This is a genomic window from Nocardia sp. NPDC051052, assembly GCF_044456045.1.
Lineage (GTDB): Bacteria > Actinomycetota > Actinomycetes > Mycobacteriales > Mycobacteriaceae > Nocardia.
On the sequence record NZ_JBITFL010000003.1, the window covers coordinates 389,491 to 504,076 of the forward strand.

A 114,586-nucleotide genomic window follows, 5' to 3' on the forward strand; every position below is an offset into this window, starting at 1 on the left:
CAACTGTGCAGGTCAGGGCCACAACGAGGCGGCGGCGGGGCTTGACAATGACCGCCTGTTGTGCATTATGTTGTGCCAGAACGGGTTACCTCCCCGCGCTGCCCCCGTCCCGGCCCCCCGACCTGACCTGGCAGCGCGTCCGCGATCCGCCGATGCTCGACCGATCTGTTACCAACGACCCGCGCGTCGCGAGCCCCGGCTCTCGGTCCGCTGGCGGAACTACTACGCTGCCTAGTTACTACTCTCCCTTGCGGAGTGACCCGGTCGACATGGAGGGACAACCCGTGACTGCCCTGAAAGCTGTGACCGCCCTGAAGAAGGCGCGACGTCGCATGGTGCCGGTTGCCGCACTCGCCGCGGGCGCGGCGATCGCACTGACCGGCTGTAGTTCGGGCCAGATCTCGCAGACCGCGGACCAGGTTGCCGCGATCAACGGCAACCACGCCGACATCGGCAAGATCGCGCTGCGCAACGTGCACATCGTCTTCCCCGCTCAGGGCACCGAATACAACAACACCAAGGGCGGCAAGGCGGTGATCGCGCTGTCGATCATCAACAACAGCCCGTCGGTGCCCGACGAGCTGACCAGCCTCACCACCGACCTCGGGACCGTGAAGATCACCCCGGCGACCGGCAAGGCGACGGTGGAGCTGGCGCCGCAGCAAACCGTGGTCGCGGCCACCAAGCCGGTCAAGGCCGCGTCACCCGCGGGTGACGCGCACGGCGCGGCGCCGACCTCCCCGGCCGCGCCGACCTCGGCCAAGCCGGACGCGCACGGCACCGACCACGCCGACGTGGCCGAGGCGACCACCGATCCCGAGGCGCACCCGATCCTGATCGAGATCACCGGCCTGTCCAAGGACATCACGCCTGGCCTCACCTACAACGTGGCGTTCAACTTCAAGCAGAACGGCACCGTGCAGGTCCAGGTGCCGGTCGACGCGGGCGCCACCGAGCGGCACGAGTCGGACAAGTCCGGCGCGGCCGAGGCCGAGCACACCGGCGGACACTGAGCGTCTAGCCCCCTTACAGAGACGGCTGCCACACCAATCGGTGCGGCAGCCGTTCTTTATCCGGCCTGGCGCGAGCCGCGGGCGGGCATGTTGTCGGACGCGGTACGTAAGGTGCGCGTGTGGCAAAGACCAGGTCGATCTTCCGGTGCTCCGCCTGCACGCACGAGGTCGCCAAGTGGGTGGGTAAGTGCCCCGACTGCGGCGCGTGGGGCACCGTCGACGAGGTAGCCGTCGCGGCGACGGGTGCGGGCGCACCGGCCAGGCGCGCGATGCTGCCGAGCACCGCCGCCGCCCCGATCTCCACCATCGACTCCAAGATCACCAGGGCGCGGCCGACCGGGGTCAGCGAGCTCGACCGGGTGCTCGGCGGCGGCGTCGTCCCCGGCTCGGTGGTGCTGCTCTCCGGCGAGCCAGGCGTCGGCAAGTCGACGCTGCTGCTCGAGGTCGCGCACCGCTGGGCCAGGCAGCACGACGCGAAGTCGCTCTACGTCACCGCGGAGGAATCGGCGGGACAGGTGCGGCTGCGCGCCGACCGCACCGGCGCGGTGCACGAAAGGGTGTATCTGGCCGCGGAATCCGATCTTTCGACCGTGCTCGGGCACGTCGAGCAGGTGCGGCCGACGCTGCTGGTGGTCGACTCGGTGCAGACCATGCTCGCGCCCGAGGTGGACGGCGTGATCGGTGGCGTCACCCAGGTGCGCGCGGTGACTTCGGCGCTGACCTCGCTGGCCAAGGCGAGCGGGATCGCGGTGCTGCTGGTCGGGCACGTCACCAAGGACGGCAATGTCGCGGGCCCGCGCACCCTGGAACACCTTGTCGACGTGGTGCTGCAGTTCGAGGGCGACAAGAACTCGTCGCTGCGCATGGTGCGCGGCCTGAAGAATCGCTTCGGCAGCGCGGACGAGGTCGGCTGTTTCGAGCTGCACGAGGACGGCATCGCCTGCGTCGACGACCCGTCCGGCCTGTTCCTGCACCACCGCACCGATTCGGTGTCGGGCACCGCGGTCACCGTAGCGATGGACGGCAAGCGGCCGTTGGTGGCCGAGGTGCAGGGGCTGACGGTGGAGACCGAGATCCCGAATCCGCGCCGCGCGGTCAGCGGGCTCGACTACAACCGGGTTGCGATGGTGCTAGCCGTGCTGCAGAGCCGCGGCAAGGTGTTCCTCGGCAAGTCCGACGTGTACGCCGCGACGGTCGGCGGCATGCGGCTGCTGGAGCCCGCCGCCGACCTGGCCATCACGCTCGCCATCGCCAGCGCCAATTCCGAGGTGGCCATTCCGGCGGGCTGGGTGATCCTCGGCGAGGTGGGCCTGGCCGGCGAGGTGCGCAAGGTGACCGGCCTCGAGCGCAGGCTGGCCGAGGCCGAGCGGCTCGGCTTCACCACCGCGCTGGTGCCGCCCGGTTTCACCCCGCTCAAGCGTGGCGGCATGAAGATCCACGAGGTCGCCGACGTGCGCTCGGCCATCCGCATCACCGGCACGCGCAAGCAACGCGCGCAGAAGGAGCCGAAGGAAGTGGCACCCGATTTCTAACGGGCCCAGCCGAATCCGGGTTTGCTCAGGCCGGCGTCAGATTGAACGGTTCCGGCGAGCTGTGCAGCGAGCCGAATTGCGCGATGACCTGGTACGCACCGGCGGGCACCGGCACCCGCTCGCCGACGCAGCCCTGCTGGGACGTGGTGCCCGACCAGCGCACCGTGAACAGCGCCTGCTCACCGGGTTTCAGGTTCCGCTGGTTCGACTCGTCGACCGGCGAGCAATCCGAACCCGTCCAGAACCGGCGCTGACCGTCCAGCGACAGCACCGACGCCTGGATCTGGGCCAGGTTCATGTCCCGCTGACACGGCGAGCTGGAGATGTTGGTGATGACGATCCGGAAGTTCGGCTGCTCGCCGACCCGATAGGTCGGCTGGTCCACACTGATCTTGATCGCCAGCGACTGATCGGGGCACTGCCCCGGCCCCTGGGCGGGCTCGTTCGAGGCGGGCGAGGCGCCGCTCGACGTCGCGGGCGCGCCGGATTCGCTTGGGCCCGCGGCCTTTGTCGTGGTGACATCGGCGGGCTTGCTCGTCGTCGTAGACGACGATCCGGCCGCGACGGACTTGGTGTCACCGGGCGAGTCGCCACCGCGGGACACCGTCAGCACGAGCCAGATGACCAGCGCCAGCGCGACGACCAGTGCGCCGATCGCCAATGCGCGACGACGCCAATAGATCTCCGGTGGCAGCGGTCCATTCGGTTCCAGCACGCCTCAACGGTAAGGGCACGACCGGGCGCGATGACTCATGCGCACGGCGTGTCGGTCCGGAATACGCGATCGTGGCGAGTAAATTCCGGCCCGCACGCTGGGCAAACGGCGGCGACCCCGGCTCAGGCGAGCTCGCCGATGTTGCCGACGACACGCTGCAACTTCACCTGTCCGTCGGCGAGCTTGTATGTGACACATGCGATCGCGCATTCGCCGGTCGCGACGCGCTGCGAGATGATCATCGACCGCTGCATGAGCAGCCTGCTGGTCTCGACCACATGCCTGGCCTCCATCTCGTCGACGGTGGACAGCCCCTCCCTGCGGCCGATCAGAATGGAAGGCGTGACCCGCTCGACCACGCTGCGGATGAATCCGCCTGGTACCTCGCCGCCGTCCAGCGCATCGATGGTGGCTTTCACCGCGCCGCAGCTGTCGTGCCCGAGCACCACGATCAGCGGAACGTCGAGGACCTGTACCCCGTACTCGATCGAACCGAGCACCGAGCTGTCGACGACGTGGCCCGCGGTGCGTACCACGAACATATCGCCGAGGCCCTGGTCGAAGATCAACTCGGCGGCGACCCTGGAGTCACCGCAGCCGAAGAGGATCGCGGACGGATGCTGGCCATCGACGAGCTTGGCTCGATCGACAGCGCCCTGGCTAGGATGCTGCAGCGCACCGGAGACGAAACGGTCGTTGCCTTCACGCAAAGACTTCCAGGCACTGATCGGATTTGAATCAGGCATACCCACCATTGTGCACATGGCTTGTGTTACCAGCGAGTTCGTTTGGTTACGGGTCGGCAAATACCGGCCAGCGGCAGTAGGACAGGAACCGTGAGGAAAGCACCGAACAGCATCGATGCGGACGTGTTGCTCGACTGGTACGAGGAGACCGCGCGCGACCTACCGTGGCGTCGCGGCGAGGTCACCGCGTGGCAGATCCTGATGAGCGAGATCATGCTGCAGCAGACCCCGGTGGTCCGGGTCGAGCCGATCTGGCGGGAATGGGTGGCGCGCTGGCCGGTGCCCTCGGCGATGGCGGCCTCCTCGCAGGCCGAGGTGTTGCGCGCGTGGGGCAAGCTCGGTTATCCGCGCCGGGCGCTGCGGCTGCACGAATGCGCGCGGGTGCTGGCCGCTGAGCATGGCGACGAGGTGCCCACCGAGGTGGACGTGCTGCTCGGCCTGCCCGGCATCGGGGCGTACACGGCGCGGGCGGTCGCCTGTTTCGCCTACGGGCAACGGGTTCCGGTGGTGGACACCAACGTTCGTCGGGTGGTTGCCCGGGCCGTGCACGGTCGCGCCGAGGCGGGGAATCCGTCGTCGCGGGATCTGCCCGAGACGGAAGCGCTGCTGCCGCAACAGATCGACCGTGCGGCCGTGTTCTCGGCCGCGCTGATGGAACTGGGTGCGACGGTGTGCACGGCGCGCACACCGGACTGTTCGCGTTGCCCCTTGCCGACTTGCGCATGGGTCGCGGCGGGCCGCCCCGTCTCCGAAATCGTCCGTCGCACACAGAAATACGAGGGCACCGATCGCCAGGCGCGCGGCAGGCTGCTCGACGTTCTCCGCGGCGCGACGGGTCCGGTGGAGCGAGTCAGCCTGGACCTGGCTTGGCCGCGCGACCCCGGTCAGCGCGCCCGGGCACTGGACTCGCTGCTGGTCGACGGACTGATCGAGCAGACCACAGACGGCCTCTTCGCGCTCGCCGGGGAGGGCGGCAATGCCCCCTGACCCCACAGCCGCACGCCTTTCGGAAATCAAGAAGTGCGCGGGGAGTCAGGACGGGTGCGACTCGGGGGTGAGGACGCGGCGGAGGAAACGTGCAACGGCGGTGCGGTATTGCCCGGGTTGGTCGTCGTGCACGAGATGGGCTGCGCCGGAAACGAGTACGTAGTCGGCATCGGGATGCGTCTCGGCCATCTGCCGCATCTGGCCGGGCGGGGTGATGGTGTGCTCGCCCTCGAGCAGCAGCGCGGGCACCCGGATGGCGTGCCACTGTGGCCAGAAGTCGCGGCTCCCCCACTCGTCGGAGATATCGCGGAACGTCGCCACCGATCCGTGCAGCCGATATCCGTCCGGGCCGTGCTCGAACGAATTGAGGAAGTACCGCCCGGCGACCGGCCCGAAGAACTTCAGCACCGCGTCCGCGTTCGGAAACGGTTGCGGCCACGCCTCGATCATCGCCGCCCAGTTCGCCGCCGTCCGGCCGGTGAAATCCGGGGCGATGTCCTCGATCACCAGCGCGCGCACCCGCTCGGGGTAGGTCGCGGCGAACACCCAGCCGTGCAGCGCGCCCATCGAATGCCCGATCACCACCATGGATTCGGTGATGTCCGAGGTCGCGGCGGCCAGATCGGCGACGAATGCCTCGGTGGTCAGCTCCTCCGGTGCCGGCCTGCCGTGCCCGGCCGCGTCGAAGGTGTAGACGTGGCCGTAGTCGCGCAGCCAGTCCAGCTGCTCGTGCCAGGTCCTGGCACTGCCCATCAATCCGTGCAGCAGCAGGATCGGTACACCCGCTCCGCCTTCGTCGTGCAACACCCCGCTGATTCTGCCGGGCTCGCTCGCGCGGTGTGCGGTACCCCCGATATGACCCATACCGGGCGGTCGTATTGTCGAGCCCATGGCTGTTGTGAAGATCAACGCGATCGAGGTTCCCGAGGGCGCGGGCCCCGAGTTGGAGAAGCGGTTCGCCCACCGTGCGCACGCGGTCGAGGGCTCGCCCGGTTTCCTCGGCTTCCAGTTGCTCCGGCCGGTCGCCGGTGACAAGCGGTACTTCGTTGTCACCCAGTGGGATTCGGAAGAGTCGTTCACGGCGTGGCGGGACGGGCCCGCGCGCGAGGCGCACGCAGGCGAGCGGCAGCAGCCGGTCTCCACGGGTGCGTCGCTGCTGGAATTCGAGGTCGTCCTCGACGTGTCCGCGAAGGCCGCCGACTGACGTTTCGAGCGTTGCCGGGCAGGCTGACCTGCCCGGCGACTCGCCCGGCACCGGGGTGCCACCGCGCTGGTCGTATTGACGGCCGGTGCCTCCAGGTGTCACAGTTCGAATGACAAAACGCGAGGGTGATGCGGGAATCCGGTGAAATTCCGGAGCGGTCGCGCCACTGTGTTCCATGCACCGAGTTCCTGGGTGCCGGATAGCCAGACACCGGCATCTTCGCACCCATTCGACGGGACGCGCATCCCTAGGAGGACTCACATGGCAATCGCGCATTCGCCGAGCCGGGCAACCGATTCACTGGCCGCTGTGCTCGTCGCAGTCGGTGTCGTTCTACTCGCACTGCTCACGCTGTACCTGGTCGGCTTCGATCAGGGCGTCATCTCGCGCAGCGGGATGTACCTGCATGAGCTGATGCACGACGGACGCCACCTGCTGGGCCTTCCGTGCCACTGACCTCAGCCAACCCGCCGACTCCGTCGGCTGCCGTCCCGCTGATCGGTTCACTCAAGACCCTGTTGCTGCGCGGCCTGCTGGCCGGTCTCATCGCCGGTCTGCTGGCCGCCTCGGTCGGCTTCTTCGTCGGCGAGCCGAAGGTCGATGCCGCCATCGCCATCGAGGAAGCCGGTTCGGCGGCGGCGGATCATCCGCACGGCGCGCAGCCGGAGGGGACCGGCCATTCGCACGGTGACGAGGAAGAACCGCTGGTCAGCCGGACCGGACAGAAGGCGGGACAGTTCCTCGCGCTCGGCCTGGCCGGTCTCGCGCTCGGTGCCATCTTCGCCTCCGTCGCCCACTTCGCCCGCCGCTACAGCACGCTGTCCGGGCCGAAGCTCGCGCTCGGACTCGGGCTCGGCGGCTGGGCCGCGATCGTGGCGGTGCCGTTCTTCAAGTACCCGGCGAACCCACCGGCGGTCGGTGATCCGGAGACGATCAACCAGCGCACCCTGCTCTGGGTGGCCGCCGTGCTGCTCGGTCTGGTGGCCGTCGGCGCGAGCGTGTACGTCTACAAGTTGCTGCGCGGCCGGCTGAGCACGTTGCGGCTGATCGGCGGCCTCGCCGCGTTCGTCCTCGTCGCCGCGGCGGGCTACATCCTGCTGCCGGGCATCAACGAGGTGAAGGCGGACTTCCCGGCCGCGCTGCTGTGGCAGTTCCGGGCGGCCTCGCTGGCCGAGACCGCGACGCTGTGGGCCTGCCTGGCCCTCGGCTTCGCCGCGCTCAGCGAATTCGCCACGCGCAGTGATACTCCGGTACGAGAGTCGATCGCTACCGCGGGCTGATCCGCGTCCAGAAGACGAAGGGCAGTGTCGGTGTCATGACCGGCACCGCCCTTTCCCTTTGGCCCGCACCGCTGCGTTCGGGCGCACCAGCGCAACCACCACGCCCCGTCCGCGTCGCGTTCGTCGGTCTGGTTGCCGCCCTGCTCGCCGGGGTCGCCGAGGCGATCGTGCAGACCGCGCTACTGCTGGAGCGCGACGAGGTCGACCTGGCGGGCTTGGCGACCGGTCTCGGCGTGCGAGTCGGGATCTACCTGGTCGTGCTCATCGTCGCGATCCGAATGACGCACGGCGCCCGCTGGGCCCGCATTCTGCTGACCTTCGGCATCGGCGTGATCGGCCTGCTCTCCCTGATCATCGAACCGCTCGCGGCGCTGCTGTCCGCGGACAAGTTCGGCGACCTCTTCGCCCACATCACCGTCGAATCCGCGCTGATCGGCATGTTCCGCGCGGTCCACGTCGTCGCGGTCCTGGTGGCAATCCCCGCGATGTACCGCCCCGCGGCCCGCCGCTACTTCTCCCCCGCGCGGCGGCAGTGACGGAGCAGGCGGGTTAGCTCACCCCCGGCGAGTTACCCACGTCCGCACGAAATCAGTTGCCGCCTAACGCGACTGCCCGGTTTACCCACGAGGGGTGGTAAACCGGGCAGCTTCGTCGGTCGTTACGCCAGTGCCGCGTCGAGGAGGATGTGGTCGACGCCGGCCAGGGCCTTGCTGACCGGGCAGCCCGCCTTGGCGGCCTCGGCCGCGGCGGCGAAGCCGTCGGCGTCGATGCCGGAGACCTTGCCGCGCACGGTCAGCTTGATGCCGCTGATCCGGAAGCCGCCGGCCGGGTCCGGGCCCAGGGTGACGTCGGCGCTGACATCCAGGCTCTCCGGGGTGCCACCCGCATTACCGATCTGGGCCGAGAGCGCCATCGCGTAGCAGGACGAGTGCGCCGCCGCGATGAGCTCCTCCGGGCTGGTGGTGCCGTCGGCGTCCTCGGCCGAACGCTTCGGGAACGACACGTCGTACTTGCCGACGCCGGAACTGGCCAGCTCGACCTGTCCCGAGCCCTCCTGCAGAGTGCCGGTCCAGGCAGTACGCGCGGTACGTGTAGGCATCACAGTCCTTTCGGTTCCGCCTCGCCGAGTATTCAGGCCAGAGTTAGGTGCCACCGCGGGTGCGTTGGCGGCCGACGGTGAGGCGCGGGTCACGTTACCCCGTACCCGGCGAGTTACCCATGTCCTTACGAAATCAGTTGTCGCATCGGGCTATTGGATACAGAACGAGTGCTGTCACTCGGGATTGGTGACCCTGGCCAGCACGATGCCACCGATGATCAACGACAGCGCGAACACCCGGCCCGCGCTGAGCGGATCCTTGTTGAACACGACGCCGAGGCCGATGGCGCCGACCGCACCGATCCCGGTGAAGATCGCGTACGCGGTACCGACCGGCAGCGTCTGCATGGCCCTGGACAGCAGATACACCGCGGTGACGCCGAGCACGAAGCAGATCACGGTGGGCACCGGGCGGGTGAAGTTCTCCGTCGGTTTGATGCTCTGCGACCAGACGATCTCGACCAGGCCCGCGATGCCGAGGACCACCCAGTTCATCTCAGTACTCCTTCGCGAGATCGCGGGCGGCGCCGAGGGCGAGCGCGTACGACTCGTCGTGCTTGCCGCGCAGGTGCGCCAGCGCGGGATCCTGGCGGGCATTGGCCAGTTCGGCATTGATGAAAACCGTGTCCTCGACGGCGAAATGGCCCGCGAAGAAGTCGCGCAGGAAGCGCTCCTGGTAGTCGAAGGCGGCCTTCGGCGCACCAGGCGAGTAGGCGCCGCCCCGGGCGGTGGTGACGACGAAACGACGGTGGCCCAGCGACATTCGCGGGAACGTCACCTGATCCAGCCATGCTTTGAGCGACGCCGGGACCGAGTAGTTGTACATCGGGGTGCCGATCAGGATGACGTCCGCGGCAAGCAACTCGGCCAGCAGCGTTTCCACGATCGCCCATGCGACGGCCTGTTCTGGCGTACGCACTAGTTCGCTGAGCCGACGCAGGTCGGTGTTCTGCCGCGCGAGCACCGCGTCGCACAGCTCGGTCCATGCCTCATCGATGAACGGGATCGGGTCGGCCGCCAGATCCCGGTAGTGGTAGCCGCCGTCGGGGTTCTCGGCGCGCCACGCGTCGGCGAAGACGGCACTCAGCTCGCGACTGATCGAGCTGGTGCGTGCGCTGGCGTCCAAGTGCAACAACGTGCTCATAACTAGACCTCACTCTGGGTTTACGCGACTTCAATTGGACGATGTGTCCACTTATCCCAGGGATCGACAGTATCGACAACCGGACACAATGTCCACTTATTCCAGAACTCGGGTACAGTCAGCGCATGACCAGGCACACGGATCTGCTCACCGGGCAAGCGGCCGCCCCGGCCGAGCGCGCGGACGCGGCTCGCAACCGGGCCAAGGTGCTCGCCGCGGCCGCGGAGCTGTTCACCACCCGCGACCCGCGCGCCGTGACAATGGACGACATCGCCAAGGCGGCAGGCGTCGGCCGCGGCACGCTGTATCGCCGCTACCCGGACACGAATTCGATCGCCGTCGCGCTGCTCGACGAGCACGAACGGGCGCTGCAGGAGCAGTTGATCGGTGGCGCACCGCCGCTGGGACCCGGCGCGCCACCGGCGGAACGGCTGGCCGCATTTTTCGCCGCGATGGTCGAATTGCTGGACGCGCACGCGAATTTGGTGCTGGGTGCGGAGACCGGCGGTGCGCGATTCGCGACGGGGTCGTACGGATTCTGGTATGCCCATGTGCGAGCACTGTTGGTGGCGGGCAAGATTCGTGCGCCGGACGCGCTCATCGATCCGTTGCTCGCGCCATTGGGGGCCGAGGTCTATCAGCAGCAACGCAGCCGAGGGCTGACCTCGGCACAGATCGCCGACGCGCTACGACAGCTCGCGCACGCCGTGCTCGACTGAGCCGCGAAAAGCCGTTGATGGTTGTCCATCAACGGCTTTCGGCAGATAACTCACACCAGATCGCGTCTGCGCATCAGCCACAGGGTCCCTACTACGAAGAGCGCGAGGTAGATCCCGAGCATGATCAGCGATTCGGTGCGCGACAGGATGTCGAGCACACCGGGCGTCCCCGCGCCGACCGTCCGCATCGCCCCCGCCATGGAGCCCGCGGCAGTACCGGGCAGGTGATCGGTAATGATCGCGATCGGCGAGAAGATGGACGCCACGCCGCGCAACAGGTTCTCCACCACCAGCACCCACACCAACCCGAGGCCGACCGCCAGCGCCGGGCCGCGAGCGATGGTGCCGATCAGTGCGCCCGCCAACGTCCACATGCCGAGAATCACTATGCCCGTGAGGATTCCGAGCGCGGACTGGTGCGGCGACGGCAGCGCGAGCGCCTGCGACTGCGTCGCGCCGATCAACGCCGCCACCCCGGTGTCGACGACGAAGGCGGTGAGCACCAGTCCGATCACCACGACGACGAGGCTCACCAGCACGCCACCGACCGCGCTGATCCGCGACGGCCCCTGGGTGAACACGGTTTTCCAAGTGCCCCAGCCATATCCGCTGCCGGTGGTCAGCGCGCCGAGCACCAGCATCAGCGCGCCACCGAACATCGCCATGCCCTGGGTGAACACCTCCGGCACCGCGGCGGGCAGCATCTGGTGCAGCAGTGCCTCTTTCGGCAGGCCGTTCGACATCCGGCCCGACTCGCCCGAGGTGTAGGCGAGATAATTGAACAGGTAGGCGAAGGTGAGGTTCAGCAGGATCCAGGTACCGAGGAGGATCCAGAACGCGGGCCACTTACGCAGCCGCAGCGCCTCCGCCTTCGTGCTCGCCAACAGGTCTTTCACGGTCATTTCGCCACTTCCAGCTGAGTCATTTCGAAAAACACTTCTTCCAGGGACTTCTCGTCGATCCGCAGCTCGAGCAGATCGGCACCCGCCGCGATGACCGCCCGGGCCACCGCGGGCGCGGTGCCGTTGCCCGCCTCGATCCGGATGCCGCTCGACGTCAGCATCGCGGCGCGCTCGCCGACCACCCCGCGCACGGCCGGGAACGCCACCTCCAATGGCTCGGCCCGCAGCAAAAGCGATGCGGCGCCGCGTAATTCGGCGACGGTCGACTCGACGAGCAGCTTGCCCCGCGAGATCACGCCGACCCGATCGCAGATCTCCTGCACCTCGCTGAGCATGTGACTCGACAGCAGCACCGTGTGCCCGTCGGCGGCGAGAGTGGTGATCAGCTCCCGCATTTCGGCCATGCCCCGCGGATCGAGGCCGTTCGTCGGCTCGTCCAGAATGAGCAGGTCGGGCCTGCCCAGCAGGGCCGCGCCGACGCCGAGCCGCTGCTTCATGCCCAGGGAGTAGGTGCGGAACTTGTCGTCGGCCCGGTCGGTCAGGCCGACCCGGTCCAATGCGTGCTCGACCTCGGCCGTGCCGATGCCGCGGTATTTCGCGAGCACCCGCAGGTTGTCCCGGCCGGAGAGATACGGGTAGAAACCCGGGCCCTCGATGAGCACACCGATCCGGCGGACCACCGCGGGATCGCCCGGCGCGTGCCCCGCCACCGTCGCGGTGCCGTCACTCGGGCGGATGAGCCCGACCAGCATCCGCAGCGTGGTCGTCTTACCCGCACCGTTCGGACCGAGAAACCCGTAGATCTCCCCGGCCGCGACGCTCATGCTCACGCCGTCGACGGCCGCCTGAGCCCCGTAGCGTTTGGTCAACCCTCGGGTGACCACGATCGAATCTGTCATGCACCGAGAATCCGCCTCGGACCATGCCCACCACATCCGTCGCGCGGCGACCGTCGGTATACGTAGCGCGGACGATGACCGGATACTTTGCGTAGTCGTATTGTCGGAACAGGCCCGGCACGACAGCGGCCGCGAGCGCACCCAAGACGCTACTGTCTGTGAACACAACAACTGATTTCGCAAGCACATGGGTAACTCGTCGGGCACGGGCTGACTCACTCACCAAATAACCGCCAGCCGCCGACGTCACTCGCTCGGCACCCGTGTCTGGCCTGAATACGCGGAGAGGCGGGACAGCATTACGAGCCGGAGCTCGCTCGGATGGGATTGGGGTGTGGCGCTTGTCGTGGCCGCGCTCCAGATCGTCGGCGGCACATTCGCGAATATGAGGATGGGCGACAATTCCCTCGACATCCTCGGTTACCTGCTACTACTCGCCGGTCCGGTCGCGCTGATCTGGCGGCGGTCCCGGCCGCTGCCGGTGCTGCTGGTCGCGCTCGCGGCCTGCGTCGCCTACCTGGCGCTCGGCTACGGATACGGGCCGATCTTCTTCTCGCTGGTCATCGCGTTCCTGACCGCCGCGAGCACCGGATCACGCTGGTGGACTTACCCACTCGTGCCGGTCGGCTACCTGGTGCTGGTCTGGCCGGTGCCCGAGCTGTTCGGCCGAGGCGCCAACGGGTGGCAGATCTTCGCGCTGATGGCCTGGCTTTCCGTGCTGCTGTGCGTGGTGGAGGGCATCCGGCAGCGCAAGGCGGTGCTGGTGGCGCGCAGACAGCGGGCCGAGGCCGCGCGCCGCGACGAGGAGGCGCAGCGGGAACGGCGGGCCAGCGAGGAGCGCCTCGCCATCGCCCGCGAGCTGCACGACGTACTGGCGCACAGCCTTTCGCTGATCAACGTGCAATCCTCGGTGGCGCTCGAGCTGTTCGACAAGAAGCCCGAGCAGGCCGCCGGCGCGCTGGACGCGATAAAGACGGCCAGCAGGGACGCGCTCGCGGAGGTGCACACGCTGCTGCACACGATTCGCACCGGCGGCACCGTCGTCGACGAATCCGGTGCCGACGAGGACGAATTCACCGATGTCGAGCGCACCGCGCCGGGCCGGCGCAGGCCGCGCGGCTGGAGCGGGCGCAATTCCGCTGGCCCCGAACGAGTTCCGGCAGAAGACGCGCAATCCGGCAGGGCCGCCAGCGAATCCGCCGAGGCCGAGGAGCGCCCGGCCGCACCGCGGACTCCCGCGCCGAGCATCGCCGAGTTGGACACCCTGCTCCAGCGCGCCCGCGCGGCCGGTTTATCGGTGCATACCAAGATCATCGGTGAACCGCAGCAGCTGCCGAGCGTGATCGACGTGGCTGCCGCGCGGATCATCCAGGAGTCGCTGACCAACGTGGTGCGGCACGCGCCGGGCGCGGAGGCCACGGTGACCGTGCGCTACGCGGCGCAGTCGGTCGATATCACCGTCGACAACGCCCGCCCGACCGCGCCCGCGTCCAGGTCGGGCACCAGCGGCGGCAACGGGATCATCGGCATGCGGGAGCGCACCCACGCCCTCGGCGGCGCGCTCACCGCGGGCCCACGCCCGAGCGGCGGCTTCCGGGTCGCGGCGCGACTGCCGTTGCGCCCCATGGCACCGAGCGAACGCAAGCCGCCCAGCCGCTCCGACGACGCGCCCCGGCCCGACAATGTCCGCCAGATCAGGCCAGGCGACAAGGCGCAGCAGTCCAGCGCGCACGGGCCGCAGTAGGAGGAACGGTGGCTATACGGGTCCTGGTGGCCGACGATCAGGCGCTGGTACGCGGCGGTTTCGTCGCGCTGCTCGAGGCGCAGGACGGCATCGAGGTGGTCGGCGAGGCGGCCAACGGCGAACAGGCCGTGCGGATGACCCGCAGCCTGCTGCCGGACGTGGTGCTGATGGACATCAGGATGCCCATCCTGGACGGCCTCGCCGCCACCAGGATGATCGCCGAGGATGCCAAGCTGGCCGAGGTGCGGGTCGTCGTGCTGACCACCTTCGAGCTCGACGAATACGTCTTCGAGGCGATGCGCGCCGGCGCGACCGGCTTTCTGGTCAAGCACACCGAACCGGCCGACCTGGTGCGCGCGGTCCGGGTGGTCGCGGCCGGTGACGCGCTGCTCTCCCCCGGCGTCACCCGCCGGCTGATCGCCGAATTCTCCGCACACGCCAAAACACCGCCGCCCGCAACACTTTCCGAGCTCACCGAACGCGAGCGCGAGGTGATGGCGCTGGTCGCCGAGGGGCTCACCAACGCCGAGATCGGCGAGCGGCTCTTCATGAGCCCCGCCACCGCCCGCACGCACGTCAGCCGCATTCTGATGAAACTCGGCGCCCGCGACCGCACCCAATTGGTCGTGCTGGCTTATGAATCCGGCGTGGTGCGCCCGGGCTGGCAGTGACTACCCGCCGCCGGGATTCGATTGTTCGCGTTCCGCATCGGTGAATCCGCCGCGCTTCGCGCCGGGCGGTGCGGCCTGCAGCCGGGCCGAGCTGGCCGACGCCGCGCGGAACACGCCCGAAACACCCTGCGGCGCAGCGGCATAGGTGATCGAGTTGCTCGGATCGAAACCCATTTGGGTGCCGATGGCGACCGCGTCCATATTCGCGCCGAGGAACAGGAAATTCCAGTTGTAGACGTCCTGCTGCTGGGTGATCAGCGATTTCACCGCGGCGTGCGACCACTCCCTGCTGGAATTCTCGTGACCGTCGGTGAGTACGACAACAATGACAGTGCCCGGCCGTTCGTGTTCGGAACGTTTCGCGAGCTCCGCGCCGACTTCGGTGACCAGCCTGCCCACCGCGTCGTATAGCGCGGTCATGCCGCGCGGCTGCAGGTCCAGCGGCGGCACCTGCGCGAGCGGACGGTTCGCGTAAACGCACTCGTATTCGGTGTCGAACCGCGCCAGCGTCACCTCGATCGTCTTCGGCACCTTGCGCTGTTCCTCGATGAAGGCGCTGAAACCGCCCTCGGTATCGGATTTGATCGACTGCATCGACCCGGACCGGTCGAGCAGTACGGCGATCAGTGTCAGATCTGGATTTGTCATTCAGCACCCCCGGGTCGGTCGACGAACCCCATCCAAAGTACCCCGGCATACGCGCCGAGGCGTACGGCGAGCAGCGCCGCACGACCGATGCCCTGGGGTAGGTCGGCGGCGCAGGCTTTGCTCATGAACATTTCGGCACAACCCGAGGTCATCACCTTCCTGGCCGACCATTACGACGACGGCTGGCACCCGTGGCCGTTCTTCTGGATTTTCCCGCTGTTGTTCTGGATCACCTTCATCACCCTGACGTTCTTCGCGCGGCGGCGGTTCATCGGACGGGACAGCGGGGTCGGCGCGCTGCGGGCCGCCTTCGCTCGCGGCGAGATCACCGAGGACCAGTACCGCAGCCGCCTCGCCGTGCTGCGCGAGCCGACGCGGCCGACCAAGGGCTGACGCGGGAAGACGGGAGACCACCATGAAATTCGGCTTAGTCATCACCCCGCGCTCCGGCGCCGAATGGGCCACCGCAGCAAGGGATGCCGAGCGGCAGGGTTACCACACGATCTTGCTGCCGGACACGCTGAACACCCCATCGCCGTTCCCGACGCTGGCCGCCGCGGCGGCCGTCACCAGCACCGTCCGGCTGCGCCCCAACGTGCTCGCCGTTCCGCTGCGCACCGCCGCCGCGACGGTCCGGGAAACCGCCGCGCTGCAACTACTTTCGGACGGACGGTTCGAGCTCGGCATCGGCTCCGGCCGACCGGACGCCGGTGCCGAGGCCGAACGCCTCGGCATGCCATGGGGTTCCGCCGCCGAACGCCGCGCGCAGCTGGCCGACACCATCGCGGCGGTCCGCGCGCAGGTCACCCCGGCCCCGTCGGTCATCGTGGCCGCCAGCGGCCCCCGAATGCTCGCCGCGGCAGCAAAATTCGCCGATCGCATCCTGCTCGCCGCCGGGCCCCGGGTGACCGAGGCAGAGCTGGCCGACATGGTCCACATCGTCCGCGACAACACCGACCGGGACATCCCGTTCAGCCATCAGCTGATCGGCATCGGCAACCAGCTCCCCTACTGGACGAGCACCCGGCTCGGCCTCAACACCGACGAGTTGCGGGCGGCGGGCGCGGCAGGCGTCCTCGACGCGGACCCGTCCGCCGCCGCCGAGGTACTCGAAATCCGAAGGGAGAAGTACGGAATCGACGAGATACTCATCCCCGGCGAGCTGTCCGACGCCTTCGCACCGGTACTCGTGCGTTACCCGGCCCCGATCAGCGATCAGTAGGCATTCGACGGAAAAGGCCCGCCCCCACAGGGAGCGGGCCTTTCTCGTAGTGCTTTTACTCGCCGGAGGCTTCTGCGGCGCCTTCAGCGGCGCCGGTCAGCACGACCTCGGGCTTTTCTTCGCCCTTGTCCGCCTTGGTCAGCTTCGCCTTGCCGGTGAAGGTGAACTTGGCGTCCTCGCCGGAGCCTTCGCCGTCCCAGCCTTCGACGTCGACGAAGATGGTCTGGCCGGGGCCGATCTCGCCGAAGAGGATCTTCTCCGACAGCTGGTCCTCGATCTCGCGCTGGATGGTGCGGCGCAGCGGCCGGGCACCGAGCACGGGGTCGAAGCCACGCTTGGCCAGCAGCGCCTTGCCCTGCTCGGACAGCTCCATCGACATGTCCTTGTTCTTCAACTGGACGCCGACTCGGGCGATCATCAGGTCCACCATCTGCACGATCTGATCGGTCGTGAGCTGGTGGAAGACGATGACGTCGTCGATGCGGTTGAGGAACTCGGGCCGGAAGTGCTTCTTCAGCTCGTCGTTGACCTTGAGCTTCATCCGCTCGTAGTTCGAGCCCTGGATGTTGGACTGGGTGAAGCCGAGGCCGACCGCCTTGGAGATGTCCGAGGTACCCAGGTTCGAGGTGAAGATCAGCACGGTGTTCTTGAAGTCGACCGTGCGTCCCTGGCCGTCGGTGAGACGACCGTCCTCGAGGACCTGCAACAGGGTGTTGTAGATCTCCTGGTGTGCCTTTTCGATCTCGTCGAACAGCACCACGGAGAACGGCTTGCGGCGCACCTTCTCGGTGAGCTGGCCGCCCTCTTCGTAGCCGACGTACCCGGGAGGGGCACCGAACAGCCGCGATGCGGTGAAGCGGTCGTGGAACTCGCCCATGTCGATCTGGATGAGCGCGTCGTCGTCGCCGAACAGGAAGTTCGCCAGCGACTTGGCCAGCTCGGTCTTACCGACACCGGACGGACCGGCGAAGATGAACGAGCCGGACGGCCGCTTCGGATCCTTCAGGCCGGCCCGAGTGCGGCGGATCGCCTTGGAGACGGCCTTGACGGCATCCTCCTGGCCGATGATCCGCTTGTGCAGCTCGTCTTCCATGCGGAGCAGACGGGTGGTCTCCTCCTCGGTGAGCTTGAAGACGGGGATGCCGGTCCAGTTGGCAAGCACCTCCGCGATCTGCTCGTCATCGACCTCGGCAACCACGTCGAGATCGCCTGAGCGCCACTGCTTTTCCCGCTCGGCGCGCTTGGCGACCAGCTGCTTTTCCTTGTCGCGCAGTCGCGCCGCCTTCTCGAAGTCCTGCGCGTCGATAGCGCTTTCCTTCTCCCGGCGCGCATCGGCGATCTTGTCGTCGAATTCGCGCAGGTCCGGCGGGGCGGTCATGCGACGGATACGCATCCGCGCACCGGCCTCGTCGATCAGGTCGATCGCCTTGTCCGGCAGGAACCGGTCGTTGATGTAGCGGTCGGCCAGGGTAGCCGCGGCCACCAGCGCGCCATCGGTGATGGAAACCCGGTGGTGTGCCTCGTAGCGGTCGCGCAGGCCCTTCAGGATGTTGATGGTGTGCTCGACCGTCGGCTCGCCGACCTGGACCGGCTGGAACCGGCGCTCCAGCGCGGCATCCTTCTCGATGTACTTGCGGTACTCGTCGAGGGTGGTCGCGCCGATGGTCTGCAGCTCGCCACGGGCCAGCTTCGGCTTCAGGATGGACGCGGCGTCGATCGCGCCCTCGGCGGCACCCGCGCCGACGAGCGTGTGCAGCTCGTCGATGAACAGGATGATGTCGCCGCGGGTGTTGATCTCCTTGAGCACCTTCTTGAGGCGCTCTTCGAAGTCACCGCGGTAGCGGCTGCCCGCGACCAGGGAACCCAGGTCGAGGGTGTACAGCTGCTTGTCCTTCAGCGTCTCGGGAACCTCGCCATTGACGATGGCCTGCGCGAGGCCCTCCACGACGGCGGTCTTACCGACACCGGGCTCACCGATCAGCACCGGGTTGTTCTTGGTACGGCGGCTCAGCACCTGCATGACGCGCTCGATTTCCTTCGAGCGGCCGATGACGGGGTCGAGCTTGCCCTCGAGCGCGGCCTGGGTCAGGTTCCGGCCGAACTGGTCGAGCACCAGCGAGGTGGACGGCGTGCCCGCCTCACCGCGGGAACCGGATTCGACCGGCTCCTTGCCCTGGTACCCGGACAGCAGCTGGATGACCTGCTGACGCACCCGGTTGAGATCGGCGCCCAATTTGACGAGCACCTGCGCGGCGACGCCCTCACCCTCGCGGATGAGACCGAGCAGGATGTGCTCGGTGCCGATGTAGTTGTGGCCGAGCTGCAGCGCCTCGCGCAGACTCAGCTCCAAGACTTTTTTGGCCCTCGGGGTGAACGGGATGTGACCGGATGGAGCCTGCTGGCCCTGTCCGATGATCTCCTCCACCTGGCTGCGCACGCCCTCCAGCGAAATGCCGAGCGATTCCAGCGACTTGGCCGCGACACCCTCACCCTCATGGATCAGCCCCAGCAGGATGTGCTCGGTACCGATGTAGTTGTGGTTGAGCATCCGGGCCTCTTCTTGGGCCAGGACAACGACACGCCTCGCACGGTCGGTGAACCTCTCGAACATCGCTCCCTCACTCTCCTGCTCCGACATTCTGGCAACAGACGCCGCAGTGTGCTGTGTAACAACCGTGGGCGTCAGCCTGCCATGAAGCCCGGGGGTCGTGGCCCCCGCCTCCACTCTAGTTGGCGGGGGATGCTGCCGCCGCCAGTCCACCCTATTGGCGACCAGCGTCAGCACGGTCATTCACTCATAACGTGAGGGTTGCAGGATTCGTTTCCGATCCGGTTTTGCCCTCAGCGAACAGGAATATCTCTCTGCCGCCATTTTCCGGGGTGCTACCCGGTGAACGGCGGGATGAAACCGCACGGCACCTCGTGCGGGTGTGCCGGGTCGAGCGCGTTGAGCACGTATGCCGCGGCGCGTGGACTGCCCGCGATGCCCGCGTGCTCGGAAAAGTCCTGGGCACAACCATCCTGGACCACGATGTTCGTGACGTTCGGGCCGGGTACCTGTCCCGAGGTGTAGGGGACGACGAGCTCGTCGAGCCTGGTCGAGATATTGGTGTAGGCGACGTCAGGGTTGTAGACGCCGTCCGCGTTCAGCGCCCGCACGAAATCCGAGCCCGCGAGCACCTGGCGGCAGGCCTGGCACAGCGATCCGGTGAGGGCGTCGAAGGCCGGGCCCGCGCCGAGCCGCTGGCTGAAGGCCGCGATCTCGCCGGCGCCCGCGACGTCCGAACCGAGCCACGGCGGGGCGAGTGCGACCAGTTTGGCTACCTTGGCCGCGCCGCCGAGCCGCTTGATGAAGTAATTGCCGATGAAATTGCCCTGCGAATGGCCGACTATGTCGACCCGGGCGGCACCGGTCGCGGCCAGCACCCGGTCGACGAACGCGGCGAACTGCGGTGCGCTCTGCTCCATCGGCAGCATCCCGCCGATGGCCGAGATCGGCCACGGCAAGTCGTAGGCGCCGTAGGTCATCGAGTACACGCAGTAGCCCTCATTGGCCAGCAGCGGCGCGTATACCCCCCAATTCGTCTGTGCCCCACCGCCGGTGCCGTGCGCGAGGACCACCGGATTCGGATGCTCCGTGCTCGGGTGGCAGGTCCAGTCGTTGGTGCCAGGCAGGGATCCGCCGGGATGTAGCAGCTCGTTGGGGATGCCGCCGAAGAAGTTGTAATCGACCGGATACTGCTCGGCCTGGGCGGGACTCGCGGCGATGACGCACAGCGCGGCGAAAAGGACGACGAGAAACGAAAAGCCTGGAACACGCGGCACGGTAGCCTCCAAATCTGGAACGTGTTCCAGAAAGCTACCGTGCGGCGTGTCCCAGGCGCGGTCGAGTCGCGAAACTGGTTGTGGCCGTTGATGTTCTGCTCTATCGGTAAGTCGGGGCGCCCGGCTGACCGGGGAACTGACCCTGCGCCACCTGCGGGCCGGGCGCCGCTGCGCTCGCCCTGCCCTGCTGGATACCGGAGACGAACAGCGCGCCGCACAGCACCAGGAAGGCCAGCGTGTGCAGCACCGCGCGGACGATGTTCCAACGCACCCAGGTGGATTCGAAGTCGGCGCGGACCGCGGCGAGGTCACCGATCTGCGACGGGTCACCCGCGGCGGCCAGCTGATCGTTGAGCGGCACGTTCAGTCCGGAGGTGACCGCGAAGGCGATGATGTTGATGGCCAGGCCGACACCGATCCAGATCAGCGTGGTGCGCTGGTCCTTCCCCAGGTGCAGCGCCGCCGCCAGAATCGAGAAGCCGACGGTGCCGATGAACCCGATCATGAACACCGGGTTGAGGATGACCACGTTGATCTTCTGCATCACGTCGATCATGGTGCGATCGTCGGTCTGATTCAGCGCGGGCATCACCGAGTTCGCGTAACCGTAGAAAAGGCCCGCGATCAGTCCGGTGGCCAGGGTGGCCGCGATCAAGGCGACCAGGCGTGCGGCGGTCATAATTCCTCCTGAGTGGAAACCCGACCGGAGCCCTCATCGCTCCGGTTCGATGGGTCTGAGTCAAGCCGGTTTCGACACGGCTCTCCATGGCCGAGACACTCGGCTGACTAAGCCATCGTCTACGGGAGGTCTACAGGTCCCGGTCGGAGATCAGGCCACTTTGGATAGCCAGGAAGGCCAGGCGCACGCGCTTCGCGTTCTGCGGCAGGTCCTCGACGCCGAACTTGGCGAACAGCGCGCGCAGGTGTGTCTTGATGGCGTCGACGCTGAGGAACAATTCCTCGGCGATCTGCTGATTGGAGGCGGGCGTCGCGAAGGCCGCGCCGTTCTTGTACGGGCGGCACAGCGCGATCAGCACCGCACGCTGAGTTTCGGTGAGCTGCCGGAAACTCGGCGGCACCGTGCCGCTGGAGACGCGGGTGATGTCGTCGGCGACGCCGCCGAAATCGTGGAAGGACACCCGCGAGGTGCCGACCCGGATGACGTCGCCCGCCATCAGCCTGCGCCTGCCGACCAGCCGGTCACCGTTGACGAAAGTGCCGTTGCGGGAAAGGCCGTCGTCGACGATGGTCCACTGCGCGCCGAGATACTCGATCGCGGCGTGCAGCCTGGACACCTCGGCGTCCCATGGCAGCGCGAGATCGGCCTGCGGCGAGCGACCGATCGTCACGCGCTCCTGATCAGCGGTGAGCATCAGTTCCTGCTGACGACCCGTGTCATCTTGGAATCGCAAAAATGATCCGACGAATCCAGTCACTGCGCCGATACCTCGCCTCTCCATACCGCCAGTGACCGTCGCACGTTTCCATGGTGCCGCGTCCTGGAACCACGAGCAAGATCGATCCGCGCGCCACTTCGAGCAGCGTGTCATCGCGCCGCGCGGTTATATCAGCCGCCTATGAGCCGCCGGACAAAGAGAAAACCGCCGCCCCGGCGTCGCACGATTCGCTGGGACGGCGGCTGAAAAATATGAAACTAACTCTTCGCGGCCTTGTTGTACGCATCGGTGATGTCGGCGGAGATACGTCCCCGTGCGGACACCTTGTGTCCATTCCGACGAGCCCACTCGCGAATTGCCGCACTTTGTTCCCGGTCGATCGAGACCCGGCTCTTCGGGGCGCCCGTCGCGGTCGCGGCGGCCTTCACCCGACGACGGCCACTCACTCGACGCGCGCTCGAAACCCACTCCTCCAGCCCGTCGCGCAGCTTCGCGGCATTTGCCGACGACAGGTCGATCTCGTACGAAACACCGTCGATCGCAAACTCGATGGTCTCGTCCGCGATGGACTCCCCATCGACATCGTCGATCAGGCTAACGGTGACCTTCTTTGCCATGAGATGAACGTCCTCTCGAAATCGTGCGACCCGCATACTAGGCCGATTACCCGAGGCAAGAATACCTCGAATTCCAAATTTTCCAAGACGGAGCCGAGATTTTGCAATCAGCCGGTCACCGAGTGACCGGTCGCACAATTGGGAACAGTATTGTTTCCCGGATTCCGAGACCCGTCAACGCCATCAACAGACGGTCGATTCCCATACCTGTACCGGTGGTCGGCGGCATGCCGTGCTCCATCGCGGCGAGGAAGTCCTCGTCCAACGCCATCGCTTCGTCGTCGCCTTGTGCGGCAAGTCGCGCTTGATCCACGAAGCGCTCCCGCTGGATCACCGGATCGACCAACTCCGAATAGCCAGTAGCCAACTCGAAGCCACGGACATAGAGGTCCCACTTCTCGGTGACGCCTGCCTTGGTCCGATGCTGTCTGGTGAGCGGTGAGGTCTCCACCGGGAAGTCGCGCACAAAAGTCGGCGCGTACAGCTTGTCGCCGTACTGGTGTTCCCACAGTTCCTCGACGAGTTTGCCGTGGCCGTAGCCCTTGCCGTCGGGAATTTCCAGACCGACCCGATCGGCGAGAGCGCGCAATTCCGCGACGGAAGTTTCCGGTGTCACGGAGACGCCGAGGGCGTCGGAGAGCGACGGGTACATCTCCACGGTCGCCCACTCGCCGCGCAGGTCGTATTCGGTGCCGTCGGCAAGTGTCACCACCTGGGTGCCGAACACCTCCTGGGCGACTTCCTGAACCAATTCCCGGGTCATCCGTGCCGAGTCGTCGTAGGTGCCGTACGCCTCGTACGTTTCCAGCATCGCGAACTCCGGGGAATGGGTGGAGTCCGAACCCTCGTTGCGGAAGTTGCGGTTGATCTCGAAGACCTGCTCCAGGCCGCCGACCACGCAGCGCTTCAGGAACAGCTCCGGCGCGATACGCAGGTAGAGATCGATATCGAGGGCATTGGAATGGGTGACGAACGGCCGGGCCGCCGCGCCGCCGTGCAGCGTCTGCAGCATCGGCGTCTCCACCTCGAGGAAGCCACGCCGTTCCAGCGCATTGCGCATGGCGCGCACCACCGAGATGCGGGTTCGTGCCATTTCCCTGGCCTCAGGACGCACGATCAGATCGACATAGCGCTGCCGGACCCGCGACTCCTCGTTCATCTCCTTGTGCGCCACCGGCAACGGACGCAGCGACTTGGCGGCCATGAACCAGGAATCGGCCATGACGCTCAATTCGCCGGTCCGCGACGAGATCACCTCGCCGTGCACGAAAACGAAGTCGCCGAGATCGACATCGGACTTCCAGGCCGCGAGCGCGTCGGCGCCGACACCGTTCAGGCTGATCATCGCCTGCAGCTTGGTGCCGTCCCCCTCCTGCAGCGTCGCGAAACACAGCTTGCCGGTATTTCGCATGAATATGACGCGACCAGCGACACCCGCCTGCAGCCCGGTCTGGGTGTCTTTGTCCAGATCCGGATATGCGGCGCGAATTTCGGCGAGGGTATGCGTGCGCGGCACGACGACGGGATAGGCGTCACCGCCGTCCGCGAGCAGCCGCTCCCGCTTCTCCTTGCGAATCCGTATCTGCTCCGGGGCGTCGTCGGCGTCGGGCGCCACGGCAGGCCGCGAATCCGATGCGGGATCGCTGGACGAGGAAGTGTCGCTGGTGCTCACATCCAACAACCCTAGCGGGCACCGGAAATCGTTTTGCGGGCCGCCCGGCCTAGTTCACGGAGTAACGGGCCGGTCTCGGTTCCGGCCCGCGTTGGCCGCCGGATTTGTGCGGACCGGTATCACCGGAAATAGCGGGCATGCATCGATGGACACACGAAACCGCTTGTGCGCCCTGATGTTTCGAGATGGAAGCGATGTGTGAATAATTACAGCGAGGCGAGCGAGTCGACCTCACGGGCGAAGTGCGGCGCCCGGATTCCGATGTGTAGTAGACCCGCCGCCTTCAATGCGTGGAAGCCGCCGACCAGATCGGTCGCCCGGTGCAGCCCGAGTTGTTGCAGCGCGAACGCGGCGAGGCTGGAGGTATAGCCCTCGGAGCAGGCGACGATCCATTCCACATCGTGATCGGTGGCCAGCGCCAAGCGGGCCGAACTGGTCGGATCGAGCCGCCATTCCAGCACATTCCGCTCGATCACCAGGGCACCGGGCAACGCGCCCTCACGCACGCGCTGCGCCTGCGGCCTGATGTCCACCAGAATCGCGCCCCTGGCGAGGGCCTGCGGCAATTCGAACGCGTAGATCCGGCTGAGCTGGGCCCGCGCGTTGTCGAGCATCTGATCGATGGTCAATCGCGTCATTACATGTCACCTTCGGGCTGGTCGGTGAGAACGGTTCGGGTGCGCCGCAGGGTGCCGTGTCCGGTGACGTCGTAATAGGACATGGCGGTGAGCGGCGGAGAATAGGCGTGCACGCTGAGCGTTGGTTCGAGCAGTGCTGGATCGATCGACTCGCTGGTGCTGCCTGCCACGGACTGCGCCGGGGCACGCATTACATCGTGCACCCAGCCGATCGGAAAAGAGGCTTGATCGCCCGCGGCGAGTATCCGGCGGCGTAGTTCGGTTCCGTTCCAGCGGAATTCCGAAAGGGCACCGCTGAGCACCGTCAACGCGCCGAGCGAGCCTGCGTGGTCGTGCAGTTCGGTGGATTTTCCCGGCGTCCAGCTGATCAGCCAGACATCGACCTCGTCATCGGTGAGCAGGCGGGCCGCCCAGCGCTCGTCGGCCGGCCAAATGCCATTCGCCGGTAGTAGATGGTCGAAGCGTCCGGCCAGTACGTCCTCGGCGCCTTCGTCGGTCAACCGCAGTAAATCTGCGGGACGCAGGCGCGTCGGCAAGGCGGAGGCCACGGCACGCTCCACATGCGGCGTAGCCGAATAGGCGTCCCGGGCTGAGGAAAGGGAAAGAACGGAAGAACGCATGAGCGAATCTCCAGGAGGTAGCGAACGGTCGAGGGCGATGGTCAGCCTCGAACGGTCGAGGCTTGGTCAGCCTCGACAACACTCCTGGGTGCGCACGCGGAAATACACGTCGGTGAGTGTATCAGCATCGAGCGCGGTGCCGGCAAGTATCGAAGGGTGCGACAAATCCGACACCGCGAAAATCAGACGGTGCCCTTGCGGCGCTGGTTTCGCTCGTATACAAGGCGCAAGCCGGTCAGGGTGAGGTACGGGTCGTGGTCGTCGATGGTCTCCGATTCCGGCACGATCAGCGCCGCGCTCGGGCCGGTGGCGACCACCGCGACATCATTGCCGCCGAAAGCCTCGAACTCGTCGCGAATCCGGTCGATCAGCCCGTCCACCATCCCGGCGAAACCGAAAACCGCGCCGGACTGCATGCATTCCATGCTGTTCTTCCCGAGCACCGAACGCGGCCGGGCCAGCTCCACTCGGCGCAGCGCGCTGCGCTCGACCAGCGACTCCATCGAAATTTCCACGCCGGGCGCGATGATGCCGCCGAGGAACTCGCCTTTCGCGGAGACCATGTCGACACAGATCGCGGTGCCGAAATCGATAACGATGGCCGGCGACGAATAGTGCTGATAGGCCGCGAGGCAGTTCACGATCCGGTCCGCACCGACCTCTTTCGGGTTATCCACCAGCAGCGGAATACCGGTCCGCACACCCGGCTCGACCAGTACGTGCGGCACGTGACCCCAATACTGACTCAGCATGGTGCGCAGTTCACGCAGCACCGGCGGCACCGTGGCCAGCGCGGAAACGCCGATCACCTGGTCGAGCTGCGGGCCGATCAGGCCACGCACCTGCATGGCGAATTCGTCGGCGGTCAGCAGTGGATTGGTGTGGATTCGCCAGTGCCGCACCAGTTTCGAATGCGCGCCGCTACCCGAGAACAGGCCGAGCACGATACTGGTATTGCGGACATCGATGGTCAGCAGCATGTCAGGCGAGCGACAGCGAACGCGGCGAGGTGAGCCCGGAACCCGCCGGTGCGTGCGCCGGATCGGAGCCGAGTTCCACCGGACGATTGCGCTCGTCCACGAAAACGACCTTCGGGTCGTATTCCGCGATTTCCTGCTCGTTCAGCTGGGCATAGGCAATAAGAATCACCAAATCGCCGGGATGCACCAGATGCGCGGCGGCACCGTTGATGCCGATCACGCCGGAGCCGCGGGCACCCGCGATGACATAGGTCTCCAGCCGGGCGCCGTTGTCGATGTCGACGATGCAGACCTGCTCGCCTTCCAGCAGATCGGCGGCGTCGAGCAGGTCCTGGTCCACCGTCACCGAGCCGACGTAGTGCAGGTCGGCGTGGGTGACCGTGGCACGGTGGATCTTCGACTTCATCATGGTGCGCAGCATTGCGTCGCCCTTTCGTTGGTTCGTCGCCTATACAGGCTGGGAGGTCCGCTGGGCGGAGACGTTGGGATGGCCATCGATGGGCGCGCCGAGGGTGACGGCGACATTGTCGATCAGCCGGGTGGGGCCGACCCTGGCCGCCACCAGCAGCCGGGCATTGCCGGTCGACGGGGCGGGGCCGAGCGCGGCGGAGCGAAGTTCGAGGTAGTCGATGTCGACACCGGGCACCTCGGCGAGCACCTGGCGGGCCGCGGCGACCACCGCCTCCGGGCCGAGGCCGCCTGCGTGCTTGCCCGCGGCCAGCGCCGCCGACAGGCCGAGCGCCGATTCCCGCTGTGCCGCATCGAGAAACCGGTTCCGCGACGACATGGCCAGGCCGTCGTGCTCGCGCACGGTGGCCACCGGCTTGATGGTGACATCGAAGTTCAGGTCGCGGACCAGCTGCCTGATCAGCGTGAGTTGCTGGTAGTCCTTCTCGCCGAAGTACACCTCGGTGGGCCGCGCGATCTGCAGCAGCTTGGCGACCACGGTCAGCATGCCCGCGAAATGCGTTGGCCTGCTTGCCCCTTCGAGCTCGGCGCCGATCGGGCCCGGCTGCACGATGGTGCGCGGGCCGTCCGGGTACATATCGGCGACGCTCGGCGCGAACACCAGACCGACGCCCTCCGCGCGCAGCAGTTCCACGTCGGAGTCCAGGGTGCGCGGATATTTGTCGAGGTCCTCGTTCGCGCCGAACTGCAGCGGATTCACGAAGATCGAGACGATGACGACCTGGTTGTTCCGTTTGGCCGTGCGCACGATTTCCAGGTGGCCCTCGTGCAGCGCGCCCATCGTCGGCACCAGCGCGACGGTGCGGCCGACGCTGCGCAAGGCGTTGGACACCTGGGTGATCGCGGCGGGATCGTGGTGCACGGTGAGTTCACCGGGCTTATAAGCGCCACGCAATTTCGTATCGAACATCAGCGCCCCTTCAGCAGCTCGATGACGGCGGGATTGGTGCCTGCCCGTTCGGCGGTGCGCAGCGACAGCGCGCGGTAGCCCTCGGCCAGCCTGGGATCGACGGATTCCAGTGCGGTCAGGTGCGCGGCGACGGCGTCCGCGTCGCCGCGGGCCACCGGGCCGGTCAGCGCCGATTGGCCGCGCCGCAGGGCGTTGTCCAGCGCGGCGGAGGCCAGCGGCGCGAGCAATCGCTCGGCCAGCCCGTTCGGCTGATCGTCGACAATCTGCTGTCCGAGCAGGCCGGGGCCAGCCAGCGCGACCCGAAGGGCCGCAACGGCATCCACGATCAGTGTGACCAGATGATTGCTGCCGTGCGCGAGCGCCGCGTGATAGAGCGCGCGGTTCTGCTCGAGCACCCGGACCGGCTCGCCGCCCATCTCGATCACCAGCGCCTGCGCGATGGCGTAACCGATCTCGTCGGCGGCGGTGATGCCGAAACACGCGTTACCCAGCCGAGTGAGGTCTTCGTCGTGGCCGGTGAAGGTCATCGCCGGATGAATGGCCAGTGGCATGGCGCCGATGTCGGCCAGCGGCGCGAGCACGCCGACACCGTTGGCGCCGGAGGTGTGCACGACGATCGTGCCGGGTCGGACCACCTGAGCGCTCGCCAGGCCGCGCGCGAGACCGGCGAGCTCGGTGTCGGGCACGGCGAGTAGCAGCAGCTCACTGCGGGCGGCCACGTCCTCGATCGGCATGATCTCGGAATCGGGCAGCCGGGTCTGCGCGCGGCGCACCGAGGCGTCGGAGATCGCGGAGACGCCGAACACCACGTGGCCGACGCGTTCGAGTGCCGCGCCGAGTGCGGAGCCGACGCGGCCCGCCGAAACGATGCCCACCGTCAGCCGGGCGGGCGCGAGATCGCCGCCCACCACCGATTGAGGATCGTTCGAAACGGGGTAGCCCGAAGCCGCGTCGTCGTCAGAATTCACGCTTCTCGAGGTCAACAGTGTCCTCTCGATTTCGTTCCAGTCCCGCCGAGCGGGTACCAGACGTACGCCATCGAGCGTATCGGCCCGATGTTTGCCAATGCCACGGCCCTGGGCAGTGATTTACAACGCAGTGTTGAATTGGCGACGTCCGCGGGTCCCTGCGTGGTTACGCTCCGCGACCGCCTCCGGGCCCCTCGCGCACACCGCGCGCTCGATTCACTTGTTACCCAGGCCGAACGTTCAGCGTCGGTCGCGGCTCTTCTCCTCCGATTGCAGGTTGGCCATGATCTCGGCGACCGAGAGCCTGCGCTCCGGCACGTCGGAATCCGCGTCGGCTTCGGCGCGACGCCGCCTGCGCGAGCTGGCGGTGCCGACCGTCGGGCCCTCGGTGGTCGGCCAAGCCGACGGGCGGGTCGACTGATAGGTGGGCTTGGGCGCCGGTCGCGGCGCCGGCGTCGGCTGGATGACCGGGCCCTCGGTGAAGGCGTCGGCCCAACCGGACGCGGACCGTTCCGAATCGTCGGTGCTGTCGGCGTCGGCCGCCTTGTCCACGTCGTCGTCGAGCGACACCGCGGCGGTCTCGGCGGTGACCGGATCGTCGAATGGGCTGGCGAAGAGCGGCGGCTCCGGATGGTCTGGCACGAACACCGGGGTCACACTGCTGCGCGGTTGCTGGTTCGACGGCACGGACCAGGGTCCGGCATTCGCGGAGCTATTGTTCGCCGGATCGCCGACCGTGCTGGTCAGCTCTTGAATCCGGGTCGCGTCGGCGCGCAGCGCGGGCCGATCCATCGGCAGATCGCCGTCGAAAAGCCGCTGCAGACTGGTCCGGAGCACCGTGAGCTCGGCGCGCAGCGCGGCCAATTCGGTCGCGTCGGCACCGACTTCCTCGCGCACCCGAGCCTCGACGCCGAGCTCGAATTCGCGCCGGGCGGTGACCTCTCGCTCGAGCTGCAACTCGTAAACCGTCTGCAGATCGCGAACCTTGGCCTTATCGATCGTCGCTTCCTTGCGATATCTCGTCGCAGCTAACGCGCCGATGACCGCCGCCCACAGGGCCGCAACCAAACCGATCCGGACGAACTGCAAGCTGTTGCTGAAGACCAGAAAAATACTGGCAACCAGCCCGAGCAAAATCAATACGCCGATGAACAATTTTCCCGCGTCGTCCCGCCGTCGACGGGAAGTGCTGGTACGGGAGGGTGAAACCATGCAAGCCAGGGTAGCTTGATCGACTCGTCGCGCCCACAACTCGGTTCGGCAATTCCGACCGCAATATTTGCTATGTGGTTGCCGGATCGTCGGTGGGGTCCTCAGGAGCCCGGCAGCAATACTCGAGCCACAGGGCCGCAGCTACCAAAGCCGCCCCCGCCAGCATCCCGACGATGGCGCCTGGGCTGTCGGCAGCTGCCGCGCCGAGCGCGCCCCGCTGCGGGAAGACCCAGCAGAGGAAACCGAGCCACACGCCCGCGGCGATCGAACCGACCTGCAGCGACGCCTTGGCCAGCGCCACCGCCCTGGCCGCGGTGATCGGATGCAGCTGATGCCTGCCGTCGCCGAGCTGGTTGTCGTTGACCCTGGCCCGGATCACGAACCCGAGCACCGCCTCGATGGCCGCGACCGGATACAGCGACGCACCCGCGTAGGTCGAGATCGGCGGAAAGCTGTTGTAGGCCAGCCTGGTCGCCACCCACGCGACGATGGCGGCGATCACCACGTTCGCCACCAGGTCCAGGATTCGAGTGGGTTTCAGCTGCACGACGCCGACCCTTCGGCGGCAGGCGCGAGCGACAGCTCGGTGCGCTGGACACCGGCGCGCTCGGCCGCCGGCAGTTCGTCGAGCAGGTCGGTGATCGCCTGGGCGCTGCCGTCGACCTCGAGCGTCGCGTCCGGTGCCACGTCCAGCCACGGGATCAGCACGAACGCGCGGCGATGCGCCTGGGGATGCGGCAGGGTCAATTCCGGGTCGGCACTGCGGACGGCCACCAGCTCGCCGTGCACGCGCTCCGCGCACCAGACCACGTCGACGTCGAGTGTCCGTGCGCCCCAGCGCACTTCGCGGACCCGATCGGCGGCCTGCTCGAGCCGCTGACCGGTGCGCAGCCAGTCGATACCGGCGAGCTCCGGATCATCGACCACGACAACGGCATTGAGGTAGTCGTCCTGTTCGACGCCGCCCCACGGCGGGGTCGAGTACACCGGCGACACGGCGACGACCCGGTCGCCGAAGCCGTCCACCACGCTGCGCAGATGTGCCAGCCGGTCCCCCATGTTGGAACCGATGGAGAGAACGGCGCGACTCACGACTCCGCCTCGCTGACGGTCGGCTCCGCCGTGCCTCGAGGCGCTGTGTCGATGGCTCGCTCGCTGCGCTCGCTCACGCGAGCTCCCCGCGGTGCCGCGAAGTGACCACGCGGACATCGGCGAAGGCATGCGGGATCGGCGCGGACGGCTTGTGCACGACCACCTCGACCGAGCTGATGCGCGGATCGGTCAGCACGTCATCGGCGATCTCGGAAACCACGGTCTCGATGAGGTTGCGCGGTGGGCCCTCGATGATGCGCACCGCGTTCCCGGCGAGCTCGCCGTAATGCACGGTGTCGGCCAGGTCGTCGGAGGCCGCGGCGGCCGCGAAGTCCACCCACACCGTCAGATCGACGACGAATTCCTGGCCGTCGCGGCGTTCGTGATCGAACACGCCGTGATGACCGAACGCCCGTAGACCGCGTAGCTCGATCCGGTCGCCGCCGCGCCGGCTCGACGAATTCTCCTGCGCCGCAACCTGGTCGGCGTCGGCGGGGGTTGGCATCATCGGTGTGCTCCTTGCGGCGAGCTCGGCATGGCGGTGCGATGCCCGGCGGCGGCCTGCCAGGCATCGGCAACGGTGATGGCGTCCAGCGAGGCGCGCACGTCGTGCACCCGCACGCCCCAGGCGCCGTGCATGGCGACGAGCGCCGAGATGGTCGCGGTCGCGGTCTCCCTGCCGTCCGGCGGGCGCGGGCCCGAGTCGTCGGCGAGCAGGGAACCGAGGAAGCGTTTGCGTGAGGCACCGATGAGGATGGGCAGTCCGTTGCCGATCAGCTCGGGCAGCGCGCCCAGCAACGCCCAGTTGTGTTCGGCGTTCTTGGCGAAGCCGAGGCCGGGGTCGAGGATCAGGCGAGACGGGTCGACACCGGCGGCCACAGCCAGCTCCACCTGGGTGGTCAGCTCGGCGAGCACCTCGGCGACCACGTCGTCGTAGTGGTCGGCCGGCCCGGTGTGCCGGTAGTCGGCGCCGGCGCGCCAGTGCATCAGGATCCACGGGACACCGGCGGCGGCAACGACTTTCACCATGTCGGGATCGGCACGGCCGCCGGACACGTCGTTCACCACCGAGACGCCCGCCGCGAGCGCGGCCTCGGCCACCCGCGCCCGCATGGTGTCGACGCTGGTCGGCACGCCCGCCGCGACCAAGCCACGGATTACCGGGACGACCCGATCCGCCTCGGTTTCGGGATCGATGCGCACCGCGCCCGGCCGGGTCGATTCCCCGCCGATGTCGACGATGTCGGCACCTGCCGCGTACAACTCGATGCCGTGCGCGATGGCCAGCTCGGGTTCGAGGTAGCGGCCGCCATCGGAGAACGAATCGCTGGTGACGTTGACGACCCCCATCACCACACAGGAGCGACCGCCACGCGCGAAGCTGCTCCCACCTGCGGTCATGTGATCCTCATTCACTTCCGAAGAATGAGATCGAGCGCCTCGGAGCGCGAGGACGGGCTCGACTGCAGCAGACCGCGCACCGCCGAGGTGGTGGTGCTCGCACCGGGCTTGCGGATGCCGCGCATTGCCATGCACAGGTGCTCTGCCTCGATCACCACGATGGCGCCGCGCGGGTCCAGCTTGCGCATCACCGCGTCGGCGATCTGACTGGTTAGGCGCTCCTGCACCTGCGGGCGCTTGGCGTACAGGTCGACCACGCGGGCCAGCTTGGACAGCCCGGTCACCCGGCCGTGCTTGCCGGGGATGTAGCCGACGTGCGCGACACCGTGAAACGACACCAGGTGATGTTCACAGGTGGAGTACATCGGGATGTCGCGGACCAGCACCAGTTCCTGGTGTCCCTCGTCGAACGTGGTGTTCAGCACCGCGTCCGGCTCGACGTAGAGCCCGGCGAACATCTCGCGATAGGCGCGGGCGACCCGGGCGGGTGTATCGAGCAGACCGGGCCGGTCGGGGTTCTCGCCGACCGCCAGCAACAGCTCGCGCACCGCGGCTTCGGCCCTGTCCTGGTCGAACGGGCGACCGGTTTCCAGAGCGGTGAGCTCCGGCCTGGTCACGCCGTTGCCGGAACCGTCTTCGTCAACATCGTCCGAATCGGCGAGCGCGTGGCCGCCGACGTGATTGTTGGCCGACAATCGAGGACACCTCCAAAATCTCGGGTCCCGGCAATTACTCGGCACCCCGCTGGTCGAGCCTAATCGTCACTGCTCACGGCGTGAGCAAGAGGCCCGGCGGCGGCGACTCGCGGAACCGGGAAGGTCGCGCGAGCGCCGCCGTACTTCAGTGCCGACCGTTGTTCGGTCCATCCCATTCGCCGTTGTCGCCCTCGCCGTTCGGGTTGGTGCGACCCGGCTCGTCGTAACCCGGATGATCGCCGTAGTTACCGCGTTCGTAGCCGCCGTCCTGCGGACCACCCTGCGGGCCCCACGGGGGCTGATAGCCCTGGTGCTGCTGCGGCTCGGTCCAGCCACTCGGCTGACCGGGCTGCTGCTGGTCGTCGCGCGGCGGCCAGCCGGGGGCCGACCAACCGGCGGGAGCGCCGTAATCCGGTCGCGAGCCGTGCGTGCCACCGCGCTGCGGGTAGCCGCCCTGGGCGGGGCCCTGCGGCCCGGGGTAGCCGGTCGCGGGCTGCGCCGGGTAACCGTGCTGCGGCTGGGCGTTGTAAGCGCCCTCGCCCGGGTAGCCGTTGGCGGGCTGGGCCACCCCGGCGGGCAGCGGCGCCGGGATCTGCTCCGGCGGCGGCCACGGCTCGCCGCGCTCCAGCGCGAGCTCGCCCGGGGTCTTCACCGGCGGCTTGTTCGAGGGCACGCGGTCGCCGAAGTCGTTGAACGCGGTGATCCTCGGCCGCTTCTGCACCGCGGCGAGCAGGGTTTCGAGTTCCTTGCGGTGCAAGGTCTCCTTCTCCAGCAGCGCCGTCGCCAGCACGTCGAGCACGTCGCGGTACTCGTTGAGAATGGCCCACGCCTCGGTGTGCGCGGCCTCGATCAGGTTGCGCACCTCCTCGTCGATGGCACCCGCGACCTCGTGCGAGTAATCCGAGGACTGACCCATCGAGCGGCCGAGGAACGGATCCCCGGCCTCCTGGCCGTAGCGCACCGCGCCGAGGCGCGAGCTCATGCCGTATTCGGTCACCATCGCGCGCGCGATCTTGGTGGCCTGGTCGATATCGGAGGACGCGCCGGTGGTCGGCTCGTGGAACACCAGTTCCTCGGCCGCGCGGCCGCCCATCGCCATCACCAGGCGGGCGATCATTTCCGAGCGGGTCATCAGGCCCTTGTCGTCCTCGGGCACCGTCATGGCGTGGCCGCCGGTGCGGCCGCGGGCCAGGATGGTCACCTTGTAGACGGGCTCGATATCGGGCATCGCCCAGGCCGCCAGGGTGTGGCCGCCCTCGTGGTAGGCGGTGATCTTCTTCTCGTGCTCGCTGATGATCCGGCTCTTGCGACGCGGGCCACCGACCACGCGGTCCACCGACTCCTCGAGCGAGTCGCCGGTGATGACGGCGCCGTTCTCGCGGGCGGTGAGCAGCGCGGCCTCGTTGATCACGTTGGCCAGGTCGGCGCCGGACATGCCGACGGTGCGCTTGGCCAGGCCGTCGAGGTCGGCGTCGGGCGAGATCGGCTTGCCCTGCGAGTGCACCCGCAGGATGGCGCGACGGCCGGCCAGGTCGGGGTTGCCGACCGGGATCTGCCGGTCGAACCGGCCGGGACGCAGCAGCGCGGGGTCGAGGATGTCGGGGCGGTTGGTCGCCGCGATCAGGATGACGCCGGTGCGGTCGCCGAAGCCGTCCATCTCGACGAGCAGCTGGTTCAGCGTCTGCTCACGCTCGTCGTGACCGCCGCCGAGGCCCGCGCCGCGCTGGCGGCCGACCGCGTCGATCTCGTCGACGAAGATGATGCACGGGCTGTTCTGCTTGGCCTGTTCGAACAGGTCACGCACGCGGGACGCGCCGACACCGACGAACATCTCGACGAAGTCCGAGCCGGAGATGGTGAAGAACGGCACCCCCGCCTCGCCGGCCACGGCGCGCGCGAGCAGCGTCTTACCGGTTCCCGGCGGGCCGTACAGCAGCACACCCTTCGGGATCTTCGCGCCGAGTGCCTGGTAGCGCACCGGATTCTGCAGGAAGTCCTTGATCTCGTAGAGCTCTTCGACCGCCTCGTCGGCACCCGCTACATCGCCGAACGTCGTCTTCGGCATGTCCTTGGACAGCTGTTTGGCCTTCGACTTGCCGAAGCCCATCATGCCGCCGCGACCACCGCCCTGCATGCGGGCCATGACGAAGACGAACAGGCCGAGCAGGATAATCATCGGCAGCACGAACAGCAGGATCTGAGTAAGCCAGCTGTCCTGCTTGACCACGGTGTTATAGGTCGCGCCGGAACTCTTCACGGCGTCGAAGACCTGTCCGGAACTCGCGCTGCCACCGGGATATTTGGCGATGATCTTGCTCTGGCCACCGGTCGCGTCGTTGCCGTTCTTCAGCTCGATGCGCAGTTGCTGTTCGCGATCATCGATCTGGACATTCTTGACGTTGCTCTTGTCGTTCAGCTGGCTCAATGCGACGGACGTATCGACGCTCTTCCAGCCGCGCGTGTCGTTGCCGAAATAGCTGAACGCATAGATCACGAGCAAAATGCCCGAAACTATGGCCAGGGTGCGAAACACAGTCTTGCGGTTCATAGAGCGTCGGCCGGTCCGGCCAGTCCTTTCCGGTGTCTCCGGTTTCGTGCTAGCGATGCGTCGGGCGCGTCCGGCTCCGGGAGGGTTCGGATGCGGACATGCCACGTTACCGCGTACGGTCTAGTCGATACATCGCGCAGTTCGGCTGCAGGTGCAGTTAAAGGGGTAAACGGTCAAGGGGCCTCGGTGGTTCCCGAAGACCCCGGCCCGGGTTACTCCAAGTGGTCACAATCATGGCATGTTCGGCCTATCGTGAGCGACGACACAACACCGCAGTGCGAGCGACGGGCACCGAGGCGGTAGCTTGCGTAATGAGTTGATGGCCCCGCGAGCACCGTAAACCCAACAGAGCGCAGGGGGTATGGACATAGTTGAGCTACGGACACCCACAGCGATAGTGCGTCACGGCCGCGGGCGATTGGTAGTGCTGCGCCCTGGCTCCGATGGCGAGCGGGTGCTCGACGTACCGGTCTCGGATCTGCTGAAGGTCCGCTTGAATCGCCGCGCCGACGACGCCGTTGTCATCGAGATATATCTGCGATACCCGACACCCGTGCTGACCGGCGTGCCCGCCGACCGCACCCCACTGCCCGTGCTCATCGCCGAGCACGACGTGCCCGCCGCGACCGAGATCGTCGACCGGATCAACGGCCAGATCCTGGCCACCCAGCGCATCGACGTGGCCGCCCCCGATCTGAATCCGCCCGCCCCCACCTGGGGTAAGTCCGGCCCGACCCGCGCCGACGTGGACCGCGCCGTGCGCCGGATGGCACCGCACCGTGAGGCGAAAACGGCGATCGCCGCGCTGCATCGATATGTCACGCCCGACGAATACGTGCTGGAGACCGCGATCGCCGTCGCGCACCGGCCGGCGGGCAGCGGCCCCGGCTTGCTTGCCGCGACGACCGGACGATTGCTGTTCATCTCGATCGGCACCGGCACCCGCTACGCGCACGAACTGCCCATCCCAGCGGTGCTGTGGGCCCGCAATACCGACGGCACGCCTGCCATGGCGGGCGAGATCGGCGCGGCCCGCAGCGAGGCGGGGATGGATGTACACGACGGCAACATCACCCTGCATTTCACCGGCAGCGATCGAGCCGACACCGAACGGGTCACCCTCGCGGTGAACTTCGCGGTCCGCCGCGATTCCGCCGACGGCGGTGCCGGCCCGGCCGACCCCGGTGTCGCCCAGCTGTATTCGGAGTGGGAGCTGCTGGTCGAGCGGCACTCGCTCGGCATGGTCGACGACGCCCAGTTCCAGCGCTACGGCCGCGGCATCCTCCGCTCGCTGCCCGACGGCGGCTAGCTGGCTCTGCCCGATGACGGTCGGCCCCTAGGGCTGCACCACCGGCGGCACGGTCAGACTGATCCGCCGCCACGGGCTGGTCGGGCGCATCCACAGGCGCAGCAGTTCCATCCGGCGGTCGACGCCGCCGTTCTTCAGTTCGGCGAGGTCTTCGCACGCCTGCCAGTAGGTCCAGCCGGTGAGGTAGGCGTCGCCGAACTGGCGCCAGTTGCGGTACTTGGCTTGCGCGATGGGCAGCGCCCTGGCCAGGTAGTCCCAGGCCAGATCGGCGTCGAGATAGCCGGCGGTGAAGGCCATCCGCGCGACCGCGACCACCCGGGCCAGGTCCCATGCGTGGATGTCGCTCGGCAGCGGGCGGGCGAGGTGATCGGTGAAACCGATCTTGATGGCCTGGGACCAGATGTCGTAGTCGCGGACCAGCGCCTCCGGGTTGTCCATGCCGCGGAACGAGCCGACCTGACGCAGGAACGCCCGGTGCCGATCGGCGCGCTCGCCGAACCGGTCCCGCTCGCTGGCATTGATCGAGGCCATCACCAGCGGATGCACCAGCGCGTACAGCGGCGCGTGCATGCCGTCCAGCAACTGCTCCATCGAGGCCTGCGCCTCGGTCGCGTCGGTGATGCCCCAGGCACCGGTGAGGGTGTCGATGGCGAGCTCGCGGCGGTCGCCGAGCGGATGCTCGCGCTCCGGGCCGAGCAGCAGCGCGTCGTGGAAGGCGTCCCAGCGCGCGGAGTAGAAGGCGCCGAGCGCCAGCGCCCGTAATTCGTCGTCGGCGACGGCGGCGCCGGACCAGTGGTCCTCTTCGCGCTGATCCAGCTCCTCGTACGGGAAGGTTGTCAACGTGGGTACACCGCGGGCAGGCATGGTTCCGATTGTTCACCATAGATCTTGGAAGAGCCTGTGTAATGGGACGAATTCTGCGTGTCCCCGCTGGCGCGCCGGAGTTTGCTCGGCCGTCTCCGATCGCCTCGGCCGGTCACGCGCGGCGGCCGGCGCGACGCGATTTTCGGACCGGGAGTTTTCTTGCCCTGCCGCATACCGTGCTCGAGAGCTACTGTGCTCGCATGAGTAGTAACATCACCCTCCTTCGCGGCCTGGAGCCTGCCCCTACCGAGCAGGAAATCTATGCTGCCGCACTGCAGTACGTGCGCACGGTCGGTGGTGTGTCCGGCCTGAGCTCCACGACCAAGGTGGCCGTCGACAAGGCCGTCACGGCCATCGCCGCGGCCACCACCCAGCTGCTGGCCGACCTACCCGATCGCCCGGTCGCCGCGCCGACGGAATCGCCGTTGCGCCGCGTCGCCGCGGGCGAGGCGACGACCGACTGATCGCGCACTGATTCAGGGCAGCGCGGCCACCCCGTAGGCGGCGACGCAGGCCAGCGCGACCTCCAGCGGCAGGCTGCGCTGCTCGATCGGATGGCCGAGCAGTTCCTCGATCCGCTGGATCCGGTAGCGGACCGTGTTCTTGTGCACCCCAAGCAGTTTCGCCGTGGCCTCGGGGCTGCGATGACTTTTCAGATAGGCGTGCAGCGTCCCGCGCAGCCGCGCCGCGTTCGGGTCCGATCCGGACAGCGTGCGCAATTCCCGGCCGATCAGGCCGCGCATCGCCGCGTCGTCGGCACCGGCCAGGTAGGCGATCTCCACCTCGCGATAACCGATGACCCGTGCCGTCGGCACCGGCCCACGCTCGGCCACCTGCCTGGCGGCCACCGCCTCCCGATGACTCTGCCGGAAGCCGGCGACCTGCCCGGCGGGCACGCCGAAGGCAATCCGGACCGGGGCTTCGACCAGTCCGGCGGCGATGCGTTCCAGCGCGCCGGGCTGCTGCTCGATGCGTGCCGCGTCGGCACCGGATAGGTCATCCAGCCCGGCCCACGCCCACATGCCGCTCGACCCGGACGCGACGGTGAGCACCCGGCCGGTGCCGAGCCCGGCCGCCACTCGGGTCGCGACCCGTTCGAGCACACCGGCGACTTCGCCGTCGCCGCTGCCGGATTCGCTCTCGTCGGTCCACAACACGAAGGCGAGGTGGCGCTGGGTGAGTCGATAGCCGAGCCGGGCCGAGGCCTGGTCCAGGTCGAGCTCGTCACCGGCCAGCAGCGCACGCACGGTCTCGGTGCGCCGGTTGAGCGCGGCCCGCAGTACCCGTTCGCGCTCCTCCATGTAGGTGTCGGTGAGCAGTTCGACCGACATGCTGACCCACTTCGTCGCCCGCTCGAACATCCGCAGCAGCACCGCCCGCTCGATCTCCTGCGGCGCCTGCCGCTGATCGATGGCCTCGGTCATGTAGTCGAGCACCGCCTCCATGCCGACGTGATAGGTCCGCAGCAGCATGCGCAGTTCGAAGCCGCGCCGGGCCAGCGTGCGCGCGAACGCGTGCGCCTCGGCGGGCAGGGTGAAATCGAAAGTGTCGCTGGTGATTCCGCTCAGCATCACCCTGGCGTGGGCGCGGGTGCTCGCGGCGAGGTCGCGGCGCACGTCACGGTCGGCGAGCTCGGGAACGCTGGCGATGATCGCGCTGTCGAGCCGGTCCACGATCTGCTCGAGCGTCTCGGTCCGCATCGTCTCGTAGACGTACTCCGCCAGCCAGTCGCGGACCACTTCACTGTTGGGCCCGACACGGTCCGGTGATGCGGCAGTCACAGCGCCTCCGATTTGTTCTCTGAGCACAAATTCTGACGGCTCGATTGACAAACTGAGCCAAGAATCTCCCCTCACATTGTGCCACCATCATAGTTCAGCGGCCTACTCCGCGCGTGCATCGCGGACGACCCTCCGGCGTAGCCGACGTCAACGCCATCGATCAGTTCAGTGGGAGAACAGCGTGACCAATACCGACCCAGCGCCCGCCGCGGCAAAGAAGGCACCGGCACGGAAGACGACCGCGAAGAAGGTGGCGCCGGTGGCCGACGCCCCCACCGTCATCGAGGTGCGCAATCCCGGCACCGGCGAGCTCGTCGGCACGGTGCCCGTGGTGAGCGCGGACGAGGTCGCGGCCACCGTCCGCGAGCTGCGACTGTTCCAGCCGGAGTGGGAGGCCATCGGCCCGAACGGCCGCAAGGAATGGCTGCTGAAGTTCCAGGACTGGCTGATCGACAACACCGACACCCTCGCCGACGTGGTGCAGTCCGAAACGGGCAAGCCGCGCGTCGACTCGCTCATCGATCCGGCGTTCGCGACCGATCTGATCGGTTACTACGCGCGCCGCGCCGCCAAGTTCCTCGCCGACGATCACCCGTCCCCGCACAGCCCGCTGGCCAGGGTGAAAAAGCTGACCACCGTGTACAAGCCGTATCCGGTCGTCGGCGTGATCACCCCGTGGAACTTCCCGCTCGCCATGCCCGCGCTGGACGTGTTCCCCGCGCTGGCCGCCGGCGCCGCGGTGCTCCTCAAACCGTCCGAGGTGACGCCGCTGTCGGCGCTCGAAATGGCAAGGGGCTGGGCCGAAATCGGCGCACCACCGGTCTTCGCGGTGGTCACCGGCGCGGGCGCGACCGGCGGCGCCGTCGTCCAGAACGCCGACTACGTCCAGTTCACCGGCTCGACCGCGACCGGCCGCAAGATCGCCGTGGCCTGCGCCGAGCGGATGGTCCCGTACAGCCTGGAACTCGGCGGCAAGGACCCGGCCATCGTGCTCGCCGACGCCGACCTGGATCGGGCCGCGCACGGCATCGCGTTCGGCGGCATGTTCAACTCCGGCCAGGTGTGCATCTCGGTCGAGCGGGTGTACGTCGAGGCGCCGGTCTACGACGAGTTCGTGGCCAAGCTGACCGCCAACGTCAAGGCGCTGCGCCAGGGCATCGACGGCCGCGAGTCCAAGCACGACGTCGGCGCGCTGGCCAACGAGAACCAGACCAGCATCGTGGCGCGCCACGTCGACGAGGCGGTCGCGGCCGGCGCGCGGGTGCTCACCGGCGGCAAGCGGGCCGGGTTCGGCACCGCGTTCGAGCCGACCGTGCTCGTCGACGTCGACCACACCATGTCCTGCATCACCGAGGAGACCTTCGGCCCGACCCTGCCGGTGATGAAGGTGGCCGACGAGGCGGAAGCCGTTCGGCTGGCCAACGATTCGATCTACGGCCTGTCCGCTTCGGTGTGGACCGGCGACAAGGACCGAGGCGAGCGCGTCGGCAGGCAGCTCAACGCGGGCGCGGTGAACATCAACGACGTCTTCAGCAACCTGTTCAACTTCGCGCTGCCGATGGGTGGCTGGGGCCAGTCCGGTGTCGGCGCGCGCTGGGGCGGCGCCAACGGCGTCCGCAAGTACTGCCGCCAGCAGGCGATCACCGCACCGATCCTGCCGACCCAGGACAAAGAGCTGTTCTGGTACCCGTACTCGATGCCGAAGCTGCTCTTCGCACTCGGCGCCATGCGCGCCGCCGGTGCCCGCGGCCTGCGCCGCATCGACCTGCCCGCCGTTCTGAAGCTCAAGGGAGACAACAAGTGAACGCGTCGCGAGCATCGGGCCCGGAGGCGGCAGCGGAGCGTAACCACGGAGGGCCCCGCGAGCGGCGCCAATCCAACGCTGCTACTTCGAAGATTCGCGGCAAGGTCGTCGTGATCACCGGCGGCGCCCGCGGCATCGGCCTGGCTACCGCCACCGCACTGCAGGCGCTCGGCGCCAAGATCGCGATCGGCGATATCGACGAGGCCACCGTCAAGGAGTCTGGCACCGCCCGCGGCTTCGAGCTGTACGGCCGCCTCGACGTCACCGATCCCGCCTCGTTCGAGAGCTTCCTCGACGAGGTCGAGCGCACCGTCGGCCCGATCGACGTGCTGGTCAACAACGCGGGCATCATGCCGACCGGCAAGCTGGTCGACGAGCCGGACCAGATCACCCGGCGCATCCTCGACATCAATGTCTACGGTGTAATCCTCGGCTCCAAGCTCGGCCTGGCCCGGATGCTGCCGCGCGAGAGCGGCCACGTCATCAACATTGCCTCGCTGGCCGGCGAGACGCACATCCCGGGCCTGGCTACCTACAACGCGAGCAAGCACGCGGTGCTCGGGTTCACCGACACCCTGCGCGAGGAGTACCGGGATTCCGGCGTCCGGTTCTCCTCGGTGCTGCCGACGCTGACCAACACCGAGCTCGGCGCGGGCGTCACCGCGCCGAAGCTGCTGCGGCCCGCCGAGCCGGAGGAGATCGCCGCCGCGATCGCCGGGCTGATCGTCGCGCCGAAGTCGAAGGTCAGGGTGACCGCGGTGGCGGGCATCATCTCGCAGGTGGTCGGATTGCTGCCGGACGTGGTCGGCGACGGCATCGCCAGGGCGCTCGGCGCGGGCCACGCGTTCCTCGACGACGTCGATGTGGACAAGCGGAAGGCGTATGAGGATCGGGCGCGGAGCGTCTAGATCGACAGCTCGCGGCGGGCGCCGCGGTCGGGGATTCGTCCCGGCCGCGGCGCCCTTCTGCGTGTCCAGCGAGCGTCCGGGAAGCGATCCAAACAGCAATACAAACTAAAATGTGATGAAAATCACTATAGAGGGGGCAAATGACCGCAGGTCGGCCATAAGCGGGTGCGCAGCGGACTATCGGCAATCGAAAAGACCGCCAGTTCTGACCCTCGCGAGCGCCCGGCGGCAAACATCGTTGCTGGTCACGTGCCCAACTGCATTAGACCAGCCGATCCGGCGGTCGCATGCCGAGGATTCGCGGAGTCGATGGTGCGTCACACCATCACAAGCAATATGCTGTCTCTAACAAACCTGTAGAACGTTTTGGTACCCGTATCCGAACTTTCTGGCCTGATAAGGCTGGAAATTCAGGACTGATTCTGATAGCAAGGGGCTATGGACCCGCATTTGCGCGACCTGCGGTATTTCGTCGCCGTCGCTGAGGAACTGCACTTCACCAATGCCGCCCAGCGGCTGCACATCGCTCAACCCACCCTGTCGCGTCAGATCCGGCAGCTGGAACGCCAGCTCGACGTGGTGCTGTTCGACCGCAACCAGCGCAGCGTCGCGCTGACCGTGGCAGGCAAGGAACTCCTGGAGGGCGCCCGCAAGATCCTGGAGCTGTGGGAGGTCACCAACGTCTCGCTGCAGGAGGCGGGCGAGGTGCTGCGCGTCGGCATCCAGTCCGCGCTCGGCCGCGGTCTGCTCAACGACCTGGAAAGCGCGAGCGGCCACCGACTCGCGCTGCACGCGGCCTCGTGGACCGACCCGTCCAGCGGCCTGTCCGGTCGGCAGGCGGACCTGTCGCTGGTGTGGCTGCCGCTGCCCGACCCGAACCGCTACCGCTGGCAGGTGCTGCGCACCGAGCCACGCTGGGTGCTGCTCCCGGAGAACCACCCGCTGGCCGATCGGGAGATCATCGAGTTCACCGACCTGCTCGATGAGCCGTTCATCGCGCTGCCCACCGAAGCCGGTGCGGTGCGCGACTTCTGGCTCGGCAACGACGCCCGCAACGGACGCCAGCCGAAGATCGGCGCCGAGGCGGCGACCCCAGAGGACAAGCTGGAGGCCGTGAGCCTCGGACTCGGTGTCTGCCTGCTCGCCGAGAACAATGTGCCGATGTACCGCTGGCCCGGCCTCACCGCGCGGCCGGTGGCCGGCCTCGCACCGTGCGAGCTCGCCGTCGCGTGGCGGGCCGACGACACCCGCCCGACCATCCTCGAATTCGCCGGGCGCGCAGTGGATGGCGGGTTCTCGGTGCAGCAGCCGCAACCCGCCATCAGCGCCTGATCAGTTGATGGTGCGCCGCCAGGGGTGCAGCGATTCCAGTTGCGCGGACAACCGCAGCAGGGTGGATTCGCTCCCCGGCGGGCCGGCGAGCTGAGCGGCCACCGGCGTCCCGACATCGGGATGCATGCCCATCGGGATGGACGCGGCGGGCCAGCCGACCAGGTTCCACAGCGGGGTGAAGGGGGAAAACCGCGTGGTGGCAAGCACATTGGCCAGCCAGCCGCGATGGTGCCAGGCCCGCGCCTTGGGCGGCGGGCAGGCGAGCGTGGGCGTGATCACCACGTCGTAGCGTTCGAAGTATTCGAGCAGTCGCGCCTCGACCCGGTCTATCTGGGCCGGTCGAACCAGGCGTAGTCGCTGCACCACGCGGCCGAGTGCCAGGTGGCGGCGGGTGCGCGGTTGCAGGCGCTCGGGCTGGGGTAGCGCGGCGGCGTCCCGGGAACCAACGGTCAACCAGCGCAAGAAGATCGACACCAGCGCGTCGCCATAGGGCAACGTAGTCGGCTCGACCAGGTGGCCTGCCGCAGCGGCGAACGAGGCCGCGGTGCGGGCGGCATTGGTCCAGTGCCGGTCGACCGGGAAGCAGCGGTACGGCGGAGCCACGGCTAGACCGATGCGTAGTCGGCCCGGCGGCTCCACCTCGGCTAGGTCCGGCCGGGCGGCCAGCACCGATAGCGCGAGCGCGGCATCGCCGACTGTCGTTGCGAGCACACCGTTTTCGAACATGCCCGACCAGGAGTCGGCGCCGATCTCCGCGGGCACCGTGTAGCGGCCCGGCTTGATGCCGTACACCCCGCAGCAGGCCGCTGGAACGCGAATCGACCCGAGTCCGTCGTTGCCGTGCGCGATCGGCACCAGCCCGGCGGCGACCGCCGCGGCCGAGCCGCCGGACGAGCCGCCCGAGCTGCGCGCGACATTCCATGGATTGCTGGTGATCCGCTCGGGGGTGTCGGTGGTGCCCCACAGCCCGAGTTCCGGCACGGTGGTGAGCCCGACGATCACCGCGCCCGCGGCGCGCAGCCTGCGCACGATCGCGTGATCGTCGGCGACCGGACGGGCGTCGGTGGCCGCCGAGCCGGACCGCATCGTCTCGCCGGTCACCGCGATGTTGTGTTTGATCGCGACCGGCACCCCGGCCAGCGGCAGCACGTCCAGATCGGCGCGCTGCTCCAGCGACGCCGCCTCGGATCTGGCCTTCTCGGTGCGGATGACGCTGAAGGCATTGGTGTTCCGGTGTTCGGCGACGATCCTGGCCAAGGTGGTCTCGACCACCTCCGTCGCGGACAGCGAACCGTCCCGCACGCCCGCCGCGATGGCCGAGGCCGGGCCGCGCGAGGAGTCCCGGTCGGACGGGATTTGGTCGTTCGCGCCCAGCGGACTATCTTGAGCGGGCGCGCTTGCCTCGACTCCCGATCGGGTCGGCGGGGACTGCGCGACAGTGGACTTTTTCTGAGTAACTTGCGCGACCGCCGAGCGCTTGGTCGGCGTCTGCGCGGCTGTCTCGGTGCCGGAGGTTTCGGTTTTCGCCGAAGCGTCCGCCACCGCTGTGGCCTTGATCTGCATGTGCTGGTCGTCCCCCGTCGCATCGTTGTCGAATTCGGGTGATCGCTCTCAAGCCGCAAGTTATCATTCCGAATACTGCTCGGGGGACGATGGCGTCGGGTGTGGCGGGAATTTCTCCTCCTACATCCACCGACCGACCAGTGCGGATTCTTCGGTGTCCGCCGAAGCCACTAGGTCCGAGAATGATTGCCAATTCCGATAGAAGTTCCGATTCCGCCGCAGGTTTCGATGCGAGCCCTGGTTTCGGCAAACCCCCGCCGCCCGCCGAATTCAACGCCGTGGCCGCCTTCTCCGCCGCGTGGGAAGACGCCGCCGACGAATCCGGCCGCCGCCCGCCCGAGATCGCCGAGTACCTCCCGGACGCGCACACGCTGCGCACCGAGGCGCTGCTCGAGCTGATCCGCGTCGACCTGCGACATCGCTGGTTGCGCAGGACCGTGCTCGGGACGAGCCGGCCCGAGCAGCAAGCGACCCGCAAACGGCTCGTCGAATACTGCGCCGAGTTTCCTGAACTTCAGCCCGGAAGTATCCCGGCCGGTCTGGTGTACGAGGAGTTCGTCATCCGCAGGCACAGCGGCGAGCGGGTGGATCCGCGCGAATGTCTGCGCGAATATCCGCACCAGGCGACCGAACTGCGCGCACTGCTGAACGCCGACGATGTCGATCAGAGCACCCGGCGGGCGGCACTGCGAGATTCCACGTTGACCGCGCTCGCGCGCACCAGGGCCGCCTTCGTCGATAACGAATTGAACCGAACCACCGAGTCGACTCGTGGTTCAGAAGTGACGCGAGCCACCACTACTGATCTGACGGGAACGGCGACAGCCATTCCCACCACGATCGGCACCGGGCCGGGTCGGCTCGACGCGCTCGACCGCATCGAAATCGGCCAGCGGATCGATGATTTCGACCTGTTGACCGGGTTGGGCAGCGGCGCGTTCGCCCGCGTCTTCCTGGCCAGGCAGCGGTCGCTGCAGCGGCTGGTCGCGGTGAAGATCTCCACCGATCACGGCACCGAGCCGCAGACGCTGGCCCAGCTCGACCACGACTACATCGTGCGCGTCTTCGACCAGCGCCTACTCGACGACGCCGGTCCGGCGCGCCGGCTGCGGCTGCTCTACATGCAGTTCCTGCCCGGTGGCACGCTGCTCGGCGTGCTGCGCTGGGTGCGCGCCACCCCGCCCGCCGAACGCAGTGGGCAGCTGCTGCTCGACGCCGTCGACGCGGCGATGGAGGAGAAGGGCGAGATCCGGCCGACGGATTCCAGCGTGCGCGCCGAGATCGCCGCGCTCAGCTGGCCGGAGACGGTGGCGTGGCTCGGTCGCAGGCTGGCCGAGGCGCTCGACTACGCCTCGGCGCACGGCGTGCTGCACCGCGACGTGAAGCCGGCCAATGTGCTGCTGACCGCCGAAGCGGTGCCCAAGCTCGCCGACTTCAACATCAGCTTCAGCCGCAACGTGCAGGACACCAGTCCGGTGGCCTATTTCGGCGGCTCGCTGGCGTACATGTCGCCGGAGCAGCTGGAGGCCTGCCATCCCGGATTCGGCCGCAGCGCGGCGGATCTGGATACCCGCGCCGACATCTATTCGCTCGGGGTGGTGCTGTGGGAATTGCTCACCGGGGCCAAGCCGTTCGACGACAGCACCGCGGGCGCCGACAACCCCGGCGATGACACCACGCTGGAGGCCATGCTGGAGCGGCGCAGCGGCGGGGTGGACGCGGCCGCGCTGGAACAGGTTCCGGCCGATTGCCCGGCGGCGCTGCGCCGGGTGCTGCTCAGCTGCCTGGCGCCGGAGCGCACCAAGCGGTGGGCGAACGGGTCGGTGCTGGCGCGGCAGTTCGAGTTGTGCCTGGACGCGCGGGCGCGTGAGCTCGTCGATCCCGCGCCGGACAGCTGGCGGCTGCGGCTGCGGCCGTGGCTGGTGCTGGTCACGCTGCTCTCGGTCGGGCTGCCGAATGTGCTTGCGTCGCTGTACAACATCCAGCACAACCAGCATTTGATCATCAGCAGGCTGACCGAGCAGGCTCAGCACAGCTTCGTGGTGATCACCGGCGTGGTGAACGGGGTGTTCTTTCCCGCAGGCATCGCGATCGTGGTGTACATGTCCCGGTCACTGCTGACGGTGCCGCGCGGGCTGCGCAAGGGACGACGCTATGACCCGGAGACCCTGCGCAATGCCAGACGCGACGCGCTGCTGCTCGGGGATCGCGCGGTGGCCGTGGCGTTTTCGCTGTGGGTGCTGTCCGGCATCACCTTCCCGCTCACGCTGCAGTTGGTGACCGGCGAGCTGCCCGCGCGGGCGATCGTGCACTTCCTCGCGTCGCTGGTGGTGTGCGGCGCCATCGCGGTGGCGTATCCGTTCTTCCTGCTGACCTTCTACCTGGTGCGCTGCATCTATCCGCTGTTCCTGCGGCACGGCGACATCAGCCCGGAGGACGCGATCTGGCTGCGCGGGCTCGATCGCCGGTGCAACGGATATCTGGCGGTCGCGGCGTCGGTGCCGTTGCTCGCGGTGGCGGGGGTGACCTTCCTGCCGCCGGCCGATATCCCGATGGTGATCTTCGCGGTCCGGGTGCTGTGCGCGGGCGGCATCGTCGCGTTCGTCGGCTCTTACCTGCTGTTCCGTGCGCTGGAGGCCGATCTGCGGGCGCTGGAGCGGGTCGTCGCGCCGGAGACACGCGGGTGAGCTCGTCGCGCGCCGACGCCGTCGCCCGGTTCGCCGCCGATTGGCAAACCAGCCTGCGTGCTGATCCGTTCGCGCCGCCGCTGATCGCGGATTACGTGCCCGACGGCAGCCAGGTGCGCCTCGCGGTGCTCGCCGATCTGCTGCGCATCGACTTGCGCGAGCGCTGGGCCAGGGACGCCGACCTCGGCAAGCGAATTGCCGAGTACCGCAAGGAATTTCCGGAGGTCGAGCACAGCCCCGCGCTGGCCGACCTGCTCTGCGAGGAGTTCCTGGCGCGGCGCCGCCACGCACCGCTTGCCATCGAGGAATTCCTCACCGAATACCCGGAACTCGCTCGCGAGGTACGCGAACGCCTCGCCGCCTTCGACCTCGATGACAGCGCCGACAACTTCGGCGCGGCGGAGTCGACCGAAGCCATTGCCGCACTGGCCGATCTGGCCCCCGGCCGGCAGATCGACGACTTCGACCTGATCACCGACCTCGGCACCGGCGTGCTCGGCCGGGTCTTCCTGGCCAGGCAGCGCTCCATGCAACGCCTTGTCGCGGTGCGTCTTTCGGCGGGCCGGGCCAGCGCACCGCGCACCATGGCGCAGCTCGATCACGCGCACATCGTTCGCGTCTTCGACCAGCGACTGCTGAGTACCGGCCCCGGCCATGACGGCGATGACCCGTTGGACTGGGCGACAGACGATTCCGTCCGCGACACCGATGATCGACCGGACCCCCGCTCGAAGTCACCGGGCTTCCACAGCGTGCCACGCTTACGCCCAGACGACCCCACCGAGCCTGACCGCCCGCGCACGTCAGCGGCCGACGACGCTACGGTCGCCAGTCCGGCCGACGCCGATTCCATTGTGGTCAGCGGTAATCCGCTGAACCAGGCCGATGACGCGACGGTCGCCGCCCCGCGCGGCCGCAGCACGGATTTCCCGCGACCTACCCGAATGGACCCGCTGGCCTCGCCCGGTGGACGCGTCGCACGAGACAGCGGCACCGACCGCTCCCTGTTCGGTGCGGCCGCGCCTCGCCTCGTCTACATGCAGTACCTGCCCGGTGGCACCGCGCTCGGTGTGCTCGATCAGCGACGCACCGGCCCGGAGTCCGACGGTGGCGCGCTGCTGCTGCGCGCGATCGACGCGGCGATGGAGGCGAAAGGCGAGATCCGGCAGACGGATTCGAGTGTGCGGGCCGAGATCGGGGCGTTGAGCTGGCCGGAGACGGTGGCCTGGATGGGCAGGCGGCTGGCCGACGCGCTGGATTACGCGGAGCACCACGGGGTGCTGCATCACGACATCAAACCCGCTAACGTGCTGTTCACCGCCGAGGGTATTCCGAAGCTGGCCGATTTCGCGTTGAGCGAGTCGGGTGCCCGCCAGCCCGCCGTGAATCCGGCTTCGCACGTGGATGATCCGCTGCCGTACCAGTCACCCGAGCAGCTGGCCCGACTCATCGATCCGACGGTGCCCGCGCCGGGCACGCGCAGCGACATCTACTCGCTGGGTGTGTTGCTGTGGGAAATGCTCACGGGCGCAAGCGCGTTCGAGGATGTCCCACGAGCAGGCGAGTCTCCGGCCGAGTCCTACGCGCGCATGCTCGACGTACGCCGGGCCGGGGTCACCGCGGCCACCCGGTCCCAACTGCCCGCCGACACACCGGACGCCCTGTGCCGCGTGCTGCTGGACTGCCTGCACGCCGACCCGAAACGGCGCTGGCGCAACGGCGCCGAGCTGGCCGGGCAGCTCGACCTGTGCCTCGACGCCCACGCGCGCAACCTGGCCGATCCGCCGCCATCCAGCCTGGCCCACCGCGCTCGCGGCTGGCTGATCCCGTTCGCGGCCTTGTGCATCGGCGTGCCGAACGTGCTCGCGAGCTGGTACAACATCCAGCTGAACCAGTCACTGATCATCGATCGGATGTCGGCGGCCGACCAGCACAAGTTCGCCACCGTCGGATTGGTCAACAACCTGATCGCCTTCCCGGTCGCGGCGCTGCTGCTGATCTTCCTCACCCGCAGGCCGCTGACCATCGGCTTCCGCTTGGCCCGCGGCCGTGAGTATTCCGCGCGCACGCTGGCGAAGGCGCGCCGCGACACCTTGCTGATGGGCGACTGGGCGGTATTGGTGCCCTTCGGCTTCTGGCTGGCGGCGGGTGTGATCTGGCCGCTCGGCTTAGCTTTCACCGGTGTCGACCTGCCACCGAAAACCTTTTTGCATTTCTTTGCGGCACAGGTGGTTTGCGCGGCCATCGCGCTGGCCTATCCGTTCTTCCCGATCATGGTCTACGCGGTCCGCTCGGTGTACCCACAGTTGCTGGTGCGCGGCGGGATCGGGCCCGGCGACGAGCGCCAGCTGCGAAATCTGGCCCGGCGCGGCAACTTCTACCTCGGCGTCGCGGCGTCGGTGCCGCTGCTCGGGGTGGCAGGCGCGACCTTCGTCGACGCCGGGGATCTGGAGTTGGTGATCGTTCCGGTGCGCTTGCTGAGCGTGGGTGGCATTCTGGCTTTCGTGGTTACCTACCGGTTGTTCCGCTGGCTAGAGGCCGACCTGCTCGCGCTCGCGCGGGCCATCCCGCAGCGGAAGCGATGACCTCGCCGCGCCCGCTCGGGCGGCTGGTGAACCTGTCACATGTGCACGATCCGGCCACCACGCCGCTGTATCCGGACGATCCCGAGTTCCGTACCGATATCGTCGCGACGGTCGCCAACGACGGCTACTACCTGCGTTATATCCAGCAGGGCGAACACACCGGAACCCATTGGGGCGCACCGATTCACTTCCACGCCGACGGGCTCGGCGCGGACCAGCTCGACCTGGACGACTTGCTGCTGCCCGCGGTGAAGATCGACGTCCGGGAGCCGTGCGCCCGGGACCGCGACTACGCGATCACCGTGGCCGATCTGAAGCAGTGGGAGGGACGGCACGGACGCATCCCGAACGGCGCGGCCGTGATCGCCTGGACGGGCTGGGACACCAAGTGGGGTACCCCGGAGTTCATCGGCACCGCCGAATTCGCCGACCACCAGCCGGGTTTCGCGGTCGAGACGATCGAATGGCTGCTACGCACCGGCAGGCTCGGCCATCGCGGCGCGCTCGGCATCGACACCTTCGGCCCCGACCTGGGCACCGACGACACCTACGCCGTCTCCACCCGGCTCTACGGCGAGCATCGGATCAGTCTGGAATGCCTGGCCAACCTGGCCGCGATCCCGGCGACGGGCGCGTGGGTCCTGGTCGGCGGGCCGCTGTATCGCAGCGGTTCCGGCTCCCCCGCAACGATTTTCGGCATCCTGCCGGACCGCTAGGAGTAAACCTTCGGGTGCAGGGTACCGATGTAGGGCAGGTCGCGGTAGCGCTCCGCGTAGTCGAGGCCGTAGCCGACGACGAATTCGTTCGGGATATCGAAGCCGACGTGCGCGACGTCGACGTGGGTGCGTAGCGCGTCCGGCTTGCGCAGCAAGGTGACCACCTCGAGCGAGGCCGGATTGCGGGTGGATAGGTTGCGCTTGAGCCAGGACAGCGTCAGCCCCGAGTCGATGATGTCCTCGACGATCAGCACATTGCGCCCGGCAATGTCCTTGTCCAGGTCCTTCATGATGCGGACCACGCCGGAGGACGAGGTGGACGACCCGTACGACGAGACGGCCATGAACTCCATCTGGGTCGGGATCGACAACGCCTTGGCCAGGTCGGTCATGAAGAAGATCGCGCCCTTGAGCACGCCGACCAGCAGCAGATCCCCCTCGGGGGCGTCGGCGGGATAGCGCTTGGCGATGAGCTCGGCCAGCTCGTTCGTTTTGGCGGCGATCTCTTCCTGGGTGATCAGAACAGACGCGATGTCGTCCCCGTACACGTCAGCTGTTCCCTTCATGGTTTTCGCTCCCGGACGGCCGATCCATTATGTGTCATCAGCCGCTGCGCCGACGCAGTAACACTGGCGGCGTTCCCTGGCCCTGCGTGGTCACGCTGCGCTACCGCCTTCGGGCCTGACGCTCACGCCGCAGTGTCAGCCTGCCATGTTCGCGCCCCGCGACCAACCTGCTACCCGGCAGGCCGCCGCCGACCGCGACACCGCCCTGCCCGCGCCAATCGGTGATGAGCTCGTCGACCGCGTGTAAATGCTTGCCGGTCAGCGCTTTCGCCCCGCCCGCGAGCAGCCAGGACCGGATCGCCCGGCGGCGCAACGCGGCGGGCGCAGTGGCGAGCGTCTCGATCGAGAGCGTCGCGCCATCACTCGCGGTGTGCAGCAGCTCACCCGCGAGCGCGTCGAGCACCGCACCGTCCTCGCGCAACTGTTCGGCCGTCCGCGCGAGTGCGCCTGCGACCCCGCCGCCGAGCACGTCCTCCAGCAGCGGCAGCACCTCGGTGCGCAGCCGAACCCTGGTGAACTCGGGTGATGTGTTGTGCGGGTCCTCGTACGGCGGCACGTCCACGTCCGCGCACAACTGCCGGGTCACCGCCCGCCGCACGCCGAGCAGCGGCCTGCCCCACGGCGCTGCCCATGCGGCCATCCCGTGAATGGACCGCCCGCCCGACCCGCGCGCCAACCCGAGTAATACGGTTTCCGCCTGATCATCGAGGGTGTGCCCGAGCAGCACCGGCAGCCCGCCGCGCGCCTCGTCCAACGCCGCGTATCGGGCTCGCCGCGCCGCCGCCTCCAGCCCGCCGTCGCCGTCGACCTGGACCGGGATCACCCGGGCCGAGCGGCAACCGAGGGCCAGCGCCGCCGCTACGGCGTCGTTCGCGACCACATCGGAGCCAGCCTGCAATTGATGATCGACGACTAAGGCATCGACCGCTCCCAGCTCGACAACGGCCGCGGCCGTGAGCGCCAGCGAATCCGCCCCACCGGACAGCGCGACCGCTGTCGCGGCATCGCCACCCGGCGCGTACGCGACAGCCCAGTCCCGCACCGCGCATCGCACCTCGAGCACGGCGGCCGTCTCCGGCAACCGACGCGGCTCAGCCACTGGTCCACGCGAACCCATATCCGGAGCGTACCGACCGCACCCCCACCCCTCCGCCGGGCGACCCAGCCGCGGAGCGAGAGAACCGCCCGCCGGCGTGAGTCATATGGTCGTCAAAAGATCTCGAACAGCGACCTTTTGACTCGCCTCGATTTCTCGGGCTAGCCCAAGACCCGGGCGACCCAGAGTTCGGGGCGTTCGATTTCGTCTGTGCGGGGCAGGGTTTCGGCGTTGGTCCAGATGGTGTTGAAGCGTTCCATGCCTACTCGGCCTACGACGTCGTCGACGAATGCCTTGCCCCGGACGTACTGCGCGACCTTCGCGTCCACCCCGAGCAGGGCGCGCATGATGCGCTGCAGCGGGTTGGTCGGGCGCTTGCGGCGCTGATCGAACGCGGAGCGGATCTGCTCGACCGACGGCACAACGGCGGGGCCGACGGCGTCCATCACGTGATCGGCGTGCCCTTCCAGCAACGTGCCGAGCATCAGCAATCGGTCGAGCGCCTCGCGCTGCGGCGCGGCCTGGGTGGCCCGCAGCAGACCGACCATGCCGCGAGCGGCGGGGTCGTCGGGACGATCGCCGCGGCGACGATCCCGCACCTCCTCGAGCAGCCTGGACAGCATCTCGTTGAGCGGTTCGTCGCCGACCTCGCCGAGCACCTCGACATTGGCCCGCATGTAATCGGCCAGCCAGGGTGCGGAGGAGAACTGCACCCGGTGCGTCACCTCGTGCAGGCAGACCCAGAGCCGGAAGTCGCTCGGCGAGACGCCGAGCGCGCGCTCCACCGCCATGATGTTCGGCGCGACCAGCAGCAGCGTGCCGTCCGGCCCGGTGAACGGGTCGTACTGACCGAGGATCGCCGTGGACAGGAAGGCAAGCATCGCGCCCGCCTGCACACCGGCCGGTTTGCCTTGCAGCAGCCCGCGCTCGCCGGTGTCGCCGCCGGTGCCGGTCAGCTGGCCCATCGAGTCGGCGGCCGCCTCGATCCAGCCCGGCCGGTCGACGATCCGGGCGGCGGGTACCGGCTGGTCGTCGAGCAGCATGCTCACCTCCCGGACCGGTCCCTCGGCGCGTTCGGAAGCGACGGCCAGTTCGGCGACGACCTGCTCGGCCGAGAATCGCGAGGTCCGCGGCCCGGACGGCACCAGGGCCGCGCCGGTCTTCGCGGCCAGCTTCCAGTCGACGGCACCGGAGAACCCCGATCGGCTCTTGGACTGCTCGACCACCCCGTTGCCTGCGGGCAGGACTGAACCCGTGCCGGTATCAGCCGGGTCGGAACTTTCTCCGTGCATTGTCAACCACCCGTCACGAACATCCACAGTTGCGTAGCGTGCCCGCGATCGCGTCCAAGGCGGGCCTGCTCACCTCCGGCGGTCGATCGTTCGACATCAACGCGAAGGTCAGCACCCGCCCATCGGCGTCGAGCACATACCCGACCAACGCGCTGGACACCGACAGAGTTCCGGTCTTGGCCCGGACGAACCCCGCGCCCTGCCGGTTGCGCTCGACATAGCGGCTGGTCAGCGAGCCGGTCGCGCCCGCGATCGGCAGGTCGTCGAGCAGCGGCGCCAAAGTGGATGCGAGCCGGTCGTTTTCGGGCCGGGCCTTGGTACCGGCCGGCTGGACGGCGGTCGCGGCGTTCGGCTTGGCCGCGGTCGCGATCACCCGATCGAGCAGCTTGGCCGGAATGCGGTCGTCCACCGACAGTCCGCTGTTGTCCTGCATGTCCAAGCCGGTCAGGTCGAAGCCCGCCTTGCCGAGCGCGGTGCGCACCGCGTCGACCGCGCCCGCGAACGAGGCCTCGCCACCGTTCGCGACGGAGATCTCGCGCCCGACCGCCTCGGCGAGAATGTTGTCGGAGTAGACCATCATGTCGCGCAGCCGGTCCCGCAGCGGCGCCGACTGCACGCTCGCCACCTCGGCGGCGCCGGGCGACGCGGTGCCGATCCGCACCCGGGCCGGATCGAGCCCGAGGTCGGTGGCCAGCCTGCGCCCGGCGTCCAGCGCGGGCGTCGGGGTGCGCGGCGAGTACTCGACCAGCGGCTGCAGCCTGCCGCCGTCGATCATCACCGACTCCATCGGCGCGATCGAGCCGTCGTGGATGTCGACCGGGTCCCAGCCCTTCGCCATGCTCGGCCCGGGGTAGGCCGAGGTGTCGACCACGATCGTGTCGACGGCCCGGCCCGAGTTCTTGATCTGGCTCACCAGATCGGACACCCGCGCGGCGTTCGGGTAGTAGCCCTTGCCTTCCGGCTCGGCAGTGAGCGTCGGATCGCCGCCGCCGACCAGCACCAGCTCGTTCGGCGCCGTACCCGCCACCACCTTGGTGATCAGCCGATGGTTGTCCGGCAGCGTGAGCAGCGCGGCGGCCGTGGTCAGGATCTTCGCGGTCGACGACGGGATCATCGGCCGGGTCGGGTCACCGCTCCACAGCACCGTCGCGCTGTCGGCGTCGGTGACCTGTCCGGCGAACGCCCCGAGATCGGGGTTGCCGAGGACGGGCGCGAGCGCGGCTGCGATACCGGCCGGGCTCGGCGCGGGCGCGTTCGAGGGAGCCGGGGCGACCTGTGGGTACGGGCGGACCGGTGCGGGCGGCGCGGCGATAGTCAGCCCGCCGTGCCGGAATTCGTCGGTCCACGGTTTGACCGTGAGCGCTACGCCACCACCCGCCGCCAGGACGACGGCGAGCGTGACGCCGAGTCCGATCCAGATATTGCGGCGCCGCCGGGCAGCCAAGCCACCGATGTTCTTACCAACCACAGCCCGCAGCTCTCCTCGACTGATTTCCGCAGCAGCCGCCTGCCGCACCCATGTCCCCGCCGACCACACTATCCTCGTTGCGCAACCGTTCCCCCGAACAACCTGGCGAGTCGGCAGTCGTGACTGCTCAGCTCATAGATGCACCGAAGGAGATGGCGTGGAGTTCGACGTCACCATCGAGATCCCCAAGGGCTCTCGGAACAAGTACGAGGTCGATCACGAGTCCGGACGGGTCCGGCTCGACCGGCACCTCTACACCTCCATGGTCTACCCCGCCGACTACGGCTACATCGAGAACACCCTCGGCGAGGACGGTGACCCGCTGGACGCGCTGGTCCTGCTGCCCGAGTCGGTGTTCCCCGGCTGCCTCATCGAGGTGCGTCCGGTCGCGATGTACAAGATGGTCGACGAGGCAGGCGGCGACGACAAGGTGCTGTGCGTGCCGGCCGGCGATCCGCGCTGGGAGCACATCCAGGACCTGAAGGATGTGCCCGAGTTCGAGCTGGCCGCGATCAAGCACTTCTTCGAGCGGTACAAGGATCTCGAGCCGGGCAAGTTCGTCAAGGGCTCGGAGTGGGTCGGCCGCACCGAGGCCGAGGCCGAGGTGACCGCCTCGATCCAGCGGCTGAAGGACAACGGCGGCCACTGAGCCGGTCGAGCGGGCGGGGAGTCTGTCCAGGCTTCCCGCTTACGCCGAGCCGGTGGCGGCGCGGCGCTGATTGCGTTCGGCGATCACCTGGTCGAGGTGCTCGCCGAGCAGCGCGAGGATCGGCGCCTCCACCTCCCCGTCGAGCCGTTCGTGGGTGAAGTGCGCGTCCGCCATCAGCGCGAAAGCCTCTGCCGCCGAACGGTATACGCAATAGGCCTGGTGGGTCCGGCCGACCGCCTGCAGGATAAGCCCGTGCAGCACGAGCACCCGCGCCCGCGACAGCGGACCGATCGCGCGGTTGAGCATCCGGACGGCCGCGTCGGCGATCGGTTCGGCCTGGGTGAGCTGCCCGGCCATCATGTACACGTGTGCCAGCCGGGCCAGCGCCCAGCCTTCGCGCAATTCCACCCCGCTCAGCCGGGCCAGCCGGACCGACTCGCGGCACAGCTCGATCGCGTGCCGATGGTCGCCCTGATACCCGCGGCTCGCGCCGAGCTCGTGCGTCGCCATCGCCTCCAGCCCGGCGTTCCCGATCTTGGCCGCCAGGGTCTTCGCCTCGGTCGCCCGCTCCTGGGATTCGGGGTATCTCCCCGCGTCCGACAGGGTTTTGGCCATGTGCACCAGGCTGGCGCATTCGACCGCGGGATCCTCGACCCGCCTTGCCATCCGGATCGCCCGTTCGGCGTGCGCGATCGAGGCCGCCGTCTCCGAGCCCATCCTGGTGGACGAGGCGAGGAGCTGGCCGGCGAACGCGGTCAGTCGCACGTCACTCGCCGAGGCCGCCGGAAGGGATAGTGCGATGCGCACGTGATCCCGGCCCTGGCGCAGCGTGCCGAGCGAGTAACTGTAGATCGTGCCAAGGGTCACCCTGATCCGGCATTCGACCCGGCGGTCGCCGGCCCGCAGGCCCGCGTCGAGCAGCTTGTCCAGCGCCCGCGACAGCTCCTGGCAGTGCGGCCCGCCGTCGATCAATTCCGCGGTGGCCCAGGCGATATCGGCGGCCAGCGGGAGCGCGGCACCACCGGCCCCGGCGACCTGTTCGTACAGCGAGATCAGGTTCGGTCGCTCGACGTCCAGCCAGTGTTGCGCGGCGATGCTGTCGGTGAAGGACAGCCCGGCGGATGCGGTGGGCGCCAGGTGTTCCGGTAGTCGCGACCCCGGATTGCACACCGCCATCAGGTTTTTCATGGTGGACAGGTAGAAGTCGAGCAGGCGGATCAGCACGGCGGACATCGGCTCGGCGACGTCGGGGCCCTGGTGCAGTTCGCGCGCGAACAGCCGGAGCAGATCGTGATAGGTGTAGCGCCCGGGCGCGCTGGTCTCCATCAGGTTCAGGTCGACGAGCGACTCACAGAGTTCCTCGACCAGCATCCGATCCGAGCCGAGTATCGCGGCCGCGCCGTCGAGGCAGATCTCCGCGACCTCCGGCACGGCCAGCATCCGAAAGGCCCTGGCCTGAGCACAATCGAGCTGGTCGTAGCTGAGCCGCAAGGCCGCCTCGACCGCGACGTCGCCGCTGCGCAGGGTGCCGAGCCGCTGCTTCTCGTCGTCCAGCCGTTCGGCCAGGCTGCTGATGCTCCAGTTCGGCCTGGCCGCCAGCCGCGCGCCGACGATCCGGACGGCGAGCGGTAGCCCGCCGCACGCGGCGAGCACGCTGGCCACCGCGACGGGCTCGGCGGTGACGCGCCGCGGACCCGCTATCCCGGCGAGCAGCGTGCGCGCCTCGACCCGGGACAGCACGTCGAGGCGCACCCCGAGAACGCCTACCACGCAGGGTAATTCGGGCATGGACGAGCGGCTGGTGATCAGCACCGCCGAGCCGGGCGTGCCGGGGATCAGCGGGGTGACCTGGTCGCTGTCACGCGCGTTGTCCAGCACGACGAGCACCCGCTTGCCGTCGAGAAAGCTGCGGAACTGGGCCGAGCGTTCGGCCAGCGTCGGCGCGATCTCGCCCTCCGGAATGCCCAAGGCGCGCAGGAAGTCACCGAGTGTGTCGGCGGCCGGGGTGCCGGATCGATAGCCGGGGCCGCGACCACGGGCCTGCGCGAAGCCGTGCATATCGACATGCAGCTGGCCGTCCGGAAACCGGTCCCGGACGCGGTGCCCGACGTGCACCGCGAGCGCGCTCTTGCCGATACCGCCCATGCCGCCGATCACGCACACCGGCACCGCGAAACCGTCTGCGCGGGTGAGCCATTCACTGACCTGCCGGGCCGTATCGGCACGGCCGGTGAAGTCGACGACGTCGGCGGGCAGCTGCGCGACCCGCCCTACCGTGCGGCGCGGCGGTCGCACGATGACCGCCGCGCCGTCGGTATCCCGTTGTGGCGCAAGCAGATCCGCCCGCAGAATGCGCTGATGCAGTTCGGCGAGCTGCTGTCCCGGCTCGATGCCGAGCCGTTCGATGAGCACCTTGCGGGTGTCGGCGTACACCGCGAGCGCTTCGGCCTGCCTGCCCGCGTGGTACAGCGCGGTCATCAGCAGGCCGCGCAGCTGCTCGCGCATCGGGTGTTCGCCGCACAGCGGCGTCAGCTCGGCGATCACCTCCGGATAGCGGCCGAGGCGCAGGTCGAGGTCGATTCGCTGTTCCAGCAGCGCGACCCGCCGCTCGATCAGCTGGGTGCGCTGCCGATCCGCGTAGGGGCCGGGCAGCCCGGACAGCGGCGTGCCCGACCAGAACCGCAGCGCGGCATCGAGCCGATCGCGGACCAGCTCGATCGCCTGTGCGGGCTCCGTGCCGATCCGGTCCGGCTGCACCTCGACCAGCATCTCCTCGACCATCTCCACATCGACCGCGCCGGGCGGCAGCCGCAGCGCGTAGCCGCCGCCGAACCCGACGAGCACCGTGGCGGGCGCGCCGGACGCGCGGTCCGGCTCGAGCGCCCTTCGCAGATGCAGGATGTGGTTGCGCAGCGCGCCGATCGCGCTCTGCGTCGGATGCTCGCCCCAGACTCCGTCGATGAGTTCCGGCACGGTCGCCGAACGTCCGCTGCGCAGCAACAGCGCCGCCAGCAAGGCTCGGCGCTGTTTGGAGCCGAGATCGAGCTCCAGCTCGTCGCGCCACGCACGCACCTCGCCGAGTACCGCGAACTTCAGCATTCGGTCCTCTCTCTGACCGTCGATCGTTCAACATCGAACGTAAACAATCGTCCGACGTTTCCGGCAACCGTGCCCGGGTGAAGTCACCGATGAGCCAACGCTGATCAGACGTCATCGTGCAGACATCCAACCAATGGTTTCGTGAGGCTTTCGTGACGGCTTACTGACCCGGCGCTGGTATGGGCCGCGAAAAGGGACATCCGACTCGGCCGGATGTCCCTTTTCGACAGCTGAGATCCGTAGTCGATGTACAGATCCCGGTCACCGTATGTTTGCACGCACTCGCCGCGGTCGCCACCGGTACTCGACGGACAGCCGTCGGAGGCGGAGTGCGTAGCCGATTCGGGCGCATGGTGGTGCTAGCCCCACCATCCGGCACCCGCAGGCAATACCCAGCATTCGGGTGCGCGCGGCATGGGCCGGACGGCCGCCGATTCCTAGGCTCGAAAGCGTCGGGGACGCACCCATGCCTTCCGGCTCGAACAGGAGGAAAGCACTGCTCATGAACCCATTTCGGCGCAACTCCGGAAAGGCGGCCCTCGCGGCCGCAGTGGTCGGCGCGGTACTCGCCGCGTCCGCGTGCGGCGGTGAGACGGCGAAGTCGGCGCCGCGGGATTCGGCGAAGACCGCACCGCCCGCGGTCGCCACCGCGATGGACAACGTGGTGCGCAACGGCACTCCCGGCGTCCAGGTGGTGATCGACGGCCCGGGCGGCCATCGCACCTTCACCGCGGGGTTCGGCGACCTGAACACCCATGCGCCGTTCCCGGCCGACGGTCGCGTCCGGATCGGCAGCAACACAAAGACATTCGTCGCCACCGTGATCATGCAGCTGGTCGCCGAGGGCAAGGTCGACCTAGATGCGCCGATCGAGCGCTACCTGCCCGGCCTGGTGCAGGGCTCCGGCAACGACGGCAACCGGATCTCGGTCCGCCAGCTGTTGCAGCACACCAGCGGCCTCCCGGACTACCTCGGCCACGGTTCCGAAGACGGCATCGTGCAGGACCATTCCGAACAGCTGAACCCGGACGACGAGGCCCTGCGCTGGCAGCACTTCGACATGACCGACCTGGTTCGCCGGGCGATGACCGCGCCGCCGAACTTCGAACCCGGCGCGAAATCGGTCTACACCAACACCAATTACCTGATCGCCGGCCTGTTGATCGAGCGGGTGACCGGGCATCCGGCCGCCGAGGAGATCGGCCGCCGGATCATCGAGCCGCTCGGCCTGCGCGACACCTACGTCCCCGCCTCGGGCGAAACGACCATCCGGGGCGCGCACCCCCAGGGTTATCACGTAGTGCACGGCAAGTCGGTCGATTTCACCGACCTCGACCCGTCCTGGGGCGGCACCGCGGGCGACATGGTCGCCACCCCGACCGATCTCAACCGGTTCTTCACCGCGCTGCTGGCCGGAAAGCTGTTGGCCCCAGCGCAATTGGCCGAGATGAAGCGCACCGTGCCGTTCGACCGGATGCCCGGCGCCGATTACGGTCTCGCGCTCATCCATCACACCACGCCGTGCGGCAAAGAGGTGTGGGGGCACGGCGGCAGCATTCCCGGCTTCGAGACCCGCAATGGCGTGATCGCGGACGGCACCGCGGTGACCGTCACGGTGAACCAGCTGCCGACCAGCGAGGAGACCGCCGAAACGGTCACCGCCGTGCTGGATGCCGCCCTGTGCTCCGCCTGACGCCTGCTCGCCTCGCCGCGCCGATATCGGTTGCGGCCGAATGACATCGAAGGATCAACAGTGAAACGCACGAGAGCGCTGACGGCCGTCCTGGCCTCGGTCACCGGCCTGGTGGCCTGCGTGGGACTGGTCGGCTGCGCGGGCCCGGACGCCACCGCGAAGGCGGAACCGCCTGCGCTGGACCGCTTCTACCAGCAGCAGCTGGACTGGAAAGCCTGCGACAACCCGAAGCTGGATCCCGCCGGCGGCCAGTGCGCCGTGGTGACGGTCCCGCTGAATTACGCCGACCCGCAGGGGCCCACCACTACCGTGGCGATCTCCCGGCTCGCGTCGCCGGAGCCCGCGAAGCGCCGCGGCGTGATGCTGTCCAACCCGGGCGGCCCCGGCGGCGCCGGTCTCGACTTCATGATCGGCGTCGGCGCCGCCATGACCCCCGACGTCCGGGCACAGTACGACCTCATCGGCATGGATCCGCGCGGGATCGGGCGTTCCGCGGCGGTCAACTGCCACTGGCCGCGCGGCTTCGGCCTGGAATCGGCCGGGGTCGATGCCGCGAGCTTCGCCGAATCGGTGGCGACACAAGCTGACTTGGCGGCGCGGTGCGCCGCGACGGAAGCGGCCAGGCTGCCGTTCATCACCACCCGCAACACCGCACGCGACATGGATGTGATCCGAGGTGCGCTCGGTGTCGGCAAGGTCAGTTATTTCGGCACCTCGTACGGCACGTACTTGGGCGCGGTGTTCACCCAGATGTTCCCGGAGCGCAGTGACCGGATCGTGCTGGACAGCGCGGCGGATCCGGACACCTATGGTTCGGTCGGCATGATGCAGGCCATGGGCCCGGTCAACGAGGCGGCCCTCGACCTGTGGGCGGACTGGGCCGCCGCGCACGACGGCGAGTATCACTTCGGCAGCAGCCGCGCCGCGGTGCGCGCCACCGTGACGGACCTGATCCAGCGGTCGGCAAAGCAGCCGATTCGGTTGGGCGGGTTCGAGATCGACGATCACACCGTGCCGACGCTGATCTTCGTCGGGCTCGACGACCAGCGCGCTTACGAAATGATTGCCGGTCAAGTGCGCCAGCTCGTCGACGCGGCCGACGGCAAGGCCGTGCAGCCCGACGACCAGCTGAAGGGCAATCTCGAGCACATCTTCGACACCAAGGACGGGGACGGTTCACCACAGATGGCCGTCCTGTGCGGCGACGTCGCCGCACCGCGCGACCCCGCGTTCTATCTACGCAACATCGAGGCTGCTCGCGCGAGCCAGCCGGTGTTCGGCGCGTTCGCCAACAACATCACGTCGTGCGCGTTCTGGGCACCGCCCGCGGAAGCGCCTACGGTAGTGAGCAATTCGGTGCCGAGCCTGATCCTGAATGCCACCGGCGACACCCGCACCGCGTACCAGGGCGCGGTCGCGCTGCACCAGAAGATGACCGGTTCCGCCTTCGTCACCCTGCAGGATGTGTCGATCCACTACATCTTCGGCCGCTTTCCGAACACCTGCGTGTATTCGGCGGTGAACGCGTACCTGCGCGACGGCACGCTGCCTACCTCCGATACCACCTGCCGAGCGGATTAGTCCTCGTCCTCAGCTGATGTGCGTCTGCCTGAATCCCGCACGGGTTCAGGCATTCACGCGTTCAGATAGGCCAGCACGGCAAGCACCCGGCGATGACCGACGTCCTCGGTGGACAGTCCGAGCTTGGCGAAAATGCTCCGAATGTGTTTGTGCACAGCGCCTTCGGTGACCACCAGCCGCTCGGCGATGGTCCCGTTGTTGTGTCCCTCGGCCATCAGCGCGAGCACCTCGCGCTCGCGAACGGTCAACGCCGCCAGCGGATCATCGGACTTGCGCCGCACCAGCAGCTGCGAGATCACCTCGGGGTCCATCGCGGTGCCACCCGCGGCGACCCGGCGCAGCGAATCAAGGAAGCGATCCACCTTGCCGACCCGTTCCTTGAGCAGATAACCCACCCCGCCCGCGCCGTCGCCGAGCAGCTCGGCGGCGTAACTGTCCTCCACCCAGGACGACAACACCAGCACCGGCAGGCCGGGATGCAGCTTCCTGGCGCTGACGGCCGCGCGCAGCCCGTCGTCGGTGAATGTCGGCGGCAACCGGATATCCACGACCACCGCGTCCGGCCGGTCCGCGGCCACCGCGGCGAGGAAATCGTCCGCGTTGTCCACGGCGGCGACCACCTCGATGCCCGCGGTGCTCAGCAACAGCACGAGACCCTCCCGCAGCAGGGCGTCGTCCTCAGCGATCATGACCCGCACGGCAACTCCACCCGCAACACAGTAGGGCCACCGGGCGGGCTGGTCAGCACCATGCTGCCGTCGAGCGCCTCGGCCCGGCGCCGGATGCCGGCCAGGCCGCCGCCGTAGGTCTCGACGGCACCGCCGACGCCGTCGTCGCCGATCTCGATCCGCAGCAACTCGGGCGGGCCGCCGATGGTCAGCGAAAGGCCTTCGGCACCAGAATGTTTGGTGGCGTTGGTGAGCGCCTCGGTGATGACGAAATAGGCCGCCGCCTCGACCGCCGCGGGCCGCCTGCCCACTTCGCTCGAGTCGAGCAGACACGGGATCGGGCTGCGCGCGGCGATCGCCGAGATGGCGCTCACCAGCCCGCGGTCGGCGAGCACCGGCGGGTAGACGTTGCGGACCACGTCACGGAGTTCGGCGAGCGCGGCCGTCGCGGTGTCCTGCGCCTTGCGCACCAGTCCTCGCGCTGCCTCGGGATCCTGGTCACGCAGCTGATCGGCCAGGCCGAGTTGCATGATCACCGCCGCGATCCTGGCCTGCGCACCGTCGTGCAGGTCGCGCTCGATCCGGCGCAGCTCGGCGCCGTGCGCGTCCAGCGCGGCGGCCCTGGTCGCGGTCAGCGCGGCGACCCGGTCCGCGAGCACGATGCCCTCCGCGGGACCGAGCAGAGCACGGGTCAGCAGCGTCTGCCAGCGCGCCACCAGCGGAATCTGTAGCGACAAGAACCCGATGGGGAACGCGATCAGAAAGCTCAGCGCCGCCCGCGGCCACGAATTGACCTCGAATCCGTAGCTGGTCAGCTCCCCCGGCGGAACAAGCTGCCAAATCACCGGGGTCACCAGCTGAACAAGCGTGCTGAGGGGCAATGCGACGGTGAAGAGCGCGACATAGATTCCAGTCAGCGTGTGCACGACCAGCCAGGCGAAGTCGCGGCGGTTCGCCGGATCGGTGAACACCGTGGTCACCCGCTGCCGCAGCCCACCCGTGAAGGGTTGATACGCCTCGGCGATCGGTTCACCGAGACGCCGTGCCGCCCTGCGCCGTTCGAACGACAGCAACGGCCGGACCAGCCGAATCGCCTCGGGCAACGCCGGTATGCCCACACCGATCACGCAGAACGCGCCGACGAGCAGCAGGCCGATCACCGCGAACATCGCGAGCACCGACGTCGCGCCGCCGACCACCAGATACCCGATCGCACCTGGCAGGCGCCGCAATCGGTCGCGCGCCGCGCACAGGGCCACCATCACCCCGGTCATGCTGTCAGAGTGGTCGGCGGCCGCGGCCGCCCGGTCGCCACCGCACCCGAGTCCCTCATCGACCCGGGCGCGGTGGGACCGGATCCGGTCACGCCGAACCGGAACCTTCCGACGACCTACCCGCGGCGCCGTCGCGGTAGCCGCCGCCGTTCGGCGGGCTCACCGCCTCGCCGCCACCGAGCAGCAGCCCGGCCTGATCCACCACCCGCGACTCGGCATCGATCACCGAGTTCGACTCGCTGGCCGCCGCGTCCTTGGCGGCCTGGATGCCGCTGACCATTCGCAGCGGCACCTCGCGCCAGAACAGCACCAGGATCAGCGCGAGCAACGCGATGGCGGTCGCCGACAGGAACACCGTCGACATGGATTCCGCGAAGCCGACCTTGAACGGGCGGGCCAGCTCCGCGCTCAGCTGCTGGATGACCGAGCTGTCCTTCAGTACCGCACCCGCGGCCGAAGTGTCCTGCGCGAGCAGGCCTTTCGACAACGCGACGTCGGCGGGATTACTGCTCTGCGCGCCCTCGACTACCGCGTGCTGGAACTGCGGATCGGCTGCCGCACTGCGCATCTCGTCGGAGATGTTCGGCGTGAGCTGGGCGAACAGGATGGAAAGGAACACCGCGACACCGAGCGTGCCGCCGATCTGCCGGAAGAAGGTCGCGGCCGCGGTGGACACGCCCATGTCCTTGGGCGGCAACGCGTTCTGCAGCGCCAGGGTGAGCGGCTGCATCAGGTTGCCGAGGCCGAAACCGGTGCACGCCATGAAGATCATCGCGAGCCACAGCGGGGTGTCGGCGGTGAGGAAGTGCAGCAGGAACAGCCCGAGCGTCAGCATGGACGCGCCGATGATGGTGAAGCTGCGGTAGCGGCCGGTCCGCGAGATCAGCTGGCCCGACACCACCGAACCGGTCATCAGGCCGAGCACCATGGGCAGCATCTGCAGACCCGCCATCGTCGGACTGGCACCGCGCACCACCTGCAGGTACTGCGGCAGCAGCGAGATACCGCCGAACATGCCCGCGCCGACCACGAACGAGATCACCACGCCGAGCGCGAAGGTCTTGTTCTTGAAGATCCGCAGCGGGATCAGCGCCGCATCGCGCAGCGCCTTCTCGATGAACACGAACCCGATGATGCCGAGCACGCCGATCAGGTAGCAGGCGATGGAACGCCCACTGGCCCAACCCCATTCGCGCCCTTGCTCGGCGACGATGAGCAGCGGGACGAGACCGACCGCGAGGACGAACACGCCCCACCAGTCCACCCGGTCGGTGGAATGCGGCCGCTTCGGCAGCTTCAGCACCCGGTACACCACCGCGAGTGCGATCAGTCCGATCGGCACGTTCACCAGGAACACCCAGCGCCAGCCGCTCACGCCGAGGATCGTGTCCTGCCCGGCGAGCACGCCGCCGAGCACCGGGCCGATCACGCTGGAGGTACCGAACACGGCCAGGAAGTAACCCTGGTACTTGGCGCGCTCCCGCGGCCCGACGATGTCGCCGAGGATGGTCAGCGCCAGCGACATCAGCCCGCCCGCGCCGATGCCCTGCACGGCGCGGAACGCCGCCAGCTCGTACATCGACTGCGAGATGGTGCACAGCAGCGAGCCGACGATGAAGATCGCGATCGCCAGCATGAAGAACTGCTTGCGGCCGAACATGTCGGACAACTTGCCGTACAGCGGCGTCGCCAGCGTCGCGGTGATCAGGTAGGCGGTGGTCGCCCACGCCTGCAACGAGTAGCCGTCCAGGTCGTCGGCGATGGTGCGGATCGCGGTGGACACGATCGTCTGGTCCAGCGCCGCGAGCAGCATCCCGAGCATCAATCCGCTCAGGATCACCAAGATCTGGCGATGAGTGAACGCGGGAGGCGCCTCCACCTTCTCGGCTGTAGTCACGTCTCTTTCTCCGTCCCAATAAAGGTCTGATCCCAATTGCGGCGCATCGCTGCGATCATCTCGGGTCTGGTGCGCTCGAAGTCGTCGACGAACTGCCGGAGCAGTTCGGCGAACTCGGCCCGGGATTGCGGCGCCCATTCGGCCATCACCCGGGACAGGTTCTCGTTGCGCCGCCTACGGACCTCTTCGGCGACCGTCCGGCCACGTTCAGTAACGACGAGCACGGTGGCCCGCCCGTCCGCCGGGTCGGCCTGCCGCTCGACCAACTGCTTGCCGACCAGCTGTGCCACCTGACGGCTCACCGTCGACGCGTCCGAGTGCAACGCCCCGGCCAGCGCGCCCGATCGCATCGGACCGTCGCAGCACAGCCGAAGCAGCGTGCCGTACGCGGCGGGATCGAGACCGTCCTTGGTCCACGTGCCGATCTGTGCCGCGGTGCGGTCGCGAATCCGCTGCAATCGGGAGAGCTGCATCGCGATCGTGTCGACCGTTTGCTCGTCCAAACCCAAACCTTTGCTTGCATCAATCAATTAGTTGCGCGATGCAAGTATGCGGACGAGCGTCCTACTGGGGCAAGTGATTTACAGAGCTTTACTTGCCCTTGAACTCCGGTGCCCGCTTCTCGAACACCGCTTTGATCGCCTCGGTGAGGTCTTCCGACGGCAGGAACGCGGAGTTCCACGCGGACACATAGCGCAGCCCGGCGGCCACCTGGTCCTTGTTCCGCTGATCGAGCACGTCCTTCACACCCTGCACCACCAGCGGCGGGTTGGTGGCGATCTCGCGTGCCGTGGCGTGTGCCGCGTCCAGCGCCGCCTCCTGATCCGCGAACACGTCGTTGACCAGGCCGATCTTCTCCGCCCGCTGGGCGTCGATGTCCTTGCCGGTATAGGCGAGCTCACGCAGCTGGCCCTCGCCGATGATGCCGGGCAGCCGGTGCAGCGACCCGATGTCGGCGACGATCGCGACCTTCGCCTCGCGCAGGCTGAACTTCGCGTCCGCGCTGGCGTAGCGGATGTCGACCGCGGCGATCAGGTCGAGCCCGCCGCCGATGCACCAGCCGGCGATCGCGGCGATCACCGGCTTGCGGCAATCCGCCACCGCGGTCACCGCCGCCTGCAGTTTGCGCAGCTCGACGAGGAACTCGGTGCGCGGCGCGGCGAACGCCTTGTCGGCCATCAACGGGCCGAACATGCCGCTCATCGCGGGCAGATCCAGGCCATAGGAGAAGTGCTTGCCCGACCCGGTGAGCACGATCGCACGCACCTCGGGATCGGCGTCGAGCCCCTGGAAGATATCCGGCAACTCCCGCCAGAAATCGGGGCCCATCGCATTGCCCTTGCCGGGACCCGTCAACGTCACCTGCGCGACGTGGTCCTTCGTTTCTACGGTGAAAGCCTGCCAATCAGTCATTTGTACAGCGTATCGAGCTGGCGGAGGGCGGACCCTCCCCATCCCGGAATGCGTCAGCACAGCCGAGGCCCCTCCGCTCTCACCCGACCACCACAGCGCAAGTTCTGCGAGCGGGTTCGTGGCCCATCTCGCGTCCCAGCTGGCGAATCCGCTCGACCACCACAGCGCAAGTTCTGCGAGCGCGTTCGTAGCCCATCTCGCGTCCGAGCTGTCGAATCCGCTCTCACTCGACCACCACAGCGCGAGTTCTGCGAGCGCGTTCGTGGCCCGTCTCGCGTCCGAGCTGTCGAAGCGCATGCGCCGCAGGCGCGAGTCTCGACAGCTCGGACGCGAGACACCGGGGGCCACGAACACGCCGCGCCCGCGCGGCCAATAACACAGCCCTGCGCAAAATCGGTGCGGCGCACTAGGTCCCACCTCGTCAGGAAGCGGATTATGGAGACGGTCAGCAAACCTCAATCTTCGAGTCGGAGGCGATCATGCTGATGCATCGAGGAATCGGTCTCGAGCGATTCAACGAAATCTCCCGCGCCCGTGCGATACACGCGCTCTTCTCTTGCTGCGGCAATGTCACCTGGGCTGCCGAGCTCGCGGACGCCAGACCTTATCCGGATCGGGACGCGCTGCTGGCAGAGGCCGATATCGGGTTGCTCGCGTTGTCCGAGGGTGATCTCGATCGGGCATTCGAAGCAGTTGCGCACGAACAGGTCTCGGATGGCAGCAGGACCGAGTTGGCGCGGATCACCCGGGCGCGTATTGCGCTGCTGCTCGGGCCGAGCGAGGGCTATCCGGAATACTGACGCATTCGTCGAGTAGCCCGGCGCACCATCCGCAATCGCTCTACTCTGGTGGCATGCGCAGGTCGACATTGCCACCGATCGCCTGCCGAGTCGCGGACACCCTCATCGCCCGAGGCCATCACGGTGTCATCGTGACCCAGCCGGCACCAACCCCCACCGTCGAAGATGCCGCGCGAACTCTCGGCGTCGAGGTGGGTGCCATCACCTCCGCCCTGGTCTTCCTGCTGGACGAGGATCCGGTGCTGCTCCTGGTCTCCGGCGCGCATGAGGTAGACCTCGAATCCACCGGAAAGCGCCTGGAGGGCACCCTCACCCCGGCCCCCGCCGAAATGGTCCGCGAGGTCACCGGCCAGCCGATCGGCGGCATCGCCCCCGTCGGCCACCCCACCAACCTCCCCACCTGGGTAGACACCGCCCTGTCGAACCACCGCGAGGTCTGGGCCGCAGGCGGCCACCCGAACACAGTGTTCCGTACCTCTTTCCACGAACTGGTCCGAATAACCGCAGGCCTCCCCCTAGACGTCGACTGACTCACACATCAGCCCAGCCGGCCTTTTTCTTTAACCCACCGCCACCACTGATCTCGCAAGCACATGGGTAACTCACCGGGCACCGGCTACCCCACCCCGTCCATACTGCCGGTCGCCAACGCCACCCTCACCCCACCTAAGTCTGGCCTAAATACGCGGAGAGGCGGGACGGCGTAGTTTTGGGCGGGTGACCGAAGCAGAACGGCCCGCCACGGATTTCCAGGTCCCTGATGATCTGAGCGGAATCACCGCCGAGCAATTCCGCGCCTCGATGCGCCACTATCCGGCGGGCGTCACCGTTGTCACGCTGAACTCTCCGAACGGCCCGATCGGCTTCACCGCGACGTCTTTCGCGTCGCTGTCGCTGGCGCCCCCGCTGGTGTCCTTCAACATCGCGCACACCTCTTCCAGCCTGACCGCTCTGCTCGATGCCGACTCCGTCGTCATCCATTTCCTCGGCGAACACCAGCACGACCTGGCTCAGCGTTTCGCCCGCACAGCTGCGGACCGTTTCACCGACCGCTCGCTGTGGACCACCCTCGACACCGGCGAACCGGTCCTGCACGGCACCCCCATCTGGCTGCGCGCCACCATCCACCAACTGATCCCGCTCGGCGACCACACCCTCGTCGTCGGCCTGGTGACCCGAGTCCACGACAACACCAACGAAACTCCCGCCGCCGCTCCCCTGCTCTACTACAACGGCCGCTACCACCGCCCGACCAAACTCGGCGACTGAGCGCGGTCGTCCAGGTCGGACGACCGCTATTGCCGGACTAGCCGACGAGGCAGGGCGCCGCGCCGATCGAGGCTTCGGAGGTGAACGGGCGGGTTTCGGGGGTGGGGTTCCAAAGTCCTTGCGTGGTGGCGTAGTTCCAGGCCGGGCCGGTGCGCACGAGGGTGGCGACGGCTTCGATGAGCCGGTCTACGTCGGCGAGGGTGGTGCCGAGGCCGATGCTGGCGCGGAGGGCACCGTCGAGGTCGAGGCGGGCGAGCAGCGGGTGCGCGCAGAAGCGGCCGTCGCGGACGCCGATGCCGTGTTCGGCGGAGAGGTAGGCGGCGACGTGGCCGGGGACGAAGCCGTCCAGGGTGAAGGCGACGATGCCGACCGTGTCGGGGGCGTCGTTCCAGATGCGCAGCAGGTTGACGCCGGGGATGGCGGCGAGGCCGTCGCGCAGTCGGTCGGCCAGGCGGTGTTCGTGCGCGGCGAGGGTGTCGGCGTCGATTCGACTGAGCGCGTCGCAGGCGGCGGCGAGTGCGGCGGCGCCGAGCACGTTGGGTGAACCGCCCTCGTGCCGCTGCGGCGCGGGCGCCCATTCGGCGCCGGTGGTGGTGACCTCACGGACCGCGCCGCCACCGGCCAGGTAGGGCTGCGCGGTGTCGAGCCAGTCGCGGCGGCCGACCAGCACGCCCGCGCCGAACGGCGCGTACAGCTTGTGCCCGGAAAACGCGAGGTAGTCGATGCCGGTGTCGCGCAGGCTGATTCGCCGGTGCGGCGCGAGCTGAGCGGCGTCGACGAGGATGCGGGCGCCGCACTGGTGGGCGATGGTGGCCAGGCGCTCCAGCGGCAGCACCTCGCCGGTGACGTTGGACGCGCCGGTGACCGCGAGCAGCGCGGCGGGCTTGCTACACAGCTCGGCGACCAACCGCCCGACGGTCTCCTCGACGGTGGCCGCGGCTTGCACGACGCGGCGGCCGTGCCTGGTCCACGGCAGGAAGTTGGCGTGATGCTCGATGTCGAGCACCACGGTGTCGCCGGGCACGCAGGACGCGAGCAGATTCAGCGAGTCGGTGGTGTTGCGGGTGAACACCACCACCTGGTCGTCGGTCGCGTCGAGGAAGCGGGTCACCGAACCGCGGGCCGCCTCGTAGCACTCGGTGGAGATCCGCGAGGCGTAGCCCGCGCCGCGATGCACGCTCGCGTAGAACGGCAGCAGTTGCTGTACCCGGTCGGTGACCTGGGCCAATGCGGGTGCGCTCGCGGCGTAGTCGAAGTTGGCGTAGGTGGTCGTCCCGCCCTGGACGAGGGGCACCTGGAGGTCGTCGCCGGATACCCGGGCGAGGGGGGCAGAGCTTACCCACCCCGCCGACTCCGCCGTCTGCCGTCCCCTGGCGTCCTGAGTTACCACAGCAGTCATCACGAAAATCCCGTCGGCTCTGGGACCCGCAATCAGACGATTCGTCGAGTCCGCGCTTGCCGCACCCGGTCGGGTGTCAGCCCGGTCGTCACCCGGAGCACCCCACCGCGGAGGAGGGTTGCCGACCAGCAAGCCGGGGCTGAACGCTGGTACTCATGACCTATCCCGAGATTGGCAGATGTCCCCCGGCGCTGTCAACCACGGCGCCGCCGCGTGTGTCGGCGGGCAATAAAGCGTTGCCAATTCGGCCGTTCTGAGTTCACATCGTGAGGTGTCACTTTCGCTGCTGATCAGCTTCATCGGCCTATGCGTCCTGCTGGCGCTCACGCCGGGGCCGGATTCGTTCCTGGTGCTGCGGTTCTCGCTGGTCGACGCGCGACCGGGCGTCGCGGCCGCGATCGGGTCGTCGCTGGGCGGGCTGCTGTGGGCGGTGGTGGTCGCCGCCGGCGTCGCCACGCTGCTCGAGCAGTCGGCGACGGCGTACCGCGCGCTCAAGCTGATCGGTGGAATCTACTTGGTGTACTTGGGTATTCGCGCGTTGCTCGAGCAACGGCGGCAGCGCAGGGCCGGCCAGGAATCCGACGGCGCCGCCGGCATCGCGAAGGCGGGCGGCGGCACCCGCGCATCGGTTCGCTCGGCGTTCACCGCGGGCGTTGTCTCGTGCATGTTCAACCCGAAAGTCGGCCTGTTCTATCTCGCCGTGCTGCCCCAATTCCTGACCGAGGTCACCTTCGCCAACACCCTCGCGCTCGGTGCCGTCGAATCGTCGATTGCGGCGGTCGCGATGGTGCTCCTGGCGCTGGCCGCCGCTCGCGCGGTCGCGCTGCTGCGCCGCCCGAGGATCCGGGATCGGCTCGAACTTGCCAGCGCCGCCATCCTGACCGCCCTCGGCGTCGGCACCGCCGCCTCCGCGGCGTGACCCGAAACGCCCTGAGCTGCAGGATCACCAGGCCGATGAGGGGAATCACACCGGGTTGAGCAGGTCGGTTCAGCGACCGCCCAGCGAACCCACCGGGTAACCCGCCCACCAGGCCTTGCTTCGGCGCGCCCGGCAGAAATCGCCACGACCTGCAACAACCCCGCCCGCGTTCTCCCGAGCGGCATCCGCGGCGGTGAGCAACAAACGTCGACAACCCCGAGTACCGTGGACAACTGGTCACCAGGGCGTTTGCCAACTGGTAACCCAGCTATGACACAAACAACACCAGGGAAGTGCGAGGCAGGTCGAATGGGAGGTGGGCAGGGCGTCATGCTCCAACCACAGGTTGATGTGACGGTTGACCCACTACTCCGGACCGCGCACACGCCGCAGGCCCGGACCCTCGTCGACATCCTGACCGCGACCGCGCTGACCCATCCGGACGCACCCGCCATCGATGACGGCCAGGTGGTGCTCAGCTACCTCGAACTCGTCGTCGAGATCGAGAAGACCATGGCCAGGCTCGCCACGGCGGGCGTGCGGCCGGGCGACCGGGTCGGCGTTCGGATGCCGTCGGGCTCCAGGGAGCTCTACCTGACCATCCTCGCCGTCCTGTACGCGGGCGCCGCGTATGTGCCGGTCGACGCCGACGACCCGGACGAGCGAGCCCAGCTGGTCTTCGGCGAGGCTCAGGTCACCGCGATCGTCACCGCGGCGGGCATCGCGACGACGCCGGCGGGAATCCGTGCCGCAGCGGACAATCCGGCCGACGCGAGCACCAGCACGCTGCCGACCCCCACCGACGACGCCTGGATCATCTTCACCTCCGGCTCCACCGGAACGCCGAAAGGTGTTGCGGTGACTCATCGCAACGCCGCCGCGTTCGTGGACGCCGAGGCCCGCCTGTTCCTGCCGGATGCCCCGATCGGTCCCGGTGACCGGGTGCTCGCCGGACTCTCCGTCGCCTTCGACGCCTCCTGCGAGGAAATGTGGCTGGCCTGGCGCAACGGCGCCTGCCTCGTCCCCGCCCCGCGCGACCTGGTCCGCACCGGCGCCGATCTCGGCCCATGGCTGGTGCGGCGCGAAATCAGCATCGTGTCAACGGTACCGACGCTGGCCGCCACCTGGCCCGCCGAGGCGCTGGACGCCGTCCGGCTGTTGATCTTCGGTGGTGAAGCGGTGCCGCCCGAGCTCGCCGAACGTCTTGCGGGGAACACCGCCGCGCGAGCGACGGGCCCGGAGGAGGCAGCGGAGCATAACCACGGAGGGCACCGCGAACGCGGCGAATCCAACACCGATACGGATCGTGAGGTGTGGAATACCTACGGCCCCACCGAGGCAACCGTGGTCGCCTGCGCCGCGCTGCTCGACGGCTCCTGGCCCATCCGGATCGGGCTGCCGCTGGACGGCTGGGACCTCGTGGTGATCGACGCGGCCGGAAACCCGGTGGCCGAGGGCGAATCCGGCGAACTGGTGATCGGCGGCGTCGGCCTGGCCCGCTACCTCGATCCCGCGAAGGACGCCGAAAAGTACGCGCCGCTGCCCTCGGTCGGCTGGGATCGCGCCTACCGCAGCGGCGATCTGGTCCGCAACGACAGCGCGGGCCTGGTCTTCCTCGGCCGCGCCGACGACCAGATCAAGCTCGGCGGCCGCCGCATCGAACTCGGCGAGATCGACAACGCGCTGCAGCACCTGCCCGGCGTCACCGGCGCCGCCGCCGCGATCCGAACCACCAAGGCGGGCAACAAGATCCTGGTCGGCTACCTCGCCGGCACCGGCCCCGATTTCGACACCAGAGCCGCCAGAGCCCAACTCGCCGAACACCTTCCGGCGCCGCTGGTGCCCAGGCTCGCGGTGGTCGACGAACTGCCGACCCGCACCTCCGGCAAGGTCGACCGTAACGCCCTGCCGTGGCCGCTGCCGAACAGCACCGACGACGACGCCGACAACGATCTCACCGGCACCGCGCAATGGGTTGCCGGACTGTGGGATTCGGTACTCGGCGGCGAGGTCACCGATCTCGACGCGGACTTCTTCGACCTGGGCGGCGGCTCGCTGGCCGCGGCCCAGATGGTGACCGCGCTGCGCGCGCGTTATCCACAGATCACCGTCGCCGACCTCTACGACCACCCCCGCCTCGGCGCGCTGGTGGAACTGCTGGAGCGGAGCACACCGGCCGTCGCGGTCGAAGAGCGCGTCGTGCGACCGACGCCGCTGCGCGCGCAGTGCGCTCAGGTGCTGGCCACCATTCCGCTCACCACACTCACCGGCCTGCAATGGCTCACCTGGCTGGCCATCGTCGGCAATGCCGCGGGCTGGTCCGGCTCGCTGCCGTGGCTGCCGCACCTGTCCTGGTGGTGGACCCTGGTGGCGTTCCTGCTCTTCATCTCACCGCTCGGCCGGATGGCGATCTGCGTGGCCGGTGCCCGGCTGCTGCTGCGCGGCGTCGAACCCGGCCGGTATCCGCGCGGCGGCTCGGTGCACCTGCGGCTGTGGGCGGCGGTGCGCCTGTCCGAGGCCAGCGGTGCCGAAAACCTCTCCGGCGCACCGTGGATGGTGCCGTTCGCCAGGGCGCTCGGCGCGAAGATCGGCAACGGCGTCGACCTGCACACCCTCCCGCCGGTCACCGGCATGCTCGAACTGGGCGACGGCTGCAGCGTGGAACCCGAGGTCGACCTGTCCGGGTACTGGATCGACGGCGACGTCGTCCACATCGGCCCGGTCACCGTCGGTTCCGGCGCGGTGGTCGGCTCCCGATCGATCCTGTTGCCCGGCACCAGAATCGGCAAGAACGCCGAGGTCGCGCCCGGCTCCGCGGTGTCGGGCAAGGTCAAGGCCGAGCAGGAGTGGGCCGGCTCGCCCGCCGCCAAAATCGGTAAGGCGCACCATCGCTGGCCCGGGCACACGCCCGATCGGGCGGCGCACTGGGTGGCGATCTTCGGTGTTACCTCCATAGCGCTCGCCGCTGTGCCCATCCTGGGACTCGGCGCGGGCGGCCTCTTCATCGCCTGGTTCATCCGCGACACCCGCACGCTCGCGGGTGGTTTGGGCCGCGCCTTCGCGATCCTGCCGGTCGCCACGCTGCTCAGCCTCGCGGTCTACGCGGCGATCACCATCATCTTGGTGCGACTGCTCAGCTTCCGGTTACGGGAGGGCTATCACCCGGTGCGCAGCCGGACGGGCTGGCAGGTCTGGTCCACCGAGCGGCTGCTGGATTCCGCGCGCACCTTCCTGTTCCCGCTGTACGCGAGCCTGCTCACGCCGATCTGGCTGCGTCTGCTCGGCGCGAAGATCGGCCAGGGCGTCGAGGCGTCGACCGTACTGCTGCTGCCCAAGTTCACCACCGTCGCCGACGGCGCCTTCCTAGCCGACGACACCATGATCGCCAGCTACGAACTCGGCGGCGGCTGGCTGCGCATCGGCGAGGCCAAGGTCGGCAAACGCGCCTTCCTCGGCAACTCGGGCATGACCGCGCCCGGTCGGCGGGTGCCGAAAAACGGTCTGGTCGCGGTCCTTTCGGCCGCGCCGTCCAAGTCGAAGGCAGGCTCGTCCTGGCTGGGCAGTCCGCCGGTGCGCCTGCGCCGCGCACCGGAAAGCTCGGACACCGCCCGCACCTTCGATCCGCCGCCGAAGCTGCGGATCGCGCGCGGCATCGTCGAGACCTGCCGGCTGTTCCCGGTGCTGGTGACCTTCGCCATCGGCCTCGGCGTGCTGTTCACCCTCGCCTGGCTCGCGCAGAGCCTCGGCCACCTGCCCGCCGCGCTGCTCAGCGGCCTGGTGCTGCTGGCCGCCGGTGCCATCGCGGGCGCGATTTCGGTCGCCGCGAAATGGTTGCTGGTCGGCCGGATCGGCGCCGAGGAACATCCGCTGTGGAGCTCGTTCGTGTGGCGCAACGAGGTCTCCGACACCTTCGTGGAAACCGTTGCCGCGCCGTGGTTCGCGCGCGCCGCGACGGGTACACCGGTGCTGAACCTGTGGCTTCGCGGACTCGGTGCCAAGATCGGCCGCGGGGTATGGTGCGAGTCCTATTGGCTACCGGAGGCGGACCTGGTGACACTCGGTGACGGCGCGACCGTGGAACGCGGCTGCGTCGTGCAGACCCATCTCTTCCACGATCGCATCATGTCCATGGATACGGTCACCCTCGGCGCGGGCGCCACCCTCGGCCCGCATTGCGTCGCGCTGCCCGCCTCGACCATCGGCGAGGGCGCGACCATCGGCCCCGCCTCGCTGGTCATGCGCGGCGACACCGTTCCCCCGTCCACCCGCTGGTGGGGCAACCCGATCGCGCCTTGGTTCGGAGGCGACCCGGGAGCGCCCCGCTGATGCCGGAGAAGTTCTACGAAGCACCTATCGACGAATACCTGCCGCAGAACGGAAATCGGGGCTACCGGGTATCGCGGTACGAACTCGACCTCACCTACCGGGTGGCCAGCAATCGGCTGGCGGGCCGCGCGGAGATCACCGCGGTGACCACCGCTGTGCAGCCGCGCTTCTCGCTGGACCTGTCCCAGGCGCTCACCGTGTCCAAGGTGTTCGTCAACGGCGCCAAGGCCGCGAAGTACACCCATCAGCGCGGCAAGTTGGTGATCACACCGCAGCAGCGCATTCCGGCGGGCGGTGTGCTCTCGCTGGTCGTGCAGTACGGCGGCATCCCACGCCCGGTGCGCGGACCGTGGGGCGCGGTCGGCTGGGAGGAGCTCACCGAGGGCGCGCTGGTGGCCAGCCAGCCGAACGGCGCGGCGTCCTGGTTCCCGTGTGACGACCATCCGAGTTCCAAAGCCAGCTACCGGATTTCGATCACCACCGACAGCCCGTACTACGCGCTGGCCAACGGCACGCTGCTGCGCAAGCAGGTCAAGGCGAGCCAGACCACCTGGGTGTACGAGCAGGCCGAGCCGATGGCGACCTATCTGGCGACCATCCAGGTCGGGCCGTATCAGAAGCATCGCATCGTTGCCCCGGCCAACTCGGTGCCCATGCATGCCGTCGCCCCGGCCCGGCTGCGCGCCAACTTCGAGCACGACTTCGCCCGCCAGCCGCAGATGATGGAGATCTTCACCGAACGGTTCGGGCCCTACCCGTTCGAGGGATACACCGTGGTCGTCACCGACGACGATCTGGAGATCCCGATCGAGGCACAGGGCATTTCCATCTTCGGCGCCAACCACTGCGACGGCAGGCGCGGAGCCGAGCGGCTGGTCGCACACGAGTTGGCGCACCAGTGGTTCGGCAACAGTCTCACCATCGGGCAGTGGCGCGATATCTGGCTACACGAGGGCTTCGCCTGCTACGCCGAATGGATCTGGTCCGAGGAAGCGGGCGGCCCAACGGCCGATCAGCTCGCCCGCGCGGCCCGGCACAATCTGTCCAGGCAGCCGCAGGATATCGCCGTCGGCGACCCGGGGCCGCAGCACATGTTCGACGATCGGGTCTACAAGCGCGGCGCGCTCACGCTGCACGCGTTGCGGCTCGAGCTCGGCGATCTCGGCTTCTACGATCTGTTGCGGGAGTGGACGATTCGCTACCGGCACGGCTCGGTGAGTACCGAGGAGTTCACCGATCTGGCGGGGCATTACAGCCGGATTCCGTTGCGGCCGCTGTGGGACAGCTGGCTGGCCGGGAAACCGCTGCCGCAGCTCCCGCCCTCGGCGGCGTAGTTCGCTCAGAACACCAGATATCGCGAAGCGAGTTCTTCGACGAGGGGGTCGTCGTCGGCAACGTTGTCGAGTGCTTCGAGATCGGAGCCGACCGAAAGTTGGCGGGGATCGTCCTGTTCGACGTCCGGTGCGCCGTCCTCCGCGAGCTGACGCAACAGCTTCGACCGGACGCGGTCCTTCAGTGAATCACTCATGGGTGCAGCTTGCCCGGTCCACGCCGGGTGAATCGCGCGGACACACCGGATCGGACTAGACCGGGGTGAACCAGGTGCCCCACGGCGTATTGCGCAGCACGGTATAGACCGTCAAGAGCGCGAAGAACGTCCACATCACGGTGGGACTGATCGAGGGCAGGCGCATGCGCTGGCCGCGCCAGGCGCGCAGGGACCAGTCGGTCACCCACAGCACGAAGGCGAGGACCAGCGGAATCGAAAGCAGGTTGCTGTGCAACGCGTCCAGCAGGTGGCCGTCGGTCAGGTTGTGCACGGCGCGCATACCGCCGCAGCCTGGGCACCACCATCCGGTCAGCGCGTAGACCGGGCACACACCGTAGGAACCGTCGACGTGCGGGTCGCGCAGGTGCAGCAGCACGCCGAATCCGATGCCCACCCCCGCAACCAGCAGCGGCACTCCTACGCCGCGCAGACCGGGCTTGGTCGGTACTGAATCCTGCTGCGCCGCCGGTTCCGGTGCCACGTGCGTGCTGTCCACAGCATCAACGGTAACGGTGCGTCCTTGCTCACCGCCACAGGATGACGTGGGTCTAGTCGGGCTGGGCGAAGCGCAAGGTGTTGCCGGCGGGGTCGACCAGCTCGAATCCGGGACCACCCGGGCCGTCCTCCGGCGGTCCCGGCTTGGCGTAGCGATACTCCTTGCCTGCTAGCTCGGCGTGCCACGCTTTGACGTCGGCCACCGCGATCCACACGACGGTGCCCGGCGTGCCGTCACCGTGATGCTCGCTGAGGTGGATTTTCGCGGCACCCCGCGAGACCTGCGCGTATAGCGGGAAGTCGTCGCCGAATCGGTGCTCCCAGTCGACGGTGAAACCCAAGTAGTCGCAATAGAATTCGTACGCCCGCGCGACATCGAACATGCGCAGTACGGGGATGGGCGCTGCGAAACCGATCTCATCGGAAGCCACCCGACGATCATCGCACCGGGGTCCGACAAGATCGAATCTGTTCCCTATCTTCGCAGGTAGAGTATGATTTCCACCGTGGATGCCGCTGGAATTACCCGGCTCGACGGATTCGCGGTCAACGCGACTCGCAAGCTCGATTTCGGGCATGTGGGGCACTGGTCCGCACCCAAGCACCACGACCTCGACGACGACAGCGACCGGATGGTCGCGGTCGAGATCGATCCCGGCGACGGTTCCTCCGTGGTGGTCTTCGTCCGCGCGCCGCACCGCGGCGATGTGCCGAGCGACTTCCATCCGGACGATCAGGTGTGCCTTGTGCTCCCCGAGGTGATCACCGCGTTGAACTCCGCCGGTTGAGCGGGTGCGCGGAAACCGTTACTGGATCGCCACTTTCGCGAGCTAACGCGACCCTGCGTCATTGGCGATGAAGACAACAGAGGCCAGCTCGCGACGCGAATATTTGTGAAGAGAGACAGTGTCACTGCACCGACTTCCGGGTATTCAACCCTATGAGCCAGAAGTTCCGCCCCGGCGCGCTTGCACTAGCAAGCACTTAGCTTGCACTGTACTGTGGCGGCAGACACAAAGGAGTGCCCGATGCTGGTGAAGTCGATGAAGACTTTGGCGGACGCGCGTAACGGCGCCTTGACCGCCGCTTATCGTGCCGGACTGCGATCACGCACCTTCCGGACCGCGTCGTTGAACGCTCCCACCGCTCCCCTCGAGATCATTCCGGTCACCACCGTCGACGGCGCCCGCCTGCGGGTGCACGCCTACGGCCCCGCCGACGGCGACGTCATCGTGCTGATCCACGGCTGGAGCTGCAGCATCGAGTACTGGAATCCGCAGATCAACGCGTTCGCCGATCGCTACCGGGTGGTCTGCTACGACCAGCGCGGGCACGGCGCCAGCGATCTCGGGCGGCGCATGCCGAGCCGGGAAACCCTCGCCGACGATCTGTCCGCCGTCCTCGACGCCACCCTGCGCCCCGGCCAGCGCGCCGTGCTCGCCGGGCACAGCATGGGCGGAATCACCGTGCAGGCGTGGGCAGCTCGCTATCCCGAGCAGGTCACCCGCCGCGCCTCCGCCGCCATCCTGCTGAACACCACCGCAGGCAACATCCGGTACGACACCGACCTGCTCCCCCTGCTGAACAAGCAGCTCATCGTGCAGAACAAGCCGATCACGCTGCTCGGCGCCCCTGTCCGGCTGCCCACCTTCGTCTCCGAGACGGTACTGAGCAGCCCGGTCCCGCTGCCCGGCGGCTGGCTGGTCGGCGCGGTACTCAAAGACCGCGTGATGAGCAAGCACGCCACCGCCGACGAGGTGAACTTCGCCCTCGGCATCGTCCGCTCCTGTCGCCCGCTGGCCCGCGGCAAGCACGCCGCCGCCCTGGCCGATCTCGACGTCAGCGACGGCGCCGCCCACCTGACCATCCCCACCACGGTCATCTCCGGCAGCTACGACCGACTGCTGCCGGAGCGGATGGCCCGCCGCATCGCCGACACCCTGTCCCGCACCGGCCACCTCGCCGCCTACCACAGCTGGCCCACCGGCCACCTCGGCAATATCGAGGCCGCCGACCGCTTCAACGCGGAACTCGAGCTCGTCGCCCAACAGGCCACGCTGCGCACGGCCGTCGCCGGCTGACCCCACTCGTTCTCCTGGGCTGGTCAACGGCGCCCGGCCCAGGAGCAACACCCAGGCACCGATTAGTTCGCCGGATCGACGCCGTCCTTACTGCTGAGCAGGCAATCACCCCTCGGCAGAAGAGGTTTCACGAATGTTGATCATCGCCGGTTACACCGAAGTCGACCCCACCCACCGCGACGCGTTGGTCAGCGCCTTCCACGACTTGCTCAGCCGCTGCCGCTCAGCCCCCGGCTGTCTCGACTGCGCCATCACCGCCGACCCCATCGACCCGGGCCGCGTCAACATCCTCGAACGCTGGGACACCCCCGAAAACCTCGAAGCCCGGCGAGCCATAGCCGACGCCCCCGACCCCGGCATCCCCATCAAGAACAACCACGTCATGAAATACACCGTCACCGACGAACGCGACCCCTTCGCCTGAGACGGCGAGCCCGCGCCTTCCTGTCGCTCAACTGTCAGAACTCGACCTCGGACCATGGAATGTTGATCGAAAACGGAAACTCGATCTCGATACCAGCAGGGTCGGCGGGAGTCCATTCACCGGCCAAGATGTAGTTGACCGGACGGAGCGGGTGAACTCCGTCAGGAAGCTGCCCGTGACCCGTTTCGAGCGCATAGGCACGAACGGTCGCGATCGCGATCGACTCTCGCGCCAGACTCACCTCCCAGTACCAAGGAATCTTCGCGCTAGCGTAGCGACCCTTCTTGGCCTCCATATCGGACTGTGTGTTCGACGGGGACAGCACCTCACCGACCAGCAAGGCATCAGCGGCACGAACATCCTGATACGAGGACTCGAGGCAGCGGTGGACCAAGAAGTCGGGTGTCAGGAAATCTGACTTTCCGGTATGTCCCAGAAAGACGTTCGTCTCGAAGGTCACTCGCCAACAGCACTCCGGATGCTCCGACATTCCTTTCCGTGAGCAACGCTCTAGAGCGGCCCACAGACGTCCGGTGAGAACCTGATGCTCGCTGGGACCGCGACGAACCCAGACGACGCGACCATCCCATAGCTCGATCTGCTCGGCGATCTCCTCTGGGAGTCGCTGCAACTCCTCCCAGGTCATGTACTCAGGGAGGTCAGGCCGCTCGATGCTCGGGAGAGACATGCCGCAATAGTAGTTGTCCGACTGGCCGCCTAGCCAGGGAGTTTGCCCGCAACGTCAGCGAACGGAACACGGCAGCTGCCACGGCGGCGTGTCACCGCCACCATGTCCCATTGGATGAGCAGTCGGTGCTCAGTCCAGCGCGGCGAGCTTGTCGGATAGGACCGCTCGCTCACGGTCGTTACCGCACAAGGTGATAGCGCGCGCCAATTCGGCGCGCGCCTCCGCTGTTCGGCCCAGCTGGATCAGTAGTTCGCCGCGTACGCTCGGCAGCAGATGCGAGCCTGAAAGTGCTGGGGCGGTGGATAACTCGTCGACAAACAGTAGCGCAGCCGCCGGTCCCTGCGCCATCGATACCGCCACCGCACGGTTGAGGTCGACCACTGGGGAGGGGGCCAGGCGGCCGAGGGCTTCGTAGAGCAGGACGATGCGGTCCCAGGCTGTCTGCTCGACTGATGTTGCGACAGCGTGACATTCGGCGATCGCGGCCTGCAGGCCGTAGGCGCCGAGACCTCGGCCGACCCGGCTCGCGCTGTCCAAGGCGGCGCGGCCACGGCGGATGGCAGCGTGGTCCCAGCGACGACGGTCCTGCTGTGCCAACAACACCGGGTATCCATCCGGTCCGGTGCGCGCGGGAAACCGTGCGGCCGTGAGCTCGAGTAGCGCCAGAAGTCCTTGCGCCTCAGGCTCGTTCGGCACCAATCGGGCGAGCACCCTGGCCAGTCGCTGCGCCTCGCTCGCGAGTTCGGACCGGATCAGCTCGGTTCCGGAACTGGCCGAGGATCCTTCGGTGAAGATCAGATACACCACGTTGAGCACCGAGGGGAGCCGCGCGGCCCGCTCCTGCGCCGACGGCACCTCGAACCGCACCTTGGCCGCGGCCAGCGTCTTCTTCGCCCTGGTGATGCGGGCCTGCACGGTCGCGGTCGGCACCAGGCACGCCTTGGCGATCTCGTCGCTGGTCAGACCACCGACGACGCGCAGCGTGAGCGCGACCCTGGCGTCTCGGGACAGCGTCGGATGGCAGGAGATGAACATCAGCGCGAGGATGTCGTCATCGATCTGGTCCGGATCCCACAGCACGTCACCGGCTGCCGTCGGCTCGGCCGGTTCGCTGCCCGAGACGGCACCGCCCTCGCCCAGGTTGTGGGCGAGCGCGGTGTACCGATCATCGAGGGCGGACCGCCGCCGGAACGCGTCGATGGCCCGCCGCCTGCCAACGGTGAGCAGCCACCCCGCGGGATTGTTCGGCACCCCGTCGCGAGGCCAAGTCACCAGCGCTTCGGCCATCGCCTCCTGCGCGAGGTCCTCGGCGAGCGAGAAATCGCCGGTGTAGCGCGCCAGCGCGCCGACGATCCGCGCGGACTCGATCCGCCAGACGGCGGCGACGGCCTCACGACCAGTGTGCTCGGCCATCGCCCGCCGCCCCGGTCAGAGCTGGCCGGTGGCTTCGCGCCACGCCCGCTCCTTTTGAATCCACTCGTTGTCCTGCGGGAATTCGTCGATCGAGGAAACCCGCCTGATCTCGGTCTTGAAACCGGGCCCGGCCATCGGCATCCGCTTGGCCCACTCGATCGCCTCCTCCTTCGACGCCACATTGAGAATGTAGAACCCGCCGAACAACTCCTTGGTCTCACCATAGGGGCCGTCGGTGACGATGGGCGGCTCGGCGGAGTAGTCGACGACCACACCCTCAGCCGGCGCCTCGAGTCCCTCGGCCGCAAGCAGCACCCCGGCCCGGATCAGCTCCTCGTTGAACCGCCCGACCGTCTCCAGCATCTTGTCGAAGTCGATCTGCCCCATCCCCGCATATGCCTCGTCCGTCGCGCGCATCACCAGCATGTACTTCATGGTTTCCGTCTCCTCGGTTCATCCGGGTCCCCTCTGGACCCTTTCACCCTTAGGTCGAACGGGTGGAACCAAAGATCGACACGCCCTCGAAATTTCTTTTTCGGGCACCGAGTCCGCCTCGCGCTGGTCGACTGGTCGCTGCGCACCGTCGTAACCTCGGCCCTGCCATGGGGACGTACCTGATCCTGCCCAACGAGATCGCCGCGGACGGCAACTGGCCGTCGATCACCGTCTACTACAGCAAGAGCGATGCCGAATAACAGTGCGCGCGTATGAAATCCGCGCTCGGACGACGAAAAAGCCCCCGCATGCGAATCCGCATGCAGGGGCCACAGGACCTGAGCCGCCTGCGAGAATCGAACTCGCGACCTTTTCATTACGAGTGAAGCGCTCTACCGACTGAGCTAAGGCGGCGTGCCTTTCGGCGTGGCGAGTCTATCGTCTTGGGGGGTGGATCGCGAAAACGGGTGGTCACCGGGGGCGGTGTCAGGTGGATTGGGCGGCCATCAGGGCGGCGGCCAGGGCGGCCAGGGCGAAGCGGGGTTTGACGTTGACGTCCAGGGCTTCGCGGCAGGCCAGGACGGCGTCGATGGATTTGAGTAGGCCCTCGGGGCGGACGCGGTCGGCCAGGTCGTGGATCTGGTCGGACAGGTCGGGGTGGGTGAGGGCGACGCCGGAGCCGTTGCGGGCGGCGCCGAAGCGGACGGCGAGCGCGTCGCGGTAGACACCGGCGACGTCGATGAGGGCGCGGTCGAGGGAATCGCGGCCGGTGCGGGTGGCGCGTGACTTCTGGCGGCGCTCCAGGTCTTTCAGCACGCCCGCGGAACCGCGGGTGGCGCCCGCCGCGCCCTTGCCGGTGCCGCCCGCGCCCATCGCGGTGGCCAGTTCTTCGCGCTCGCGGCCGTCGCGGCCCGCGCTCATCTGTTTGGCTTCGTCGTCGGCGGCCTTGACCAGTTCGTCGGCGGCGGCATAGGCGGCACCGGGCTTCGAGGCGGCGGCGACCAGGGCCAGGGCGCGTTGCCTGCGTTCGCGCGCCTCGGCGTCGGTGGCCAGGCGGCGGGCCCGACCGACGTGTCCGCCGCTGATCGAGGCCGCCCAGTTCGCGGTTTTCTCATCGAGCTTGTCGCGTTCCCGCAGCACCCGCGCGATGGCGGGCACCGAGGGTGTCACCAGGTGCACGTGCCTGCAGCGGGAGCGCAGGGTCACCGAGATGTCCTCGGGGTCGACCGACGGCGCGCACAGCAGGAACACCGTCCGGTCCGGCGGCTCCTCGACCACCTTCAGCAGCACGTTGCCCGCGGCCTCGGTCAACCGGTCGGCGTCCTCGATGACGACCACCTGCCACCGGCCGGTGCTCGGCCTGCGCGAGGCGATCTGCACGATCTCGCGCATCTCCTTGGTGCTGATGCTCAGGCCCTCCGGGATCACCCGGCGCACGTCGCCGTGTGTGCCCGCCATGGTGGTGGTGCAGGCATGGCAGCGGCCACATCCCGGACTGCCGGGATCGGTGCATTGCAACGCGGCCGCAAAGCACAGCGCCGCAACGGATCTCCCCGATCCGGGCGGGCCGGTGAACAGCCACGAGTGCGTCATCGCCCCTTGGACGACCTCCGCGCGGGCCGCGACCGAGGCAGTCGTGAGCGCGGACTCGACCGCATCCTGGCCGACCAACCGATCGAAGACACCTGCCACGCCGTACACCCTAGCCGCCCGCACCGACACAGATCGCCCGGTCGGGTCCGGGCGACGCGCACGCGGGTATTGACCGTGCCGACCGCCGGGCGGATCCTCGAGAAGGAGGTGGAATCACCGTGAGAATCCTGTTGATCACCGGCGATGCGGCCGAAGACCTCGAGGTTATGTACCCGTATCAACGCCTGCTCGAAGAGGGCCACGAAGTGCACATCGCGGCCCCCGCGGTCAAGCAGCTGCAGTTCGTGGTGCACGACTTCGTCGATGGCTTCGATACCTACACCGAAAAGCTCGGGCACAGTTGGCCGGCCGACGTCGCGTTCGCCGATGTCGATCCGGCCACCTACGACGCGTTGGTGGTGCCGGGCGGCCGGGCACCGGAGTATCTGCGCAACAACCGGGACTGTCAGCGCCTGGCACGGCACTTCGCGGAGGCGGGTAAACCCATCGCCGCGCTATGCCATGGACCGCTGATCCTCGCTGCCGCAGGCGTTCTGGTCGGCCGTTCGTGCAGCGCGTACCCGGCGTTGGCCCCGGATATCGAGGCGGCCGGGGCCAAGTTCGTGGACAGCGAGGCCTACGTCGACGAGAACATCGTCACCGGCCGCGCCTGGCCCGACCATCCCGCGTGGATGCGTGAATTCCGCAGGGTGCTCGGCAAATAGCGCGGTAAGCCGTTCGCGGGTCGCGCGTTTCGGACCATAGGCCCGGCGCCCGACCCGCGAACTCAGGAATTCCCGACGCCGGTCTTCTTCGCCGCCGCCTTCTTCGCAGCGGTCTTCTTGGCGACCGTCTTGGTGGTCGTCGACTTGCCGGCCGTCGCCTTCTTGGCCGCGGTCTTCTTCGCCGCGGTCTTCTTGGCGGGTGCCTTCTTGGCCGCGGCCTTCTTCTTCACCGGTCCGCGCGCCCGGCGATCCGCGAGCAGTTCCATCGCCCGCTCCGGGGTGATCGACTCGATCTCGTCGCCCTTGCGCAGGGTGGCATTGGTCTCGCCGTCGGTGACGTACGGACCGAAACGTCCGTCCTTGATCACCATCGGCTGGCCGGAGGCCGAGTCGTTGCCCAACTCGCGCAACGGCGCCGCTGCGGACGCCTGCCGCCCGCGCCGCTTCGGCTCGGCGTAGATCTTCAGCGCCTCGTCGAGCGTGACGTCGAAGATCTGATCCTCGCTGGTGAGCGAACGAGAGTCGGTGCCCTTCTTCAGATATGGGCCGTAGCGACCGTTCTGCGCGGTGATCTCCTCGCCAGAGGCCGGGTCCGCGCCGACCACGCGCGGCAACGACAGCAGCTTGAGCGCGTCGTCGAGCGTGACGGAGGCCAGCTCCATCGACTTGAACAGCGACCCGGTGCGTGGCTTGGGCGCGGCCGCCTTCTTCGCCGTCTTCTTGGCGGGGGCCGGCGTTTCCTCGGCGGCGGGCTCGGGCAGCACCTCGGTGACGTACGGGCCGAAACGTCCTTCCTTGGCGACGATTTCGTGCCCGGACGCCGGATCGACGCCGAGCGAGCGGCCCTCCTGCGGCGTCGAGAACAGCTTCTCGGCGACCTCGATGGTCAGCTCGTCCGGCGGCAGATCGTCGGGCAGGTTGGCCCGCTGCGAGACCGAATTGCCTTCGGGGTCATCGGGATTGATGACCATCCGCTCCAGGTACGGCCCGTACCTGCCGACCCGGACGACGACGTCGCGTCCCTCGTCGTCGGCAAAGAGCTTGATGGAGTTGATTTCTCGCGCATCGATGTCGTCGAGTCGCTCACCGACCATCTTCTTCAGCCCGCCCGAGCGCGCGACCGAACCCTCGGCGCCGGTCTGGCCGCCGAAATAGAAGCTGGACAACCAACTTCCGCGCTGCTCGCGGCCACCGGCGATAGCGTCGAGGTCGTCCTCCATGCCCGCGGTGAAGTCGAAGTCGACCAGCCTGCCGAAATGCTCTTCCAGCAAACCGATCACGGCGAACGCCACCCACGACGGCACCAGCGCGCTACCGCGCTTGTACACATAGCCGCGGTCGAGGATCGTCTTGATGATCGACGCGTACGTCGAAGGCCGGCCGATGCCGAGCTCTTCGAGCGTCTTGATCAGCGACGCTTCGGTGTATCTCGCGGGCGGATTCGTGCTGTGCCCATCGGGATTCAGCTCGACCGCGGTGACGCCCTGGCCCTCGTCGAGCGCGGGCAGCCGGGATTCGGCGTCGTCGGATTGACCGCCTGCCTCCTCGTCCACGCTCTCCACGTAGGCCTTCAGGAAGCCCGCGAAGGTGATGGTGCGACCCGACGCGGAGAACACGCATTCCTCGCCGGTGGCCGCGGTGCCGGTGATGCGCAGCGTCAGCGTGGTGCCCCTGGCGTCGGCCATTTGCGAGGCGACCGTGCGCTGCCAGATCATCTCGTAGAGCCGGAACTCGTCGTTGTCCAGGCGGGCGTGCAACTGGCCCGGGGTGGCGAAGGTGTCACCGGACGGGCGGATCGCCTCGTGTGCCTCCTGCGCGTTCTTCACCTTGCGGGTGTACTGCCGCGGTGTCGGATGCACATACTCGGCGCCGTACAGCTGAGTCGCCTGCGAGCGAGCCGCGGCGATCGCCGACTCGGACAGCGTGGTCGAGTCGGTACGCATATAGGTGATGTAGCCGTTTTCGTAGAGCCGCTGCGCGACCCGCATCGTGCGCTCGGAGTTGAAGCGCAGCTTGCGCCCGGCCTCCTGCTGCAGCGTCGAGGTCATGAACGGCGGATACGGCTTGCGCGTGTACGGCTTGGCCTCCGCGGAGGAGACCACCAGGTCGGCGCCGTCGAGGGCCTGCGCCAAGCGGTGCGCGTAGGCCTCGTCCAGCACGACCACCCCGGAGGCGGTCTTGAGCTGGCCATCCGAGCTGAAGTCGCGACCGGTCGCGACGCGCGCACCGGCCACGTTCACCAGTCGCGCCCCGAAGGTCCTCGGGTTGCTGGTGTCACCGTCTTCGCCGGGGCCTGCGTCGAGTTTCGCGGCGATGTCCCAGTATTCGGCCGAGCGGAACGCCATCCGCTCGCGTTCGCGCTGGACGATCACCCTGGTGGCGACCGACTGCACCCGGCCTGCCGAGAGCCGCGGCATGACCTTCTTCCACAGCACCGGACTGACCTCGTAGCCGTACAGCCGGTCCAGAATGCGGCGGGTCTCCTGCGCGTCAACCAGATCGTTGTCGAGGTCCCGCGTGTCGGCCGCGGCCGCCTGGATGGCCGACTCGGTGATCTCGTGGAACACCATCCGCCGGACCGGGACCTTGGGCTTGAGCGTCTCCAGCAGGTGCCAGGCGATCGCCTCGCCCTCCCGGTCGGGGTCGGTGGCGAGATAGAGCTCGTCGGCGTCCTTCAGCAAGCTCTTGAGCTCGGCGACCTTGGCCTTCTTATCGGGGCTCACCACATAGATGGCCTCGAAGTCGTGGTCCACGTCGACGCCGAGGCGCGCCCAGGACTCACCCTTGTATTTGACGGGAACGTCCGCCGCCCCTCGCGGCAGGTCCCGGATATGGCCCACCGAGGCCTCGACCGTGTAGTTACGGCCTAGGTAGGGCGCTATCTTGCGGGCCTTGGTTGGGGACTCGACGATCACGAGACGACGCAGGGGACGGCCCTGGTCGGCTGCACCGCGGTCTCGTGTTGCCACCGGCGAATACACCTTTCCTGTCGACCCGCGCTGACGCTTTTCGGCGCTGTGCGCGGCTGGGGCAAGCGGAGACGACGGCTGGGCGTCGCCACCAGACACGGTTATACCTTGACGCTACGTGTGGTCGAGTGCTTGCGACTTGAACCACAGAGCGTACGCGCGTCACTGCGAATCAGTATGCCTTGTGTTCAGGCCTCGGCTGCGCCACGGCGTGTTCACAACGCCCTGACCCGAGTCGCGGGGTGTGTCTTTGCCCTAGATATAGCTCGTCCCCCACCTCCGGGTTACCGGCGGTGAGGGACGAGTGTTGGATGGCGTCGCTCAGCTGAGCGCGCGAACTCCGGTGGCCTGCGGGCCCTTGGTGCCCTGGCCGACCTCGAACTCGACCTTCTGGTTCTCTTCGAGGGTGCGGAAGCCCGAACCCTGAATTTCGGAGTAGTGGACGAAGACGTCAGCGGAGCCGTCCTCGGGCGCGATGAAGCCGAACCCCTTCTCCGCGTTGAACCACTTCACAGTTCCCTGTGCCATTCTGTTCCTTCTCTTTTCTTACCGGAACGGCGGACAACTGGGTTCGTCCACCGGGCCCGTTCCGACCGCTGTACTGTTGGTTCCCCCTGCAGGAAAGCACCAAGCACACCGTTCGCAACATCGATCCTGCTGACGGTTTGGACTTTGGATCCGACCCTCGAACACAGAAGCTTGCGACCAGGAACCAGTGAACCATGTCTCCGAGCAATTCAACAGTCGAGTTACCGACAATTTGCAAAAAAGTTGATCTTGCGAATGCGCAGGTGAGGGACACAATGCCAGAATCCAGACTTGAGGTTCGTTTGCCTCCCGATAACCGAGTGGGCGTATGGCAAACAGGCTGTGACCCAGGTCGCTATTTGGTATCGAATTGGCAGGTAGGGCTTCCTAACCGCGCACGTTTCACACTTTCTCAGCGTGTCGCGGTGCGCGCCGCATGAATCCGACGAGCTCGACCGCCCGTACCGCACTCCCTAACGGCCTCAGCTATGGGACATCGTTGCTGAATCGTGTCCTAGCCGGCACACCCTCCGACGACCCTCGGCTAACCCATGTCGTCGAGCTACCCGCACGCGCCGCCGAGGTCACCACCTGGCCCGATTGGACATCGCCAGAGGTGATCTCGGCATTACAGGACACCGGCGTCGCCGCGCCGTGGAGTCATCAGACCCGCACCGCCGACCTCGCCTTCGGCGGCGCCAACGTGGTGGTCAGCACCGGCACCGCCTCCGGCAAGTCGATGGGATATCAGCTGCCGGTATTGACCGCGTTGCGCGAAGACCCACGTGCCACCGCTATTTATCTGGCACCGACCAAAGCCCTCGGCGCGGATCAGCTGCGTGCCGTCGGCGCGCTGACCCATGAGGGACCGCTGCGCGATATTCATCCGGCAACCTATGACGGCGATACGCCCGCCGAGATCAGGCAGTGGGTGCGGGCGAACGCACGCTGGGTTTTCACCAACCCCGACATGCTGCATCTCGGCATCCTGCGCTCGCATCAACGCTGGGCGCGGGTGCTGCGCAGGCTGCGGTACATCGTTGTCGACGAATGCCATGCCTATCGCGGCGTTTTCGGTTCCCACGTGGCGCTGGTGCTGCGCAGGCTGCGCCGGATCGCCGCACGTTACGGCGCCGATCCGGTGTTCGTGCTGTGTTCGGCCACCACCGCGGAGCCCGCGGCCGCCGCCGCCCGGCTGATCGGGGCGCCGTGCGTCGCGGTCACCGAGGACGGGTCGCCACAGGGGCCGCGCACCGTCGCACTGTGGGAGCCGCCCCTGCTCACCTCGGTGACCGGGGAAAACGGCGCACCGGTCCGGCGGGCGGCCACCACGGAGGCCGCGCGGATCATGGCCGACCTGGTGGTCGAGGGCGCGCGGACGCTGACCTTCGTGCGGTCGCGACGGGCCGCCGAGCTCACCGCGATGGACGCGCGGCGGCTGTTGAGCGATGTCGATCCGAGCCTGGCCGAGCGCGTCGCCGCCTATCGGGCCGGATATCTCGCGGAGGATCGGCGCGACCTGGAGACAGCCCTGTCCGACGGATCGCTGCTCGGCGCGGCGACCACCAACGCGCTCGAGCTCGGGGTCGATATCGCCGGGCTCGATGCCGTGGTGATCTGCGGGTTTCCCGGGACGGTCGCGTCGTTCTGGCAGCAGGCCGGGCGAGCGGGGCGGCGCACCCAGGGGTCGTTGGTGCTGCTCGTGGCCAGGGACGATCCGCTGGACACCTACCTTGTGCACCATCCGGAAGCGCTGCTGGACAAGCCCGTCGAGGCCACCATCACCGATCCGCGCAACCCCTACGTACTCGGTCCGCAGTTGCTCTGCGCGGCATTGGAACTGCCGCTCACCGATGTCGAGGTGGACGAGCTCGGCGCTCGCGAGGTGCTGACCGGCCTGGCCGAGAAAGGGCTGATCAGGCGGCGTACGGTCTCGGGCACCGCGGATCGCGGGCGCTGGTACGTCACGGCGGAGACACAGCCGCACGATGCCGTCGATGTCCGTGGCGGGATCGGTACGCCGGTGGCCATCGTGGACGGGGAGACCGGCCGATTGCTCGGTACGGCCGATGCCGGGCGGGCACCCGCGACGCTGCATCAGGGGGCTGTTCATCTACATCAGGGCGATACCTATGTCGTTGACGAGCTGGATCTCGAGGACGGTGTCGCGTTCGTGCATGCCGCCGAACCGGGGTGGACCACGAGCGCGCGCTCGGTCACCTCGATCGCCATCGACGTGATGACCGATCAGCGCCGCCACGGCCGGGTGATGACCGCATTGGCGCAGGTCAGGGTGACCAGTCAGGTGGTCGGATATCTGCGCACCCTGGTCACCGGCGAGGTGCTGGACCTGGTCGAACTCGACATGCCCGAGCACACGTTGCCGACCAGGGCGGTGCTGTACACGGTCAGCCCGGAGTTGTTGGTGCTGGCCGGAATCGACACGGCGGACGTGCCCGGGGCGCTGCATGCCGCCGAGCACGCGGCGATCGGACTGTTGCCGCTGGTGGCGACCTGCGATCGGTGGGATATCGGCGGGGTCTCCACCGCCGAGCACCCGGACACCGGCCTGCCGACGGTGTTCGTCTACGACGGCCAGCCGGGCGGCGCGGGCTTCGCCGAGCGCGGGTTCGCCCAGCTGCGGCGCTGGCTCTCGGCGACCCTCGCCGTCATCGAGTCCTGCTCCTGCGCGGCGGGCTGTCCGTCCTGCGTGCAGTCACCCAAGTGCGGAAACGGGAACCACCCGCTCGACAAGGCCTGCGCGGCACGATTACTCACCGCGGTGCTGGCCGAACTGTCGGCCGGATGACGCTGCAGAGCCCGGCTCGTGACGGAGCCGAGCTCCGTATGTGATCGAATGTCGACCTGACCTGCGCAATCACCACCACGGGCTGCCAGAACCCTTGCGGACCGCGGTCCGGGCACGGCAGCCGATTAAAGAGGAATTCATTCAGGTTAACTGTGCTATTGCCACATCGCCGCCTGCGTACATGCGCATTCATCCGATTCTTTATCCGCGTACCTGCGGACAATTGTGCCGTCCGAAATTATTTGGCCAGGGGAATTGCCGATTTCCGCCACTCGCGACAACACCTGGAGCGCCAACCGCACTTAGGTTTCTCTCAGTTTTCTACCGGTCCAGCTCGTGCGACAGCGCGAACCATACGTACTCCTAACAGACCCATTGGTACATACCTGTTAACAATCACAGTTGCGTCCCACTCGACGACTTCGCACCCTTCCATCCGCACCCCCATCCGCCGCGCGATCACACCCGCCTCGGCGCACCCCGCATCGCCCCCTTCGGCCAATGCCCCCGCCGCCGCGAGCGCCGCCAAATCCGCGGCCGCCTGCGCCCGATGCCGAGTGACAACCACCACACCCACCTGCCCGACCATCAGCGTCGCCGCGATAAGCCCAGCCAGCGCAAGACACGAGAACACCGTCGCCGCCCCACCGTCCCCCCGAAGTCTCGCCACCACACTCACCCCCACCCCTGCGTCTCGGCTGCCACTACGTGGCCACCGATGCCCAGGAACAGCCAAGCGCGCGCGGCGACGACACCCCTCGCACGCTGACGCGCTCACGGTGTCGTCCCTGGCTCGCGGGAGGCGATGGCGTCGGCGTGGAGGGTGAGCAGGGGTAGGAGCGGGGTGTGGGTGGTGACCCGGGCGATTATGTGGCTGCCCTCGGTCTGCACCGAGATGTCCGAGGCTGGGGGTGCGACGCGGCGGGCCGCTGAGATCGCGTTCGCTTCGTCGCCACGGGCGGACAGGCGGGCTGCTTCGCGGGCGGCGTCGACACAGCGCACCTGCGTCGACGCCGCCAGCAATGCTCCGATACACAGCACGACAGCGACGATCAGGGTGGCGAGGGCGATCGCCGCCTCCACCGTCACCGAACCTCGATCATCACCGATCGACGTTGTGCCACAACATCTTCCCTTGCGCAGCGCGGTCGCTACACGGCGGTGTTGAGTGCCCGATCGATGATCTTCGTCAGCGCGTTCACAATGCTGTCGCCGGTCACCACCCCGTAAAGCACGGCCCCGAACGCCGCGGCGGCGATGGTGCCGATCGCGTACTCCGCCGTGCTCATCCCGTCGTCCGCGACCACCGCGTGCATGATTCGCACACGCAGTTCCGTATATACAGCCCCCAAGCCGTGGCTCACGTGGCTTGTCATTCGCTCGATTCGCACCCGATTCCCCTCTCACCTCACCCCGCGCGGCCGATCCGCGCGGGAATGCTCCGATGGGCCTGGTCCGCGTGCACAGGGCGCCGGCAACTCGCTCGCTCACTGCCTCACCTCGCGGACGATCAGTTCCGCCACACCCGAGGACGCACTGAGCTGTCAGCCCCCATCGCCGACGCTCGCGCACGATCGCGGCTCGCTGACACCGGCTCACAGCAGTCCACCGCCGAGCACCCGGCCCGCCAGTCCGATCACCACCGGGACAATGCCGAGGCAGACGAATGCCGGTAGGAAGCAAAGCCCGAGCGGCCCGCCGATCAACACGCCGGCTCGCTCGGCTCGGGACGCGGCGGCGTCCTCTATCGCGGCCCGGCGTTGTTCGGCCAGTTCCCCGACCGCGACCGCCAGCGAGGCACCCGACCGCGCCGACCGCCGCGCCATCCGCGCCAGCGACTCGACCTCCTCGGCACCCGCGCGCCCGGCCCCGTCTACCGCCGCGCGTTCCCATGCCGTCGCGGCATCGGCACCTAGCGCCAGCAGATCCGCGGCCCGGCGCAGCGCCGCTCCCAACGGTTCCGGCGCACCAGGCGCCACCGCGCGTGCCGCCCCCGCCATCGGCAGTCCAGCCCGCAGACAGGCAGCCAACAGGTCGAACACCGATGCCGATGCGAGCGGATCCAGCTTCTGCTTCGCCACTGGCACAACGACTTGCGCCACCTCCGGCTCGCGAAGCCCCCGCAGCCGACGACTCACCGCGACCCGGCCCGGCAGCAGGATCAGCCCGACCGCAAGCAACAAAATCGGCAGTACCGGATAACCCCCGGCCAGCTCCACTCTGGGCCTCCTCGCACGGGTCGTTGCACGAATAAGCTTGGAACGCTGGAAAATTCGGATCCACGGCATGGAAGTCACTGGTGCGCGCCGAATCCACCGTGCCGACCTCGCCGGGCGGCCGCATCGGTCGTCCACGGGCACGCATCGAGGCGGCCTCGAACGATGTTGGCGCGGAGACCAGAGTCGCCGAACGAGGCCAGCCACCGTGACTGACAGGCGCGCCATCGATAGACCCTGTGTCCAAACGCATCGGCCGAGCTCGAGCACGCTGCCACTCGTTATAGGAAACCCACAGCGCCGTATCGGAATTCGCTCGTCGAACAATCGATCGGTCGCGCATATGAGGGACAGGTTGTTTCATACCAGCACCTTTCGCGTTATGGCATCGGTCCACAGCAAGCCGGCGCAGGCGAGGGCGGCGCCTAGCGGCAGCAGGACCGTGCCTGCCGACGAGGCGAAGAGGACATGCAGTGGGGCGGCGCCCATCAGTTGGCCTAAGCCGATGCCGAGGACGGGTAGCGCGGCCAGGACGGTGGCGGTGGCGCGGGCGCCCGCAAGGGCGGCGGTGGTGCGGCCGTGGAAACGGATGCGGCCCACCAGGTCTGTACGTGCGGCGGACAGCAGCTCGGCGAGCGCGAGTCCGTGCTGCTCGGCCACCTGCCATGCGTCGGCGATGCGGGACAGCTCGCCTGCCACGATGGAATCCGGATGTCGCAGCCCCTCGGCCGCGGAACCGCCCAGCCTGCTGCGCCCGGCGCTCACCGCGAACACGGTGGCGGATTCGCCCCGCGCCTCGCTCGCCGCTACCTCGGCCGCGGCACTCGGATGCGCGCCGACCCGCAATTCGCCGATCACCGCCTCCAACGCGTCGAGCAGGTGGGCGCATTCGACGTTCCTGCGCCGATCCCGACCCGTACGACGGATCCGGAACCCCACTGTCCCCACCACCATGGCCGCCGCAAGAAACGGACCGAGCCCGAATACCAGCACGGCCACGACCCCGCCGCAGGCAACGAAGCGAAGTACCTTGTCACGCCGAACTTTTCCAGCCTCGATCGGCTTCGCGAACAGACCGTCGAATCGACGACGCACACCGGACGTGGGCGCCGCGAGCAGTGCGAGCGCGAGACACATCAACGCGACACTCATCGGCAGGCCCAGCCGATCCGGCCGGCGATCATCGTTCGAGCCTTTCGTCGAGGAGTCGGGCCAAGTTTTCGGCCGCGGTGGCCGGGGCGGATTCGTGCCACGCGGGAGCGATATGGACGCGGCCGTCTTCGTTGCGGTGGACGAGGCCGATTTCGCGGAGGCCGCGGGAGCCGTCGGTGCGGCGGTGCACGTGCAGGATGATCTGGACCGCGGCGGCGAGTTGACTGTGCAGGGCGGTGCGATCCATGCCGCCAAGGGCCGCAAGGGCTTCCAGGCGGGCCAGTACTTCCTGTGGGGAGTTCGCGTGCACCGTGCCTGCGCCGCCGTCGTGGCCGGTGTTCAGTGCGGTCAGGAGGTCGACAACCTCGGCGCCTCGGACCTCGCCGACGACGATGCGGTCCGGTCGCATCCGCAGTGCCTGTCGCACCAGGTCGCGGACGGTCACCGCGCCGACGCCCTCGACGTTCGCGGTGCGTGCGACGAGTCGCACCACGTGCGGGTGCGGTGGTGCGAGTTCGGCCGCGTCCTCCACGCAAATGATTCGCTCGCTGGGCTCCACCTTGGCGAGCAGTCCGGAGAGCAGCGTCGTCTTGCCCGCGCCGGTGCCGCCGACCACCAGGAACGCCAGTCGCGCCCGAATGATCTGCTCCAGCAGTCGCTTTGCGTCGGCAGGTACCGCACCCGCCGCCGCCAACGCGTCCAAGCCTTGGGTGGCGGGCCGCAGCACGCGCAGCGAAAGGCAGGTGCCACCGTGGGCGACCGGCGCGAGCACCGCATGTAACCGCACACCGAACGAATCACCCAGCGCCGCTCCGGTTCCGGACAGCCTGCCGTCCACCCACGGCTGGGCATCGTCGAGCCGCCGACCGGCCGAGAGGGCAAGCCGCTGCGCGAGCCTGCGCACCGCGGCCTCGTCCGGAAACGTGATGGAGGTCTTCTCCAAGCCGTGGCCACGATCTATCCACACCGCGTCCGGGCCGGTGACCAGCACATCGGCGACCTGTGCGTCGTGCAGCAGCGGCTCGAGCACCCCGGCCCCGGTCATCTCGGTCTGCAGCAACCGCAGCGCCCGCAGCAGATCCGTGTCCCCGAGCACTCCACCTGCCTCCACGCGAATAGCGGCGGCCACCTGCGCCGGGTCCGGATCCGCCGCGGCGCCGGACAGCCGCTCCCGCACCCGATCCAGCAACTCCGACGTCACCAGCGCACTCATCGCCGCTGCCCCACGGGTGCGCTCAACACACCGAGCACCGCGTCGGCGGCCTCGCGTAGCGGCCCGCGCCGGTGCACGGTGAGCCCGCCGCGTTCCAGGCGAGCCGCCAGACCTGTTTGGGCGCGGACGGCGGCGAGTAATGGGAGGTCGAGCACCTCCGCGACCTCTGGACCGCGCAGACCGCCAGGAGCAGGACCACGGACTATCAAGCCCTGGTTGGGGTTTCGACGTCCGATGTGGGCGGAAACCGCTTCCGCGGCGGCAACGGCGCGTAACCGCGCCGGGACGACCAGCACGACGAGGTCGGCGGAGTCGAGCATTTGATCGGCGTGCGGGCCGCGTTCGCCGGAAATGTCGCACACCACCAAATCGCCTGCGGCACGGCCTGCTTCGATCACGGCGCGAACGGCGGCGGGTCCGATCTCGCGTGGCAACCGGCCCGCACCGCAGCGGCCACAGGCAAGTACCGCCAAGCCTGGCGCCGCGGTGGGCAGGGCGGAGTGCAGTGCGGCGGCGGAGACTCTGCCGTCCTCGACGACCAGGTCCGGCCAGCGCAGCCCAGCGCTGGTTTCGATGCCGAGCAGCAGGTCGAGACCACCGCCGAGCGGTGCGCCGTCGACCAGCACAGTGTCGCGGCGGAACCCTTCGGCGGCGGATCGCAGCGCAAGCGCGGCGGCGAGAGTCGACGCTCCGGCCCCTCCGGCGGCACCTGCGACGGCGACGACAACACCGTCCCCCGTGCGATGTTCGCCGTACTCAGCAAACATCTCGATAAGTCCTTCGGCGGCGCCGGGCAGCGCGATGACACGCTCGGCTCCGACGGCCGCCGCGGCTTGCCAGTCGGGCAGTCCTGGTTCGCCGTCGGTGACCAGGACAACGCCGACCCGGCGCAGATACCCGGCTTCGGCGGCCTGCCGCGCGGTGGCTGTGTCCAGGATCACCACGGGCGCTCCGGTCCACGCGTGCCTGCCGACGGGTAGCGAACGCTCGTCCAGGGCGCGTTCGGCCGCGGCGGCGACGCGGCGTACCTCGTCGCGCAGCCGGGGGTCGTGCAGCAGCACGAGTGCCGGTGGCGGGCTGCTGTTGTCCGGCGCCACTTCAAGATTCATGCGGCTGAGCGTGGCGGAATTCGTGCGATGGCAGAAGAGGCGATGCGCCGATTGTGGATAACTCGGGGGTGTGGAGAACTTTTGCGTGCTGCGGCGCGAGATCTGAGGGCTGCCGGGCAGGACGCGAACCGTCCTTTGAATAGAGGACGGCCCCAGCCGGGGGGGGAGGAGGCTGGGGCCGTCGGGTTCAGCCCCGGGGGGTCGGGCTGAACGCGCCTGGACCATGTCCAGGTGCCAGCAATACTACACCCAAGCCCCGCCCACAACGCAAGTCTGTCGCGGCAGAACTTTACGGCGAATACTCGCTCCATGGCCGTGGGGCAAACTCCCCGCTCGCGGCCGCGGACTCGGCTCGGAAACCGCCGGGGGACGACACCGCGGCGGTCCCCAGTCGATACCCAGTTCCGCACCGCGCGGAGCGCGCCCCGCGCGCGGCCGAGCGGACCCTGCCGTACGCCTATGCTGGTCGAGTGGACTCACCCACCGCGGACGGACGCGTCGCCGCCTTCTTCGATCTGGACAAGACCGTGATCGCGAAATCGAGCACGTTCGTCTTCAGCAAGCCCTTCTACGCGCAGGGCCTGTTGAACCGCCGCGACGTGCTCGAAAGCAGCTACGCGCACTTCATGTTCATGCTGTCCGGCGCCGACCACGACCAAATGGAGCGGATGCGCGCCCATCTGACGAACATGTGCGCCGGGTGGGACGTCGAGCAGGTGAAAAACATTGTGGCCGAGACACTTCACGAGCTAGTGGATCCGCTGATCTACGCCGAGGCGGCTGATCTCATTGCCGACCACAAGATCCGGGGCCACGACGTGGTGATCGTGTCGGCCTCGGGCGAGGAGATTGTTGGCCCGATCGCGGAGGTGCTCGGCGCCTCGCACACCGCCGCGACCAGGATGGTCGTCGCGGACGGCAAGTACACCGGCGAGGTCGAGTTCTACTGCTACGGCGAGGGCAAGGTCGCCGCGATCGAAAAGCTCGCCGCCAGTGAGGGTTACGACCTCGCGCGTTGTTACGCGTACTCCGATTCGGTCACCGATCTGCCGCTGCTGAGCGCGGTCGGCCATCCGACGGCGGTCAATCCGGATCGCAACCTGCGCCGCGAGGCAGTCGCCAAAGGTTGGCCCATCCTGGCCTTTTCGAATCCGGTGTCGCTGTGGGCGCGCTTCCAGGCGCCGTCGTCCACCACCCTTGCCGCGACCGCGGTGGTCGGCTTGAGCGCGGTGCTGGCCGGCGCGATCAGCTATCGATTGCTGCGCCGGCGCAGCTGAGCCTTAACCATCGCTCACCACGCGGCGAGCCGTGCTGCTCGAGGGGAAGCGGGATGCTTGCCGAGGGAGATTGCTGGCGAAATGTACAGGAACTCGCGACCAGGCATTGAACCACGAAACGCCGATCGACACGCCGAATATTCAATGTTTTACCAGCTATTGATGTGAGGGCTGTCACAGGGTAGAAAGGTAACTACGGAAGGTCGGAAGGCCAAGGCAGGACCGGAAGAGAAGGTTCAGTCTCCCAACCACCCTTCCCAGCACGGGCACCAGGCACCCACGCGGAGCGCGCCGCGACAAGGGCAGAAGCGTTGTGGGCCTGCGAAATCCGGGTCTTCGTCGGCGAGAGCCTCGCACAGGTTGCGGGGATGAACCGCCGGAGTTCGGACTATCGCCGAGGCCGTAAGAACACAACCCACCCAGCACGCTTGGTAACCGGGTAGTCCGTGCTACGCGGGCGGCGAGGTCGGCAACGACAACGCCGCCCGTTTTGATGTGTGCCCTACCCCGACGCCGAATCGGCGATCGACGTGGCCTCGCGCGCACCGTCCTCCAGCGCACCGCAGCACAGCAGCACCCAGCTCCCCACCGCGTCTGCCGCACCACTCCCGAACGCCAGAGCCGCATCGAGATACGCCTGCCTGCGCCGCAGCCAGAAAACCTCGGGCACCCCCAGGCTGTGCGGGTCCAGCCCACTCGACACCGCGACCAACCGCGAAGCCGCCCGCGCCACCACACCGTCGGCGGTCCCGAACGGCCGCAACGCGAGCAGCTCCCCGTGCACCACCGCCGCGATCACCGGCGCGGGCGCACTCGACCCGAGCACCGCCTGCACCAACAGATCGAGCCGCTCCGCCACCCCGGCGTCCGCGCGCGGTCTGCCGAGCGATTCCTCGTCGGTCACCAGATCGGCCGCGGCGAGCAGATGCAGCCGGGCCAGCGCCTGCAACGGCGCCCGCTGCCAGGTGCCGACCAGATTTCGCAGCGCGTCACTGTCCAATGCCTGGCCGACCCGCAACGATCCGGCCAGTATCGGGTCGCCGACCTGGCCATCGGCGGGCAGCTCGGTGCTGCCGCCGTCGATGGCGGCGGAGGATCGGGCCGCACGCACCGCGGCCTCGGCGGCGGTGGTCGGCCAGCCACGCCGGTTCGCCTTGTGCCGATGCACCTCGGCGAGCGCGTCACGGGCACGGTCGGCGGCCGCGCGGACACCGGGCAGATCGACGAGAGGCTGTAGCGGATCGGTCACGGCTTACGAGGCTACTTGCGCCCGCGCGAACGCCGGACCCAGCCCGTTCCGGAGCCCCCTTATCCCAGGTCCAGTCCGCGCGTCCGTCAGCGAGCAGCTGAGGGACGCAAAAGCGGCCGCCTCGGCCCATCGGGTCGGGACGGCCGCCTCCGCTTGACGATCTCGGCTAGCGGATCCCTCAGCTCACCAACAGATCTCGGCCAGGGATGGCATCCAACAGCCGCCGGGTGTACTCCTCGCGCGGATTGTCGAAGACCTCTTCGGTGGACGCCGCCTCGACCACCTTGCCGGTCTGCATGACCAGCACGTTGTCGGCGATCTGCCGGACAACGGCCAGGTCGTGGGTGATGAACACATACGACAGGCCCAGTTCGGCCTGCAGGTCGTTCAGCAGCCGCAGGATCTGCGCCTGGACCAGCACGTCGAGCGCGGACACCGCCTCGTCACAGACCACGACCTCGGGCGAGAGCGCGAGGGCACGGGCGACGGCGACGCGCTGCCGCTGACCACCGGACAACTCGTTCGGGTACCGGCGCATCACGGTGGACGGCAGCGACACCTTGTCGAGCAGCTCACGCACGGTGGCCTCGCGCTCCTTCGGCGAGCCGATGTTATGCGTGCGCAACGGCTCCTCGATGGTGCGGTAGATCGAGTACATCGGGTCCAGCGAGCCGTACGGGTCCTGGAAGATCGGCTGCACCCGGCGCCGGAACGCGAAGGCGCTCTTGCGATCCAGCTTCGCCACTTCCTGGCCGTCGAACACCACCTTGCCCGACGTCGGCTCGAGCAGGCCGAGGATCATCTGCGCGACAGTCGATTTGCCCGAACCGGATTCACCGACGATCGCGGTGGTGGTGCCGCGCCGCAGCCGGAACGAAACATCCTGCACCGCCAAGAAGTCCGACGATTTCCAGGGCGCGCTGCCGCGGATCTTGAAGGCCTTGGTGAGGTTGTCGACGACCACCACGTCATCGGGAGCTCCGGACAACTCAGTATCGGTGGCCGCGATCTGCTCGGCCACCTGCACCGCCTGCTCGCGAATCTCGATGCGCTGCTTCACCGAAGACAGCCGCTGCGAGGCGAGCGAGGGCGCCGAGTTCACCAGCCGCTTGGTGTACAGATGTTGCGGTTCGCGCAGAATCTGCAGGGCCGGACCGGATTCCACCACACGCCCGCGATACATCACGACCAGATGCTCCGCGCGTTCGGCGGCGAGGCCGAGATCGTGCGTGATCAACAGGACCGCGGTGCCGAGCTCGTTGGTGAGGCCGTCGAGGTGATCGAGGATCTGCCGCTGCACGGTGACATCGAGTGCCGAGGTCGGCTCGTCCGCGATCAACAGCTTGGGGCGGCAGGCCAGACCGATGGCGATGAGCGCGCGCTGCCGCATACCGCCGGAGAACTCGTGCGGATACTGGTTCACCCGCCGCTCGCCGTCGGACATGCCCGCCTCGTGCAACAGCTCGATGGCGCGCTGCTTGGCGGCCTTGCCCTTGGCGATCCCGTTGGCCTCCAACGTCTCCCGGATCTGGAAGCCGATCTTCCACACCGGATTCAGGTTGGACATCGGATCCTGCGGGACCAGCCCGATCCCGTTGCCGCGGACCGCGACGACATCCTTCTTGGACGCCTTGGCGAGGTCTTTGCCGTCGAACATGATGGAACCCGAGGTCACCTGTCCGGTGCCGGGCAGCAGATCGATGATCGCGTGCGCCGTCGTCGACTTGCCGGAGCCGGATTCGCCGACGATCGCGACGGTCTGGCCCGGATACACCGAAAGGTTCACATCGCGGACCGCGGGGATCTTCTTGCCGTCCGAGCTGAAACAGACGTTCAGGTCCTTGATTTCGAGCAGTGGCGACTGTGCGCTGCGGAATTCACTCATCGCTTCCTCGCCTTCGGGTCGAGGGCATCGCGCACGGCGTCGCCCAGCATGATGAAGCTCAGCACGGTGAGCGCCAGAGCCGCCGAGGGATAGAACAGGATCGCGGAGGAGCGAATCTCCTTCTGCCCGGAGGCGATATCGGCGCCCCACGACACGATGGTGCGCGGCAGCCCGACGCCGAGGTAGGACAACGTCGCCTCGGTGACGATGAAGACGCCGAGCCAGATCGTGGTGACCACGATCAGCGGGCCCGCCGCGTTCGGCAGCACGTGCCGAATCAGCGTGCGTATTCGGGAGACGCCCAATGCCTTTGCCGCCGTGACGTAATCACTGTTCTTCGCCTGGATCACCGCGCTGCGCGCGATCCGGGCCGCCTGCGGCCAGGTGAACCCGGCGAGGATGAGGATCACGGTCCAGATGGTCCGCGAATCGAGCAGCTGCATGATCACGATCGCGGCCAGCATCAGCGGGATCGCGTAGAAGATCTCGGCGACACGGGAGACCACCGAATCGAGGAACCCGCCGTAGAAGCCGGCCAGCGCGCCGAGCACGCCGCCGATCAACACGAAGGCGATGGTGGAGCCGACCCCGGCCATCACCGAAGCCCTTGCGCCGTACACGGTTCGGGCGTAGATGTCGCAGCCCTGCTTGTCGAAACCGAACGGATGGCCCCCGCCGCGCGGGCTCATGCTGAAGTCGCCGTTGCAGTACCGAGGATCCTGGCTGGTAAACAGGCTGGGCCAGATCACCACGACGAGCACGAACAGGATCATCAGTGCCGCGACGATGAAGATCGGATTACGCCGCAGCTGCCGCCACGCGTCGTACCAGATGCTGCTCGGCGAGCCCTGGTCGACGACCATGTCGGTCGCGAGTACTTCGACCTCGTCCGGCGGCGCGACGAAGTAGGTCTGCCTACCACGAGCCGCGCTCTCCGCGAGGTCGATTCCTTGTCCTTTGTCGAGGTCAGGCATAGCGGATCCTCGGATCGAGTACGGCGTAGAGGAGGTCGACGATCAGGTTCGAGACCAAGAAGACGATGATCAGAACCGTGACGAACGAGACGACCGTCGGCGGTTCGCCTCGGGTGATCGCCTGATAGAGCGTGCCACCGACACCGGGGATATTGAAGATGCCCTCGGTGACGATGGCGCCACCCATCAACGAGCCGAGCTCGGCGCCGAGGAAGGTGATCACCGGGATCATAGAGTTGCGCAGAATGTGCACGGTTACCACGCGTTGCCTGCTCAGCCCCTTCGCGGTCGCGGTGCGCACGAAGTCGGCGGACATGTTCTCCGCCACCGAGTTCCGGGTCAGCCGCAGCACGTAGGCGAACGACAGCGACCCGAGCACGAACGCCGGGACAAGCAACTCGGTGAAACTCGCCTTGCCGGTGACGGTCACCGGCGCGATCCCCCACTTCACCCCGAGCAGGAACTGCGCGAGGAAGCCGACCACGAAGATCGGCACAGCGATCACGATCAGGCTGACGACCAGCATGGTCGAGTCGAACAGCTTGCCCTTGCGCAGGCCGGCGATCAGGCCGAACGCCACGCCGAACACGGCCTCGACGCACACCGCCATGGCGGCGAGCTTGATCGTGATGGGGAAGGCGCGAGCCAACTCCGCGCGCACCGGCCTGCCGGAGAAGGAGGTGCCGAAGTCGAAGGTGACGATGCCCTTCAGGTACAGCAGGTACTGCATGAAGAAGGGCCGGTCGAGGTGGTACCGCGCGCGGAGTTGGGCCTCCACCGCGGGGGTCATCGGTTTGTCGCCGGCGAGCGCGTGAATCGGATCGCCGGGGACGAGGAATACCAGGGCATAGATGAGCAACGTCGCCCCGAGGAACACGGGGATCATTTGAAGCAGACGCCGCACGATATACCAGGCCATTTCGCCTCCTGGGTGAGTGATGAGCCGCGCCGCGCGGGGCGGCGCGGCTCACCAGCGGCTACTTCTCGATGTTTTCGAAGGCGAACAGGCCGTTCCACGCCAGCGGCGCGGCCTTCACCTTGTCCGATCGACCGGCGGACGCGATGTAGTCGAGCACCGGGATGTCGGCCATCTGCTGCAGCATCATGGTCTGCGCCTGCGCGACGATCTTGTAGGACTCCTCCAAGGTCGGCGCGGCGAGCGCGGCGTCGAGCAGCTTGTCGAACTCCGGGACCTTCCAGTCGACGTTGTTCGTGGCCGAGTAGCTGTAGTACTGCGAGGTGAGGAACTGCAGCATGGTCGGGTAGTCGCCCTGCCAGCCGTAGCGGAACGCCTTGCCGATGGTCTTGGCGTTCACCTCGTCGCGGATGTTCTTGAAGGTCGGGTACGGGGTGCCGATGGAGTCGATGCCGAGCGTGTTCTTGATGCTGTTGGCAACGGCTTCGATCCAGGCCTGGTGGCCGCCGTCGGAGTTGTAGGCGATCTCGAAGCGTCCCGACCACGGGGACATGGTGTTGGCCTGGGCCCACAGCTTCTTGGCCTCATCGGGGTTGTACTTCAGGAACTCCGAGCCGGGCAGGTCGCCCTTGAAGCCGGGCAGCGAGGCGGAGGTGAAGTCACGCGCGGGCAGCCTGGTGCCGTGGAAGATGTTCTCGCAGATCTGGTCTCGGTTGATCGCCATCGAGAGTGCCTTGCGACGCAGCACGCCCTCTTCGCCCGCGAAGTGCGGGACGTTGGTCTGGATACCGACGTGCTGGTTCTGCGCGGTCGGCTTGGTGATCGCCCGATCGCCGAGATCGTTCTTGTACGAGGTGATCGCGCTGTCCGGGATGGTGTCGAGGGTGTCCAGGTTGCCCGCGATCAGATCGGCGTATGCGGTGTCGAACGTCTGGTACATCACGAAGCGCAGGCCCTTGTTCTTGGGCACGCGGCCACCGTGGTAATCCGGGTTCGCCACCAGGTCGATCTGCACGTTGTGCTGCCAGGCGCCGTTCTTCGCGAACTTGTACGGGCCGTTGCCGATCGGGTTCTCGCCGAACGCCTTCATATCCTTGAACGCCGCCTCGGGCAGCGGATAGAACGGCGCGTAGCCGAGTTCGGTCTCGAAGTCGATGGACGGCGACTTGAGCGCGACGGTGAAGGTCTTGTCGTCGACCACCTTCAGGCCCGACATCGTCTGTGCCGTCGGCTTCTCCGCCGACACCTCGTCGAACCCGACGATCGGGGTGAACGCGTAACTCTGCAGCTGAGCGTTGGTGCCGAGGGCGCCGTAGTTCCACGCGTCGACGAACGACTTCGCGGTCACCGCGCTGCCGTCGGAGAACTTCCAGTCCGGCTTGATGGTGATCGTGTAGTTCTTCCGGTCCGTCGTCTCGATCTTCTGCGCCAGTTCGTCGTGCGCGACGCCGTCTGCGTCGTAGTACTTCAGGCCGGCGAACAAGCGGTCGACGACGCGGCCGCCCATGTTCTCGTTGGTGTTGGTGGGCACCAACGGGTTCTGCGGCTCACCAGCGTTCGTGGTGACGATGCTCGCGTCGGCACTGTCGTCCGACGAGCATGCCGACAGTCCGAGGCTCGTAGCCAGCAGTGCTGCCGCAGTCAGCGCCATTGCTCTGTTGAATCTCAACGCGTTCTCCCGATTTCGAGAAGGGCGGAATCCTTGGCACGCGCATGAGGTCACCAGGCGCATGCCGGCACAAACCGCCTTGGGTGCCTCGCAGATTATCCACAAGTGCGTGCCTTGTCATCGGATTGACAAAGGTTCGTTCCACTTGTTACCAATCCGGCAACATGGCTGAAACACGAAAAACATCGCGCGAATATGACCTAACGGCCGGAACATTGCCTCTGTAGAGACCGTCCGGTGTCTCCGGGGCCGACCCCTCCGTTGCGGATTACGCGACGGCGTGTCGAGACCGAAACCCGGTGGACAGACCGGACGCGGCGTAGGTCACAGTTGATTACTGTCGAACGTGCTGCGTTTGAATCGTGCGCTCAGGCTACGTGGAAAGAAGAAACGAGATGACCGAAACCGCCGACCACAGGGACTCGTACCCGCCGAGCGCGGAGTTCGCGGCCGCGGCGAACGCGGATGCCGCGCTCTACGAGCAGGCGTCGGCCGATCGCGACGCGTTCTGGGCCGAGCAGGCGAGTCGGTTGCACTGGCATCAGCCGTGGTCGCAGGTGCTGGACTGGAGCGACGCGCCGGTGGCGAAGTGGTTCGCCGACGGCAAGCTCAATGTCGCCTACAACTGCGTCGACCGGCACGTGCTCGACGGGCACGGCGACCAGGTGGCCATCCACTGGGAGGGCGAGCCGGGCGATTCGCGGGCGATCACCTACCGCGAGCTGCTCGCCGAAGTCAGCCGCGCCGCAAACTACTTCACCGAGCTCGGCCTCGAAGCGGGCGACCGCGTCGCCATCTACATGCCGATGGTGCCAGAGGCCATCGTGTCGATGCTGGCCTGCGCGCGGCTCGGGCTCACCCACTCGGTGGTGTTCGCGGGCTTCTCCCCGACCGCCCTGCGCCAGCGGGTCGACGACGCGAGTGCCCGGCTGATCATCACCACCGACGGGCAGTGGCGGCGCGGCAAGGCCGCCCCGCTCAAGGAGGCGGTGGACGAGGCGCTGTTCGCGAACGGCGATGTGCCGCACTCTGTCGAGCACGTACTCGTGGTGCGCCGCACCGAGACCGAGGTGCCGTGGACCGACGGCCGCGATCTGTGGTGGCACGAGACGGTCGCGCAGGCGTCCCCGGAGCACGAGGCGCAGGCGTTCGATGCCGAGCATCCGCTGTTCATCCTCTACACCTCCGGCACCACCGGAAAGCCCAAGGGCATCCTGCACACCTCCGGCGGCTACCTGACCCAGACCGCCTACACCCACCACAACGTCTTCGATCACAAAGCCGGACAAGACGTTTACTGGTGCACCGCCGACATCGGCTGGGTCACCGGACACAGCTACATCGTCTACGGACCGCTCGCCAACCGCACCACCCAGGTGGTCTACGAGGGCACACCCAACTCCCCGGACGAGCACCGGCACTTCCAGATCATCGAAAAGTACGGCGTCAGCATCTATTACATAGCGCCGACGCTGGTGCGCACGTTCATGAAGTGGGGCCGCGAGATCCCGGCCGCGCACGACCTGTCCAGCCTGCGGCTGCTCGGCAGCGTCGGCGAGCCGATCAATCCGGAGGCCTGGCGCTGGTACCGAGAAGTCATCGGCGGCAACCGCACACCGATCGTGGACACCTGGTGGCAGACCGAGACCGGCGCGATCATGATCTCGCCGCTGCCCGGCGTCACCACCACCAAGCCCGGCGCCGCGACGGCCGCGCTGCCGGGTATCTCGGCGCTGGTCGTCGACGAGGAGGGCAAGCCGGTGCAGCGCGGCGAGACCGAGGCCAACGGCTACCTCGTGCTCGACCAGCCGTGGCCGTCGATGCTGCGCGGCATCTGGGGCGATATGGAGCGGTACCGGGCCACCTACTGGGAGCGCTACGCCGAGCAGGGCTGGTATTTCGCCGGTGACGGCGCGAAGCTCGACGCCGACGGCGACCTCTGGGTGCTCGGCCGGGTCGATGACGTGATGAACGTGTCGGGCCACCGCATCTCCACCGCTGAGGTGGAGTCGGCGCTGGTCGGGCATTCCGGTGTCGCGGAGGCCGCGGTGGTCGGGGCCAGTGACGAGACCACCGGTCAGGGCATCGTCGCGTTCGTCATCCTGACCGCCGAGGCCGAGGACACCGGCGCGGCGCTGGTCGCCGAGTTGAAGGCGGAGGTATCGCGCGCGATCAGCCCGATCGCGCGGCCGAGGGAGATCCACGTGGTGCCCGAGCTGCCCAAGACGCGCAGCGGCAAGATCATGCGCCGGTTGCTGCGCGACGTCGCCGAGGGCAGGGAACTCGGCGACACCTCGACGCTGGTCGACCCCAACGTCTTCGAGGCGATTCGGGCGTCCAAGGCGTAGCCGAGAACCGACGGGCGGACATGCGGCCTCGCGCATTCGCGGCTCGCAAGTGCTTCATGTTAGGGCCGGTGGCGTGCTTCGTCACCGGCCCTACCCGTTAGGATTGCGTAAGGTGTGCCGGGAAGTCTGGTCGGCATGCGGTCGCGTACCTGACAGCCGAATCGGTCGATGGCGTGGTCGCAGCGTTGACCGACCCTGCCGAAAGGTTCCCCGTGATCACGCAAGTGCGCTCGGAACTATCCCGCTATCTCCGCACCGAAACAGTCGGCGGTGCAATCCTTCTCATCGCGGCCGCGGTCGCATTGCTGTGGGTGAACTCGCCATGGCGCGACAGCTACCTGACGATGACCGAGACCACGCTGACCATCGCGCCGCTGCACCTGGATCTCACCCTGGCCGCGTGGACCGCGGACGGCCTGCTCGCCATCTTCTTCTTCGTCGCGGGGCTGGAGCTCAAGCGCGAACTCGTCGTCGGTGAGCTGGCCGACCCGAAGCGGGCCGCGCTGCCGATCATCGCCGCGGTCGGCGGTGTGGTCACCCCGGCATTGATCGCGCTGGTGGTCGGCCTCGGCGTGCCGGGGATGGATCGCGGCTGGGCCATTCCGGTGGCCACCGATATCGCGTTCGCGCTGGCCGTGCTGGCCATGACCGGTTCGCGCATCCCGGCGAGCGCGCGGGTGTTCCTGCTCAGCCTCGCCGTGGTCGACGATCTGATGGCCATCCTTGTGATCGCAGTCCTGTTCACCTCGACGCTGGCGCTGCTGTGGCTGCTGGCCGCCGCGGCCTGCTTCGCGGGGTGGGCGCTGGCCCAGCACAAGCGGATCCGCACGCCGTGGCTCTATCTTCCGCTGGCGCTGGTGTCCTGGTACGCGCTGTACGAGGCGGGCATCCATCCGACGCTGGCGGGCGTGGCGCTCGGACTGCTCACCAGGGTGCGCGCCGACCCCGGCGAGGAGCAGGCGCCCGCCACCCGGCTCGAGCACCTGATCCAGCCCATCTCGGCCGGGCTGTGCGTGCCGCTGTTCGCGTTGTTCGCCTCCGGAGTTCCGTTGGACGGCAAGGTATTCGGTGCACTGTTCAGCGACAGGCTGGCGCTGGCCATCGTTCTCGGGTTGCTGCTCGGCAAAACCGCCGGAATCTTCGGGATCAGCTGGCTCGCAATCCGGTTCGGGGTGGCGAAGCGACCGGCCGGACTCGGCTACCGCGACATGTTCGCCCTGTCGGTGCTCGGCGCGATCGGGTTCACCGTTAGCCTTCTGGTGGCAGAACTCGCGCTGGCCGACGTCGGAGACGGCTCCGAAGTCGAATTGGCGAAGGCCGCTGTGTTGGTGACATCAATGGCGGCGTCGCTCGCCGGTTCGGCGTTACTGTTGCGACGTGGGCGTGTCCACCAGGCGCGGCGGGACGCCCGTGCGCTACAACGAGAAGACGGCGGCGCGAGCGATGTGCCCGGAGGCGACAGCTTGGGTAACCACGCAGGGCACCGGGAGCGCCGCCCATCGAACACAGAGGCCGAAGCAGTGCCTGGACAGGGAGAAGGGTCTACCAAGTGAGTGTCACAAACGGCGGAAACGGGAACGACGCGCAGCGCGGTCGTACAGTGACCTCCATTCCCCTGTCCGACGCCAATCCGAGCGGTAGCGCCAGCTTCGGCACCCTGGTGCGCGACGCCACCGAACAGATGTCGACCCTGGTCCGGGCCGAGGTGGCGCTGGCCAAGGCCGAGGTGACCGGCGAGATCAAGAAGGGCCTGCAGGGCAGCGTCTACTTCATCCTCGCGCTGACCGTCCTGCTGTTCAGCACGTTCTTCTTTTTCTTCTTCGCAGGCGAGCTGCTCGACGTGTGGCTGGCCCGCTGGTTGGCGTTCCTGATCGTGTTCGCGTCGATGATCGTCACGGCCGCGGTACTCGCCTACCTCGGCTATCTGCGGGTGAAGAAGCTGCGGGCGCCGGAGAAGACGATCGACTCGCTCAAACAAGCCCGCGCGGTGCTGCCGCACGGGCTCGGCGCCGCTCACGACGCGCCCCGCTCGCTGGAAAAACCCGCTTCGTAACCGCTCGCTCGCGCGCGGATACCCCGAACTACTAGGCTGCCTCGGCGTGTCGTCGCACCATATTCCGGATCCGTCCAGCGTCCGTTTCGACGGGCCGTGGGCGCATCGGGACGTTCATGCCAACGGCATCCGATTCCATGTGGTCGATGCCGCCCCCGAGCGCACCGACGCACCGCTGGTGGTGCTGCTGCACGGTTTCGCCGACTTCTGGTGGTCCTGGCGGCATCAGCTGACCGGGCTCGCCGACCTCGGCTATCGCGCGGTGGCCGTCGACCTGCGCGGCTACGGGGACACCGACAAACCGCCGCGCGGTTACGACGGCTGGACCCTGGCCGGTGATATCGCCGGGCTCATCCGCGCCCTCGGCTACACCGACGCGACCCTCGTCGGGCATGCCGACGGCGGCCTGGTGTGCTGGGCGACCGCGGTGCTGCACCCTCGGCTGGTTCGTTCCATCGCGGTGGTGAGCTCGCCGCATCCGGCCGCGCTCAAGAGCGCGGTGCTGCGCAACCGCCATCAGCGCGCCACCTGGCTGCCCAACTTCCTGCGCTACCAGCTGCCTCGCTACGGCGAGCGGCTGCTGACCACCGGCGACGGGTTCGAGGTCGAGCGGCTGCTGCGGCAGCGAGTGAGCGGATCCTGGTCCGGCACCACCGAATTCGTCGACACCGCGCGACGGATGCGCTCGGCCATCCAGATCCCCGGTGCCGCGCACTGCGCGCTGGAATATCAGCGCTGGGCCTTCCGCAGCCAGTGGCGTCCGGACGGCCGCCGCTTCATGGCCACCATGCGCGACCCGATCCGCATCCCGGTCCTCGCCCTCCGCGGCGACCTCGACCCCTACGTACTCACCAGCACATTCCGCCGCGGCCAACATCTTTCACCGGACCGCCGCCTGGCCACCGTCCCCGCCGCTGGCCATTACGCCCATCAGGAGAACCCGGACGTAGTCACCGCCGAACTGGCCAAACTCCTGACCTGACCCTCTACCGAAGGTGGCCTTCAGCCCGTCTACCGGAATGAAGGGCACCTTCAGTCGGTGTGTCCTCGACACGGCAAGCTGACCGAGGGCGCCCTTCGGTCCTTCTGACGGGAGGAAGGGCGCCTTCGATCGGTGTGTCAGCTCAGGACGCAGGCGCCGGTGCCGACGGAGACGGTGGAACCGGATGCGGCGTCGAGTTGGGCGCGGACCTCGGCCAGGGTGAGCACGTAGCCGGTGTCGTCGTCGGTAACCGCGGCGCCGAAGACCACGCCGAGCACCTCACCCTCGGTATCCACCAGTGGCCCACCGGAATTGCCCGCGCGGACCCGGCCGCGCACGGTGTAGACCTCGCGCTCGACCGTCCCGTCGCGGTAGATCGTCGGACCGGTGAGATCCAGCGTCTCCCGCACCCGGGCCGCGCTCGCCGTGTACGGACCACCGCCGGGGTAGCCGAGCACGATGGCGCTGTCACCCGGTCGCGCGGCGGCGGGCGCCTGCGGCACCACCGGGGCGGTCAGCCCCGGCACCGCGAGCACCGCGACATCCTTGGACGGGTCGAACAGCACCACGCTGGCGTCCAACGGGCCGCGCACGGTGTCCACCTGCACGCTGGTGGTGCCCGCGACCACGTGGGCGTTGGTCATGATCCGTTCGGGGGCGATGACGAAACCCGAACCCTCCAGCGCGCGCTGGCAACTCGGCGCGACGCCGCGGATGCGCAGCACGCTGCCCTGCAGCGAGGCGGCGACCGGGCTGGACAGCACGCTCGCGTCCGGCGGCTCGACGGCCGCGATGGGGGCGCGGCCGAACGGGCCGATCACGTCCGGCAGGCCGGAGGTGTTGAGCAGCTTGGAGAATTCGTTGGGCAGGCGGCGCAGCCAGTTCGGCGCGACGTCGTTGACGTCGGTCAGCACCCGCGAACCGTTGATCGCGGTGGCGATCGACGGCTGTGACGAGGTGGCCAGCGGCAGCGCGAGCAGCCACGCGGTGACCAGCACGGCCACCGCCTGCAGCACCGCGCCGACCACGCTGTCCACGCTGCGGGTGAACGGATGACGCATGCCGCCGCGCGCGGCCCGGCCGAGCACCATGCCCGCGACCTCGCCGATGATCACCAGCAGCACGATCAGCAGCACGCCGGTGAGCACCCTGGCGCGACCCTCGTCGACATGGATCAGGATGTGCGGCGCGATCAGGATGCCCGCGACCGCGCCGAGTACGACACCGAGAAACGCGAGGGCGGACGCGACCGCGCCCTGCCGCCATCCAGAGGAGGCGGCGAGCAGCGCGAGCAGCACCACCGCGATATCGAGCCACGCGGAGGTAGTCATAACGTCATTCCCACGTCGGCAAGGGCGGTCTCTAGGTCACGAACGTCCCGGTGGTCCCAATCCTGTTCCCACCCTGCGGCTTTGAAGATGCCGGCGAGGATGCCGCCGGTCAGGCCCCACACCAGCATCCCGTCCGCCTGGAAGGCGGGGCTCTGGTAGCCGAGGCTGCCGCGGACCAGGAAACGGTTAGCCGGATCGAGCAGGGTGGCCAGCGGAACCCGCACCACCCGTTCGGTCTCGCTCTCGGCGACCACCCCGACCGTGCTCGGCGTGCGCCAGTAGGCGACCACCGGTGTCACATCGAAACGCGACGGCGGCACGAACAACTTCGGCAGCACCGCAAGGGGTTCCACGCCGGAACGGTCGAGCCCGGTCTCCTCGCAGGCCTCGCGCAGCGCGGTGTCGATCGGCCCGGTGTCACCCGGATCCACCGCGCCGCCGGGAAAAGCGACCTGGCCGCGATGCTGACGCAGGGTGGCGGCGCGCTGGGTGAGCAACACGTCCGCGTCGGCGGGCAGGCCGCCCGGTCCGTCGGCGTCGGCCTCGGGTGCGCCGCCGAACAGGACAAGGACCGCCGCCTGCCGCGGCGTCGACGTGATGGCCATGGCGCGGCGCAGGGTGCGCGCCAGCGTGAGGGTGTCCGAGTTATCCGCGGCCGGCTCGGTGGCCTTGCTCAGCCACTTCGGAATGTCTTGCGGCACAGGGATGGTCATGCGGCCACCCCCAGCTCCTGCGCGACGGTGTCGGCGATGTCGTCCACCCCGGTGAACGCGCGCACCTCGACCTGGGCGACCGAGCCGTCCGCCCGCAGCAACACCGAAATCGGCAGCACGGCGGGGGCACCGACGGCCGCGCGCACCCGCGCGTCGGCATCGAGCACACCGGGCAGTTTCACGTTCAGTCCACGCAGCCGTGAAATCGCCTTGGCCTCATCGGGGTCGCTGTGCACGGTCAGCACGGTAATCGCGTTTCCGGCGCGTCGGGCGAACTGCTGCAAATACGGCAATTCTTGCGCACACGGTCCGCACCAGTAGGCCCAGAGATTCAGCAGCGCAGGCTTACCCGCGAGCGCGGCGGCCAGGTCGACAGGTCCGCCGTCGGCCAGGCAGCTGACCGGGATACCGGCCAGCGGGCCGGACCCGGTGGCGCCGGAGACCGGTCGCGGGCACGCCGTGAGGTCCGCCGCGGCGCGTTGCTGCTCGGATACCCCGGCACTCGAGCGCGCCTGCTGCCCGCTGTCCGCGTGTGTGTCGGTGTCGCGTGCCCGTGGCCACAGGGCGGCCGCCAGTGCGACCACAGCGATCAATCCCGCCAGCGCCCATCGCCAGGCGAACGGGAATTGTCTCACCGGCCCACCAGCTCGAGCAGATGCTCCCGCTCCGGACCCTTCACCAGCTCGGCGGCGGTGTCCGGGTCGGTGGGCCCGGCCCCGAACGACGGGCAGTCCTTGGCCAGCACGCACACACCGCAGGCCGGTTTCCTGGCGTGGCACACGCGGCGACCGTGGAAGATCACCCGGTGCGACAGCATCGTCCAGTCTTTGCGCTCGATGAGCTCGCCGATGATGTGCTCGACCTTCACCGGGTCTTCCTCGGCGGTCCACTGCCAGCGCCGCACCAGGCGGCCGAAGTGCGTGTCGACGGTGATGCCCGGCACGCCGAACGCGTTGCCGAGAATGACGTTGGCGGTCTTGCGGCCGATCCCCGGCAACTTCACGAGTTCGTCCATGGTGTGAGGCAATTCACCGTCATGATGCTCGAGCAACGCCTGACCGAGGCCGATCAGCGAGCTGGCCTTGTTGCGGAAGAAACCGGTCGAGCGGATGTATTCCTCCAGCTCGGCACGGTTGGCCTCGGCGTAAGCGCGCGCGTCCGGGTACTTGGCGAACAGGGCGGGCGTGGTGAGATTTACCCGCACATCCGTCGACTGCGCGGAAAG

At 68.1% G+C, this 114,586-nt stretch carries 105 protein-coding genes, 1 tRNA gene, 1 pseudogene and 2 riboswitches (1 of these 109 cut by a window edge); of the genes and pseudogenes, 39 read left to right on the forward strand and 68 right to left on the reverse strand.

The features are described from left to right. The first annotated feature begins 284 nt into the window (after positions 1-284). Positions 285-1,013, forward strand: coding sequence for a hypothetical protein (locus tag ACIBCN_RS12130; protein WP_396991544.1), 729 nt, complete (start codon positions 285-287; stop codon positions 1,011-1,013). A 119-nt stretch (positions 1,014-1,132) separates the two neighbouring features. Further along, a complete protein-coding gene (gene radA / locus ACIBCN_RS12135; protein WP_396991545.1) occupies positions 1,133-2,545 on the forward strand; it encodes a DNA repair protein RadA in 1,413 nt (470 codons plus the stop codon). A gap of 25 nt (positions 2,546-2,570) precedes the next feature. On the opposite strand, the gene ACIBCN_RS12140 is transcribed toward radA, so the two are convergent. Both ACIBCN_RS12140 and ACIBCN_RS12145 read right to left on the reverse strand, forming a co-directional pair. After that, entirely contained in the window at positions 2,571-3,260 is a 690-nt protein-coding gene (locus tag ACIBCN_RS12140) for a hypothetical protein (protein WP_396991546.1), read from the reverse strand. Positions 3,261-3,382: 122 nt separating this feature from the next. After that, positions 3,383-4,006, reverse strand: coding sequence for a carbonic anhydrase (locus ACIBCN_RS12145; protein WP_396991547.1), 624 nt, complete (start codon positions 4,004-4,006; stop codon positions 3,383-3,385). Between the two features lie 90 nt (positions 4,007-4,096). Between ACIBCN_RS12145 and ACIBCN_RS12150 the strand changes: the two genes are divergently transcribed. Further along, positions 4,097-4,993: an A/G-specific adenine glycosylase gene (locus ACIBCN_RS12150; RefSeq protein ID WP_396991548.1), complete on the forward strand. Its 897-nt coding sequence runs from the start codon at positions 4,097-4,099 to the stop codon at positions 4,991-4,993. 45 nt (positions 4,994-5,038) lie between these two features. Here ACIBCN_RS12150 and ACIBCN_RS12155 read toward each other — a convergent pair whose 3' ends face one another. Continuing rightward, positions 5,039-5,800 (reverse strand): alpha/beta fold hydrolase, encoded by a 762-nt coding sequence (locus tag ACIBCN_RS12155; protein WP_396991549.1) that lies wholly within the window; start codon positions 5,798-5,800, stop codon positions 5,039-5,041. A gap of 82 nt (positions 5,801-5,882) precedes the next feature. Here ACIBCN_RS12155 and mhuD point away from each other — a divergent pair, with 82 nt between their 5' ends. The 4 genes from mhuD (at position 5,883) to ACIBCN_RS12175 (ending at position 8,013) form a co-directional block, all read left to right on the forward strand. Then, positions 5,883-6,197, forward strand: coding sequence for a mycobilin-forming heme oxygenase MhuD (gene mhuD / locus ACIBCN_RS12160; protein ID WP_396991550.1), 315 nt, complete (start codon positions 5,883-5,885; stop codon positions 6,195-6,197). Between the two features lie 78 nt (positions 6,198-6,275). Further along, a riboswitch (cobalamin riboswitch) is annotated at positions 6,276-6,431 on the forward strand. A gap of 27 nt (positions 6,432-6,458) precedes the next feature. Further along, the gene (locus ACIBCN_RS12165; RefSeq protein WP_396991551.1) at positions 6,459-6,653 is read left to right on the forward strand and encodes a CbtB-domain containing protein; all 195 of its coding nucleotides are present in this window, start codon (positions 6,459-6,461) and stop codon (positions 6,651-6,653) included. Beyond that, complete coding sequence (locus ACIBCN_RS12170; protein ID WP_396991552.1) at positions 6,644-7,477, forward strand: CbtA family protein; 834 nt, start codon at positions 6,644-6,646, stop codon at positions 7,475-7,477. Before ACIBCN_RS12165 ends, ACIBCN_RS12170 begins: the two co-directional genes overlap by 10 nt. Positions 7,478-7,512: 35 nt before the next feature. After that, a complete protein-coding gene (locus ACIBCN_RS12175; RefSeq protein WP_396991553.1) occupies positions 7,513-8,013 on the forward strand; it encodes a hypothetical protein in 501 nt (166 codons plus the stop codon). A 122-nt stretch (positions 8,014-8,135) separates the two neighbouring features. Here the strand turns inward: ACIBCN_RS12175 and ACIBCN_RS12180 are convergent, their stop codons facing one another. The 3 genes from ACIBCN_RS12180 to ACIBCN_RS12190 form a co-directional block, all read right to left on the reverse strand. After that, entirely contained in the window at positions 8,136-8,576 is a 441-nt protein-coding gene (locus tag ACIBCN_RS12180) for an OsmC family peroxiredoxin (RefSeq protein WP_396991554.1), read from the reverse strand. Between the two features lie 174 nt (positions 8,577-8,750). Continuing rightward, complete coding sequence (locus tag ACIBCN_RS12185) at positions 8,751-9,071, reverse strand: DMT family transporter (RefSeq protein ID WP_396991555.1); 321 nt, start codon at positions 9,069-9,071, stop codon at positions 8,751-8,753. 1 nt (position 9,072) lies between these two features. Further along, a complete protein-coding gene (locus tag ACIBCN_RS12190; RefSeq protein WP_396991556.1) occupies positions 9,073-9,720 on the reverse strand; it encodes an FMN-dependent NADH-azoreductase in 648 nt (215 codons plus the stop codon). 125 nt (positions 9,721-9,845) lie between these two features. Here ACIBCN_RS12190 and ACIBCN_RS12195 point away from each other — a divergent pair, with 125 nt between their 5' ends. Then, positions 9,846-10,439: a TetR/AcrR family transcriptional regulator gene (locus ACIBCN_RS12195; RefSeq protein ID WP_396991557.1), complete on the forward strand. Its 594-nt coding sequence runs from the start codon at positions 9,846-9,848 to the stop codon at positions 10,437-10,439. A gap of 50 nt (positions 10,440-10,489) precedes the next feature. On the opposite strand, the gene ACIBCN_RS12200 is transcribed toward ACIBCN_RS12195, so the two are convergent. Continuing rightward, positions 10,490-11,341: an ABC transporter permease gene (locus ACIBCN_RS12200; protein WP_396991558.1), complete on the reverse strand. Its 852-nt coding sequence runs from the start codon at positions 11,339-11,341 to the stop codon at positions 10,490-10,492. Beyond that, entirely contained in the window at positions 11,338-12,240 is a 903-nt protein-coding gene (locus ACIBCN_RS12205) for an ABC transporter ATP-binding protein (RefSeq protein ID WP_396991559.1), read from the reverse strand. The genes ACIBCN_RS12200 and ACIBCN_RS12205 overlap by 4 nt, the downstream gene beginning before the upstream one ends. A gap of 334 nt (positions 12,241-12,574) precedes the next feature. Between ACIBCN_RS12205 and ACIBCN_RS12210 the strand changes: the two genes are divergently transcribed. After that, positions 12,575-13,984: a sensor histidine kinase gene (locus tag ACIBCN_RS12210; protein WP_396991560.1), complete on the forward strand. Its 1,410-nt coding sequence runs from the start codon at positions 12,575-12,577 to the stop codon at positions 13,982-13,984. Positions 13,985-13,992: 8 nt separating this feature from the next. Then, on the forward strand, positions 13,993-14,655 hold the full coding sequence (locus ACIBCN_RS12215) for a response regulator (protein WP_396991561.1): 663 nt from the start codon (positions 13,993-13,995) through the stop codon (positions 14,653-14,655). Here ACIBCN_RS12215 and ACIBCN_RS12220 read toward each other — a convergent pair whose 3' ends face one another. Continuing rightward, on the reverse strand, positions 14,656-15,303 hold the full coding sequence (locus tag ACIBCN_RS12220) for a VWA domain-containing protein (protein WP_396991562.1): 648 nt from the start codon (positions 15,301-15,303) through the stop codon (positions 14,656-14,658). A gap of 123 nt (positions 15,304-15,426) precedes the next feature. Here ACIBCN_RS12220 and ACIBCN_RS12225 point away from each other — a divergent pair, with 123 nt between their 5' ends. Then, positions 15,427-15,696, forward strand: a complete 270-nt coding sequence (locus ACIBCN_RS12225) for a hypothetical protein (protein WP_396991563.1) — start codon at positions 15,427-15,429, stop codon at positions 15,694-15,696. A gap of 22 nt (positions 15,697-15,718) precedes the next feature. Further along, on the forward strand, positions 15,719-16,525 hold the full coding sequence (locus ACIBCN_RS12230; RefSeq protein ID WP_396991564.1) for an LLM class flavin-dependent oxidoreductase: 807 nt from the start codon (positions 15,719-15,721) through the stop codon (positions 16,523-16,525). 55 nt (positions 16,526-16,580) lie between these two features. Here the strand turns inward: ACIBCN_RS12230 and ACIBCN_RS12235 are convergent, their stop codons facing one another. The 19 genes from ACIBCN_RS12235 to ftsH all read right to left on the reverse strand — a co-directional run bounded on the left by ACIBCN_RS12235 (position 16,581) and on the right by ftsH (position 35,568). Beyond that, on the reverse strand, positions 16,581-19,136 hold the full coding sequence (locus ACIBCN_RS12235) for an ATP-dependent Clp protease ATP-binding subunit (RefSeq protein ID WP_396991565.1): 2,556 nt from the start codon (positions 19,134-19,136) through the stop codon (positions 16,581-16,583). A 272-nt stretch (positions 19,137-19,408) separates the two neighbouring features. Continuing rightward, a complete protein-coding gene (locus ACIBCN_RS12240; RefSeq protein ID WP_396991566.1) occupies positions 19,409-20,350 on the reverse strand; it encodes an esterase/lipase family protein in 942 nt (313 codons plus the stop codon). Positions 20,351-20,450: 100 nt separating this feature from the next. After that, on the reverse strand, positions 20,451-21,029 hold the full coding sequence (locus tag ACIBCN_RS12245; protein ID WP_396991567.1) for a DUF1772 domain-containing protein: 579 nt from the start codon (positions 21,027-21,029) through the stop codon (positions 20,451-20,453). Positions 21,030-21,159: 130 nt separating this feature from the next. Then, on the reverse strand, positions 21,160-21,723 hold the full coding sequence (locus ACIBCN_RS12250) for an FHA domain-containing protein (protein WP_396991568.1): 564 nt from the start codon (positions 21,721-21,723) through the stop codon (positions 21,160-21,162). Between the two features lie 281 nt (positions 21,724-22,004). Further along, the gene (locus ACIBCN_RS12255) at positions 22,005-22,364 is read right to left on the reverse strand and encodes an Lsr2 family protein (RefSeq protein WP_396991883.1); all 360 of its coding nucleotides are present in this window, start codon (positions 22,362-22,364) and stop codon (positions 22,005-22,007) included. 115 nt (positions 22,365-22,479) lie between these two features. Continuing rightward, positions 22,480-23,979 carry a lysine--tRNA ligase gene (gene lysS, locus ACIBCN_RS12260; protein WP_396991884.1) on the reverse strand — a complete coding sequence of 500 codons (1,500 nt, stop codon included), beginning with the start codon at positions 23,977-23,979 and terminating at the stop codon, positions 22,480-22,482. Positions 23,980-24,242: 263 nt separating this feature from the next. Further along, positions 24,243-24,665 (reverse strand): rhodanese-like domain-containing protein, encoded by a 423-nt coding sequence (locus ACIBCN_RS12265; RefSeq protein ID WP_396991885.1) that lies wholly within the window; start codon positions 24,663-24,665, stop codon positions 24,243-24,245. 8 nt (positions 24,666-24,673) lie between these two features. Continuing rightward, complete coding sequence (locus tag ACIBCN_RS12270; protein WP_396991569.1) at positions 24,674-25,294, reverse strand: cysteine dioxygenase; 621 nt, start codon at positions 25,292-25,294, stop codon at positions 24,674-24,676. Between the two features lie 182 nt (positions 25,295-25,476). Next, on the reverse strand, positions 25,477-26,274 hold the full coding sequence (locus ACIBCN_RS12275) for a type III pantothenate kinase (RefSeq protein WP_396991570.1): 798 nt from the start codon (positions 26,272-26,274) through the stop codon (positions 25,477-25,479). Between the two features lies 1 nt (position 26,275). Further along, on the reverse strand, positions 26,276-26,695 hold the full coding sequence (gene panD, locus ACIBCN_RS12280; RefSeq protein WP_396991571.1) for an aspartate 1-decarboxylase: 420 nt from the start codon (positions 26,693-26,695) through the stop codon (positions 26,276-26,278). 27 nt (positions 26,696-26,722) lie between these two features. Continuing rightward, positions 26,723-27,652 (reverse strand): pantoate--beta-alanine ligase, encoded by a 930-nt coding sequence (gene panC / locus ACIBCN_RS12285; protein ID WP_396991572.1) that lies wholly within the window; start codon positions 27,650-27,652, stop codon positions 26,723-26,725. After that, positions 27,652-28,563: a Rossmann-like and DUF2520 domain-containing protein gene (locus ACIBCN_RS12290; RefSeq protein WP_396991886.1), complete on the reverse strand. Its 912-nt coding sequence runs from the start codon at positions 28,561-28,563 to the stop codon at positions 27,652-27,654. The genes panC and ACIBCN_RS12290 overlap by 1 nt, the downstream gene beginning before the upstream one ends. Before the next feature lie 297 nt (positions 28,564-28,860). Continuing rightward, the gene (locus tag ACIBCN_RS12295) at positions 28,861-29,832 is read right to left on the reverse strand and encodes a DUF6779 domain-containing protein (protein WP_396991573.1); all 972 of its coding nucleotides are present in this window, start codon (positions 29,830-29,832) and stop codon (positions 28,861-28,863) included. A 70-nt stretch (positions 29,833-29,902) separates the two neighbouring features. Beyond that, complete coding sequence (locus ACIBCN_RS12300; RefSeq protein ID WP_396991887.1) at positions 29,903-30,373, reverse strand: DUF3180 domain-containing protein; 471 nt, start codon at positions 30,371-30,373, stop codon at positions 29,903-29,905. Beyond that, entirely contained in the window at positions 30,370-30,924 is a 555-nt protein-coding gene (folK, locus tag ACIBCN_RS12305) for a 2-amino-4-hydroxy-6-hydroxymethyldihydropteridine diphosphokinase (protein WP_396991574.1), read from the reverse strand. Before folK ends, ACIBCN_RS12300 begins: the two co-directional genes overlap by 4 nt. Positions 30,925-30,997: 73 nt before the next feature. Then, a complete protein-coding gene (gene folB, locus ACIBCN_RS12310; protein ID WP_396991888.1) occupies positions 30,998-31,429 on the reverse strand; it encodes a dihydroneopterin aldolase in 432 nt (143 codons plus the stop codon). Continuing rightward, positions 31,429-32,325 carry a dihydropteroate synthase gene (gene folP / locus ACIBCN_RS12315; protein ID WP_396991575.1) on the reverse strand — a complete coding sequence of 299 codons (897 nt, stop codon included), beginning with the start codon at positions 32,323-32,325 and terminating at the stop codon, positions 31,429-31,431. Before folP ends, folB begins: the two co-directional genes overlap by 1 nt. A gap of 11 nt (positions 32,326-32,336) precedes the next feature. Further along, positions 32,337-32,942 (reverse strand): GTP cyclohydrolase I FolE, encoded by a 606-nt coding sequence (folE, locus tag ACIBCN_RS12320; RefSeq protein WP_396991889.1) that lies wholly within the window; start codon positions 32,940-32,942, stop codon positions 32,337-32,339. A 223-nt stretch (positions 32,943-33,165) separates the two neighbouring features. Continuing rightward, entirely contained in the window at positions 33,166-35,568 is a 2,403-nt protein-coding gene (gene ftsH, locus ACIBCN_RS12325) for an ATP-dependent zinc metalloprotease FtsH (protein ID WP_396991576.1), read from the reverse strand. 454 nt (positions 35,569-36,022) lie between these two features. On the opposite strand from ftsH, the gene ACIBCN_RS12330 reads away from it, so the two are divergent. Beyond that, positions 36,023-36,877 (forward strand): hypothetical protein, encoded by an 855-nt coding sequence (locus ACIBCN_RS12330; protein WP_396991577.1) that lies wholly within the window; start codon positions 36,023-36,025, stop codon positions 36,875-36,877. A 27-nt stretch (positions 36,878-36,904) separates the two neighbouring features. Here the strand turns inward: ACIBCN_RS12330 and ACIBCN_RS12335 are convergent, their stop codons facing one another. Next, on the reverse strand, positions 36,905-37,741 hold the full coding sequence (locus ACIBCN_RS12335; protein ID WP_379281960.1) for a DUF1266 domain-containing protein: 837 nt from the start codon (positions 37,739-37,741) through the stop codon (positions 36,905-36,907). A gap of 200 nt (positions 37,742-37,941) precedes the next feature. Here ACIBCN_RS12335 and ACIBCN_RS12340 point away from each other — a divergent pair, with 200 nt between their 5' ends. Continuing rightward, positions 37,942-38,205 (forward strand): DUF2277 family protein, encoded by a 264-nt coding sequence (locus tag ACIBCN_RS12340; RefSeq protein ID WP_396991578.1) that lies wholly within the window; start codon positions 37,942-37,944, stop codon positions 38,203-38,205. 12 nt (positions 38,206-38,217) lie between these two features. On the opposite strand, the gene ACIBCN_RS12345 is transcribed toward ACIBCN_RS12340, so the two are convergent. Continuing rightward, a complete protein-coding gene (locus ACIBCN_RS12345; protein WP_396991579.1) occupies positions 38,218-39,522 on the reverse strand; it encodes a PucR family transcriptional regulator in 1,305 nt (434 codons plus the stop codon). A gap of 181 nt (positions 39,523-39,703) precedes the next feature. On the opposite strand from ACIBCN_RS12345, the gene ACIBCN_RS12350 reads away from it, so the two are divergent. From ACIBCN_RS12350 to ACIBCN_RS12360, 3 genes are all read left to right on the forward strand, one after another. Then, positions 39,704-41,326, forward strand: a complete 1,623-nt coding sequence (locus ACIBCN_RS12350) for an aldehyde dehydrogenase family protein (RefSeq protein WP_396991580.1) — start codon at positions 39,704-39,706, stop codon at positions 41,324-41,326. A gap of 92 nt (positions 41,327-41,418) precedes the next feature. Continuing rightward, positions 41,419-42,234: an SDR family oxidoreductase gene (locus ACIBCN_RS12355; protein WP_396991890.1), complete on the forward strand. Its 816-nt coding sequence runs from the start codon at positions 41,419-41,421 to the stop codon at positions 42,232-42,234. Between the two features lie 438 nt (positions 42,235-42,672). Further along, the gene (locus ACIBCN_RS12360) at positions 42,673-43,566 is read left to right on the forward strand and encodes a LysR substrate-binding domain-containing protein (RefSeq protein WP_357379769.1); all 894 of its coding nucleotides are present in this window, start codon (positions 42,673-42,675) and stop codon (positions 43,564-43,566) included. On the opposite strand, the gene ACIBCN_RS12365 is transcribed toward ACIBCN_RS12360, so the two are convergent. Continuing rightward, positions 43,567-45,129 carry an amidase gene (locus tag ACIBCN_RS12365; RefSeq protein ID WP_396991581.1) on the reverse strand — a complete coding sequence of 521 codons (1,563 nt, stop codon included), beginning with the start codon at positions 45,127-45,129 and terminating at the stop codon, positions 43,567-43,569. A 182-nt stretch (positions 45,130-45,311) separates the two neighbouring features. On the opposite strand from ACIBCN_RS12365, the gene ACIBCN_RS12370 reads away from it, so the two are divergent. Genes ACIBCN_RS12370 through ACIBCN_RS12380 form a run of 3 tightly spaced genes read left to right on the forward strand, consistent with a single transcriptional unit; the run spans position 45,312 to position 51,117 of the window. Further along, a complete protein-coding gene (locus ACIBCN_RS12370; RefSeq protein ID WP_396991582.1) occupies positions 45,312-47,816 on the forward strand; it encodes a serine/threonine-protein kinase in 2,505 nt (834 codons plus the stop codon). After that, positions 47,813-50,401: a serine/threonine-protein kinase gene (locus ACIBCN_RS12375; protein WP_396991583.1), complete on the forward strand. Its 2,589-nt coding sequence runs from the start codon at positions 47,813-47,815 to the stop codon at positions 50,399-50,401. Before ACIBCN_RS12370 ends, ACIBCN_RS12375 begins: the two co-directional genes overlap by 4 nt. After that, a complete protein-coding gene (locus ACIBCN_RS12380; RefSeq protein WP_396991584.1) occupies positions 50,398-51,117 on the forward strand; it encodes a cyclase family protein in 720 nt (239 codons plus the stop codon). Before ACIBCN_RS12375 ends, ACIBCN_RS12380 begins: the two co-directional genes overlap by 4 nt. Here ACIBCN_RS12380 and hpt read toward each other — a convergent pair. From hpt to ACIBCN_RS12400, 4 genes are all read right to left on the reverse strand, one after another. Next, entirely contained in the window at positions 51,114-51,665 is a 552-nt protein-coding gene (hpt, locus tag ACIBCN_RS12385) for a hypoxanthine phosphoribosyltransferase (protein ID WP_396991891.1), read from the reverse strand. The genes ACIBCN_RS12380 and hpt overlap by 4 nt on opposite strands. A gap of 118 nt (positions 51,666-51,783) precedes the next feature. Then, positions 51,784-52,800 carry a tRNA lysidine(34) synthetase TilS gene (tilS, locus tag ACIBCN_RS12390; RefSeq protein WP_396991585.1) on the reverse strand — a complete coding sequence of 339 codons (1,017 nt, stop codon included), beginning with the start codon at positions 52,798-52,800 and terminating at the stop codon, positions 51,784-51,786. Positions 52,801-52,940: 140 nt separating this feature from the next. Next, positions 52,941-54,071: a zinc-dependent metalloprotease gene (locus ACIBCN_RS12395; RefSeq protein WP_396991586.1), complete on the reverse strand. Its 1,131-nt coding sequence runs from the start codon at positions 54,069-54,071 to the stop codon at positions 52,941-52,943. A gap of 13 nt (positions 54,072-54,084) precedes the next feature. Then, positions 54,085-55,539 (reverse strand): D-alanyl-D-alanine carboxypeptidase/D-alanyl-D-alanine-endopeptidase, encoded by a 1,455-nt coding sequence (locus tag ACIBCN_RS12400; RefSeq protein ID WP_396991587.1) that lies wholly within the window; start codon positions 55,537-55,539, stop codon positions 54,085-54,087. 157 nt (positions 55,540-55,696) lie between these two features. On the opposite strand from ACIBCN_RS12400, the gene ACIBCN_RS12405 reads away from it, so the two are divergent. Further along, on the forward strand, positions 55,697-56,188 hold the full coding sequence (locus tag ACIBCN_RS12405) for an inorganic diphosphatase (RefSeq protein ID WP_396991588.1): 492 nt from the start codon (positions 55,697-55,699) through the stop codon (positions 56,186-56,188). Positions 56,189-56,227: 39 nt separating this feature from the next. Here the strand turns inward: ACIBCN_RS12405 and ACIBCN_RS12410 are convergent, their stop codons facing one another. Next, positions 56,228-59,287, reverse strand: a complete 3,060-nt coding sequence (locus ACIBCN_RS12410; RefSeq protein ID WP_396991589.1) for an AfsR/SARP family transcriptional regulator — start codon at positions 59,285-59,287, stop codon at positions 56,228-56,230. A gap of 502 nt (positions 59,288-59,789) precedes the next feature. On the opposite strand from ACIBCN_RS12410, the gene ACIBCN_RS12415 reads away from it, so the two are divergent. Continuing rightward, complete coding sequence (locus ACIBCN_RS12415; protein WP_396991590.1) at positions 59,790-60,980, forward strand: serine hydrolase domain-containing protein; 1,191 nt, start codon at positions 59,790-59,792, stop codon at positions 60,978-60,980. Positions 60,981-61,040: 60 nt separating this feature from the next. Next, positions 61,041-62,561 (forward strand): alpha/beta fold hydrolase, encoded by a 1,521-nt coding sequence (locus tag ACIBCN_RS12420; protein ID WP_396991591.1) that lies wholly within the window; start codon positions 61,041-61,043, stop codon positions 62,559-62,561. A gap of 53 nt (positions 62,562-62,614) precedes the next feature. On the opposite strand, the gene ACIBCN_RS12425 is transcribed toward ACIBCN_RS12420, so the two are convergent. From ACIBCN_RS12425 to ACIBCN_RS12445, 5 genes are all read right to left on the reverse strand, one after another. Further along, a complete protein-coding gene (locus ACIBCN_RS12425) occupies positions 62,615-63,259 on the reverse strand; it encodes a response regulator (protein WP_396991592.1) in 645 nt (214 codons plus the stop codon). Continuing rightward, entirely contained in the window at positions 63,247-64,503 is a 1,257-nt protein-coding gene (locus ACIBCN_RS12430; RefSeq protein ID WP_396991593.1) for a sensor histidine kinase, read from the reverse strand. Before ACIBCN_RS12430 ends, ACIBCN_RS12425 begins: the two co-directional genes overlap by 13 nt. Before the next feature lie 88 nt (positions 64,504-64,591). Beyond that, positions 64,592-66,400 carry an MDR family MFS transporter gene (locus tag ACIBCN_RS12435; protein ID WP_396991594.1) on the reverse strand — a complete coding sequence of 603 codons (1,809 nt, stop codon included), beginning with the start codon at positions 66,398-66,400 and terminating at the stop codon, positions 64,592-64,594. Further along, entirely contained in the window at positions 66,397-66,903 is a 507-nt protein-coding gene (locus ACIBCN_RS12440; RefSeq protein ID WP_396991595.1) for a MarR family winged helix-turn-helix transcriptional regulator, read from the reverse strand. The genes ACIBCN_RS12435 and ACIBCN_RS12440 overlap by 4 nt, the downstream gene beginning before the upstream one ends. An 88-nt stretch (positions 66,904-66,991) precedes the next feature. Then, a complete protein-coding gene (locus ACIBCN_RS12445) occupies positions 66,992-67,813 on the reverse strand; it encodes a crotonase/enoyl-CoA hydratase family protein (protein WP_396991596.1) in 822 nt (273 codons plus the stop codon). 479 nt (positions 67,814-68,292) lie between these two features. Between ACIBCN_RS12445 and ACIBCN_RS12450 the strand changes: the two genes are divergently transcribed. From ACIBCN_RS12450 to ACIBCN_RS12460, 3 genes are all read left to right on the forward strand, one after another. After that, positions 68,293-68,613 carry a 2-oxo-4-hydroxy-4-carboxy-5-ureidoimidazoline decarboxylase gene (locus tag ACIBCN_RS12450; RefSeq protein ID WP_396991597.1) on the forward strand — a complete coding sequence of 107 codons (321 nt, stop codon included), beginning with the start codon at positions 68,293-68,295 and terminating at the stop codon, positions 68,611-68,613. Positions 68,614-68,666: 53 nt separating this feature from the next. Then, the gene (locus ACIBCN_RS12455) at positions 68,667-69,143 is read left to right on the forward strand and encodes a YbaK/EbsC family protein (protein WP_396991598.1); all 477 of its coding nucleotides are present in this window, start codon (positions 68,667-68,669) and stop codon (positions 69,141-69,143) included. A gap of 187 nt (positions 69,144-69,330) precedes the next feature. Next, complete coding sequence (locus tag ACIBCN_RS12460) at positions 69,331-69,882, forward strand: flavin reductase family protein (protein WP_396991599.1); 552 nt, start codon at positions 69,331-69,333, stop codon at positions 69,880-69,882. A 37-nt stretch (positions 69,883-69,919) separates the two neighbouring features. Here ACIBCN_RS12460 and ACIBCN_RS12465 read toward each other — a convergent pair whose 3' ends face one another. Beyond that, complete coding sequence (locus ACIBCN_RS12465) at positions 69,920-71,281, reverse strand: aminotransferase class V-fold PLP-dependent enzyme (protein WP_396991600.1); 1,362 nt, start codon at positions 71,279-71,281, stop codon at positions 69,920-69,922. 47 nt (positions 71,282-71,328) lie between these two features. Continuing rightward, a riboswitch (SAM riboswitch) is annotated at positions 71,329-71,442 on the reverse strand. A gap of 110 nt (positions 71,443-71,552) precedes the next feature. On the opposite strand from ACIBCN_RS12465, the gene ACIBCN_RS12470 reads away from it, so the two are divergent. From ACIBCN_RS12470 to ACIBCN_RS12480, 3 genes are all read left to right on the forward strand, one after another. Next, positions 71,553-72,200, forward strand: a complete 648-nt coding sequence (locus ACIBCN_RS12470; RefSeq protein ID WP_396991601.1) for a LysE family translocator — start codon at positions 71,553-71,555, stop codon at positions 72,198-72,200. Positions 72,201-72,530: 330 nt separating this feature from the next. Beyond that, positions 72,531-76,526, forward strand: coding sequence for a Pls/PosA family non-ribosomal peptide synthetase (locus ACIBCN_RS12475; RefSeq protein ID WP_396991602.1), 3,996 nt, complete (start codon positions 72,531-72,533; stop codon positions 76,524-76,526). Continuing rightward, positions 76,526-77,860 (forward strand): M1 family metallopeptidase, encoded by a 1,335-nt coding sequence (locus ACIBCN_RS12480; protein WP_396991603.1) that lies wholly within the window; start codon positions 76,526-76,528, stop codon positions 77,858-77,860. Before ACIBCN_RS12475 ends, ACIBCN_RS12480 begins: the two co-directional genes overlap by 1 nt. Positions 77,861-77,865: 5 nt before the next feature. On the opposite strand, the gene ACIBCN_RS12485 is transcribed toward ACIBCN_RS12480, so the two are convergent. From ACIBCN_RS12485 to ACIBCN_RS12495, 3 genes are read right to left on the reverse strand one after another with little or no spacing between them, the layout of a single operon-like run. Further along, complete coding sequence (locus ACIBCN_RS12485) at positions 77,866-78,054, reverse strand: hypothetical protein (protein ID WP_396991604.1); 189 nt, start codon at positions 78,052-78,054, stop codon at positions 77,866-77,868. A 55-nt stretch (positions 78,055-78,109) separates the two neighbouring features. Continuing rightward, entirely contained in the window at positions 78,110-78,571 is a 462-nt protein-coding gene (locus ACIBCN_RS12490) for a DUF2752 domain-containing protein (RefSeq protein ID WP_396991605.1), read from the reverse strand. Positions 78,572-78,623: 52 nt separating this feature from the next. Then, positions 78,624-79,001, reverse strand: a complete 378-nt coding sequence (locus tag ACIBCN_RS12495) for a glyoxalase superfamily protein (RefSeq protein ID WP_396991606.1) — start codon at positions 78,999-79,001, stop codon at positions 78,624-78,626. A 75-nt stretch (positions 79,002-79,076) separates the two neighbouring features. On the opposite strand from ACIBCN_RS12495, the gene ACIBCN_RS12500 reads away from it, so the two are divergent. The 3 genes from ACIBCN_RS12500 to ACIBCN_RS12510 all read left to right on the forward strand — a co-directional run bounded on the left by ACIBCN_RS12500 (position 79,077) and on the right by ACIBCN_RS12510 (position 81,075). Continuing rightward, a complete protein-coding gene (locus ACIBCN_RS12500) occupies positions 79,077-79,358 on the forward strand; it encodes a hypothetical protein (protein WP_396991607.1) in 282 nt (93 codons plus the stop codon). Between the two features lie 240 nt (positions 79,359-79,598). Next, on the forward strand, positions 79,599-80,651 hold the full coding sequence (locus ACIBCN_RS12505; protein ID WP_396991608.1) for an alpha/beta fold hydrolase: 1,053 nt from the start codon (positions 79,599-79,601) through the stop codon (positions 80,649-80,651). A gap of 133 nt (positions 80,652-80,784) precedes the next feature. Then, positions 80,785-81,075: a putative quinol monooxygenase gene (locus ACIBCN_RS12510; RefSeq protein ID WP_396991609.1), complete on the forward strand. Its 291-nt coding sequence runs from the start codon at positions 80,785-80,787 to the stop codon at positions 81,073-81,075. Between the two features lie 34 nt (positions 81,076-81,109). On the opposite strand, the gene ACIBCN_RS12515 is transcribed toward ACIBCN_RS12510, so the two are convergent. The 5 genes from ACIBCN_RS12515 to ACIBCN_RS12535 all read right to left on the reverse strand — a co-directional run bounded on the left by ACIBCN_RS12515 (position 81,110) and on the right by ACIBCN_RS12535 (position 85,303). Then, positions 81,110-81,721 carry a Uma2 family endonuclease gene (locus ACIBCN_RS12515; protein ID WP_396991610.1) on the reverse strand — a complete coding sequence of 204 codons (612 nt, stop codon included), beginning with the start codon at positions 81,719-81,721 and terminating at the stop codon, positions 81,110-81,112. 171 nt (positions 81,722-81,892) lie between these two features. Further along, positions 81,893-83,176: an RNA polymerase sigma factor gene (locus ACIBCN_RS12520; protein WP_396991611.1), complete on the reverse strand. Its 1,284-nt coding sequence runs from the start codon at positions 83,174-83,176 to the stop codon at positions 81,893-81,895. Between the two features lie 15 nt (positions 83,177-83,191). Beyond that, a complete protein-coding gene (locus tag ACIBCN_RS12525; protein WP_396991612.1) occupies positions 83,192-83,611 on the reverse strand; it encodes a YciI family protein in 420 nt (139 codons plus the stop codon). A gap of 341 nt (positions 83,612-83,952) precedes the next feature. After that, positions 83,953-84,025: transfer RNA gene (locus ACIBCN_RS12530), tRNA-Thr, on the reverse strand. Between the two features lie 72 nt (positions 84,026-84,097). Beyond that, positions 84,098-85,303: a DNA polymerase III subunit delta' gene (locus ACIBCN_RS12535; protein WP_396991613.1), complete on the reverse strand. Its 1,206-nt coding sequence runs from the start codon at positions 85,301-85,303 to the stop codon at positions 84,098-84,100. 119 nt (positions 85,304-85,422) lie between these two features. Here ACIBCN_RS12535 and ACIBCN_RS12540 point away from each other — a divergent pair, with 119 nt between their 5' ends. Continuing rightward, positions 85,423-85,968, forward strand: coding sequence for a DJ-1/PfpI family protein (locus tag ACIBCN_RS12540; RefSeq protein ID WP_396991614.1), 546 nt, complete (start codon positions 85,423-85,425; stop codon positions 85,966-85,968). 62 nt (positions 85,969-86,030) lie between these two features. On the opposite strand, the gene topA is transcribed toward ACIBCN_RS12540, so the two are convergent. Together topA and ACIBCN_RS12550 are read right to left on the reverse strand one after the other, a co-directional pair. Beyond that, on the reverse strand, positions 86,031-88,937 hold the full coding sequence (gene topA / locus ACIBCN_RS12545) for a type I DNA topoisomerase (RefSeq protein ID WP_396991615.1): 2,907 nt from the start codon (positions 88,935-88,937) through the stop codon (positions 86,031-86,033). 321 nt (positions 88,938-89,258) lie between these two features. Next, on the reverse strand, positions 89,259-89,465 hold the full coding sequence (locus ACIBCN_RS12550; protein ID WP_011206895.1) for a cold-shock protein: 207 nt from the start codon (positions 89,463-89,465) through the stop codon (positions 89,259-89,261). A gap of 436 nt (positions 89,466-89,901) precedes the next feature. On the opposite strand from ACIBCN_RS12550, the gene ACIBCN_RS12555 reads away from it, so the two are divergent. Beyond that, a complete protein-coding gene (locus ACIBCN_RS12555; protein ID WP_396991616.1) occupies positions 89,902-92,274 on the forward strand; it encodes a DEAD/DEAH box helicase in 2,373 nt (790 codons plus the stop codon). A 313-nt stretch (positions 92,275-92,587) separates the two neighbouring features. Here ACIBCN_RS12555 and ACIBCN_RS12560 read toward each other — a convergent pair whose 3' ends face one another. The 7 genes from ACIBCN_RS12560 to ssd all read right to left on the reverse strand — a co-directional run bounded on the left by ACIBCN_RS12560 (position 92,588) and on the right by ssd (position 97,964). Then, entirely contained in the window at positions 92,588-93,052 is a 465-nt protein-coding gene (locus ACIBCN_RS12560) for an Rv3654c family TadE-like protein (RefSeq protein WP_396991617.1), read from the reverse strand. Continuing rightward, the gene (locus tag ACIBCN_RS12565; RefSeq protein WP_396991618.1) at positions 93,049-93,363 is read right to left on the reverse strand and encodes a TadE family type IV pilus minor pilin; all 315 of its coding nucleotides are present in this window, start codon (positions 93,361-93,363) and stop codon (positions 93,049-93,051) included. The genes ACIBCN_RS12560 and ACIBCN_RS12565 overlap by 4 nt, the downstream gene beginning before the upstream one ends. Positions 93,364-93,425: 62 nt before the next feature. Further along, complete coding sequence (locus ACIBCN_RS12570; RefSeq protein WP_396965843.1) at positions 93,426-93,590, reverse strand: DUF4244 domain-containing protein; 165 nt, start codon at positions 93,588-93,590, stop codon at positions 93,426-93,428. A gap of 279 nt (positions 93,591-93,869) precedes the next feature. Beyond that, positions 93,870-94,493, reverse strand: coding sequence for a type II secretion system F family protein (locus ACIBCN_RS12575; RefSeq protein WP_396991619.1), 624 nt, complete (start codon positions 94,491-94,493; stop codon positions 93,870-93,872). 357 nt (positions 94,494-94,850) lie between these two features. Then, complete coding sequence (locus ACIBCN_RS12580) at positions 94,851-95,642, reverse strand: type II secretion system F family protein (protein WP_396991620.1); 792 nt, start codon at positions 95,640-95,642, stop codon at positions 94,851-94,853. A gap of 28 nt (positions 95,643-95,670) precedes the next feature. Further along, positions 95,671-96,855: a TadA family conjugal transfer-associated ATPase gene (locus ACIBCN_RS12585; protein WP_396991621.1), complete on the reverse strand. Its 1,185-nt coding sequence runs from the start codon at positions 96,853-96,855 to the stop codon at positions 95,671-95,673. After that, on the reverse strand, positions 96,852-97,964 hold the full coding sequence (ssd, locus tag ACIBCN_RS12590; RefSeq protein ID WP_396991622.1) for a septum site-determining protein Ssd: 1,113 nt from the start codon (positions 97,962-97,964) through the stop codon (positions 96,852-96,854). Before ssd ends, ACIBCN_RS12585 begins: the two co-directional genes overlap by 4 nt. Positions 97,965-98,434: 470 nt before the next feature. On the opposite strand from ssd, the gene ACIBCN_RS12595 reads away from it, so the two are divergent. Beyond that, on the forward strand, positions 98,435-99,241 hold the full coding sequence (locus tag ACIBCN_RS12595) for an HAD-IB family hydrolase (RefSeq protein ID WP_396991623.1): 807 nt from the start codon (positions 98,435-98,437) through the stop codon (positions 99,239-99,241). Positions 99,242-99,743: 502 nt separating this feature from the next. On the opposite strand, the gene ACIBCN_RS12600 is transcribed toward ACIBCN_RS12595, so the two are convergent. From ACIBCN_RS12600 to ACIBCN_RS12620, 5 genes are all read right to left on the reverse strand, one after another. Further along, the gene (locus ACIBCN_RS12600) at positions 99,744-100,490 is read right to left on the reverse strand and encodes an oxidoreductase (protein ID WP_396991624.1); all 747 of its coding nucleotides are present in this window, start codon (positions 100,488-100,490) and stop codon (positions 99,744-99,746) included. Positions 100,491-100,668: 178 nt separating this feature from the next. Next, positions 100,669-102,375, reverse strand: a complete 1,707-nt coding sequence (locus tag ACIBCN_RS12605; protein ID WP_396991625.1) for a dipeptide ABC transporter ATP-binding protein — start codon at positions 102,373-102,375, stop codon at positions 100,669-100,671. After that, positions 102,372-103,349: an ABC transporter permease gene (locus ACIBCN_RS12610; protein WP_396991626.1), complete on the reverse strand. Its 978-nt coding sequence runs from the start codon at positions 103,347-103,349 to the stop codon at positions 102,372-102,374. The genes ACIBCN_RS12605 and ACIBCN_RS12610 overlap by 4 nt, the downstream gene beginning before the upstream one ends. Beyond that, positions 103,342-104,268 carry an ABC transporter permease gene (locus ACIBCN_RS12615; protein ID WP_396991627.1) on the reverse strand — a complete coding sequence of 309 codons (927 nt, stop codon included), beginning with the start codon at positions 104,266-104,268 and terminating at the stop codon, positions 103,342-103,344. Before ACIBCN_RS12615 ends, ACIBCN_RS12610 begins: the two co-directional genes overlap by 8 nt. Before the next feature lie 58 nt (positions 104,269-104,326). After that, positions 104,327-105,916 carry an ABC transporter substrate-binding protein gene (locus ACIBCN_RS12620; protein WP_396991892.1) on the reverse strand — a complete coding sequence of 530 codons (1,590 nt, stop codon included), beginning with the start codon at positions 105,914-105,916 and terminating at the stop codon, positions 104,327-104,329. A 413-nt stretch (positions 105,917-106,329) separates the two neighbouring features. On the opposite strand from ACIBCN_RS12620, the gene acs reads away from it, so the two are divergent. From acs to ACIBCN_RS12640, 4 genes and pseudogenes are all read left to right on the forward strand, one after another. After that, a complete protein-coding gene (gene acs, locus ACIBCN_RS12625; protein WP_396991628.1) occupies positions 106,330-108,282 on the forward strand; it encodes an acetate--CoA ligase in 1,953 nt (650 codons plus the stop codon). A 215-nt stretch (positions 108,283-108,497) separates the two neighbouring features. After that, positions 108,498-109,727 (forward strand): annotated as a pseudogene (gene nhaA / locus ACIBCN_RS12630) (Na+/H+ antiporter NhaA); the annotation flags it as partial. Between the two features lie 104 nt (positions 109,728-109,831). Continuing rightward, entirely contained in the window at positions 109,832-110,335 is a 504-nt protein-coding gene (locus ACIBCN_RS12635; protein ID WP_396991629.1) for a phage holin family protein, read from the forward strand. Between the two features lie 46 nt (positions 110,336-110,381). Next, on the forward strand, positions 110,382-111,317 hold the full coding sequence (locus ACIBCN_RS12640; RefSeq protein WP_396991630.1) for an alpha/beta fold hydrolase: 936 nt from the start codon (positions 110,382-110,384) through the stop codon (positions 111,315-111,317). A gap of 137 nt (positions 111,318-111,454) precedes the next feature. Here ACIBCN_RS12640 and ACIBCN_RS12645 read toward each other — a convergent pair whose 3' ends face one another. The 4 genes in view from ACIBCN_RS12645 to nth are tightly spaced (each overlapping or abutting the next) and all read right to left on the reverse strand, a layout consistent with a single transcriptional unit that may run on beyond the window. Further along, on the reverse strand, positions 111,455-112,648 hold the full coding sequence (locus ACIBCN_RS12645; protein ID WP_396991631.1) for a MarP family serine protease: 1,194 nt from the start codon (positions 112,646-112,648) through the stop codon (positions 111,455-111,457). Then, positions 112,645-113,361, reverse strand: coding sequence for an NUDIX hydrolase (locus ACIBCN_RS12650; RefSeq protein ID WP_396991632.1), 717 nt, complete (start codon positions 113,359-113,361; stop codon positions 112,645-112,647). The genes ACIBCN_RS12645 and ACIBCN_RS12650 overlap by 4 nt, the downstream gene beginning before the upstream one ends. Next, a complete protein-coding gene (locus ACIBCN_RS12655; RefSeq protein WP_396991633.1) occupies positions 113,358-113,996 on the reverse strand; it encodes a TlpA family protein disulfide reductase in 639 nt (212 codons plus the stop codon). The genes ACIBCN_RS12650 and ACIBCN_RS12655 overlap by 4 nt, the downstream gene beginning before the upstream one ends. After that, positions 113,993-114,586: the 3' portion of an endonuclease III gene (gene nth / locus ACIBCN_RS12660; protein WP_396991634.1), read on the reverse strand. 240 nt of this gene lie beyond the right edge of the window; the window shows 594 of its 834 coding nt (coding positions 241-834); its start codon lies beyond the right edge, outside the window — the gene reads right to left on this strand; it ends in the stop codon at positions 113,993-113,995. Before nth ends, ACIBCN_RS12655 begins: the two co-directional genes overlap by 4 nt.

Excerpts from the sequence above, each read along its gene's own strand:
- ACIBCN_RS12145 (WP_396991547.1), bottom strand. The coding sequence starts at position 4,006 with ATGCCTGATTCAAATCCGATCAGTGCCTGGAAGTCTTTGCGTGAAGGC.
- mhuD (WP_396991550.1), top strand. The coding sequence starts at position 5,883 with ATGGCTGTTGTGAAGATCAACGCGATCGAGGTTCCCGAGGGCGCGGGC.
- ACIBCN_RS12165 (WP_396991551.1), top strand. The coding sequence starts at position 6,459 with ATGGCAATCGCGCATTCGCCGAGCCGGGCAACCGATTCACTGGCCGCT.
- ACIBCN_RS12175 (WP_396991553.1), top strand. The coding sequence starts at position 7,513 with ATGACCGGCACCGCCCTTTCCCTTTGGCCCGCACCGCTGCGTTCGGGC.
- ACIBCN_RS12180 (WP_396991554.1), bottom strand. The coding sequence starts at position 8,576 with ATGCCTACACGTACCGCGCGTACTGCCTGGACCGGCACTCTGCAGGAG.
- ACIBCN_RS12185 (WP_396991555.1), bottom strand. The coding sequence starts at position 9,071 with ATGAACTGGGTGGTCCTCGGCATCGCGGGCCTGGTCGAGATCGTCTGG.
- ACIBCN_RS12190 (WP_396991556.1), bottom strand. The coding sequence starts at position 9,720 with ATGAGCACGTTGTTGCACTTGGACGCCAGCGCACGCACCAGCTCGATC.
- ACIBCN_RS12195 (WP_396991557.1), top strand. The coding sequence starts at position 9,846 with ATGACCAGGCACACGGATCTGCTCACCGGGCAAGCGGCCGCCCCGGCC.
- ACIBCN_RS12200 (WP_396991558.1), bottom strand. The coding sequence starts at position 11,341 with ATGACCGTGAAAGACCTGTTGGCGAGCACGAAGGCGGAGGCGCTGCGG.
- ACIBCN_RS12205 (WP_396991559.1), bottom strand. The coding sequence starts at position 12,240 with ATGACAGATTCGATCGTGGTCACCCGAGGGTTGACCAAACGCTACGGG.
- ACIBCN_RS12220 (WP_396991562.1), bottom strand. The coding sequence starts at position 15,303 with ATGACAAATCCAGATCTGACACTGATCGCCGTACTGCTCGACCGGTCC.
- ACIBCN_RS12225 (WP_396991563.1), top strand. The coding sequence starts at position 15,427 with ATGAACATTTCGGCACAACCCGAGGTCATCACCTTCCTGGCCGACCAT.
- ACIBCN_RS12230 (WP_396991564.1), top strand. The coding sequence starts at position 15,719 with ATGAAATTCGGCTTAGTCATCACCCCGCGCTCCGGCGCCGAATGGGCC.
- ACIBCN_RS12235 (WP_396991565.1), bottom strand. The coding sequence starts at position 19,136 with ATGTTCGAGAGGTTCACCGACCGTGCGAGGCGTGTCGTTGTCCTGGCC.
- ACIBCN_RS12245 (WP_396991567.1), bottom strand. The coding sequence starts at position 21,029 with ATGACCGCCGCACGCCTGGTCGCCTTGATCGCGGCCACCCTGGCCACC.
- ACIBCN_RS12250 (WP_396991568.1), bottom strand. The coding sequence starts at position 21,723 with ATGCTCACCGCTGATCAGGAGCGCGTGACGATCGGTCGCTCGCCGCAG.
- ACIBCN_RS12255 (WP_396991883.1), bottom strand. The coding sequence starts at position 22,364 with ATGGCAAAGAAGGTCACCGTTAGCCTGATCGACGATGTCGATGGGGAG.
- ACIBCN_RS12270 (WP_396991569.1), bottom strand. The coding sequence starts at position 25,294 with ATGCGTTCTTCCGTTCTTTCCCTTTCCTCAGCCCGGGACGCCTATTCG.
- ACIBCN_RS12275 (WP_396991570.1), bottom strand. The coding sequence starts at position 26,274 with ATGCTGCTGACCATCGATGTCCGCAATACCAGTATCGTGCTCGGCCTG.
- panD (WP_396991571.1), bottom strand. The coding sequence starts at position 26,695 with ATGCTGCGCACCATGATGAAGTCGAAGATCCACCGTGCCACGGTCACC.
- panC (WP_396991572.1), bottom strand. The coding sequence starts at position 27,652 with ATGTTCGATACGAAATTGCGTGGCGCTTATAAGCCCGGTGAACTCACC.
- ACIBCN_RS12295 (WP_396991573.1), bottom strand. The coding sequence starts at position 29,832 with ATGGTTTCACCCTCCCGTACCAGCACTTCCCGTCGACGGCGGGACGAC.
- folB (WP_396991888.1), bottom strand. The coding sequence starts at position 31,429 with ATGCCAACCCCCGCCGACGCCGACCAGGTTGCGGCGCAGGAGAATTCG.
- folP (WP_396991575.1), bottom strand. The coding sequence starts at position 32,325 with ATGACCGCAGGTGGGAGCAGCTTCGCGCGTGGCGGTCGCTCCTGTGTG.
- ftsH (WP_396991576.1), bottom strand. The coding sequence starts at position 35,568 with ATGAACCGCAAGACTGTGTTTCGCACCCTGGCCATAGTTTCGGGCATT.
- ACIBCN_RS12335 (WP_379281960.1), bottom strand. The coding sequence starts at position 37,741 with ATGCCTGCCCGCGGTGTACCCACGTTGACAACCTTCCCGTACGAGGAG.
- ACIBCN_RS12340 (WP_396991578.1), top strand. The coding sequence starts at position 37,942 with ATGAGTAGTAACATCACCCTCCTTCGCGGCCTGGAGCCTGCCCCTACC.
- ACIBCN_RS12360 (WP_357379769.1), top strand. The coding sequence starts at position 42,673 with ATGGACCCGCATTTGCGCGACCTGCGGTATTTCGTCGCCGTCGCTGAG.
- ACIBCN_RS12365 (WP_396991581.1), bottom strand. The coding sequence starts at position 45,129 with ATGCAGATCAAGGCCACAGCGGTGGCGGACGCTTCGGCGAAAACCGAA.
- ACIBCN_RS12370 (WP_396991582.1), top strand. The coding sequence starts at position 45,312 with ATGATTGCCAATTCCGATAGAAGTTCCGATTCCGCCGCAGGTTTCGAT.
- ACIBCN_RS12380 (WP_396991584.1), top strand. The coding sequence starts at position 50,398 with ATGACCTCGCCGCGCCCGCTCGGGCGGCTGGTGAACCTGTCACATGTG.
- tilS (WP_396991585.1), bottom strand. The coding sequence starts at position 52,800 with ATGGGTTCGCGTGGACCAGTGGCTGAGCCGCGTCGGTTGCCGGAGACG.
- ACIBCN_RS12395 (WP_396991586.1), bottom strand. The coding sequence starts at position 54,071 with ATGCACGGAGAAAGTTCCGACCCGGCTGATACCGGCACGGGTTCAGTC.
- ACIBCN_RS12410 (WP_396991589.1), bottom strand. The coding sequence starts at position 59,287 with ATGCTGAAGTTCGCGGTACTCGGCGAGGTGCGTGCGTGGCGCGACGAG.
- ACIBCN_RS12415 (WP_396991590.1), top strand. The coding sequence starts at position 59,790 with ATGAACCCATTTCGGCGCAACTCCGGAAAGGCGGCCCTCGCGGCCGCA.
- ACIBCN_RS12430 (WP_396991593.1), bottom strand. The coding sequence starts at position 64,503 with ATGACCGGGGTGATGGTGGCCCTGTGCGCGGCGCGCGACCGATTGCGG.
- ACIBCN_RS12445 (WP_396991596.1), bottom strand. The coding sequence starts at position 67,813 with ATGACTGATTGGCAGGCTTTCACCGTAGAAACGAAGGACCACGTCGCG.
- ACIBCN_RS12450 (WP_396991597.1), top strand. The coding sequence starts at position 68,293 with ATGCTGATGCATCGAGGAATCGGTCTCGAGCGATTCAACGAAATCTCC.
- ACIBCN_RS12455 (WP_396991598.1), top strand. The coding sequence starts at position 68,667 with ATGCGCAGGTCGACATTGCCACCGATCGCCTGCCGAGTCGCGGACACC.
- ACIBCN_RS12465 (WP_396991600.1), bottom strand. The coding sequence starts at position 71,281 with ATGACTGCTGTGGTAACTCAGGACGCCAGGGGACGGCAGACGGCGGAG.
- ACIBCN_RS12475 (WP_396991602.1), top strand. The coding sequence starts at position 72,531 with ATGCTCCAACCACAGGTTGATGTGACGGTTGACCCACTACTCCGGACC.
- ACIBCN_RS12480 (WP_396991603.1), top strand. The coding sequence starts at position 76,526 with ATGCCGGAGAAGTTCTACGAAGCACCTATCGACGAATACCTGCCGCAG.
- ACIBCN_RS12485 (WP_396991604.1), bottom strand. The coding sequence starts at position 78,054 with ATGAGTGATTCACTGAAGGACCGCGTCCGGTCGAAGCTGTTGCGTCAG.
- ACIBCN_RS12505 (WP_396991608.1), top strand. The coding sequence starts at position 79,599 with ATGCTGGTGAAGTCGATGAAGACTTTGGCGGACGCGCGTAACGGCGCC.
- ACIBCN_RS12510 (WP_396991609.1), top strand. The coding sequence starts at position 80,785 with ATGTTGATCATCGCCGGTTACACCGAAGTCGACCCCACCCACCGCGAC.
- ACIBCN_RS12515 (WP_396991610.1), bottom strand. The coding sequence starts at position 81,721 with ATGACCTGGGAGGAGTTGCAGCGACTCCCAGAGGAGATCGCCGAGCAG.
- ACIBCN_RS12520 (WP_396991611.1), bottom strand. The coding sequence starts at position 83,176 with ATGGCCGAGCACACTGGTCGTGAGGCCGTCGCCGCCGTCTGGCGGATC.
- ACIBCN_RS12525 (WP_396991612.1), bottom strand. The coding sequence starts at position 83,611 with ATGAAGTACATGCTGGTGATGCGCGCGACGGACGAGGCATATGCGGGG.
- ACIBCN_RS12550 (WP_011206895.1), bottom strand. The coding sequence starts at position 89,465 with ATGGCACAGGGAACTGTGAAGTGGTTCAACGCGGAGAAGGGGTTCGGC.
- ACIBCN_RS12555 (WP_396991616.1), top strand. The coding sequence starts at position 89,902 with ATGAATCCGACGAGCTCGACCGCCCGTACCGCACTCCCTAACGGCCTC.
- ACIBCN_RS12570 (WP_396965843.1), bottom strand. The coding sequence starts at position 93,590 with ATGCACGCGGTGGTCGCGGACGACGGGATGAGCACGGCGGAGTACGCG.
- ACIBCN_RS12580 (WP_396991620.1), bottom strand. The coding sequence starts at position 95,642 with ATGAGTGTCGCGTTGATGTGTCTCGCGCTCGCACTGCTCGCGGCGCCC.
- ACIBCN_RS12585 (WP_396991621.1), bottom strand. The coding sequence starts at position 96,855 with ATGAGTGCGCTGGTGACGTCGGAGTTGCTGGATCGGGTGCGGGAGCGG.
- ssd (WP_396991622.1), bottom strand. The coding sequence starts at position 97,964 with ATGAATCTTGAAGTGGCGCCGGACAACAGCAGCCCGCCACCGGCACTC.
- ACIBCN_RS12605 (WP_396991625.1), bottom strand. The coding sequence starts at position 102,375 with ATGAGTGAATTCCGCAGCGCACAGTCGCCACTGCTCGAAATCAAGGAC.
- ACIBCN_RS12610 (WP_396991626.1), bottom strand. The coding sequence starts at position 103,349 with ATGCCTGACCTCGACAAAGGACAAGGAATCGACCTCGCGGAGAGCGCG.
- ACIBCN_RS12615 (WP_396991627.1), bottom strand. The coding sequence starts at position 104,268 with ATGGCCTGGTATATCGTGCGGCGTCTGCTTCAAATGATCCCCGTGTTC.
- ACIBCN_RS12620 (WP_396991892.1), bottom strand. The coding sequence starts at position 105,916 with ATGGCGCTGACTGCGGCAGCACTGCTGGCTACGAGCCTCGGACTGTCG.
- acs (WP_396991628.1), top strand. The coding sequence starts at position 106,330 with ATGACCGAAACCGCCGACCACAGGGACTCGTACCCGCCGAGCGCGGAG.
- ACIBCN_RS12645 (WP_396991631.1), bottom strand. The coding sequence starts at position 112,648 with ATGACTACCTCCGCGTGGCTCGATATCGCGGTGGTGCTGCTCGCGCTG.
- ACIBCN_RS12650 (WP_396991632.1), bottom strand. The coding sequence starts at position 113,361 with ATGACCATCCCTGTGCCGCAAGACATTCCGAAGTGGCTGAGCAAGGCC.